At 61.0% G+C, this 86,119-nt stretch carries 80 protein-coding genes, 1 pseudogene and 1 other annotated feature; of the genes and pseudogenes, 42 read left to right on the top strand and 39 right to left on the bottom strand.

The features are described from left to right. The coding region (locus ACT67G_RS03110) for a hypothetical protein (RefSeq protein WP_443662959.1) at positions 1–206 on the top strand (206 nt) is incomplete at its 5' end. An 85-nt stretch (positions 207–291) separates the two neighbouring features. Here the strand turns inward: ACT67G_RS03110 and ACT67G_RS03105 are convergent. The 12 genes from ACT67G_RS03105 to ACT67G_RS03050 form a co-directional block, all read right to left on the bottom strand. Further along, complete coding sequence (locus ACT67G_RS03105; RefSeq protein WP_087235317.1) at positions 292–495, bottom strand: helix-turn-helix domain-containing protein; 204 nt, start codon at positions 493–495, stop codon at positions 292–294. A 351-nt stretch (positions 496–846) separates the two neighbouring features. Beyond that, positions 847–1,323 carry a TspO/MBR family protein gene (locus tag ACT67G_RS03100; protein WP_326214881.1) on the bottom strand — a complete coding sequence of 159 codons (477 nt, stop codon included), beginning with the start codon at positions 1,321–1,323 and terminating at the stop codon, positions 847–849. A gap of 83 nt (positions 1,324–1,406) precedes the next feature. Beyond that, positions 1,407–2,015 carry a 4Fe-4S binding protein gene (locus ACT67G_RS03095; RefSeq protein ID WP_443662958.1) on the bottom strand — a complete coding sequence of 203 codons (609 nt, stop codon included), beginning with the start codon at positions 2,013–2,015 and terminating at the stop codon, positions 1,407–1,409. After that, on the bottom strand, positions 2,012–2,215 hold the full coding sequence (locus ACT67G_RS03090) for a 4Fe-4S dicluster domain-containing protein (RefSeq protein ID WP_325245356.1): 204 nt from the start codon (positions 2,213–2,215) through the stop codon (positions 2,012–2,014). Before ACT67G_RS03090 ends, ACT67G_RS03095 begins: the two co-directional genes overlap by 4 nt. Positions 2,216–2,355: 140 nt before the next feature. Further along, positions 2,356–3,024, bottom strand: a complete 669-nt coding sequence (locus ACT67G_RS03085) for a Crp/Fnr family transcriptional regulator (protein WP_443662957.1) — start codon at positions 3,022–3,024, stop codon at positions 2,356–2,358. Positions 3,025–3,107: 83 nt separating this feature from the next. Beyond that, positions 3,108–3,881 carry an ABC transporter ATP-binding protein gene (locus tag ACT67G_RS03080; protein WP_325245352.1) on the bottom strand — a complete coding sequence of 258 codons (774 nt, stop codon included), beginning with the start codon at positions 3,879–3,881 and terminating at the stop codon, positions 3,108–3,110. Continuing rightward, positions 3,874–4,815, bottom strand: coding sequence for an ABC transporter permease (locus tag ACT67G_RS03075; RefSeq protein WP_325245350.1), 942 nt, complete (start codon positions 4,813–4,815; stop codon positions 3,874–3,876). The genes ACT67G_RS03080 and ACT67G_RS03075 overlap by 8 nt, the downstream gene beginning before the upstream one ends. Before the next feature lie 87 nt (positions 4,816–4,902). Then, the gene (locus ACT67G_RS03070; RefSeq protein WP_443662956.1) at positions 4,903–5,757 is read right to left on the bottom strand and encodes a fumarylacetoacetate hydrolase family protein; all 855 of its coding nucleotides are present in this window, start codon (positions 5,755–5,757) and stop codon (positions 4,903–4,905) included. A 94-nt stretch (positions 5,758–5,851) separates the two neighbouring features. Next, the gene (locus ACT67G_RS03065; protein WP_443662955.1) at positions 5,852–6,856 is read right to left on the bottom strand and encodes an ABC transporter substrate-binding protein; all 1,005 of its coding nucleotides are present in this window, start codon (positions 6,854–6,856) and stop codon (positions 5,852–5,854) included. A 146-nt stretch (positions 6,857–7,002) separates the two neighbouring features. Beyond that, positions 7,003–7,247 (bottom strand) — a binding site (T-box leader). A gap of 335 nt (positions 7,248–7,582) precedes the next feature. Next, a complete protein-coding gene (locus tag ACT67G_RS03060; protein ID WP_325245344.1) occupies positions 7,583–8,377 on the bottom strand; it encodes an ABC transporter ATP-binding protein in 795 nt (264 codons plus the stop codon). After that, positions 8,370–9,314, bottom strand: a complete 945-nt coding sequence (locus tag ACT67G_RS03055; protein ID WP_443662961.1) for an ABC transporter permease — start codon at positions 9,312–9,314, stop codon at positions 8,370–8,372. The genes ACT67G_RS03060 and ACT67G_RS03055 overlap by 8 nt, the downstream gene beginning before the upstream one ends. A 145-nt stretch (positions 9,315–9,459) precedes the next feature. Continuing rightward, positions 9,460–10,452 (bottom strand): ABC transporter substrate-binding protein, encoded by a 993-nt coding sequence (locus tag ACT67G_RS03050; RefSeq protein WP_326214887.1) that lies wholly within the window; start codon positions 10,450–10,452, stop codon positions 9,460–9,462. A gap of 454 nt (positions 10,453–10,906) precedes the next feature. On the opposite strand from ACT67G_RS03050, the gene ACT67G_RS03045 reads away from it, so the two are divergent. Next, a complete protein-coding gene (locus ACT67G_RS03045; protein ID WP_443662954.1) occupies positions 10,907–11,977 on the top strand; it encodes a M24 family metallopeptidase in 1,071 nt (356 codons plus the stop codon). A gap of 251 nt (positions 11,978–12,228) precedes the next feature. After that, a complete protein-coding gene (locus tag ACT67G_RS03040; protein ID WP_443662953.1) occupies positions 12,229–13,842 on the top strand; it encodes a putative manganese-dependent inorganic diphosphatase in 1,614 nt (537 codons plus the stop codon). Positions 13,843–14,002: 160 nt separating this feature from the next. Here the strand turns inward: ACT67G_RS03040 and ACT67G_RS03035 are convergent, their stop codons facing one another. Genes ACT67G_RS03035 through ACT67G_RS03025 form a run of 3 tightly spaced genes read right to left on the bottom strand, consistent with a single transcriptional unit; the run spans position 14,003 to position 15,827 of the window. Beyond that, positions 14,003–14,596 (bottom strand): ABC-2 transporter permease, encoded by a 594-nt coding sequence (locus ACT67G_RS03035; RefSeq protein WP_443662952.1) that lies wholly within the window; start codon positions 14,594–14,596, stop codon positions 14,003–14,005. Next, on the bottom strand, positions 14,593–15,447 hold the full coding sequence (locus tag ACT67G_RS03030) for an ABC transporter ATP-binding protein (RefSeq protein WP_326214891.1): 855 nt from the start codon (positions 15,445–15,447) through the stop codon (positions 14,593–14,595). The genes ACT67G_RS03035 and ACT67G_RS03030 overlap by 4 nt, the downstream gene beginning before the upstream one ends. Further along, on the bottom strand, positions 15,444–15,827 hold the full coding sequence (locus ACT67G_RS03025; protein ID WP_325247424.1) for a GntR family transcriptional regulator: 384 nt from the start codon (positions 15,825–15,827) through the stop codon (positions 15,444–15,446). The genes ACT67G_RS03030 and ACT67G_RS03025 overlap by 4 nt, the downstream gene beginning before the upstream one ends. 180 nt (positions 15,828–16,007) lie before the next feature. Between ACT67G_RS03025 and ACT67G_RS03020 the strand changes: the two genes are divergently transcribed. Genes ACT67G_RS03020 through ACT67G_RS03005 form a run of 4 tightly spaced genes read left to right on the top strand, consistent with a single transcriptional unit; the run spans position 16,008 to position 20,208 of the window. Then, positions 16,008–16,964 (top strand): hypothetical protein, encoded by a 957-nt coding sequence (locus tag ACT67G_RS03020; RefSeq protein WP_443662951.1) that lies wholly within the window; start codon positions 16,008–16,010, stop codon positions 16,962–16,964. A 26-nt stretch (positions 16,965–16,990) separates the two neighbouring features. After that, positions 16,991–18,376 (top strand): vWA domain-containing protein, encoded by a 1,386-nt coding sequence (locus ACT67G_RS03015; protein WP_443662950.1) that lies wholly within the window; start codon positions 16,991–16,993, stop codon positions 18,374–18,376. 13 nt (positions 18,377–18,389) lie between these two features. Further along, the gene (locus ACT67G_RS03010; RefSeq protein WP_443662949.1) at positions 18,390–19,922 is read left to right on the top strand and encodes an ATP-binding protein; all 1,533 of its coding nucleotides are present in this window, start codon (positions 18,390–18,392) and stop codon (positions 19,920–19,922) included. Then, entirely contained in the window at positions 19,915–20,208 is a 294-nt protein-coding gene (locus ACT67G_RS03005) for a NifU family protein (protein WP_325247076.1), read from the top strand. The genes ACT67G_RS03010 and ACT67G_RS03005 overlap by 8 nt, the downstream gene beginning before the upstream one ends. A 48-nt stretch (positions 20,209–20,256) precedes the next feature. Here the strand turns inward: ACT67G_RS03005 and ACT67G_RS03000 are convergent, their stop codons facing one another. From ACT67G_RS03000 to spoIIID, 4 genes are all read right to left on the bottom strand, one after another. Beyond that, positions 20,257–21,699 (bottom strand): S-layer homology domain-containing protein, encoded by a 1,443-nt coding sequence (locus ACT67G_RS03000; protein WP_443662948.1) that lies wholly within the window; start codon positions 21,697–21,699, stop codon positions 20,257–20,259. Between the two features lie 36 nt (positions 21,700–21,735). Further along, complete coding sequence (locus ACT67G_RS02995) at positions 21,736–22,725, bottom strand: LCP family protein (protein WP_325247078.1); 990 nt, start codon at positions 22,723–22,725, stop codon at positions 21,736–21,738. Positions 22,726–22,891: 166 nt separating this feature from the next. Beyond that, positions 22,892–23,143 (bottom strand): hypothetical protein, encoded by a 252-nt coding sequence (locus ACT67G_RS02990; RefSeq protein WP_325247079.1) that lies wholly within the window; start codon positions 23,141–23,143, stop codon positions 22,892–22,894. Between the two features lie 42 nt (positions 23,144–23,185). Beyond that, positions 23,186–23,434, bottom strand: a complete 249-nt coding sequence (gene spoIIID / locus ACT67G_RS02985) for a sporulation transcriptional regulator SpoIIID (RefSeq protein ID WP_325247115.1) — start codon at positions 23,432–23,434, stop codon at positions 23,186–23,188. A gap of 243 nt (positions 23,435–23,677) precedes the next feature. Between spoIIID and ACT67G_RS02980 the strand changes: the two genes are divergently transcribed. Next, positions 23,678–25,018, top strand: a complete 1,341-nt coding sequence (locus ACT67G_RS02980) for an MATE family efflux transporter (protein WP_443662947.1) — start codon at positions 23,678–23,680, stop codon at positions 25,016–25,018. 64 nt (positions 25,019–25,082) lie between these two features. On the opposite strand, the gene ACT67G_RS02975 is transcribed toward ACT67G_RS02980, so the two are convergent. Beyond that, on the bottom strand, positions 25,083–26,246 hold the full coding sequence (locus ACT67G_RS02975) for a pyridoxal phosphate-dependent aminotransferase (RefSeq protein ID WP_325247081.1): 1,164 nt from the start codon (positions 26,244–26,246) through the stop codon (positions 25,083–25,085). Between the two features lie 175 nt (positions 26,247–26,421). Between ACT67G_RS02975 and ACT67G_RS02970 the strand changes: the two genes are divergently transcribed. From ACT67G_RS02970 to ACT67G_RS02945, 6 genes are all read left to right on the top strand, one after another. Further along, positions 26,422–27,183 carry an HpcH/HpaI aldolase family protein gene (locus ACT67G_RS02970; protein ID WP_325247082.1) on the top strand — a complete coding sequence of 254 codons (762 nt, stop codon included), beginning with the start codon at positions 26,422–26,424 and terminating at the stop codon, positions 27,181–27,183. A 78-nt stretch (positions 27,184–27,261) separates the two neighbouring features. Further along, on the top strand, positions 27,262–27,783 hold the full coding sequence (locus tag ACT67G_RS02965; protein WP_325247083.1) for a nitroreductase family protein: 522 nt from the start codon (positions 27,262–27,264) through the stop codon (positions 27,781–27,783). A 161-nt stretch (positions 27,784–27,944) separates the two neighbouring features. Then, positions 27,945–28,613, top strand: a complete 669-nt coding sequence (locus ACT67G_RS02960; RefSeq protein WP_443662946.1) for a class II aldolase/adducin family protein — start codon at positions 27,945–27,947, stop codon at positions 28,611–28,613. Continuing rightward, positions 28,610–29,680, top strand: a complete 1,071-nt coding sequence (gene mtnA, locus ACT67G_RS02955; RefSeq protein WP_443662945.1) for an S-methyl-5-thioribose-1-phosphate isomerase — start codon at positions 28,610–28,612, stop codon at positions 29,678–29,680. Before ACT67G_RS02960 ends, mtnA begins: the two co-directional genes overlap by 4 nt. A 35-nt stretch (positions 29,681–29,715) precedes the next feature. After that, a complete protein-coding gene (gene deoD, locus ACT67G_RS02950; RefSeq protein ID WP_325247087.1) occupies positions 29,716–30,450 on the top strand; it encodes a purine-nucleoside phosphorylase in 735 nt (244 codons plus the stop codon). 3 nt (positions 30,451–30,453) lie between these two features. Beyond that, positions 30,454–30,720, top strand: coding sequence for a hypothetical protein (locus ACT67G_RS02945; protein ID WP_325247088.1), 267 nt, complete (start codon positions 30,454–30,456; stop codon positions 30,718–30,720). Between the two features lie 61 nt (positions 30,721–30,781). Here ACT67G_RS02945 and ACT67G_RS02940 read toward each other — a convergent pair whose 3' ends face one another. From ACT67G_RS02940 to ACT67G_RS02930, 3 genes are all read right to left on the bottom strand, one after another. Continuing rightward, positions 30,782–31,837: a DUF4179 domain-containing protein gene (locus ACT67G_RS02940; RefSeq protein ID WP_443662944.1), complete on the bottom strand. Its 1,056-nt coding sequence runs from the start codon at positions 31,835–31,837 to the stop codon at positions 30,782–30,784. Beyond that, positions 31,821–32,309 carry an RNA polymerase sigma factor gene (locus ACT67G_RS02935; RefSeq protein WP_443662943.1) on the bottom strand — a complete coding sequence of 163 codons (489 nt, stop codon included), beginning with the start codon at positions 32,307–32,309 and terminating at the stop codon, positions 31,821–31,823. Before ACT67G_RS02935 ends, ACT67G_RS02940 begins: the two co-directional genes overlap by 17 nt. Positions 32,310–32,447: 138 nt before the next feature. Further along, positions 32,448–32,792, bottom strand: a complete 345-nt coding sequence (locus tag ACT67G_RS02930; RefSeq protein WP_325247091.1) for a cupin domain-containing protein — start codon at positions 32,790–32,792, stop codon at positions 32,448–32,450. Positions 32,793–32,932: 140 nt separating this feature from the next. Between ACT67G_RS02930 and ACT67G_RS02925 the strand changes: the two genes are divergently transcribed. The 12 genes from ACT67G_RS02925 (at position 32,933) to ACT67G_RS02870 (ending at position 44,735) form a co-directional block, all read left to right on the top strand. After that, a complete protein-coding gene (locus ACT67G_RS02925; protein WP_443662942.1) occupies positions 32,933–34,012 on the top strand; it encodes a PhnD/SsuA/transferrin family substrate-binding protein in 1,080 nt (359 codons plus the stop codon). 132 nt (positions 34,013–34,144) lie between these two features. Then, a complete protein-coding gene (locus ACT67G_RS02920) occupies positions 34,145–35,617 on the top strand; it encodes a MerR family transcriptional regulator (protein WP_443662941.1) in 1,473 nt (490 codons plus the stop codon). A 207-nt stretch (positions 35,618–35,824) separates the two neighbouring features. Further along, positions 35,825–37,405, top strand: a complete 1,581-nt coding sequence (gene hisG, locus ACT67G_RS02915) for an ATP phosphoribosyltransferase (RefSeq protein ID WP_443662940.1) — start codon at positions 35,825–35,827, stop codon at positions 37,403–37,405. Next, entirely contained in the window at positions 37,402–38,682 is a 1,281-nt protein-coding gene (gene hisD / locus ACT67G_RS02910; protein WP_443662939.1) for a histidinol dehydrogenase, read from the top strand. The genes hisG and hisD overlap by 4 nt, the downstream gene beginning before the upstream one ends. Before the next feature lie 24 nt (positions 38,683–38,706). Next, a complete protein-coding gene (hisC, locus tag ACT67G_RS02905; protein ID WP_443662938.1) occupies positions 38,707–39,771 on the top strand; it encodes a histidinol-phosphate transaminase in 1,065 nt (354 codons plus the stop codon). Positions 39,772–39,784: 13 nt separating this feature from the next. Continuing rightward, positions 39,785–40,372: an imidazoleglycerol-phosphate dehydratase HisB gene (hisB, locus tag ACT67G_RS02900; protein WP_443662937.1), complete on the top strand. Its 588-nt coding sequence runs from the start codon at positions 39,785–39,787 to the stop codon at positions 40,370–40,372. A 12-nt stretch (positions 40,373–40,384) separates the two neighbouring features. After that, positions 40,385–40,996: an imidazole glycerol phosphate synthase subunit HisH gene (hisH, locus tag ACT67G_RS02895; protein WP_325247098.1), complete on the top strand. Its 612-nt coding sequence runs from the start codon at positions 40,385–40,387 to the stop codon at positions 40,994–40,996. 13 nt (positions 40,997–41,009) lie between these two features. Continuing rightward, positions 41,010–41,729 carry a 1-(5-phosphoribosyl)-5-[(5-phosphoribosylamino)methylideneamino]imidazole-4-carboxamide isomerase gene (hisA, locus tag ACT67G_RS02890; protein WP_443662936.1) on the top strand — a complete coding sequence of 240 codons (720 nt, stop codon included), beginning with the start codon at positions 41,010–41,012 and terminating at the stop codon, positions 41,727–41,729. Further along, positions 41,723–42,478, top strand: a complete 756-nt coding sequence (hisF, locus tag ACT67G_RS02885; protein WP_325247100.1) for an imidazole glycerol phosphate synthase subunit HisF — start codon at positions 41,723–41,725, stop codon at positions 42,476–42,478. The genes hisA and hisF overlap by 7 nt, the downstream gene beginning before the upstream one ends. A 12-nt stretch (positions 42,479–42,490) precedes the next feature. Further along, the gene (gene hisIE, locus ACT67G_RS02880; protein WP_325247101.1) at positions 42,491–43,126 is read left to right on the top strand and encodes a bifunctional phosphoribosyl-AMP cyclohydrolase/phosphoribosyl-ATP diphosphatase HisIE; all 636 of its coding nucleotides are present in this window, start codon (positions 42,491–42,493) and stop codon (positions 43,124–43,126) included. Then, positions 43,123–43,944 carry a histidinol-phosphatase HisJ family protein gene (locus ACT67G_RS02875; RefSeq protein WP_443662935.1) on the top strand — a complete coding sequence of 274 codons (822 nt, stop codon included), beginning with the start codon at positions 43,123–43,125 and terminating at the stop codon, positions 43,942–43,944. Before hisIE ends, ACT67G_RS02875 begins: the two co-directional genes overlap by 4 nt. A gap of 143 nt (positions 43,945–44,087) precedes the next feature. Further along, the gene (locus tag ACT67G_RS02870; RefSeq protein ID WP_443662934.1) at positions 44,088–44,735 is read left to right on the top strand and encodes an HAD family hydrolase; all 648 of its coding nucleotides are present in this window, start codon (positions 44,088–44,090) and stop codon (positions 44,733–44,735) included. A gap of 65 nt (positions 44,736–44,800) precedes the next feature. Here the strand turns inward: ACT67G_RS02870 and ACT67G_RS02865 are convergent, their stop codons facing one another. After that, positions 44,801–45,247 carry a hypothetical protein gene (locus tag ACT67G_RS02865; RefSeq protein WP_325247104.1) on the bottom strand — a complete coding sequence of 149 codons (447 nt, stop codon included), beginning with the start codon at positions 45,245–45,247 and terminating at the stop codon, positions 44,801–44,803. 39 nt (positions 45,248–45,286) lie between these two features. Between ACT67G_RS02865 and ACT67G_RS02860 the strand changes: the two genes are divergently transcribed. The 5 genes from ACT67G_RS02860 to uvrC all read left to right on the top strand — a co-directional run bounded on the left by ACT67G_RS02860 (position 45,287) and on the right by uvrC (position 48,983). After that, entirely contained in the window at positions 45,287–45,430 is a 144-nt protein-coding gene (locus ACT67G_RS02860) for a hypothetical protein (protein ID WP_325247105.1), read from the top strand. Positions 45,431–45,461: 31 nt separating this feature from the next. Further along, positions 45,462–45,848, top strand: coding sequence for a Fur family transcriptional regulator (locus ACT67G_RS02855; protein WP_443662933.1), 387 nt, complete (start codon positions 45,462–45,464; stop codon positions 45,846–45,848). A gap of 52 nt (positions 45,849–45,900) precedes the next feature. Next, positions 45,901–46,434, top strand: coding sequence for a rubrerythrin (gene rbr, locus ACT67G_RS02850; protein ID WP_325247107.1), 534 nt, complete (start codon positions 45,901–45,903; stop codon positions 46,432–46,434). A gap of 347 nt (positions 46,435–46,781) precedes the next feature. After that, positions 46,782–47,045 (top strand): HPr family phosphocarrier protein, encoded by a 264-nt coding sequence (locus ACT67G_RS02845; RefSeq protein WP_325247108.1) that lies wholly within the window; start codon positions 46,782–46,784, stop codon positions 47,043–47,045. A gap of 96 nt (positions 47,046–47,141) precedes the next feature. Continuing rightward, the gene (gene uvrC, locus ACT67G_RS02840; protein WP_443662932.1) at positions 47,142–48,983 is read left to right on the top strand and encodes an excinuclease ABC subunit UvrC; all 1,842 of its coding nucleotides are present in this window, start codon (positions 47,142–47,144) and stop codon (positions 48,981–48,983) included. A gap of 44 nt (positions 48,984–49,027) precedes the next feature. On the opposite strand, the gene ACT67G_RS02835 is transcribed toward uvrC, so the two are convergent. Beyond that, positions 49,028–50,953, bottom strand: a complete 1,926-nt coding sequence (locus ACT67G_RS02835) for an LTA synthase family protein (RefSeq protein WP_443662931.1) — start codon at positions 50,951–50,953, stop codon at positions 49,028–49,030. A gap of 217 nt (positions 50,954–51,170) precedes the next feature. On the opposite strand from ACT67G_RS02835, the gene ACT67G_RS02830 reads away from it, so the two are divergent. Further along, a complete protein-coding gene (locus tag ACT67G_RS02830) occupies positions 51,171–52,034 on the top strand; it encodes a helix-turn-helix domain-containing protein (protein ID WP_443662930.1) in 864 nt (287 codons plus the stop codon). A gap of 39 nt (positions 52,035–52,073) precedes the next feature. Here ACT67G_RS02830 and ACT67G_RS02825 read toward each other — a convergent pair whose 3' ends face one another. The 9 genes from ACT67G_RS02825 to ACT67G_RS02785 all read right to left on the bottom strand — a co-directional run bounded on the left by ACT67G_RS02825 (position 52,074) and on the right by ACT67G_RS02785 (position 63,032). Continuing rightward, positions 52,074–52,658 carry a helix-turn-helix transcriptional regulator gene (locus tag ACT67G_RS02825; RefSeq protein WP_326214919.1) on the bottom strand — a complete coding sequence of 195 codons (585 nt, stop codon included), beginning with the start codon at positions 52,656–52,658 and terminating at the stop codon, positions 52,074–52,076. A gap of 151 nt (positions 52,659–52,809) precedes the next feature. Next, entirely contained in the window at positions 52,810–53,739 is a 930-nt protein-coding gene (locus ACT67G_RS02820; RefSeq protein ID WP_326214921.1) for a TIGR03943 family putative permease subunit, read from the bottom strand. 39 nt (positions 53,740–53,778) lie between these two features. Beyond that, on the bottom strand, positions 53,779–54,867 hold the full coding sequence (locus ACT67G_RS02815; RefSeq protein ID WP_443662929.1) for a CobW family GTP-binding protein: 1,089 nt from the start codon (positions 54,865–54,867) through the stop codon (positions 53,779–53,781). Between the two features lie 86 nt (positions 54,868–54,953). After that, complete coding sequence (locus ACT67G_RS02810; RefSeq protein WP_443662928.1) at positions 54,954–56,327, bottom strand: alanine/glycine:cation symporter family protein; 1,374 nt, start codon at positions 56,325–56,327, stop codon at positions 54,954–54,956. 104 nt (positions 56,328–56,431) lie between these two features. Next, a complete protein-coding gene (locus ACT67G_RS02805) occupies positions 56,432–58,630 on the bottom strand; it encodes a stage V sporulation T C-terminal domain-containing protein (RefSeq protein WP_443662927.1) in 2,199 nt (732 codons plus the stop codon). Beyond that, entirely contained in the window at positions 58,627–59,652 is a 1,026-nt protein-coding gene (locus ACT67G_RS02800; RefSeq protein WP_443662926.1) for a virulence RhuM family protein, read from the bottom strand. Before ACT67G_RS02800 ends, ACT67G_RS02805 begins: the two co-directional genes overlap by 4 nt. A gap of 444 nt (positions 59,653–60,096) precedes the next feature. Beyond that, positions 60,097–61,407 carry a relaxase/mobilization nuclease domain-containing protein gene (locus ACT67G_RS02795; RefSeq protein ID WP_443662925.1) on the bottom strand — a complete coding sequence of 437 codons (1,311 nt, stop codon included), beginning with the start codon at positions 61,405–61,407 and terminating at the stop codon, positions 60,097–60,099. Further along, positions 61,407–61,724: a plasmid mobilization protein gene (locus tag ACT67G_RS02790; protein WP_443662924.1), complete on the bottom strand. Its 318-nt coding sequence runs from the start codon at positions 61,722–61,724 to the stop codon at positions 61,407–61,409. Before ACT67G_RS02790 ends, ACT67G_RS02795 begins: the two co-directional genes overlap by 1 nt. A gap of 15 nt (positions 61,725–61,739) precedes the next feature. Continuing rightward, on the bottom strand, positions 61,740–63,032 hold the full coding sequence (locus ACT67G_RS02785; protein ID WP_443662923.1) for an AAA family ATPase: 1,293 nt from the start codon (positions 63,030–63,032) through the stop codon (positions 61,740–61,742). Positions 63,033–63,512: 480 nt separating this feature from the next. Between ACT67G_RS02785 and ACT67G_RS02780 the strand changes: the two genes are divergently transcribed. Next, on the top strand, positions 63,513–64,607 hold the full coding sequence (locus ACT67G_RS02780; RefSeq protein ID WP_443662922.1) for a DUF6076 domain-containing protein: 1,095 nt from the start codon (positions 63,513–63,515) through the stop codon (positions 64,605–64,607). Positions 64,608–64,663: 56 nt separating this feature from the next. Here the strand turns inward: ACT67G_RS02780 and ACT67G_RS02775 are convergent, their stop codons facing one another. After that, a complete protein-coding gene (locus ACT67G_RS02775) occupies positions 64,664–64,966 on the bottom strand; it encodes a DUF6809 family protein (RefSeq protein WP_443662921.1) in 303 nt (100 codons plus the stop codon). Positions 64,967–65,185: 219 nt separating this feature from the next. Here ACT67G_RS02775 and ACT67G_RS02770 point away from each other — a divergent pair, with 219 nt between their 5' ends. Next, positions 65,186–69,769, top strand: a complete 4,584-nt coding sequence (locus ACT67G_RS02770; RefSeq protein WP_443662920.1) for a leucine-rich repeat protein — start codon at positions 65,186–65,188, stop codon at positions 69,767–69,769. A 388-nt stretch (positions 69,770–70,157) separates the two neighbouring features. Here the strand turns inward: ACT67G_RS02770 and ACT67G_RS02765 are convergent. Beyond that, positions 70,158–70,256: pseudogene (locus tag ACT67G_RS02765) on the bottom strand (AbrB/MazE/SpoVT family DNA-binding domain-containing protein); the annotation flags it as partial. A gap of 370 nt (positions 70,257–70,626) precedes the next feature. Between ACT67G_RS02765 and glgB the strand changes: the two are divergent. From glgB to ACT67G_RS02740, 5 genes are all read left to right on the top strand, one after another. Next, the gene (glgB, locus tag ACT67G_RS02760; protein ID WP_326214924.1) at positions 70,627–72,549 is read left to right on the top strand and encodes a 1,4-alpha-glucan branching protein GlgB; all 1,923 of its coding nucleotides are present in this window, start codon (positions 70,627–70,629) and stop codon (positions 72,547–72,549) included. Continuing rightward, positions 72,546–73,754 carry a glucose-1-phosphate adenylyltransferase gene (locus ACT67G_RS02755; protein WP_443662919.1) on the top strand — a complete coding sequence of 403 codons (1,209 nt, stop codon included), beginning with the start codon at positions 72,546–72,548 and terminating at the stop codon, positions 73,752–73,754. Before glgB ends, ACT67G_RS02755 begins: the two co-directional genes overlap by 4 nt. Beyond that, positions 73,751–74,863 (top strand): glucose-1-phosphate adenylyltransferase subunit GlgD, encoded by a 1,113-nt coding sequence (glgD, locus tag ACT67G_RS02750; protein WP_443662918.1) that lies wholly within the window; start codon positions 73,751–73,753, stop codon positions 74,861–74,863. The genes ACT67G_RS02755 and glgD overlap by 4 nt, the downstream gene beginning before the upstream one ends. A 165-nt stretch (positions 74,864–75,028) precedes the next feature. Beyond that, on the top strand, positions 75,029–77,020 hold the full coding sequence (gene glgA, locus ACT67G_RS02745) for a glycogen synthase GlgA (protein WP_443662917.1): 1,992 nt from the start codon (positions 75,029–75,031) through the stop codon (positions 77,018–77,020). A gap of 60 nt (positions 77,021–77,080) precedes the next feature. Then, positions 77,081–79,504, top strand: coding sequence for a glycogen/starch/alpha-glucan phosphorylase (locus ACT67G_RS02740; RefSeq protein ID WP_443662916.1), 2,424 nt, complete (start codon positions 77,081–77,083; stop codon positions 79,502–79,504). An 88-nt stretch (positions 79,505–79,592) separates the two neighbouring features. On the opposite strand, the gene ACT67G_RS02735 is transcribed toward ACT67G_RS02740, so the two are convergent. Beyond that, a complete protein-coding gene (locus ACT67G_RS02735; protein ID WP_443662915.1) occupies positions 79,593–80,072 on the bottom strand; it encodes a TspO/MBR family protein in 480 nt (159 codons plus the stop codon). A 114-nt stretch (positions 80,073–80,186) separates the two neighbouring features. Beyond that, entirely contained in the window at positions 80,187–80,393 is a 207-nt protein-coding gene (locus tag ACT67G_RS02730; protein ID WP_443662960.1) for a helix-turn-helix domain-containing protein, read from the bottom strand. 353 nt (positions 80,394–80,746) lie between these two features. Here ACT67G_RS02730 and ACT67G_RS02725 point away from each other — a divergent pair, with 353 nt between their 5' ends. Next, a complete protein-coding gene (locus ACT67G_RS02725; protein WP_443662914.1) occupies positions 80,747–81,904 on the top strand; it encodes a DEAD/DEAH box helicase in 1,158 nt (385 codons plus the stop codon). A gap of 37 nt (positions 81,905–81,941) precedes the next feature. On the opposite strand, the gene ACT67G_RS02720 is transcribed toward ACT67G_RS02725, so the two are convergent. Then, on the bottom strand, positions 81,942–82,460 hold the full coding sequence (locus ACT67G_RS02720; protein WP_443662913.1) for a hypothetical protein: 519 nt from the start codon (positions 82,458–82,460) through the stop codon (positions 81,942–81,944). Positions 82,461–82,689: 229 nt separating this feature from the next. Between ACT67G_RS02720 and ACT67G_RS02715 the strand changes: the two genes are divergently transcribed. Then, positions 82,690–84,399 carry a peptide ABC transporter substrate-binding protein gene (locus tag ACT67G_RS02715; RefSeq protein ID WP_443662912.1) on the top strand — a complete coding sequence of 570 codons (1,710 nt, stop codon included), beginning with the start codon at positions 82,690–82,692 and terminating at the stop codon, positions 84,397–84,399. A 198-nt stretch (positions 84,400–84,597) separates the two neighbouring features. Beyond that, the coding region (gene uvrB / locus ACT67G_RS02710; protein WP_443662911.1) for an excinuclease ABC subunit UvrB at positions 84,598–86,119 on the top strand (1,522 nt) is incomplete at its 3' end.

The following is an 86,119-nucleotide window of genomic DNA, read 5'->3' as shown; positions in this document are numbered from 1 at the left end:
TCAATGCGGAATACCGCCATGTTGGATACCTCCTTCCTTCGGTTTTGAAAAGTGTGCGTTTCGGTGGATTTTTGCCCCTGTATCACCGTCCCGCCTCCCATAAGGGAAAGAATATGGGCGGTTTCGCTTTTGCCGCCCACAGGCAAAAAAACAGGGGATTTCCCACCCGTATTCATACAGTTTCATGCACCCTCGGCAGGGCATAAAAAAACGCCACAGGTTTGTGTAGCCTATGGCGTTCCCCGGCAGATGGCCGGTCTGTATTCAGTTGTTCCCTTGAATTTTGAAAACTTACTCCTCGTTCTCCTCCATCCCCAGCCAATCCTCAAAAGATTTTCTGGAAATGCGGATCATGTTTCCAATCCGGATCGTCTGAAACTCGCCGGAGTTTGCGAGCTTATAGGCAGAGGATTTTCCAATGCCGAGAATAGCGGCTATGTCCTCCACGGTGTAGGTTCTGTTTTTCGGCGTCTGCTTTCCGCCCGATGCACTCATAATCTGACTCCTGTTTCTTGTCGGCATTTTGCCCATACCTGCCCGGTTTCCCTGATGAGAAAGGCCCTGTCAGACACCATTCCTGCTAAGAATTTGCTAATTTGACTTTCTGAACGCCCCGTCACGAGGCGGCATCACAGGGATTTTTATGCAGATTGACCAGTAACCAGGCAATACAATTTCGGATAAAACAACAAGGCAAATTATGAAACGGACGATGTACCAAGCGGCACGCCATACTCCTAAGCGGTAGGCCGGAGGTTCGAATCCTCTCAGGGACGCCATATTGCAAAAGCCAGGAAGCCTTCAGCAAGGCTTCCTGACTTTTTCGCGCGGATGCTGGCTTCCGGGTTATCGGTTCAGCAGCCACACGCCGAAGTTCAGATAGGCGGCGAAGGTAACCCACAGAAAGTAGGGTACCTGGAGCCATGCGGCCAGAGAATCTGTCCTGCGGAAAGACAGGATCATCCAGAGAATCAGCCCCCACAGCACCATCAGCCAGACAAAGGCTAGGCCAAAGCGCTGCAGGTTGAAGAACAGAAGGCTCCAGCAGAAGTTGAAGGCCAGCTGTACCAAAAAGAGCAGCAGGCTTCGGGAGCGGGCAGCGGATGGGGGGGAGAGATAGATCCGGGCTGCGCCGATCCCCATGAGTGCGAACAAAATGCCCCAGACAATGGGAAAGACGATGGCGGGAGGCGAGAGAGGCGGCTGCACGATGGCCTCCCCGTAGTGCTTTGCGCCGTCTCGGGTCAGCCAGCCGGAGAGTGCTCCCACTGCCTCCGTAAAAAGGATCCAGAATACATAGGGTTTCCACGGGAATTTTTTCACAGAGCATCACCTGAAAGTAGCGTATGTAGCCCTGGAGCATTCTATTCACACGTGAAAGTCGGCAGTAGCCTGCCGTCTGCACATCACGCTTTTTCAGAGCAGACGCCGGAGCAGCCGCCGCCGCTCTCCCGGGCCCGGCACACCAGCTGGGTCATGGTGCCCATGGGGCAGTAGACGCACCAGGTGCGGGGGCGGAAGAATACCATGGTCACAAGGCCCAGCACCGTAGAGGTGAGCATCACACTGTAAAAACCGAAGGCGAACTGCGCTACCCAGGGGGCCAGGATGGTTCCATGGTAGGCCCAGTACCAGGGGAGGCGGAAGGTCCACAGCAGGGTCACCGCCTGGCCCAGCTCCCGCTGCCCCGCAAAGACCAGGTAGGTGGTGAAGAGCATATTGATGAACATGGCCAGGAAGAAAATCAGGAAGCCGTACCGGAACACCTTGGAACTGATCCAGCGGGGCACCGGCAGACGCCGGCTGAGCCGGCTGCCCAGCAGCTCCAGCAGCTGGCCCCGGCCGCAGTAGCGGTTGCAGTAGCCCTTTTCCTTGCCGAAAATGGCCATGAGAAGCGGAATAAAGAAACACAAAAGGCCCAGCCAGGAAAAGAGAATGTTGAAAAATCCCAGGATCAGATAGGCGGCGGTGGCGATCCAGAGATAGTCGTACCAGTGGCGCTGTTTGGTCTTCATGCGGGTTCCTCCCTTGGAATGACGGTGATGATGGCGGCGGGACAGGCGGCAGCACAGCGGCCGCAGCCCACGCAGCGGGCAGCGTCCACAGCGGCATACAGCCCTTTGTGAACGGCGATGGCCCCCAGGGGGCAGGCCTTGACGCAGCATCCGCAGCCCACACAGCGGCGCTGCTCCACTTGGGCCAGTTTACGTGCCATTGCGATTCCTCCCTGCTTGCGGCAGATGCATTACCATACGCATTCCGCCCATAAAAAAGTACCGGGCGAGCCGCTCCGGCATCCCGGTCAACGAATGACCACAGGATACCAGAACCGGCCCGCCCGGTTCCGTGATAAAATCACCGTAAGCTGTCTTTGGCCAGCTTCTCCAGCACTTCCGGTGCCGTCAGCTCCACGCCGCCCCGGCTCAGGCGCACCAGCCCCTCCGTCTGGAAGTACTTGAGCATCCGAGTCACCACCTCCCGGGCGGTGCCCAGGTGCCGGGCCATCTGATCGTGGGTGAGGGGGAGGGAGGCACTGCCCTCCAGACGGCTCTCATCCAGCAAAAACGCCGCCAGGCGGCTGTCCATCTTCTTGCTGAGGATCTGATCCATCAGCCACATGACGTCGGAAAAGCGGGTGGCCATCAGCTCATTGGTGTAGTTGGCCACCGCCGCCGAAGTGCGCATCAGCTGTTCGTAAACAGGGGCGGGGATATGGAAGGCCTCCGTGTCCCGCTCCGCCGATACCTGTACGTCAAACTGGATGCCCCGCATGATGCAGGAGGCGGAAAAGAGGCACAGATCCCGGGGAAACAGCCGGTAGAGGGTCAGCTCCTTGCCCTCCTCCGTCAAAAGGTAAACCCGCAGCTGCCCCTGCGTGGGAAGGATCAGCCCCGCGCAGTCGCCGCCGCCCCCATAGACCATAGTGCCCTTTGGAAAATGCCGCACCGTGGCCTGGGAGTTCAGGGCCTGCTGTTGTTGGGGGGTAAGCTCCTTCCAAAAGGGGAGGTATGTGCCGATATCCATAGGGTGTCCGCCTTTCCGCAAATGATGATTCCATGATAATGCCCCGGCGGAGGGCTGTCAACCCGTTCCGCCGGGGCCGGAGTTCAGTTGCCGCACTCCATGGAGATGCGGTTGAAGATGGAGAGGATGTCGTCGATGGAGGTATTTTTCTTTTCCTCCCCCGCCCGGTCCAGCACCACATGGCCCCGGTCCATCATGAGGATCCGGTCGCCGTACTCCACAGCGTAGCGGAGGTTGTGGGTGACCATGATGGCGGTGAGCTGCTTTTGCCGCACCACCTTGTCGGTGAGGGCCATAATGATCTCGGCGGTCTTGGGATCCAGGGCGGCGGTGTGTTCGTCCAGGATCAGGAACTTCAGCGGCGTCATGGTGGCCATCAGTAGGGCGATGGCCTGGCGCTGGCCGCCGGAGAGGGCCCCCATGCGCACCTGGAGCTTATCCTCCAGCCCAAGGCCCAGGGAGGCCAGCTGTTCCCGGTAGGCCTCCACCCGGCGTTTGTCCACTGCCCGGGTGAGGCCGAAGGGCTTGCCCTTGTTGTCTGCCAGGGAGAGGTTCTCCAGCACCGTCAGGTTGGGGCAGGTGCCGGCTGCAGGGTCCTGGTATACCCGGCCCATGGAGGCGTAGCGCTGGTAGTCCTTGAGGCCCGCGATGCTTTTGCCGCCGATGAGGACGTCGCCGCCCTCAATGGGGATGGAGCCGCAGATGATGTTCAAAAGGGAGGTCTTGCCGGAGCCGTTGCTGCCTACTACCGCCACAAATTGCCCCTCCTCCACGGTGAGGGAGAAGTGGTCGAAGAGACACTGCTCCGTCAGGGAGCCCTGGTTATAGATCTTCGTAATATCCCGTACTTCAAGCATGGATGATCTCCTCTCCTTTCCGGCCGGAGGCCACCAGCACCAGCAAAAACAGCGCCGCCGTAATGAACTTCATCATGCTGGAGGGTACCAGCAGCATGGCCAGCTGGATGCACAGCTTGTAGAGAATGCTGCCCACGATGACAGCAGTGGTGCCCCGGGGGGTGGCGAAGAAGCGCAGGCCCTTCACGTCCCGGAGATGCCGGGCGGCGCCGGAGTTTTCATACCAGCGGAAGGCGGACACGCCGATGATGACGGCCGCCAGGCCGTACACCAGCTGTCCGGTGCCCATGGTAGCGGAGTAACTGCGAGTCTCGTGGCAGACGATGCACCCGCCCAGGGCCACCAGGGCGTTGGAGAGCATCAGACCCAGGATCTTCATATTGCCCCGGTCCCGGGCCAGGGTGGTCACCAGGGTGGCATTGTCGCCCACCGCCCGCAGCAGCAGCCCGGACTTGGTCTTGAAATAGGCGTCCAGCACCAGCTTCACCACGATCACCAGCACCAGCGAGACCACCAGCTTGCGGCCGGTGAGGGTCATATCTCCCAGCAGTCCCGTGGCCAGGGAGGAGGTGAAGATGGTGTCCGTGGCCCGGTCCACCGTCAGGTTGGACCCCGCCAGCAGCAGGTTCACCGAGTACAAAGCTGTCATAGTGATGATACCTGCCAGGAGGTTGCGCACCCGCAGCCGCACGTGGACAAAGCCGGTGATGAGCCCCGCCAGGGCACCCACCACCAGAGCGATGGGCAGCGTTGCCCAGGCGTTTACCCCCTGGGTCAGCAGCACGGCGGTTACGGCGGCTCCCAGGGGGAACGTGCCGTCCACACCCAGATCCGGAAAGTCCAGAATGGAATAGGTGATGTATACACCGAAGGACACCAGGGCGTAGATCAATCCCTGGAGCACGGTGCCGGAGAGCAACTCCACAAAATCCATAAAAATCCCTCATTTCGCCGCGGCGGGCGGCAAACATTGAAAATAAAACCGGTGTCCCCCGAAAGAGGCCGTTTTGGGGCGGCTTCCTCAGCGGACGGTGTTGCGCAGGGTACCGATCCCCTGGACGGTGCACTCCACCACGTCGCCGGGCTTGAGAAATTTCGGCGGGTCGAAGCCCATGCCCACTCCGGCGGGGGTGCCGGTGGAGAGGATGGTGCCCGGCAGCAGTGTCATGCCCCGGGAGAGCTCCTCCAGGGCCTGGCCGATGGAGGTGATGAACAGTGCCGTGTTGGAGTGCTGGCGCGTCTCGCCGTTGACGGCGGCGGAGATGTCCAGCGCCGGGGGATAGGCGATCTCGTCGGCCGTGACGATGCAGGGGCCTATGGGAGTGAAGCCGTCCAGGCTCTTGCCGAAGTACCACTGCTTGTGGCCGGTCTGCACATCCCGGGCGGAGACGTCGTTGAGAATGGTGTAGCCGAAGATGTAGTCCCCGGCGTCCTCCCCCCGGATATTCCGGGCGGTCTTTCCCAGGATCACCGCCAGCTCAGACTCATAGTCCAGCCGCTCCACCAGGTCAGTGTGGCTTTCGATGAAGCCCTCCGGCGCCACCGCCTCTGTTACCCGCTTGGAGAAGTACACCGCCACGGGCTTTTCCTTCTCAAAGGCTCCGGCGTCGTACTGGGCGGCCTCCCGGGCGTGGTCCAGGTAGTTCATTCCCAGGCAGATGACATCCTGCCGGGGACGGGGAATGGGGGCAAGCAGTTCCACTTCCTCCATGGGGATGGTCTCCGCTGCGGCGGCCGCGGAGCGCAGCTCCTCCAGGGAGGCGGTCTCAATGAGGGTGTTCATATCGGGATAGGGCAGGGGAGCCACGGCGGTGCCGTCCGCCGTCTGGACGCCCACATGCTCCGCGCCGCGGAGGCGGTAGGTGATGAGCTTCATAAAAAGTCTCCTTGATCAATGAAGATGGAAAAACGCGCCTGCGTGCCGCACAGACTGTGCGGCACGCGAAAGGCGGGATTGCGTTGCGGGAAGGTTATTCGGCGCACTCCTGAGCCTGGGAGGCGATGTCGTCGGGAACGGTGAGGCCCATGGCGGCGATGGCGTCGGAGTTGATGTAGAGGCCGTAGTTCTCGATGGTCTCATAGGGCATGTCAGCGCAGGTCGCTTCACCGGTGAGGACCTTGGCGGCCATCAGACCCGTCTGAATGCCCAGCTGCACGTAGTCGATGCCGGCGCCGGCCACGCAGCCCAGCTTCACCTGCTCCACCTCGGAGCCGTAGATGGGGATGCCGGCCTCGTTGGTCTTCTCCAGAATGGCGGAGAGGACGCCCACCACGTTGTTGTCCGTCAGGTTGGACAGGCAGTCCACACCGCGGGAGATGAGGGTGTCCGCCGCCTGGGTGACTTCCTCCTGAGCGGCCACGCCCACGGCGTCGATGGTGAAGCCATAGTCCCCGGCCAGCTCCTCATAGGTGCGGATGGCGGAGACGGAGTTGGGCTCGCTGGTGGTGTAGATGATGCCGATGGTGTCGGCGTCGGGCTGCAGGGCCCGGATCAGCTTCAGCTGGCCCTCCACCGGCAGGGCGTCGGAGGTGCCGGTGACGTTGCCGGAGTCCAGGTTGGCCTCCACGGGGTCGGTGATGGCGGTGAAGATCACGGGAATGTCCTTATCCTCGGCGGCGTTGTAGCAGGCCACGGCGGAGGGAGTGGCGATGCCCACCATCAGGTCCACGTCGGCGGCGGAGAAGGTCTGGCCGATCTGGGTGGTCATCTGGTTGTCAAAGTGGGCGTTCTCGTAGAGAACTTCCAGGTTCTCGCCCTCCACGATACCCGCCTGGGCCAGGCCCTCCAGGAAGCCCTCCCGGCAGTTGTCCAGGGAGCCGTGCTCGCCGTACTGGGAGATGCCGATCTTATAGGTGGCGGACTCGCCGCCGCTTTCGGCGGAGGTTTCGCTGCTGCTGGAGCTACCGCAGGCGGTGAGGCCCAGGACCAGGGTGAGGGTGAGGATGGCGGCGATGAGATTCTTCAAAGTTTTCATGGTGTTCTCTCCAATCATATCAGATATTTTATCAAAGGGGAAGCTGTCGCGCAGTCTGGAAACATCAGCTGAGGCGCCGCCATCGCTTCGTATATAATTTCATAGAGAACGCTCCTTTCCGGACAATAAAAAAAGTCCCGTCCCAAGATTGGGACAAGACTGAAATCCTGCGGTACCACCCAAGTTGACGCATAGCGCCCGCTCGTTCCACGGACGATCATCCGTGCCGCCTGGATAACGGGTGCGGATCCCGTCAGCAGCTACTGAGCCGATGGCTGTTCGCTCTGCCCTCGCAAGTCCATTCCCCGAACCGTTCTCTGCCGCGATCCCACCATCCGCAGCTCTCTGAAAGGTGACCGAAACGGGTACTCCTCTTGCTCATCGGTTTTGCTTGATTGTTTGCATTATATGCGGCGGCGGGGGAAATGTCAACCCCTATCCGGAAAATTTGCGTTTTTTATTTAAACAGATAAAGAACAAAAGAAAAATTCTGGGGCCATTGTGGAAAATGGCCCCAGAATGGGTACGAATTGCCTTTTTAGGAGAGCAGCATCTTGTCGTCGGCTTCGCCGGAGCCGCTGATCCCAGCCGGCTTCGCCGACCGGAAGCCCTGGATGGAACCAACCGGGGCGAAGTGAATCCGCCCCGGTTCAAGGGTTTGCCTCCGGCAAACCGCTTGCACGCGCCAAAAGGCGCGCCTGCGCGAGGCGCAGTCAGGTCAGCGGCTTAGGAGAGCAGCATCTTGTCGTCGGCTTCATCGGAGCCGCTGACCTTGCTGAACAGGGCCAGCAGGTCGGGCACCGTCAGCTTCTTCTTGTCCTCGCCGGACACGTCGATGACGATGTGGCCGTCGTACATCATGATAAGGCGGTTACCATGGACGATGGCGTCTTTCATGTTGTGGGTCACCATCATGGTGGTCAGATGGTTTTCCTCCACGATCTGGTCGGAGAGGGAGAGCACCTTGGCGGCAGTCTTGGGATCCAGAGCGGCGGTGTGCTCGTCCAGCAGCAGCAGCTTGGGCTTTTTCAAGGAGGCCATCAGCAGCGTCAGCGCCTGGCGCTGACCGCCGGAGAGCAGACCAACCTTGCTGGTGAGGCGATCCTCCAGGCCCAGGTCCAGCCGACGGAGCATCTCCCGGTACTGGGCCCGCTCCGCCTTGGTGATGCCCCAGCCCAGGCCCCGGCGCTCTCCGCGGCGGGCGGCCAGAGCCAGGTTTTCCTCGATCTGCATGGTGGGGGCGGTGCCCATCATGGGATCCTGGAACACACGGCCGATGAAGGCGGCCCGCTTGTGCTCCGGCAGGCGGGTGACGTCGGTTCCGTCGATGAGGATGGAGCCGCTGTCCACCATCCAGGTGCCTGCCACGGCGTTGAGCATGGTGGACTTGCCGGCGCCGTTGCCGCCGATGACGGTGACGAAGTCCCCGTCGTTGAGGGTGAGGTTCAGCCCCGTCAGGGCCCTTTTCTCATTGACGGTGCCGGGATTGAAGGTCTTGCAGATGTTTTTCAGTTCAAGCATCCTGGCTGCCTCCCTTCTGATCGTCTGCCGCCGCAGCGGAGATGGCCTTGGCCCGGGGGCGGAAGACCTTGCCCTTCCAGTTGGGGATGGTCAGGAAGATGGCCACGATCAAGGCGGTGATGAGCTTCATGTCGTTGGTGTTGAGACCCAGCCAGATGACCACCTGGCACACCAGGTAGTAGAGGATGGAGCCGATAGCCACGGCGAAGAGCTTCAGGGCGAAGTTCCGGAAGAGCTTGCCGAAGATCACCTCGCCGATGATGACGGCGGCCAGGCCGATGACGATGGCGCCCCGGCCCATGTTCACGTCCGCAAAGCCCTGGTACTGGGCCAGCAGCGCGGAAGAGAGGGCCACCAGGCCGTTGGAGATCATCAGGCCCAGCACCGTGGTGAAGCTGGTGTTGATGCCCTGGGCCCGGGACATGTTGGGGTTGGAGCCGGTGGCCCGCAGAGAGGCGCCCAGCTCCGTGCCGAAGAACCAGTAGAGAAGCGCGATGATGAGGGCCACAAACACGGCGGAGATGAAGATGGGGTTCTCCAGGCTCACCACGGAGACGTTCTGCTGGTTCACCAGCAGGTCGTACTCCCGGGAACTGACGGGCTGGTTGGACTGCCCCATGATCCTGAGGTTCACCGAGTAAAGGGCCAGCTGGGTGAGAATGCCTGCCAGAATGGCGGGAATGCCGCATACGGTGTGGAAAAAGCCGGTGACAAAGCCGGCGGCCATGCCCGCCAGGAACGACCCCAGCAGGGCCAGCGGCATGGAGACGCCGGCCATGGTCAGCATGATGAACGTGGCGCCGCCGGTGGCCATGGTGCCGTCCACCGTCAGATCCGCTACATCCAGAATGCGGAACGTCAGGTAGACGCCGATGGCCATAATGCCCCAGATGAGGCCCTGGGCCGCAACGCCCGGCAGGGCGTTGACCAGGTGCATGATATTCAAGTGAAATTCCTCCCTGTTGCCCTGACACGCCGTCGGGGCCGTTGTGTAAATGGATAACCAAAAGGCATCATAGCAAAAAGCGGCGGAAAAGAAAAGGTTTTCCGCCGCCTTTTGTCGCTTTTTTTAAAAATCAGCCTCAGCCGATGGCCTCATAGCCCTCGGGAGCCGTCAGGCCCAGGGCATCGCACATGTCGGGGTTGTACTTCTTGGTGAACTGGGGCGCGTACTCGATCTCCATCTCGGCGGGATCGGCACCGTTGACCAGGATCTCATAGGCCATCTTGCCGGTGGCATAGCCGATGTCATAGTAGCTGATGGTCAGAGTGGCCACGCCGCAGCCGGAGCAGATGCCTTCCTCGCCCGCGATGATGGGGGTGGCGGAGGACTGGGCGATGTTGCCGATCAGCTCGGCGTTGGTGGCGGCAGTGTTGTCAGTGGGGATGTAGAGAACGTCGCTCTGGGCGCAGGCGTTGGTGGCCACGGCAGAGAGGTCGTTGGAGTCAGAGAAGGAGTAGGGGGTGCAGGTGTAGCCCATCTCCTCCAGGTAGCCCTGGACGGTCTCTACCTGATAGAGGCTGTTGGGCTCGGCGGAGCAGTAGAGAAGGCCCACGTTCTTGGCGTCGGGGAACCACTCCTGCAGCATGGCGGCCTGCTGATCCAGAGGAGCCAGGTCGGAAGTGCCGGAGACATTCATGCCGGTGGTGCCGGTGAAGCCGTCAATGCCCAGGGCCACGCCGTACTCGGTGATGGAGGTGCCCAGGATGGGGATGGTGGTGGTGGCGGCGGCAGCGGACTGCAGGGCGGTGGTGCCGTTGGCCATGATGAGATCCACACCGGAGGAGACGAAGCTGCCCACAATGGTGGAGCAGTTGGCCGCCTCACCGGAGGCGTTCTGGACCTCCACGGAGGCCTGGTCGCCGAAGAGCTCGGCTACGGCGTCCTGGAAGCCCTGGGTGGCGGCGTCCAGCGCCTCATGCTGCATCTGCTGGATCACGCCGATGGTGTAGGTCTGGCCCTCAGAGTCGGAGCCTTCGGTGTCGGTGGTTTCGGTTTCGGTGGTGCCTCCGCAGGCGGCCAGGCTCAGAACCATGGCGGCGGAGAGCAAACATGCAAAGAGCTTCTTTTTCATCACAATTCTCCTTTTCTCATGGAAGTTGCGGGGGAAATCAAAAAAGCGGCCCTGTCCGAAAACAGAGCCGCTCTTCTTACAAAGGAAAGCGGGAAATCATCTGTTAGCCGGACGGGATTGCGTTTGTGCACGGTAATAGCGGCCCGCAAAGCGGACCTTGGTAAAGCGGTAAGAACCCAGGGTGCGGCTGCGGAAGATCATCATGGCGTGTGCTCCTTTCCGCCGGTTCCTCCGGCTGTAGATTTCTTTTACAACATACAGCTTTAAAGAGATAAAGTCAACTGTCATTTTCACCAAAATGGCGGCATAGAAACCGGGGGAATGTGGAAAAATGCGGAAGCTGCGGGTTAAAGTCCCAGCCTGACCGTGCCGTTGACAGGGGGTTGGGGCGGTGTTATAGTGGGAAAAAATTGCGGATAAGACGGCACGGCGTGTGCCGTCTGAGGAGGTTGCAATGGATCATTTTGAGAAGATCTCCGCCCGGCTGGAGGAGTTGGGCCTGGATGGCATGCTGGTCACCGGGGAGGCCAACCGCTTCTACGCCTCCGGCTTCCACAGCGCCGGCACCGACGGCGTGGCGCTGGTGACCCGGAAAGGCGCCTATTATATGACGGATTCCCGCTACACGGAGGCGGCGGGCCGCTGCGTCCGGGCGGAGCTGCTGGAGACCGGTGCCGGACGGGGCTACGGTGTGCTGACGGAGGAGATCGTACAAAAGGAGGGCATTCGCCGCCTGGGCTTTGAGGATGCCTATATGACCGTCCGGGAGCGGGAGGCCTACGGAAAGGCCCTCTCCTGTGAGCTGGTGCCTGCCACGGACCTTTTGTGGCAGCTGCGGACGGTGAAGGATCCGGAGGAGCTGGAGGCCATGATCGCCGCCCAGCGGATCGCCGAACAGGCCTTTGCGCAGATCCTGGGGGAGATCCGCCCGGGCGTCACGGAAAAGGAGATCGCCGCCCGGCTGCAGTACCTGATGCTCCACCTGGGGGCGGAGAACATGTCCTTTGACCCGGTGGTGGTGTCCGGCCCCAACGGGAGCCTCCCCCACGGGGTGCCCTCGGAGCGGGCGGTGCAGGCCGGCGAGTTTGTCACCATGGACTTCGGCTGTATCTACCACGGGTACTGCTCCGACATGACCCGCACCGTGGCGGTGGGCCATGTGACGGAGGAGATGCGCCGGGTGTACGACACGGTGCTCTCCGCCCAGAAGGCGGGCATTGCCGCCGCCCGGGGCGGAGCCACAGGACGGGCGGTGGACGGCGCCGCCCGGGACATCATTGAGCAGGCGGGCTACGGGGCCTATTTCGGCCACAGCTTCGGTCACGGCGTGGGCGTGGAGATCCACGAGGCCCCCAACGCCACGCCGGGCAATGACAAGCCCCTGCCGGTGGGAGCGGTGATCTCCGCGGAGCCGGGCATCTACCTGCCGGGACGGCTGGGGGTGCGCATCGAGGATGTGGTGGTGCTGACGGAGGGGGGCTGCACCGACATTACCCTGGCCCCCAAGGAACTGATGATTTTGTAAGACCGGGAAGCCGGGGCGCAGGCGGATGCCTGTGCCCCGGCTCCTTTGTCCCCTATCGGCAGCAATCGATTGCCGCAATCGTTTACCGGATAATTAACGGAAATTGTGCGGCAAAATTACCAAATTACGGAGCTTTTGCGCAACAAATTCGCAAGGCTGGCGATTGACAAAGCCGCCCCAGGGCAGCATAATATCATACGGAAAAAACAAGATCGAAAGGGATGAGGGTCATCCCGGGAGAGGAAGAGGATATGGATACCATTTACATCACCGGACACCGGAACCCGGACACGGATTCCGTGATTTCCGCCATGGCATACGCGGCGCTGAAAAATGCTCTGGGAGACCGGCGCTACAAGGCCGCCCGTCTGGGGCAGATCAGCGATGAGACTCAGATTGTGCTGGACCGCTTCGGCTTCCAGCCGCCGCGGCTTTTGACCGACGTGCGTACCCAGGTGCGGGATCTGGACTACGACACGCCCCCCACGCTCTCTCCCGCCGCCACCATCAGCCGGGGCTGGCAGACCATGCAGAAGGAGCGGATCTCCGCCCTGCCGGTCACCAATGAGGACGGCACCCTGTACGGCATGCTCTCTGCCGGAGACGTGGCGAACTACGATATGTCTTCTGTCCGCAATCCCCAGGTGGGGGAGGTGCCGGTCTACAACCTGCTGTCGGTGCTGGAGGGCAAGATCCTCAACGAGGACGGCCAGATCCGGGACATGCTCTCCGGCGAGGTCATCATCGCCCTGCCGGCCAGCCGGGAGAATCTGGTGTCCTTTGACGAAAACAGCATCGTCATCTGCGGCGATCAGCCGGATATGATCCGCCGGGCCCTGGAGAAGAAGGTCAGCTGCGTCATCGTCTGCCAGGCGGAGGTGTCGCCGGAGCTGGTGGCCACAGACGGGGAGACGTGCATCATCTCCACGCCCTTTGACGCCTACCGGGCGGTGCGGCTCATCTGCCACGCCCTGCCCATCTCCAGCATCTGCAAGAGCAAGGACCTGGTGTGCTTCCATCTGGACGACTACATCGACGACGTCAAGGACGCTGTGCTGGAAAGCCGCTTCCGGGCCTACCCCATCCTGGATGAGGAGGAGCGGGTGGTGGGCACGCTGTCCCGCTTCCATCTGCTGCGTCCCCGCCGCAAGCGGGTGGTGCTGATGGACCACAACGAGCGGGCCCAGTCCGTCCACGGACTGGAGCAGGCGGAGATCCTGGAGATCGTGGACCACCACCGCCTGGCGGACATCGAGACCAGCAACCCCATCTATGTGCGCAACGAACCTGTGGGCTCCACCACCACCATCGTGGCGGGCATGTATCAGGAAAAGGGCCTCATGCCCACCGCAAAGATGGCGGGACTTATGGCCTCGGCCATCGTGTCGGATACCGTCATGTTCAAATCCCCCACCTGCACCCGGCGGGATATCGATGTGGCCACCCGGATGGCCAAGATCGCCAATGTCTCCCTGGAGGATCTGGGCAAGGCCATCTTCTCCGCCACCAGCGGGGACGACAAGAGCGTGGAGGCCATGCTGGGTACGGACTACAAGGAGTTCCACATCGCCGGCCACACCCTGGCGGTGAGCCAGATCACCTGCATGGATTCCGACCGGCTCCTCAAGCGCAAGGAGGAGTTCCTGGCGGCCATGGAGAAAAACCGCAAGGCCCGGGGATTGGAGATGGTGGTGCTGATGATCACCGACGTGCTGCTGGAGGGCACGCAGCTGATCTTCACCGGCAACGAAGAGCCCATCCGCCAGGCCTTCAATCTGAAAAACGCCGAAAACTCTGCCTTTTTGCCCAAGGTGATGTCCCGAAAAAAGCAGGTCATTCCCACCCTCTCCGCCATGTGGGGCTGAGAGGGATCAAACCAAAAGAACCCCCGGAGACGCATGCACGTCTCCGGGGGTTTATTGTGCGCTTATCGTCCCATCAGGGCCTGGGAGAGCAGATCCAGCAGGGCTGCCAGATCCTGGGCGGTGGGCTCCGGGACGGGGTGGTCTTCTTTCATGGGGCACCTCACCAGCTGCGGCGGGCATAGCACCGGATGGACACGGGAATGGACACGGCGGTGAGCACCAGGGCTGCCGGGACGATGAGCCACACGGGAGCCGGAAGGGCCCCGGAATAGTTCTCTGTGATGCCGCCCAAGGCACCGGCAGAGCCGCACACCAGGAAGATCAGAAAAAACATGAGGAGCCGGCCCCGCTCCACCCCGAAGCGGAAGATCAGCGGCAGAGTGATGGCCATGATGGCGATGCAGGCAAAAAAGGACACCAGCAGAGAAGAGGGATAAACATGGCTGTCCAGGAACAGGGAGAAGATCTCCTGGAGCACCAGAGAGATGCCGCAGGCTGCCGCCCCGGCGATCCAGCCCAGCACGTAGCGGCTGAGCACCAGCTGCCGGGTGGAGTAGGGCATCATGGCCGCCAGCTGATCCCATTTGCTGCGCTCGTCATAGGCAATGCAGGAATAGGGGAGCATAGCGGCATAGGCCACGGCAAAGACGGTGTTGTACCCGCCGGGAATGGCGGAGAACACCAGAATGATGACCAAAAAGGCCTTCAGCTGTTTCCACAGCAGGTAGAAATCCTTCATCAGCAGTGCGCTCATGCTTCCTTTGCTCCTTTCACCATAAAGAGGATGACATCCTCCACCGTGGGCCGCTCCAGCGTCAGCGTGGCGGGCACCCGATCCCGTTTCACCAGACATTTGACAGCGCCGTAAGCGCCGTTCTCCCGGCCCACCACGGCCTCCGGATCCAGGCTCTCCGCCTGGTCGGCGGTGCCGGTAAAGAGGGCATACTCCTCCAGCAGGGCGTCCTTTTCCGCGCAGAAGAGCAGCTGCCCCTGGTGCAAAAAGGCGATGTAGTCGCACAGCTTCTCCAGATCCGAGAGAATGTGGGAGGAGATGAGGATGGAGTGGTCCTCAGAGCGGGTAAAGTCGTTGAAGAGCTCCAGCACTTCGTCCCGGACGATGGGATCCAGGCCGGCGGTGGCCTCGTCCAGCACCAGGAGCTTGGGGTCGTGGGAGAGGGCCACGGCGATGGCCAGCTTCATGCGCATGCCCCGGGAGTAGTCCTTGAATTGCTTTTTCTCCGGCAGGTCGAACCGGCGGAGAAAGTCCTGGTAGGTTTGATCATTCCAGCGGCGGTAGGTCTTTGCCATCACCCGGCCTACCTGCCGGGCGCTGAGAACCTCGGGAAAATAGGCTTCGTCCATCACCACGCCGATGTCCTCCTTCACTGCCCGGAAGGCCGGGGCGGACACGTCCGTTCCCAGAACGGAGGCGGCGCCGCTGTCAGGCCGCAGGGCCCCCATGAGAAGGCGGATGGTGGTGGATTTTCCGGCACCGTTTTCACCCACCAGGCCGCAGATGGTGCCCTGGGGCACCGCCAGGCTCAGGTCCCGGATGGCAAAGGAGCCGAAGCGCTTGTTGATGTGGGACAGTTCAATGGCATTCATAGATCCGTATCCTCCTCGGTGAGTATGCGCAGCATCTCCGAGAGCTCTTCCCGGGAGACGCCGCAGCTTCTGGCCAGGGCGGCGGCGGCGCGGAGGTGGTCCTCCAGTTCCCGCTGCTGCTGCTCCCGCACCAGGTCCAGATTTTTCTCCGCCACAAAGCAGCCCTTTCCGGCTACCGTGTAGAGAAAACCGTCCGCCTCCAGCTCGTCATAGGCCCGCTTGGTGGTGATGACGGAAATCTTCAGATCCTTGGCCAGAGCCCGGATGGAGGGCAGGGCCTCCCCCGGGGAGAGCTTCCCGGCGATGATCTGGGCTTTGATCTGGGAGCTGATCTGCTCGTAGATAGGTTGGTTGGTGGTGTTTCGGATAATGAGTTCCATGGAAATCCCCCGTTCGTACTGTACATGTACAGTATATACAGTATGCACAGTTTGTCAAGGGGGTTCCGTGAATTTCCCAAAAAATTCTTTTGTGGGGATTGCACCTAGGAAAACCCGCCGAGATGTGATAAACTACCAGCCGTAAGAAAGGGGGGCGGGCAGGTGGAGACCGTCAGCGGTTTGAGCAACTGGAAATTGGTGATCCGGCGGGAGCCGTCGGGTATCACGATCTTGCAGGCGGTGACCTGCGATCCCCGGGCGGTGCTGCCGGAGGAACTCTTCGGCCTGCCGGTGACGGCCCTGGGGCCCCACGCCCTCTCCCCCAATGCCGCTCCTGTGCAGGGGGAGGAGGTCCTGGTGACCTGCGGCGCCCCGGCGGAGGAGGGGTGGACCAACGCCGGAATGCAGGAGCTGACGCTGCCTTCCGCCCTGGAGCGGGTGGGGGACTACGCCCTCTTCAACTGCGCCGCACTGAAAAAGCTCTCCCTCCACGACGGGGTGCGGTTCTGGGGCGGCGGCACGCTGATGAACTGCCGCTGCCTGGATACCTTCCATCTCACCCGGGTGGGGGAGCAGGGAGAGACCCTGGCCTACTTTGCCGACGAGCTGAGCCGGGAGCTGGACGTCACCATCCGGGAGGCGGACGGCGGGCAGGTGCGGCTGATCTTTCCGGAGTATGTGGAGGTCTACGAGGAGAACTGCCCCGCCCACCACTTTGACTACAATATTTATGGGGCGGGTTACCCCTATCACCACTGTTTCCGCAACAAGAAGCTCTCCTTAAAGGAGTACGACGCCCTCTGGAAGGAATTTCTGGGGGTGGAGCACGACGACGGCTGCGCCGTGCGGCTGGCCTGGTGGCGGCTGCGGTATCCGGCGGAGCTGACGGAGCGGGCGCAGGAGGCGTACCGCACATACCTGGCTGCCCATGTCCGGGAGGCGGCGCAGTGGCTGTTGGAGCAGCGGGACCTGACGGGGCTGCACGCCCTGTTGGAGCAGACACAGCCGGACCGGGAGACCCTCTCCGCCGCCTGCGCCCTGGCCCGGGAGATGCAGGTGCCAGAGGCGGTGGCCATGCTGCTGGAGGAGCAGCACCGGCGCTTTCCGCCGGCGGCGGTGCGCAGCTTTGACCTGTGAGATACCAGGATGACAAAGGAGGAACCATGGAGGAGACGCGGCAGCAGGCCCCGGCGGGGAAGGATCTGACGGCAATCGGCCTGGAGATCCTGCAAAGCGCCCGCAACGAGCTGTATTTGAACCTGCCCTATCTGGATGTGGCGCTGTGCTCCCTGGCCTTTGCCCCGGGAGGCGGGATGACGGTGTCCCTTGCCACCGACGGGGAGACCCTCTATTATGACGGCAGCTTCCTGGCGGAGCGGTACCTGCGCACTCCCACGGCGGTGAACCGGGCGTATTTGCACGTGATTTTGCACTGCATGCTGCGCCATATCTATAAAAAGCACGGCAAGATGCCGGAGCTGTGGGACCTTGCGTGCGACGCGGCGGTGGAGAGTATTCTGGATGAGCTGGACTACCCCTGCCTGCGGGAGGGTATCGTCCCCGCCAAGCAGAAGTTCTACGGAGAGTGCCGCCGGGAGATGAAGGTCCTTACCGCCGAGGGCATCTACCGGTATCTCTTGCGGCAGGACCTGCCGGAGTACGAGCTGGCCCGGCTGCAGCGGGCGTTTTTGGTGGATGACCACGGCCTCTGGGATCCGGAGCGCCAGGAGGACCAGAAGCAGCGCCAGCGCCAGGACGAAAAGTGGAAGGACCGCTCCGACCGGACCCGCACGGGCATGGAGACGGTACTGGCAGGCACCGCCACCGGCGGCGAGGCGGTGCTGGAGCAGGTGCGGGTGGCGGTCCGGGACGACGTGGACTACCGGGCATTTTTGCGGCGCTTCGCGGTACCCCGGGAGGTCATGGAGGTGGACGGCGACGCCTTCGACTATATCTTCTACACCTACGGCCTCTCCCTCTACGGCAATATGCCCCTGGTGGAACCGCCGGAGACGAAAGAGGAAAAGCGCATCGAGGACTTTGTCATCGCCGTGGACACCTCCATGTCCACCTCCGGTGAGCTGGTGCGGGCGTTTCTCACGTGCACCTACGCCATTTTGCGCTCCACAGAGACCTTCACCCGGAAGGTGAACATCCGCATCATCCAGTGCGATGACCAGATCCGCTCCGATACGGAGATCCATGATCTGGAGCAGCTGAAGACTTATATGGACAACTTCCAGCTCACCGGCGGCAGCGCCACGGATTTCCGCCCGGTCTTCGAGCATGTGGAGCGGCTGCGCAAGGAGGGGGCCTTTACCAGTCTGCGGGGGCTGGTGTATTTTACCGACGGCATGGGCATCTACCCAAAAAAGCGTCCCGCCTGGGACACGGCCTTCGTGCTGCTGGAGGAGCCGCCCCTTTCCGTGAAGATGCCCCCCTGGGCCATCCGCCTGGTGCTGACGGTGCCGGAGCTGGAGAAGGCCCGCCGGGAGGCGGCGGAGGAATTCCCCGATGAGATAGACTGGGAGGAGCTGCCCCAGTTATAAGGAGTATACGGATATGAACATCAAACAGGCAAAGCAGGAGATCACCAATACCCTCAAGGCGTACCTGACCCGGGATGAGCTGGGCAACTACCTCATCCCCTCCATCCGCCAGCGGCCCGTGCTGCTGATGGGCCCTCCGGGTATCGGCAAGACCCAGATCATGGAGCAGATCGCCGCGGAGACCGGCGTGGGCCTGGTGGCCTACACCATCACCCATCATACCCGGCAAAGCGCCGTGGGCCTTCCTTTCATTGAGAAGCGCACCTACGGCGGGCAGGAGTTCTCCGTCACGGAGTACACCATGAGCGAGATCCTCTCTTCCGTGTACCAGATGATGGAGCGCACGGGCATCCGGGAGGGCATTTTATTCCTGGACGAGATCAACTGCGTCTCCGAGACCCTGGCTCCCATGATGCTGCAGTTTCTCCAGTGCAAGACCTTCGGAAATCAGAAGCTGCCGGAGGGCTGGCTCATCGTGGCGGCGGGCAACCCCCCGGAGTATAACAAGTCCGTCCGGGATTTCGATGTGGTGACGCTGGACCGGGTCAAGCGCATCGACGTGGAGGAGGACTTCGCCGTCTGGAAGGAGTACGCCCGCGCCCGGGGACTTCACGGGGCCATCATCTCCTATCTCGATATCCGCAAGGAGAATTTCTACCGCATCGAGACCACGGTGGACGGCTTGCAGTTTGCCACCGCCCGGGGCTGGGAGGACCTGAGCGAAATGATCTATGCCTACGAGAAGCTGGGACTGCGGGTGGACCGGCAGGTCATCGGCCAGTATATCCAGCTGCCCGCCGTGGCAAGGGATTTTGCCGGGTATCTGGAGCTCTACTACAAGTATCAGAAGACCTATCATGTGGACGATATCCTGCGGGGGGACTGGCCGGGCATCACCGTGCTGGAGCTGCGGGCGGCACCCTTTGATGAAAAATTCTCGGTGATGGGCCTCATGCTCTCCCGCCTGACGGAGGCCGCCCGGAACACCCGCCGCCAGGACACCCTGACGGAGGCGCTCCATACGGCCCTGACGGAGTTCCGCGAAAAGCTGCCGGATGCAGAGGCGGAGCCCCTGCTGGGCCAGCTGGTCTGGCAGCGGCGGGAGAAGCTCAAGCGGGCGGCGGAGGCCGGGCAGCTGCAAAAGGAGGCCCGGGATCTTGCCCAGCGGGAGATCAACGCCCTGGAGGACTACCAGCGGCGGCTGCGGGAGGAAGGTGTCTCCGGGGATGACGCCATGGACCGGGTGCGGGCATGGTTCCGGGAGGAAGTGGACCGCCGGGCGGAGCTGGGGAAGACCTGCGGCGACCAGATGGACAACGCCTTCCGCTTCCTGGAGGAGACCTTCGGCCAGGGCCAGGAGCTGGTGATCTTTGTCACGGAGATCACCGCCGGCCAGGATACCAGCTGGTTTGTGGAGAACTTCGGCTGCGACGCCTACTTCCGCCACAACCGGGAGCTGCTTTTTGATGACACCCGCCGCCGCATCCGGGAGGAGATCGCCGCGGCCCGGGCGGATGAGACAAAGGAGGATGGGGATCATGCATGAGGATCTGAAGAAAATCGAGGCCGTTTTGGAGGAGAAGGTTCGCCCTGCACTGCACGCCCACGGAGGTGAGATCCAGATCGACCATCTGGCCGACGGCGTGCTGTATGTGAAGCTGCTGGGCCAGTGCGCCGGGTGCCCCTCGGCGGACCTCACCAATGAGACGCTGGTGGAGGCGGAGGTGGTGAAGGCCCTGCCGGAACTGGTGAACAAAGTGGTGGTGGTGCAGACCGTCAGCGACGAGCTGTGGGAGCAGGCCAAGCGCCTTTTGCGGGATCATCACCTGTAAACAATCGAAGACGCCCCCGGAGCAAAAGCTCCGGGGGCGTCTTTTCCTTTACCAGCTATGCAGTTTCCAGGATTGGTCGGGGGTCATGGCAAAATACTTGTAATTGATGAAGGCATCGCTGTCCCCCCAGGTGGTGTCGATATGAACCTGGGTGCCGTCCAGGGTTGCTACCGTCCAGATATGCTCGTCGTTGGCCTGGGTGGTGCAGTCGATGCCCTCCAGCTTCAAAAGCAGGTTGTAGGCACCGGTGTAGCCGTCGCACACGGCGGTGGAGTCGATAAAGAGGCGATAGGCGATGTGGCTCAGGGAGCTTTCATCGGCGTTGTAATCATAGGTGCAGTTCTCGCAGATCCAGGTGTAGTAGACCCGGGCCTTTTCCAGCTCCGTCATATCGGCAGTGATGGCCCCCTGCCCCCAGAGCAGGTCGTGGATGCTGATGGCGGCGGCCATGGTTTCCGTGCGGTAAAAATCAATGTCGCTGCCGGCACTGGCGGCAGAGAAGGTCAGGGTGATGTCTCCGGCGGGGGTATACGTGCAGGATACGGCATTGTAGCACTGCTCGCAATAGGTCTTGACCACAGACAAGGCGGCCTCCATGACGGACCGGGCACTGGAGGCGGAGAGCCCCCCGGGATACCGGAGGGTCAGGACGTTTTCCCCGGAGGAGAGCATGTAGCGGATGCTCTGATCCAGCTGGGAGCGGGTGGTGGGCGCGGCGATGTAAGTGCCCGGTTCCACCAGGCTGGCCAGGGTGCGGCCTTCGGCGCTCCATGCGGGAACGATGTCCCAATCCGGCGTCACCCGCAGGGACGGATCCACCATGCGGGTGAGCATGGCAGCCGCCGCGCCCCGGGTGATGAGGGCGTCCGGCAGGTAGGAGCCGGTCTCATCGGAGCCCATGGAGACGCCGGCGCGGTAGAGGGTCAGGATGTCCCGGAAATACGGGGTGTACTCCGTGACGTCGGTGATGTAGCGGCGGGTGGCGTAGCCCTCCGTCACCATAGCATCGTTGATGAGGGGCAGGGCTTCAACGGGGAGGGTGCCTGCCAGCACATGGGCCACCTGGGCCCGGGTGGCGGGAGTCCCGGCGGCACAGGCGCTGTCCAGCTCTGTGCCCAGCACGCCCTCCCCTTGCAGATAGAGCAGGTAGGGCTGGGAGGGATAGGTGCTGCCGGCGGTGTAGGCGGAGGCGCCAGCCTCCGGGTCGCCGGTGCGGTAGAGGCTGCGGATACGCCCGGCAAAGATCACAATCTGCCCCACGGACATGGTGTCCTGCAGCCCGAAGGTGCCGTCGCCCTTGCCCACGGAAAGCCCGTACTCGTAAAGCGCCGCCACATTGTCATAAAAGACCGATTCCTCCGTCACATCGGAAAACTGGCCGGAGTAGGTGCGGCTGCGGACAAAGTTCTCCGAAGTGTCCTGAGCGGCCAGAACCGGCGTGGTCAAAAGCAGACAGACGGTCAGCAGCAGGGAAGCAATCCGTTTGCGCATGGGGCAAAACCTCCTTTGTCAAATGGGGGCGGCGCCTCAGGAGGGCATGGACGGGATATTCAGATCCTCGGGCAGCCGATCCTCCTCGTAGGGATTGAGATACTGGTTCACAAGATCCAGGGTGGCTTCCTGATCCAGATAGATGTAGGGGGAGTGCCACTCGTTGGGCAGGGTGGAGAAGGAGATGTTCTCCGTGCCCATGGAGAGTACCTTGTCGGCAAGCCAAGCAAGATTCCCAATGGTCAGATCTGTGTCTACATACTGGAAAAACACCTGGATCAGGCTGTCGATGTTGGAGAGGGTCAAAGCCTTGGAGGCTACCGTTTTCAAAAATGCCTGCTGGGTCTGCATCCGGCCGATGTCCTCGCTGCCGTAGCCTGTCCCATCGTTGTTGTGGCGGAAACGGACGACCTCCAGGGCCTCCTGGCCGTTCAGGTGCTGCATGCCGGCGGAGAAGTGGATGGACAGATCCTGATAGGGGTCGTCATAATTCATGTCGATAGGGACGTTGAAGTCCACGCCGCCGATGGCGTCCACCAGGGCCACGAAGCCCTTGAGATTCACGCAGACGGTGTAATCCACCGGGATGCCCAGCTGGTCGGAGACGGTGTCCGCCAGTTTCTCCATCCCGCCGCTTCCGTAGGCTGCGTTGATCTTATGGTTCTTTCCGTTCCAGACCGCCTTGGTATCCCGGGGGATACTGACGCCGTGAATGGATCCGTTGGCCACGTCCACCGCCAGCAAAATGTTGGTGTCGCTGTTGCCGTTTCCATCGTCCACGCCGGAGACCAGGATCGTATAGAAGTTTTCCTTGCGGCGGGTGTGGGCGGCGGCCGCCTCCGCGGCGGCCCGCTCCTGATCGCTCAGTTCCGTATCTGTGTCGGAGACGGGGATGACCTCGTCCTGTTTTTGCTCGGGGGGACGAAAAAAACAGTGAAAACCGGCGTAGAGAGCGGCGGCTGTAAATACAATGAGAAGAAAAGTCCGCCCCCAGCTGCGCCGACGGCGGCGGGTTCGCTTTGCCATGGGAAACAACGCTCCTTGCATACGCGGCACTGCCGCGGTAGTGAAGTCTGTCGATTTACATAACGCTTTTCCCATTATACGGTACCCGCCTGTAAAACACAAGAGGAAAATCCACACCGCCGCGCCGGGTATGCAGATCGCTGCACCCTGACGCGGCGGTGGCGGCTCAGCCTGCCTCCGGAGGCGTTCCCTCCTGAGAGGCCATCTGCTGGAGCAGAGTCTTGATCTCCGAGAGAACCTGATTTTGATAAGACAGCGCGCACTGGATGTAGTGGAGCGCGGGATCCACCGGGCGGCAGGTCTCCGCGCCCTCCACCGGATGAGGCCAGCGCCGCACCGGAGGTTCCGGCGCGGTGGGCGTCATAGGCGGACGTGCCGGCCCGGTGTGGCCGCCCCGGCCGCGAGAACAATTAGCCATATCAATCCCTCCAACCTGTTGCTTATGGTATCCGCCGCGAGCTTACTGGCCGCGGTACTTTTTGCGGGTGGCGATGCCGCCCCGGATATGCCGCTGGGCCTTGTTGACCTCCAGCACCTCCTTGACCTGCTGGTACAGCGGCCCGTTGAAACGCGGCAGTCGCTCGGAGATATCTTTATGTACGGTGGATTTGCTGATGCCGAATTTCTGCGCGGCGGCGCGAACCGTAGTCCGGTTTTCGATGATGTACTCCGCCAGGCGCTGAGCCCGCTCTTCCATGTTCCCCTTCAAAACACCTTCACTCCCCACCTCTTGTTGGTCCATCCTATGCGCCCGAGAAGGCAGATATGCGCTGAACCCCAGGTTGACGCTCCGGAAGAAAACCCGCGGTATGCGGGGAAGAGGGGATGGACGGGGCGGCCGCCGTATGGTAATATAAATATATTAGGCATCTGCGCCGTATTCCAAAAGGCGAGACCCGGGGCGGGGCAATGCCGGCAAGGTCACAAGGACCGTGAGAGGAGCGCGTATCCCGTGGGAGAAGAGCATGATTTCAGTAAAGGCAGCATGGCCCGCAATATTCTGGCAATGGCGATCCCCATGACCATAGCCCAGCTGGTGAACGTGCTCTACAATGTCACGGACCGCTTTTTCATTGGCCGGATCGGAGGCGGCGCCTCCTCCCTGGCCCTGACCGGGGTGGGCATCGTCTTTCCCATCATCAATATCATCACCGCCTTTACCAACCTCTACGGCATGGGCGGCGCGCCCCTGTGCTCCATCGCCCGGGGACGGAAGGAGGATGCCCAGGCGGAGCGGATCATGGGCGCCTCCTGCTTCATGCTGGCGGTGACGGCCCTGGTGCTGACAGCCATCGGCGTGGCGTTTATGGATCCCATCCTCTGGCTCTTCGGCGCCAGCCAGGATACCTTCCCCTATGCCAAGGACTACTTTGCCATTTACATCTGGGGCACCTTCTTCGCCATGATGAGCCTGGGGATGAACGGCTTCATCAACTGCCAGGGCTTCGGCCGCACGGGTATGATCACCATTGCCGCCGGGGCGGCGGTGAACGTGGTGCTGGATCCCCTTTTCATCTTTGGACTGAATATGGGTGTGCGGGGAGCGGCCGTGGCCACGGTGATCTCCCAGATCCTGGCCACCTGGTGGGTCATGCGGTTTTTGACGGGGAAAAAAGCACTGTTGAAGCTGCGGCGGGAATGCGTCAGATGGCAGCCGGATATTCTCAAGGACACGGTGCAGCTGGGCCTTTCCCATTTTATGATGTCCTTTACCAACGGCGTAACCCAGTTTGCCTACAACCGGGCCCTCAGCGGCCTGGGGGGCGATGTGTACATCGGCGCCATGACCGTCATCAACTCCGTCCGGGAGGTGATGACCATGCCCGCCAACGGCATCACCGGCGGCGCCCAGCCGGTGTTGGGCTATAACTACGGCGCAAAGGAAAATGCGCGGGTGAAAAAGGGCATCCTGTTCACCACAGGCATCTGCGTGGCCTATACCCTGGTGGCCTGGGGCGTGGTGTTTTTGTTCCCCCATGAGCTCATTCGGATCTTCAACGACAATCCCCAGCTGGTGGAAGTGGGTGCCCGGATGATGCACATTTACTTCTTCGGCTTTTGTTTCATGGCCCTGCAGTTTTCCGGCCAGTCCACCTTCACGGCGCTGGGCCGGGCCCGCTACGCTATTTTCTTCTCCATCTTCCGCAAACTGGTGGTGGTGGTGCCCCTCATCTTCATCCTGCCCAACTTTATGGGGGTGGAAGGTGTCTTCTGGTCTGAGCCCATCTCCAACCTGGTGGGCGGCAGCGCCTGCTTTATCACCATGATGCTGACCCTCTGGCGCAAGCTGTGAAGGGGCGGCGGACCGGCGCAAAAAAGTCCCGGGATACGGTTCGTTCCGTATCCCAGGACTTCCTTTACTTTTTCAGCTTCTGGATCCGCTCCAGGCGGTTGAGAGCCTCGTTGAGGGTGTCGTCGTTTTTGGCAAAGTGCAGCCGGATCAGGTGGTTCACCGGCTCCCGGAAGAAGCTGGAGCCGGGGACGGCCCCCACGCCCACTTCCCGGGCCAGGTTTTTGCAGAACTGCAGGTCGCTGCTGTAGCCGTACTCGCTGATGTCCAGCAGCACGTAGTAGGCACCTTCCGGGTCGTTGTGGACGATGTGCAGATCGTCCAGGCCCTTCAAAAACAGCTCCTTCTTGTGGGTGTACTTGGCAAGGAGCTCGTCATAGTAGTCCTGGCCGAATTCCAGGGCGGGGATCACCGCCTCCTGCAAGGGAGCGGCGCAGCCCACCGTCAGGAAATCGTGGACTTTCTTGGCCCGCTCAATGATATCCTCCTGGGCGATGATGTACCCCAGGCGCCAGCCGGTGATGGAGTAGGTCTTGGACAGGGAGGAGCAGGAGATGGTGCGGTTCCACATGCCGGGGAGGGTAGCAAAGTAGGTGTGGGTATGGGGTGCGTAGACGATGTGCTCATAGACCTCGTCGGTGATGACGTAGACATCGTACTTGGTGGCCATCTCCGCGATGGTCAAAAGTTCCTCCCGGGTGAACACCCGGCCGCAGGGGTTGGAGGGGTTGCACAGCACCAGGGCCTTGGGGTGCTGACGGAAGGCGGCCTCCAGCTCGTCCACGTCGAAGGTGAAAGCCGGGGGATGGAGAGGCACATAGATGGGCTCCGCCCCGGAGAGGATGGTGTCCGCACCGTAGTTTTCATAGAAGGGGGAGAAGACCACCACCTTGTCACCAGGGTTGGTGACGGTCATCATGGCGCACATCATGGCCTCGGTGGATCCGCAGGTGGCCACGATCTCCTTGTCGGGGTCAATGGTCCGGCCCATGAAGCGGGACTGCTTTTTGGCCAGGGCCTCCCGGAAGTTCTGGGCGCCCCAGGTAACGGAGTACTGATGGGGGCCCTCATAGGCCACCTGGGCCAGGCGGTCCAAGATCGCCCGGGGAGGATCAAAGTCCGGGAACCCCTGGGAGAGGTTCACGGCGTTGTATTTCATGGATACCCGGGTCATCCGGCGAATGATGGAATCGGTGAAGTCGGCGGTGCGCTGGGAAAGAGGTTGGGGCATGGAGACCACTCCTTATGACTGATGTAGATGTTCCCATTGTACCTGAGCAAAGCGGAAATTTCCAGCGGCGCCGGCAAGTTTTTCCGCCCGGACGCAAATATCCGTTGGAGCTGCCGGAGAAGTGTGCTATAATGAAACGAAAGAAATCACATAGCGGCAGGAGGTATTACAGCAGATGAAAGTTCCATTTTCCAGCCTGTTGGAAGAAAAGAAGCCGTTTTTGGGGACGTTTGTGCAGTCCGGTGCCCCGGAATTCCTGGAGGCGTCGGCCTACGCCGGATTCCGGTATGCGGCGGTGGATCTGGAGCACACCTATTACGGCGTGGAGCGGACGGCGGAGATGATCCGGGCCGGTGAGGCGGCGGACCTGTGCATGCTGGCCCGGGTGCCGTGCCTGGACGCCACCTGGATCAAGAAGTGCCTGGATTTCGGAGCCTCCGGCATCATCGTCCCCAATGTGGATACGGCGGAGCAGGCCCGGCAGGCGGTGCGGCTGTGCCGCTTTGCGCCGGAGGGCCTGCGGGGCGCCTGCCCCGGCGTCCGGGCCAACTGCTATGGAAAGGGCGGGGCGGAGTATTACACCCAGGCCAACCGGCAGGTGGCGGTGATCCCCCTGGTGGAGACCCCGGAGGGTGTGCGGAACTTCCCGGAGATCGTGTCCACGCCGGACATTGCGGCGGTGTTCCTGGGACCTGTGGATCTCTCGGTGGCCATGGGCCTGGGGGGAGACACCACGGCTCCCCAGGTGCGCTCGGCCCTGCTGGACATGATTGGACAGGCCAACCGTGCCGGCGTGCCGGTGGGAGCCCTGGCGGTGAATCCCGCCTTTGCCCGGGAATTGCTGGACGCGGGCCTGAACTTCCTGGCCTACGGCATCGACACCATCCTGATGTATCAGACCTGCCGGCAGGTGATGGAGCAGGTTCTGGGGGAGTAAGCCGCCATAGCGTGGAATCCCAGCCCTTGGAGAGGGGCTTTCATAACAACTATATTTTTTCTGTAAAGGTGATGTATCATGAATGAGACTCTGAAAGTCCTGCGGGAGCGCAGGAGCATCCGTAAGTACAAGAAGGAGCAGGTGGCACCGGAGGCCCTGGATGCCATCCTGGACGCCGGTACCTGGGCCGCCTCCGCCAAGGGTGGGCAGTCTGCTGTCATGGTGGTGGTGCAGGATCCGGAGACCATCGCCTATATGTCCGCTCTCAACGCGGAGATCTGGGGCAAGCCTGGCGTGGATCCCTTCTTCGGCGCCCCCACCGTGGTGGTGGTGCTGGCAGACGGCGAGACGGCCAACTGGCTCCAGGACGGCTCTTTGGTAATGGGCAACCTGATGACCGCCGCCTGGTCTCTGGGCGTGGGCTCCTGCTGGGTGAACCGGGCCATCGAAACCTTTGACCGGCCCGAGGGCAAGGCCCTTTTAAAGAAATGGGGCCTGCCGGAGACCTACCGGGGCGTGGGCAACTGCGTCCTGGGGTATATCGACGGCGATGTGCCCGCCCCCAAGCCCCGGAAAGAGGGCTACATCGTCCGCCCGTAAAGAGGGAGAAGAAACGGCAGGGTGTCCCCCTGCCGCTTCTTTTTTGCCGAAAAGATGCTGCAAGCTTTCATCCGGGGCTGGGGCGGGGAACCTCTTGCGCCCCAGGGAGAATTGCGCTAAACTGAAAAGGAATCGAACAACAGGGCGAAGGAGGCAGCGGTATGACCTATGAGGCGGAGCGGGCGCTGATGTGCGCCGTGGGAAAACTCCTCTACGACCGGGGGTATGTGGCCGCCAATGACGGCAATCTCTCCATGAAAACGGCGCCGGACCGGCTGCTGGTGACGCCCTCCGGGGTCTCCAAGGGACGCCTGACACCGGATATGCTGCTGGTGACGGATCTGGAGGGCAACGTGCTGGAGGGAAACCGCCATCCCTCCTCGGAGACCAAAATGCACCTGGCCGTGTACCGGGGCCGTCTGGACGTGGGGGCGGTGGTCCACGCCCATCCACCGGTATCCACGGCTTTTGCCGTGTGCCGCCGGGGGATGGAGACGCCGTATCTTTCCGAGCTGGTGACGGGGCTGGGGGCCGTGCCCTGTACGCCGTCCTTTGCCATGCTCTCCACCGACCAGGTGCCCCGGAGCGTGGAGCCGTATCTGGCGGACCACTGCGCGGTGCTGCTGGCCAACCACGGCGCCCTCACCTGGGGCGAAGATCTGTGGGAGGCTTTTGACCGGATGGAGACTGTGGAGCACACCGCCAAGATTCTGCTCAATGCCCGGCTGCTGGGGGACCCGGTAGCCCTGACGCAAGAGGAGACCGCGGAGCTTCGGAGCATGCAGGGCATGTACCGGCAGCTGCGGCAGGTGAGAGAGGAGATACCATGAAGGACATACAAAACGTGATCGCAGCGGCCAACATCCGCTATGACAAGGACAGCGAGACCCTCTTCATTATCGACCAGACCCTGCTTCCCGGTGAGGAGCGGGAGATCCCCCTGGGGACGGCGGAGGAGATGTACGAGGCTATCAAGGCCCTCCGGGTCCGGGGCGCCCCGGCCATCGGCATCTGCGCGGCCTACTGTGTGTATGTGCTCGCCCGGTCCATCCCGGAGGGGGAGGACTTTCAGGCCCGGCTGGAAGATTATGCCGACTACCTGGTGAGCGCCCGGCCCACGGCGGTGAATCTCAGCTGGGCGGCCCGGGCCATGGTGGCAACTGCCCGGGCCCACCGGGGAGAGCCCCGGGAGGCGGTACTGGCGGCTCTGTACGAAAAGGCCGTGGCCATCCACCGGGACGATATCGAAAAGTGTACCGCCATCTCGGAGTACGGCTTAACCCTGGTGAAAGACGGGGACGGCATCCTGACCCACTGTAATGCCGGGCCCCTTGCCACTTCCCGGTACGGAACGGCCCTGGGCCCCATCCTGCTGGGGACGGAGCGGGGCATGAGCTTCCATGTGTTCTCCGACGAGACCCGGCCCCTTTTGCAGGGAGCCCGCCTCACCAGCTACGAGCTCCAGCGGGCGGGGGTGGACGTGACCCTCATCTGCGACAACATGGCCTCCATCGTCATGAAGAACGGGTGGGTTCAGGCCTGCTTCGTGGGCTGTGACCGGGTGGCTGCCAACGGGGATACCGCCAACAAGATCGGCACTTCCGGCGTGGCTATCCTGGCAAAACACTACGGCATCCCCTTTTATGTGCTGGGGCCCACCTCCACCATTGATATGGCCTGCCCCGACGGGGCCCATATTCCCATTGAGGAGCGGGATCCGGAGGAGATCAAGACCATGTGGTATGAAAAACCCATGGCACTTCCGGAGGTGAAGTGCTACAACCCGGCCTTCGACGTGACGGACCACAACCTCATCACCGCTATCGTCACGGAAAAGGGCATCTGCCGCCCGCCGTTTACCCAGAGCTTGGCGGCACTCTTCGACAACAAAGCGTAATATCCGACGAAAATCATACAAGGAGGAATTGCAATATGGCCATCAAAGAATCCCCCTCCGCCTCCATCGCGGCGGATGAATCCCAGATCGCCAAGGCAGTGCTGATGCCCGGCGACCCTCTGCGGGCCAAGTACGTGGCGGAGCACTATCTGGAAAATCCCGTGTGCTTCAACACGGTGCGCAACATGCTGGGCTACACCGGTACCTACAAGGGCAAGAAGATCTCCGTCATGGGCCACGGTATGGGTGTGCCCTCCGTGGGCATCTACAGCTATGAGCTCTATCAGTTCTTCGGCGTGGACACCATCATCCGCATCGGCTCCGCCGGCGGCATCGGAGACAACGTGAAGGTCCGGGACGTGGTCATCGCCCTGGGCGCTTCCACCAACTCCCACTTTGCCGACCAGTACCGCTTCCCGGGGCAGCTGTGCGCCACCGCGGACTACGGCCTTCTCAAAGATGCTGTGGCGGCGGCGGAGCAGCTGGGCGTCCGGGCGGACGTGGGTCAGGTGTTTACTGCCGACCAGTTCTACAACGACAACCCCGAGGCCGGGGAGATGTACCGCAAGTTCGGTATTCTGGCCCTGGAAATGGAGGCGGCGGGCCTCTACTGGACCGCCCAGCGGCTGGGCAAGCGGGCCCTGGCCATCCTGACCATCTCCGACCACATCTTCACCGGGGAGGCCCTGAACGCCCAAGAACGCCAGGACTCCTTCCATGAGATGATGGAGATCGCCCTGGAGACTGCCTGGAAGTCCCTGGAGGAATGAGCCATGGCGCTGTTCGGAAAGAGGGAAAAGGCCTTTGAGGTCTGGGGCGACAAGGGCCGCTGGAACGCCGCCAAACAGGCACTGAAAGAGGCAGGCATCAAGATCATGGAGTCCGGCTTTTACGATACGGAGCCGCCTCTTTGCGGCTGCGGCGCCAAGCTGGACCACCGGGATTTCGGCCCCAACGGCCGTATCGACCGGCACACCTACTACATCTCCGTCCGGCCGGAGGATCTGGAGCGGGCCCGGGAAGTCCTGGAGGGTATCTGAAAAAAGAAAGAGGGAAAGGCCAAAGGGCCTTTCCCTCTTTTTAATTGCATTGGGAAACGTTTCAGTCTGCCTGAACGGGGAACACCACGCCGCCCACGGAAATGGAGGCCAGATCCTCCAGGGGCAGGATCTCACTGAAAACTGTGCTCTTGGAGCAGACGGTGACACCGTCCTGGGGGGAGATGCTGCCGCCCATGTTGGACAGGTCCACAACGGTGCCGTCGGTGCGGTTGAGGAAGACCGCCACGTTCTCCATGTAGCGTGCCATCTGCTCTGCGTCCTCGTCACTCTGGCGTCCGCTTTCGTGATTACTCCAGACCACTTCTTTATCCACGGTGTAGTCCACCTTCACCGCCACCGGGGAGAGGGTGATGGCGTCGATGGTAAAGGTGAGCCCATCCTGGGTGAAGGTCTCGCCGCCGCCCAGGGTGACGGAGGCATCCTCGTAGCGCACGTCGAAGCGGAGCTTCCAGGTTCCCTCCGCAAAGGGGACGGCCTCGCCGCTCTCTGCATCCCAGCGCCAGAGGTCATCGAACTGTGCCGTGGCGGTGCAGTCGTTGATGGGTACGTCGGCGCTGATGGTCTGGATCAGCTGGACGGTGTTGTCGGTGGGATCCTCGTCCACGAACCAGCTGCCGCCGTGGGTGCCGCCCAGAATGTTCAGGTCCGCGCCGCCACCCCGGACCAGCAGCATATCGTCCTGGGTGCCCTCCGGCAGCAGGGCCGTGCCGTCGTCCCGGGTGATGGTGAAAATGATGGCGGCATTGTACCGGTCGCCCATGACGGCGTCGGCAGTGATGGTGATGCCGCCTGCGGTATCGGAGGCTCCCACAGGGTAGCCGATCTTGTCAATGATCTCCGTCTGGGCGGCGCTGGTTCCAAAGATGGGGGCGAAGGCCTCCGCTGCGGATTTGAGGATGCCGGTGGCCCCGGCGGTGACTCCCAGCACCACGGCCAGGCACGCGGCGATGAGCGCCGTGCGCAGGATGGGACGGCGGCGGACGGGGGCGCTTTGCGCAGCCGCAGCCTCTGCGGCCCGGGCGGCGATGGCCGCTTTCTGCTCCGGGGTGAAGTGCAGGGCGTCCAGATTTTCTTTATATTCAAACAGATTGTTCATATTCCATTCCTCCCAGCAAGGTTTTCAGCCTGGCCCGGCCCCGGGCCAGGCGGGTGTGGACGGTGGCGGTGGGGATGCCCAGGATGCGGCCAATCTCGGCGGCCTGGTATCCCTCATAGTAATAGAGGTAAATGACGGCCCGGTAATGGGCGGGCAGGGTGTTTACCAACTGCAGGAGGGACCCTTCCTCCGCCGCCGGAGCTGCCACGTCTCCCACGGCTTCCAGGGTACAGGTACGCTGGCGCCAGGGGCTTTTCAAAAGATCTTTGCAGGCGTTGGCCGCCATGCGCAGGATATACGCCCGCTCATGATCCGGGCTCTCAAAGTCCCGGGGCTCCGTCAGCAGCTTCACAAACACTGTCTGGCAGATATCCTGGGCGTCGTGGGTATTTTTCAAGTAGGTGTAACTCAAGCGGAGAATGGCGTCGGCATAGGTCCGGGCCAGGTAGTCCGCCCGCTCCTTGAGATCCATGTTGTATCACTCCTTCCAAGCGCGCTTCACCAGGGATACGACTGGGAGGCCGAAAAACTTTCACCGGAGAGGAAATTTTTAAAAAGAGCAGAAAAAAGGAGCGGGGGGATCCCCGCTCCTTTCCTGGTGTGCCGGGTTTTACTCGCCTACGATCAGGGCGATGAGCTCCACGGGCTCGTCGGTCTTGTTCTCCAGACCGTGGCCCTGGCCGTACCCGGTGGCGCCGATGTCGCCGGGGTGGAGGATGACCTCCTTGCCGTCGTCGTTGAAGACGGCCTCGCCCTTGATGATGTAGTAGAACTCCGTCTCATGCTCGTGGGTGTGATAGCCGATGGAGCAGCCGGGATTCACCGTTACGTGGGCGAACAGGCGGCCATGGTCATAGAGGCCCGCCTTGTCGGTGAGCTCCTTGATGTGGATGAGACCCTTGCCGTTTTGCACGCAGACGTCCTTCGCGGGGCAGTTTCCAGATAGCGTATACATGTGCGTCCTCTCCTTGCCGTATCTCTGCCGGGAGGGACCGCCCTTGCGCGCGGCCCGCCGGAGTGATAGAATAAAACCATTGTAGCACGGCGGCGGGCTCAAGTCCAGCCGTCCAGAACGACCCCTGGAAAGGAGTTCCCATGAAGCGGAGACATCTTGCGGCGCTGATGGCGCTGGCAATGGTATTGAGCGGGTGCAGCGCCCGGCCGGAGGAGCCTCCGGCGCCGGAGCCCATAAAGATCGAGACTTTGCGGGTGGAGATCAGTAAGAATGACCAGGATCCCCAGGCCCTCCTGCAGGAGATTCGGGAACTGCCGGAGCTTCTCAAGGCCGGGTTTGACGCCGTAGCGGAGGACACCGGCGTGGAAGTGGGCGACGTGACGGTGACGGTGGGCACCTCTCCCGCCGCCACTGCCCAGGCTGTGGGAGAGGGCAGCGTGGACGTGGCGTTTTTGCCGGCGGCGGAGTTTGGCCGCTCCGGTGACGGCGCGGCGGCGGTACTGGCGGAGGCGGAGAACCATGGCCTCTCCAACGCCGGAAGCGTTCCGGCGGACTGGAACGGCAGCGAGCATGCCACGGCCCTGGTGCCTGGGGTGCGGCAGGCGGGGACATTCGCCTTGGTGTGCGCTGCACCCACGGCCTACGGTGCACAGCTTTCTGCCCGGGCGGAGAGCGGGCAGGCCCTGACCTGGGAGGAGCTGAGCCGGGCCCGCTGGGGCGTGCTCTCCCGGGATTCCCTGGGCGGCTGGGGGTGCCTTGCGGTGTGGCTGGCGGAAAACTATGACGGCGGTACCGTGGAGCAGCTGCCGGATGTGACGGAGTACGAGAGTTTTGAGGCGCTGCTGCGGGCGGCGGCCGCGGGAGAGATCGACGCCTTCCCCCTGCAGGCGGACGCCCGGCTGGATGTGGCGGATGCCTGGACGCTGGGAGAAGATGAGAAGAGCAGCGGCGGCATGTCCGGCTTTGGCCGGGAGAAATCCGTCTGGGAAGAGGTGCGCTGCATCGGCGTGACCCCCACGCTGTACACCACCGTGGCGGCGGTGTCCGCTGGAGACAGTGCCCTGACGGGGGACGCCTTCCAGAATGCCCTGGACACGGTTCTGGTGAATCTGGGGGAGCAGGAGCCCGGCAGCATGGCCGCCTTCGGCAGCGCCTGGTTCGCCCGGATCGGCGGCGGCGATCTGGAGCCCCTGCGGGAGCTGCTGGAACTGGCGGAATAGAGAACTGCGCCCGGTACGGCCTGCGCCGCGCCGGGCGCTGCTGCATCACCGCTTTTTCCGGCCTGCCGGGAAAAAAGCCTTGACCTTCAAGTTACTTGACAGTTTATGATACCCCCAAAAGGAGGCGGTTTCGTGACCAGTAAGGAAATGGAGGCCCGGTCCGGGGTACCCCGGGCTAATATCCGCTACTACGAGGCGGAGGGGCTGCTGCACCCGGCCCGGGCGAAAAACGGCTACCGGGAGTACAGCGAGGCAGACCTGGCGGTTTTGGAGAAGATCAAGCTGCTGCGGCGGCTGGGGGTCAGTGTGGAGGAACTGCGATCCCTGGGCAGCGGCGGGGAGACGCTCACCGCTGTGCTGGACCGGCGCCTGGCGGAGCTGGGCGGGGAGCAGGCGTCGCTGGAGCGGGTGCGGCAGGTGTGCGGCGCAGTGCGGGCGGCGGGGGTCAGCTTTGGGGAGCTGGACGCCGGGCGGTACCTGCGGGACCTGGATGCCCCGGCGCTGCCGGAGAGCGGGGAGGGCTGGTGGCGAAATGCGCCGTCGCCTTCCTTGCCGGAGGGGGACGCCCTGCCCACGGTGTGCAGCATCCCCCGGCGGCTTACGGCCCGGTTGCTGGATCAGTTTTTGCTGTCCCTGGTGATGGCCATGGTGTTGTGCCTTGCGGGATACAATCCGGCCCGGGCCAATGTGTCCCTCATGCAGCTGGTGAACCTTGCGGTGCTGGCGGTGCTGGAGCCGCTGTTCCTGCGGCTGTTTGCGGCGACTCCCGGCAAGGCGCTGATGGGACTGCGGCTGACGGAGCCAGACGGCGGGCGACTCTCTTTTTCCCGGGGCTTCAACCGCTACATCGGCATGCTCTGGTACGGCATGGGGTTTTGCATCATCCCCATCTGGTCCCTGGTACAGCTGTATCGCTCAGCCAAGCGCTGTAGCAATGATGAGCCCCAGCCCTGGGATGAGGGGATCGCCTACCGGGAAAGGCCCTTTTTGCTGCGGAATCTGGTGGCGACTATGGTTACCCTGGTGCTGTTTTTGGGAGTGGGAGAGGCAGTCAACAGTGCTTCCCAGCTGCCTCCCAACCGGGGGGAGCTGACGGTGGCGGAGTTTGCGGAGAACTATAACCGTCAGGCATCGTATCTGGGAGTGCGGTCCGCTGGCTGGCTGGACCCGGAGGGGCTCTGGCATGAGGCACAGGATCTGCCCAACGTCGTCAGCGTCTCCATCGGCGACTCCGTTCCCGGGGCGGAGCAGTTCCACTACACGGTGGAGAACGGCCGTCTGACCGCCGTGACACTCTCCGGAGGGGTGGAAAATTCCCATTCATGGTATGCCCTGCCCACAGAGCGGATGGCCCTGGCCTTGACGGCTTTTGCCTGGGCCCAGGAGGACGCGCCTTTCTGGACCGGGCCTCGGCGGGCCCAGTTGGCGGCCCTGGATGAGGCGGATTGGCAGGAAGGATTTACGCTGCGCCAGGGGGAGCTGGATATCACCCTTGCCACGGAGGTGGAGAACTTTACCGGGTTCTCCACCGGATATGCCCTTCCCTCCGTGGAGACCGGGGACAACCGCTTTGCCTTCACCTTTACCATGGCTCTGGAGGAGTAGGCGCCAACCGCCGCGGGACACGGCAAACATTGCAAATCAGGGATACAGGGTGTAAAATCACCCTGTATCCCTGATTGACTTTCCCATGCATTTGTGCAAATGGCAGAATTTCGTTTGCTACCGAATTACCACTTTACTTTGCTAATAAAATAAAGTAAAATATTGCCCGTGAAAATACGCGGGCCATATCCCGCCAGGAGGTACCCTATGGAATTGGATCTCAATATGCTCCGGCCCCAGGAGCGCTTGTCGCTGCAGCTGAAGATGCTCTACCAGGGGGAGGGGTTTCAGAAATACCACATGGGCCGCTTTGAAGAGTACGGCCTCTATCAGGAAAACCGCCGCTTCCTCTCCAGTGAGCAGGTCATCACCTTTACGGACCTGGACGGGCGGCTGCTGGCCCTCAAGCCCGATGTGACCCTTTCCATTGCCAAGAACGCCCGGGTGCCGGAGGGGGGCTGCGCCCGGTATTACTACGCGGAAAACGTCTACCGGCCCAGCCAGGAGAGCCACACCTTCCGGGAGATCAGCCAGATGGGCGTGGAGTGCATCGGCCATGTGGACGACGCCGCCACCGCCAAGACCGTGTCCCTGGCCCTGGGAAGTCTGGCTTTGACGGGGCGGGACTTTGTGGTGGAGCTGAGCCACATGGGCTTTGTGACGGGCCTTTTTGACGCCGTGGGGGCGCCGGAGGCCATCCGGGGCAAGCTCCTTACCTGCATCCGGGACAAAAACGCCCACGAGCTCCAGAAGACCGCTGGAAAGGCGGGCCTCTCCCGGCAGGGGACGGAGGCCCTGTGCCGTCTCAGCGGCCTCTCCGGGCAGTGGGAGTCGGTGCTCTCCCAGGCGGAGCCGCTGGCCCTCAACGCCGCCATGGGGGCGGCCCTCACCGAGCTGCGGACCCTGTGCACCGCCCTCTCTCAGGAGGCGGGAGCGGAGAAGCTGCGGCTGGACCTCTCCCTGGTCAACGATATGGAGTATTACAACGGCCTGGTGCTCCAGGGGTATCTTGCGGGCCTTCCCCGGGCGGTGCTCAAGGGCGGCCGGTACGATCCCCTGGCGGAGCAGTTCCGCCCCGGCGCCCGGGCCATCGGCTTTGCCCTGTACTTGGATGAGCTGGACCGGCTGGCAGAGCCCCAGGGGGAGACGACGGAGGGCCCTGTGATGCTCAACGTGGCCCTGCCCAAGGGGCGCCTGGGCGACAAGGTCTACAACCTCCTCTCCGGTGTGGGCTACGGCTGCCCGGAAAACTACGCCGACACCCGCAAACTGGTGGTGGAAAACCCCGCCGCCGGCATCCGCTACTTCCTGGTCAAGCCCAGCGACGTAGCCATCTACGTGGAGCACGGCGCTGCCGACATCGGCATCGTGGGCAAGGACATCCTGGCGGAGTCCGGGGCCGACGTCTACGAGCTGATGGATACGGGTCTTGGCAAGTGCCGCATGTGCGTGGCCGGCCCCAAGGACTTCACGGAGGACCAGAGCCGGGCATTGCGGGTGGCCACCAAGTTTGTCAACATCGCCAAGGCCTACTACGCGGCCCAGGGCCGGGACATCGACATCATCAAATTAAACGGCTCTATTGAGCTGGCTCCTATTCTGGGACTTTCCGATGTCATTGTAGATATTGTGGAGACGGGTACCACCCTGCGGGAAAACGACCTGCAGGTGATCACAGAGTTCATGCCCATTTCGGCGCGGTTCATCGCCAACCGGGCCAGCTATCAGTTTAAGCGCAAGGAAATCGACACCCTGGTGGAAAAGCTCACGGAGGTGACCAAGGGATGATTCCCATTGAACAGTTCAACGCCCTGCGGCCGGAGGATATCCTCCGGCGGAAGGCAGGGGCGGAGGAGAATGTGGACGCAGCGGTAGACGCCATTCTCTCGGATGTCCGCGCCCGGGGTGACGCAGCGCTGCTGGAGTACGCGAAGAAGTTCGATGGCGCGGAGCTTGGGAGCGTGGAGCTTTCCCGGGAGGAGTGGGACGCGGCGGTGGCCCGGGTGGATGCCGCATTTTTGGAGACGCTGCGCCAGGCGGCGGAGAACATCCGCGCTTTCCACACCCGGCAGGTCCACAAGGACTTTGTCATCACGGAACACGCCGGCATCGTCATGGGCCAGCGCTATACCCCCATCGCCCGGGTGGGCATCTGCGTGCCCCGGAGTCCGGTTGCATTCCCCTCCTCGGTGCTGATGAACGCCATTCCCGCCCGCATCGCCGGGGTGGAGGAGATCTTCATGGTGACCTCCCCGGACAAGACGGGGGCCATCAGCCCGGAGGCCCTGGCGGCAGCCAAGGTGGCCGGAGTGGACCGGATCTTCAAGGTGGGCGGCGCCCAGGGCGTGGCGGCCCTGGCCTACGGCACGGAGACCATTCCCGCAGTGGACAAGATCGTGGGCCCCGGCGGCGTGTTCGTGGCTGCCGCCAAGCGCAAGGTCTTCGGCCTGGTGGGCATCGACATGGTGGCGGGCCCCAGTGAGATCCTGGTGCTGGCGGACGGCGGCTGCGACGCCAGGTGCGTGGCGGCGGACATGCTCTCTCAGGCGGAGCACGACACCCACGCCGCCGCCGTGCTGGTGACGGACAGCGAGCCCCTGGCCCGGGCGGTGGCGGCGGAGCTGGAGCGCCAGCTGGCCACCTTGCCCCGTCGGGAGATCGCCCAAAAGAGCCTTGAAGACAACGGCCGCATCATCGTCACCGAGAGTTTGGAGGCGGCGGTGGAGGCCGCCAACCAGCTGGCCCCGGAGCATCTGGAGCTGTGCGTGGCGGAGCCCTTTGCCCTGCTGCCCCGGGTGCGCAACGCCGGCAGCATCTTCCTGGGCCGCAGCGCCCCGGAGGCCCTGGGAGACTACTTCGCAGGTCCCAACCATACCCTGCCCACCGGCGGAACCGCCCGGTTTTCCAGTCCCCTCAGCGTGGACGACTTTGTCAAGAAGTCCAGCTTTTTGTACTATACCCGGGAGGCGCTGGGCAAGGCGGCTCCCCGCATCGCGGACTTTGCCCGCCGGGAGGGGCTGGAGGCCCACGCCCGGTCGGTGCTCAGCCGCAGCGAAGACGATTGAATTACGGAAGAAAGAGGTACGCATATGAGCCGGTTTATTTCCAAAGAGGCGGATGCCCTGGCCCCCTATACCCCCGGTGAGCAGCCCCAGGACCAGCAGTACATCAAGCTCAACACCAATGAGAGTCCCTTTCCGCCCTCTCCCAAGGTCATGAAGGCCCTGACCCGGGCAGAGGTGCTCAAGCTCAACCTTTACTCCGATCCCACCTGCGCTGCGTTGAACGCGGCCATTGCCAAGCACTTTGAGCTCCAGCCGGAGAATGTCCTCTCCGGAAACGGCTCCGACGAGGTGCTGGCCTTTGCCTTCCGGGCCTTCTGCGGGGAGGGCAAGGGCGTGGCCTTTGCGGACATCACCTATGGGTTTTACAAGTCCCAGGTGGCGCTCTTCGGCCTGGAGGCTACCCGCATCCCCCTGCGGGAGGACTTCACCCTGAATGTGGACGACTACATGGATTTCCCCGGCACCATCGTCATCGCCAACCCCAACGCCCCCACGGGCATCGCCGTGCCCCGGACCGACATCCAGCGGCTGCTGGAGGCGAATCCCGACCGGGTGGTCATTGTGGATGAGGCCTATGTGGACTTCGGCGCCGAGAGCTGCGTGCCCATGATCTTCCGGTACGACAATCTCCTGGTGGTGCAGACCATGTCCAAGAGCCGGTCCCTGGCCGGCGGCCGGGTGGGCTACGCCCTGGGCAGCCCCGCCCTCATCGAGGCTCTCAACCGGGTAAAGTACAGCTTCCACCCCTATAATGTCAACCGCCTCTCCATGCTGGCGGGAGCCGCTGCCGTGGAGGACGACGCATACTTCCAAAAGTGCACCGCCGCTGTGGCCGGCAACCGGGAGTGGACCCGCAAGGAGCTGGAAGCCCTGGGCTTCACCGTGCTGCCCTCCAGCGCCAACTTCCTCTTTGCCAAGAGTGATTCCATTCCCGGCGGAGAGCTCTACCGCCGGCTCAAGGAGAACGGAATCCTGGTGCGCTGGTTCGACGCCGACCGCATCCGGGACTACGTGCGCATCACCATCGGCTCTTTGGAGCAGATGGTGGCCCTGGTGGACCAGCTGGACCAGATGATGCAGGAACTGTAAAGGAGGGATACCCATGCGCACAGCTGAGATTGTCCGGGATACCAATGAGACCCGGATCCGCTTGAAGCTGAACCTGGACGGCACCGGAGCGGCGGACATCCAGACCGGCGTGGGCTTTCTGGACCACATGCTGACCCTCTTCGCCCGCCACGGGGACTTTGACCTCACCGTCCGCTGCGACGGGGACACGGAGGTGGACGGACACCACAGTGTGGAGGACATCGGCATCTCACTGGGCCGGGCCTTTACGCAGGCCCTGGGGGACAAGCGGGGCATCTGCCGCTACGGCCAGTTCCTGCTGCCTATGGACGAGACGTTGGTGCTCATCGCCGTGGATCTCTCCGGCCGGGACTATCTGGGCTGGACGGTGGAGCTGCCCGCCGCCAAGGTAGGGGACTTCGACACGGAGCTTGCCAAGGAGTTTTTCCTCTCCTTTGTGCGAAACTGTCCCTGTGCCCTCCACATCCGGCAGCTGGCCGGAGAGAACACCCACCACATCCTGGAGGCGGTGTTCAAGGGCACCGGACGGGCGCTGAAAGAGGCCGTTGCGCCGGATGCCAAGCATTTGAACGAGATTCCCAGCACCAAGGGAACGCTGTAAGGAGGGGAGAATATGATCGCCATTGTGGATTACGGGGTGGGGAACCTCTTTTCCCTCACCGCCAGCCTCAAGGCGCTGGGGTTTGAAGCCCGGGTCACCGCCCGGCCGGAAGAGCTGCGGCAGGCGGAGCGGATCATCCTTCCCGGCGTGGGCGCTTTTGGAGATGCCCGGGCCAAGCTGGAGGACACGGGCTTGGTGCCGGTGCTGCTGGAGGAGGCGGAGAAGAAGCCGTTCCTGGGCATCTGCCTGGGGATGCAGCTCCTCTTCGACCGGAGCTTCGAGTACGGGGAGCACCCGGGCCTTGGCCTGGTGCCCGGCGAGGTGGCGGATCTGCGGGCGGATCTCACAGACAAAAGTCTGAAGGTTCCCCACATGGGATGGAACAGCCTGGCCATCACCCGGGACGACCCCATTTTCCGGTACTTCCGCAATGGGGAGTACGTTTACTATGTCCACAGCTTTTACGCCAAAAACTGCGCTGCAAGTACCCTGGGGACCTCCCAGTACGGGAATGTGTCCGTCACCGGGGTGGTGCGCCGGGGAAATGTCTACGGCACCCAGTTCCACCCGGAGAAATCCGGGGACGCGGGACTGCGGCTGCTGCGGGCCTTTGGCGAGCTGTAAGGAGGGACGAGGCTTGCAGATCTTTCCTGCCATTGACCTGCGGGGTGGACAGGTGGTCCGCCTCTACCAGGGAGATTATGACCAGATGACCGTCTACGGGGCCGACCCCTGTGCTGTGGCCCGGGACTTTATGGCCGCCGGCGCCCGGTATCTCCACGTGGTGGATCTGGACGGCGCTTTGGACGGCACCCTGGCCAATTTTGACACCATCGCCGCCATCGCCCGCCAGGGCGGCCTCTATATCGAGGTGGGCGGCGGCATCCGGGATGAGGAGCGCATCCGCCGCTATCTGGACCTGGGGGTGGGCCGGTGCATCCTGGGCACCATCGCCGTCAAGGACTTCGCGTTCACGGAGCGCATGGCACAGAAATACGGCGACCGCATCGCCGTGGGCGTGGATGCCCGGGACGGCTACGTGGCCGTCAGCGGCTGGAAGGAGCTCTCAGCAGAGCGGGGGGTGGACTTCTGCCGCCGCCTCCGGGACGCGGGAGTGAAGACCGTCATTTACACGGACATCTCCCGGGACGGAGCGGAACAGGGCACCAACCTGGACCTCTACCGGGAGCTTGCCAAGATCGACGGGCTGGATATCACCGCCTCCGGCGGCGTCAGCAGCTTGACCGAGCTTCGGGAGCTCCAGCAGATCGGCACCAAGGCCGCCATTTTGGGCAAGGCCCTCTACACCGGGCGGCTGGATTTGAAAACCGTCATTGAGGAGGTGGGCGCATGTTAGCCAAGCGGATCATTCCCTGTCTGGATGTCAAGGACGGCCGGGTGGTCAAGGGGACGAATTTCCTCCAGCTGCGGGATATGGCAGACCCGGTGGAGATGGCCCGGTTCTACAATGAATCCGGCGCCGACGAGCTGGTCTTTTACGACATCACCGCCTCTGCCGAGGGCCGCAACCTTTTTACGGATGTCCTGCGGGCAGTGGCCAGCGAGATCTTCATTCCCCTCACCGTGGGAGGAGGTATCCGCACCCTGGCGGATTTTGACCGGGTCCTCAAGTGCGGGGCGGACAAGGTGTCCGTCAACTCCGGGGCCATTGCGGATCCCTCCCTCATCGGCGCGGCGGCCAAAAAGTACGGCGACCAGTGCGTGGTCCTCTCCATGGACGTCAAGCGGGTGGACGGGCAGTTCCGCCTCTTCGCCAAGGGTGGCCGGGAGGATACCGGCATTGACGCCCTGGAATGGGCAGTCCGGGGCGTGGGAGACGGCGCCGGGGAGATCGTCCTCAACTCCATCGACACCGACGGCGTGAAGCAGGGCTTCGACCTGGAGATGCTGGACGCCCTGGCGGAGCGGGTACACGTGCCCATCATTGCCAGCGGCGGCGCCGGGAAGATGGAGGACTTCGCGGAGCTCTTCACCCATCCCGGCATCGACGCGGGGCTGGCAGCCTCCATTTTCCACACCAAGCAGGTGGATATCAAAGAACTCAAGCGCTTTCTCCGCGCCCGGGGCGTGGAGATGCGGATATAAGGAGAATGCGCAATGGAACTGAAATTTGACGAAAAGGGGCTGATCCCCGCCATCGTCCAGGATCACTACACCAAGGAGGTACTGACCCTGGCCTACATGAATGCCGAGAGCCTGGCCATCACCATCGACGAGGGCCGCACCTGCTTCTGGAGCCGCAGCCGCCAGGAGCTCTGGCGCAAGGGGGAGACTTCCGGCAATGTGCAGCATGTGGTGTCCATCACCGCCGACTGTGACGCCGACGCGTTGGTGGTGGAGGTGGTCAAGGACGGCCCCGCCTGCCACACCGGCGCGGAGAGCTGCTTCTTCCAGCCGGTCTACCTCTCCGAGGAACTCAAGGCCTTCAGCTACGAGGGCCTCTACCACCTCATCGAGGGCCGCAAGACCTGCCCCAAGGAGGGCAGCTACACCTCCTACCTCTTTGAAAAGGGCCTGGACAAGATCCTCAAGAAGGTGGGCGAGGAGTGCACGGAGGTCATCATCGGCGGCCGCAAGGAGGACAAGGAGGAGACCGTCTTTGAGATCGCGGATCTCACCTACCACGTGATGGTGCTGATGGTGCAGATGGGCATTTCCGTGGAGGATATCACCCGGGAGCTGGAAAAGCGCCACGTGGTGGATCACAAGGTCAAGCAGGAGCGGATGCAATGAAAGCGGCGCAGTGCTCTGTCCACACCCACTCCGCCCTGTGCGACGGCAAGGGCACCCTGGCGGAGATGGCTGCTGCGGCCTACGCGGCGGGGGTGCGGTACTTCGGCGCCTCCGGCCACAGCCACACCCCGGTGCCCTATGACGTGGGCCATGTGCTGCCGGCGGATATGGCGGATTACCGCCGCCAGGTCCTGGAGTTGCGGGAGGCATACCGGGGCCGCATGGAGGTGCTGCTGGGCCTGGAGTGGGACAGCCAGTCCGACATCACGCCGGAGGGCTTTGACTACTGGATCGGCAGCGTCCACTATCAGCGCTCGGCGGAGGGGATCTACTACGCCGCCGACTGGAGCGCGGAGCAGTTTGCCGCCTGCCGGGACGAGATGTTCGGCGGGGACGCCCTGGCGGTGACGGCAGGGTACTTCCGTGACGTGTGCCGGGTGGCGGCCCAAAAGCCCCCCATCCTGGGGCACATTGACCTTATCACCAAGCTCAACGCCGGAAACCGCTTTTTTGACGAGGCGGCCCCCCGCTACCGGGCTGCGGCGCTGGAGGCCCTCCATGCGGTGGACCCGGTGGCCACCATTCTGGAGATTAACACCGGCGGCGTTTCCCGGGGCTACCGGGAGAGCCCGTATCCGGCCTTGTTCCTCCTGAAGGAATGGCGCCAGATGGGGGGGCGCGTGATCCTCACCTCCGACAGCCACAGCCCCGATACCGTGGTCTTCGGCTATGATGATGCGGCGGCTTTGGCCCGGGCGGCAGGATTTGACCGCTCAGTGGTGCTGACCCTCTCGGGCCCGGTGGAGTGCCCCCTTTGAGCGATGGGAATTCCTTTGGCTTTTTTCGACAAGCAAAGGCGCGGCTATGGCCGCGCCTTTTTGCGTTCTTGCCCTTGTGACGGTATCGGCCTCCTGCTACAATAGACAATTATAGATGATATCAATGGATGTGAGGTGCCGATATGTACCGCAACGTGATTTTTGACCTGGACGGAACCCTGCTCAATACCATCGGGGATCTGGCGGCGGCAGGCAACTGGGTCTGCCGCACCAACGGCTGGCCGGAGCACTCGGTGGAGGCCTACAAAACCATGGTGGGCCACGGGATCCCGGATCTGGTGCGCAAGTTCTCCCCGAAGGGGTGCCGCAGCCCTTTGATGATGGTGAACACCCTCTCCCAGTTCTCCCAGTATTACGCCAAGCACGACCTGGACACCACCGCACCCTATCCCGGCATCCCGGAGCTTTTGGAGCGGCTGGGAAAGGCGGGAGTGCGGATGGCGGTGTACTCCAACAAGGCCGACGAGTTCAGCCGGGCCATCGTGGAGCACTTCTTTCCGGGCGTGTTCTTCCTGGTGCGGGGCAAGCTGCCGGACGTACCGGTGAAGCCGGATCCCACCGGCGTGCACCAGGTGCTCTCCGCCATGGAGGCGGACCCGGATGAGACGCTCTTTGTGGGGGACAGCAGCGTGGACATCCAGACCGGGCACAACGCGGGGGTTCACACCTGCGGCGTCACCTGGGGCTTCCGCTCCCGGGAGTCCCTGGTGGAGGCCGGGGCGGAGCATCTGGCGGATACCGCCCAGGCTCTGGGTGACCTCATTTTGTAAGATGAAAAGAGACCGGCAAAGAGGCCGCGGCTTTCGCCGCGGCCTCTTTGCTGCTTTTCCGGGTGTTAGAAAGTGGTGCCGGGTGTGGACGCATTTTCATGGTCCGTCAGGTCACCGTCCGTATCGTGGACCCGGGCGTTTTCAAGCATCTGGCTGTAACTGGAGCCGATGGAGGAGCCTTTTTTCTTGGTGGAGGTGTTGGACGTGCGATCCTCTCCGGTCAGCGCGTCCTCGGTACCGTCTACCAGATCTTCGGCGCCGTCTTTCAGGTCATCTCCCAGATCCGCCGCTCCGTTTTTCAGATCGTCGCCCAGATCCTGGGCCTCGTTCTTCAATTCGGAGCCGGTATCCTGCTGGGAAGAACCATCCATCATGCTGTCGTTCTGGTTTTGATCGGTCACGGCGTTGTCCGTGCCGTCGATTACCGCCTCGTTGCGGGTATCCTCACCGCAGGCGGTCAGGGCAAACGCCAGCAAAGCGGAGGCCAGTACCAGCGCAAAGCGTTTCTTCACGGTTGGGATCCTCCTTTGCGTGGACAGGTTGCGACACCCATGCCCTTGGCTGACAAGGGCGGTGCCGCACCTCATCAACCGACGCTTATTGTTGCCGCTGCGGCGAAAAGTATCAGCGGAAATTTCTGCCCGAAAAATTTTTTCAAAAAACACTTGCAATTTGAAAAAAAGCTGCTATATTAATAATAGCAATTATTACTGATATGGAGGGCCTATGGAGCGTCGATACTCCCGCCAGAGGGAGACCATTTACCAGGCGGTTCTGGCCAGCCGGGCCCATCCCACGGCGGAGATGATCCATGAGCAGCTGCGCGGGGAGCTTCCTCAGCTGAGCCTGGGAACCGTCTACCGGAATCTGCGGCTGTTGGTGGAGGAGGGAAGGCTCCAGGAGCTGGGCGGCTCCACCGCCCGGTTCGACGGGGTCACCGCCCCCCACACCCACCTGCGCTGCAAACGCTGCGGGCAGGTACTGGATCTGGAGAGTCTGCCCTATGATCCGGCACTGGATCGCATGGCGGCGGCCGGCGGTGCGGTGATTGAAAGCCATTCGCTTGTTTTTACGGGGCTTTGTCCGGAGTGCGCCGGGAAGGCACCGGAATGAACCTGAGAGCATCAGGGAATACTGATTTTTGAATTTGAAAGGGGAAATCACAATGGAACTCAAGGGAACCAAGACGGAAGCCAACCTGTGGAAAGCATTTGCGGGGGAGTCCATGGCCCGCAACAAGTACACCTATTTTGCCAGCGCCGCCAAGAAGGAGGGCTACGAGCAGATCGCGGCCATCTTCCAGGAGACCGCCGACAATGAGAAGGAACATGCCAAGCTGTGGTTCAAGGCCCTGGGTGGTATCGGCAACACCGAGGCCAACCTGGTGGCTGCCGCTGCCGGTGAGAACGAGGAGTGGACCCAGATGTACGCCGAGATGGCCCGGGACGCTGAGGCTGAGGGCTTTTTGGCCCTGGCCGCCCAGTTCGAGGGCGTGGCCAAGATCGAGAAGACCCATGAGGAGCGCTATCTCAAGCTGCTGGACAACCTGAAGAAGGGCGAGGTCTTCAAGAAGGGCGAGAAGGTCATGTGGTTCTGCCGCAACTGCGGCCATGTGGAGATCGCCGAAAGCGCCCCTGCCGTTTGCCCCGTGTGCAAGCATCCCCAGGCCTATTTCCAGGTGAAGGCCGAAAACTATTGATCTTACGGAAAAAACACACGCGTTCCCGCCGGGAACGCGTGTGTTTTTTTCGGGAACTTGTGGGCATCACGGTGCATAAACTAACGGCGAGAGGCGGAAACTGAAGGGTACATCCTATAAATGGTACTGCCGGAAAGGGGAAAAGGGACAAAGCGAGCCTTCATAAGTGACACATTTTTGTGCAATCATGCCAATCCGCAGGACGCCGCCCGGAAAATTTTGAAAAATGTTTGTGAAAAACGCCGTTGACTGTATAGAAAAAAGCGGTTATGATGATAACAGAATCATGACTTGCTGTCTATGCGAAGCTGTAAAATCGACTTGGTATGGAAAAGGAGAGCTGTATCATGTATACACAGGAGATTACTGTTAACAACGAAGTGGGCCTGCACGCAAGACCCGCCACTTTCTTTATCCAGAAGGCGAATGAGTTCAAGAGCGGCATCTGGGTGGAAAAGGAAGACCGCCGCGTCAACGCCAAGAGCCTGCTGGGCGTTTTGTCTCTGGGCATTGTGAAGGGGACCACCATCACCCTCATCGCCGACGGCGCGGATGAGAAGGAGGCTATCAGCGCCCTGGTGGAGCTGGTGAAGGACAACTTCGGCGAGTGATCGCTCCGAATACCGACCCCGTGCGGCTCTGCTCCGGCAGGGCCGCTTTTCATTCCACAGGCGGCGCGCTGCGCCTGCCGGAAGAGGAGGCACGCCATGACGCGGGAGGAACTGCGGGAAAAGGCCAATGACCTGCCCCTGACGCCGGGGGTCTATCTCATGATGGACAAGACCGGCAAGGTCATCTACGTGGGCAAGGCCAAAAAGCTGAAAAACAGGGTGAGCCAGTATTTTCAGGACAGTGCCGCCCACACGGTAAAGACCCGCCAGATGGTCTCCCAGGTGGACCGGTTCGACACCATTTTCGTCTCCAGTGAGTTTGAGGCCCTGGTGCTGGAAAACTCCCTCATCAAGCGCCACAGCCCCAAATACAACATCCTGTTAAAGGACGACAAGGGCTATCCCTTCGTGCGCCTGTCCCGGGAGACGTATCCCCGGTTTTCCCTGGTGAACAAGATGGCGGCGGACAGCGCCCGGTACTTCGGCCCCTTCGGCGGCCGCCAGGAGACCCGGCAGGCCCTGGACGCCGTGTGCGCGGCGCTGCGTCTGCCCACCTGCCGCAGGCAGTTCCCCCGGGACATCGGCGCGGAGCGGCCCTGCCTCAACTTCCACATGGGCCGGTGCGACGGCTTCTGCCGCCCGGAGATGACGGCGGAGGAGTATAACCGCCGCATCGAGCAGGCGGTGCTGCTGCTGGAGGGCAAGTCCAAGCAGCTGCTGCGGGAAATGACGGCGGAGATGGAGACGGAGGCGGAGGCGCTGAAGTTCGAGCAGGCTGCCCTGCTGCGGGACCGGATCAACGCCATCAGCGCCCTAGGGAAAAAGCAGACGGTCATCGCGGGCCTCTGTGCCGACACGGATATCTGGGGACTTTACCGGGGCAGCGGCAAGTGCTGCTACGCGGTGCTCCATGTGGAGAAGGGGCAGCTGACAGGCCGGGAGACGGAGCTGTTTACCGCCCCGGTGGAGGAGCCGGAGGAGGAGATGCTCTCCGCCCTGACGGCCCAGTACTACCTGCCCCGGTCCATCCTGCCCCATGAGATCCTGCTGCCGCTGGACACGGAGGACTGCGAGGAACTGTCGGAGGTGCTCACCCGCCGGGCAGGCCACAAGGTCTGGGTCCACGTGCCCCAGCGGGGGGAGAAGGCGGAGCTTTTGGCCATGGCCCGGCGCAACGCCGCCCAGGAGGCGGAGCGGGCCACCACTGACGCCGAGCGGGTGGCCCACACCCTGGAGCTTTTGCAGAAGATGCTGGATCTTCCGTCTCCCCCGGGCCGGATGGAGTCTTTCGATATCTCCAACACCGGCAAGAGCGACATCGTGGCCTCCATGGTGGTCTACAGCGGCACCCGGCCGTTGAAATCCGCCTACCGCCGCTTCCAGATCAAGGGCCTGGATGGCCACCCCGACGACTACGCCTCCATGGCGGAGGTGCTGACCCGGCGGCTCCAGCGGGCCGCCGACGGAGACGAGAAGTTTTTGCCCCTGCCGGACATCTTTCTCATCGACGGCGGTGAGACCCACGCCAAGACCGCTCAGCAGGTGGCGGACCGCTTCGGGGTGGATGTTCCCATTTTCGGCATGGTGAAGGACGACCGCCACCGCACCCGGGCCCTGGTGACGCCGGAGGGCAGGGAGATCGGCATTTCCGGCAACCAGGCGGTATTCTCCCTCATCGGCCAGATCCAGGAGGAGACTCACCGATTTGCCATCACCTATCACCACCAGCGCCACGGCAAGAGCACCCTGCGCTCGGCCCTGGACGAGATCCCCGGCGTAGGCCCCAAGCGGCGGGAAGAGCTCAAACGGGCCTTCGGCACCATCAAGGCCATCCGGGAAGCGGATGTGGAGGCACTGTCTGCGGTGATCCCCCGCTCTGCCGCGGAGGCGGTGTACCGGAAGTTCCATACAGAGAAAGAGAATCCCACCCAGGAGTAAAACAAAAGTCCCGGCATATCTGTGATATGCCGGGGCTTTTTTGTTTATCCGATGTCCTTGTAGCGGAGCTTATAGTAGCTCCACTGACGCCACTTGAGGACGTCTTCGCTGATCTTGGTGCCGTCGGCCCCCTCCGCCGGGGCCCAGTCCAAGAGATCCCGTTCCTTGATATAGGTGCCGTCCGGGACCATATAGGTCTTTTTCTGCACCACGGGAACTTCCCGGCGGAGCTGGTTGAGGAAGTCGAACCAGGGGCTCTCGCCGGCCCGCCCGGTGAGTTCCAGCACGGTGGAGCCCAGGAAGGCGGCGGAGAGACGGCCGTTTTCCGGAAGATCCAGGGACGCCACGGCATCCTCCCAGTCCAAGGCCTGAGCGGCAGCGTCATTGGCCCAGATGACATAGGGAGTCTCGTAGGAGCACAGGGGATCTTCCCGGTCCTCCTCCGCCACCGCCACATCCATTCCCAACTCCGCGTAGGCCAGCTGATTGTCCCCCAGATAGGGCAGGTGGTCTCCGAAGAATACCAGCACCACGGGCTCGCCGCTCTGGGAGAAATAGTCCACCAGATCCCCCAGCATGGCGTCGGCGTCCCGGGCACCCTCGATATAGACCTTCAGCAGCGTCTCCACTTCCTCCGAGACGGAGACATTCAGGGGCACATCGGGATAGGAGTAGTCCTCTCCATACTTGTCCAGCGTGTAGGACATGTGGTTCTGGATGGTGGTGGTGTAGTGGAAGAGGGGTTCCCCATCCTCCACCGCCGATTCAAATTCCGCCTCAATGAGGCCCGCCATGTAGTCGTCGGTGACCCAGCGGCCCTTGTACGCCACATCCTCCATCTCATCCACGAAGCGGGTGGTCTCCGCGCCGAACCAGCGGTAGACATTCTCCCGGTTGTAGAACCAGTCGTCTCCGGGGTGGAAGAATGAGGTCTGATAGCCGTCGGCGTCAAAGACCCGGAACAGGCTGTCCAGATTCCGGTTCACCACCCGGAAGGAGGAGGTGGTGGTGGCGGAGAGGGCGTTGGTCTGCATACCGGTGAGGACGTCGAACTCCGTGTTGGCAGTGCCGCCTGCGAAGCCAGGCACCACCACGTGTCCGGTAATGGCATGGGGGTCGGCGCGCAGGGCGTGGAGGTTGGGCAGGGGATCGTCCTCCGCTGTGTAGGCAAAGGCGTCATTGTCGGTGATGTCGGAGAAGGCCTCGTTCATTACCATGATGACGTTGACCTCCTGGCCCAGGCCGGTGACCTCTCCGGTCTCCCAGGAGGCCGCCTCCCCCTTGTCAAAGCCCTCAGGCTTGTCGATGGGGTAGGTGGTGAACTGATGGCAGAAGCAGTAGGGGAAGCCCAACTCGTTGAAGACAGAGGGAATATAGTAGGCGTTGGACACCCGGAAAGAATTGTAGAGGCCGTCGGAGGCGTATACTGTCAAAATAAGGCCAACCAGGACCGCCATGCTGGCAGCGGCCCCCAGGATCCGACCCAGCCAACCCCGCAGCCGGGCAACGGGGAAGGGCTTGCCGCCGATGACTAGGCCCAGTGCCGCCAGCACCAGGGATCCCAGCACCACCAGGGCAATGGCTCCCCAGGGGTAGTTGATGTCGTAGGTGCCCATGGCGCTGCCCACTTCTTTCAGCAGGGCAAAGTCCCGGGGGAACACCGGCTCATCCCGCACCTCTATTTTGATGCGGTTGGCAATGGAGAGGGCACATACGGCGAAGTTTACCACCGCCGCGCCGTAAAAGACATTGCGCAGCAGGAAGGACACGGCCAGCAGCAAAAGGCCGATGGGCAGGGCGTTGAGGATGATCAGCAGAGGCTGGCCCCGGAATACCGCCAGGACGCTGCGCAGGGCGTTGGGCTGGCACCACAGGGCCAGCAGGGTAATGCCGCCCGCCAGCAGCACCGCCGCCAGCAAGGAGCCCCACCAGGGCAGCCGGACTTTGGGAAAACGGTCTCGAATCTTCAAATCCACAGATCCTTTCGTAAATTGAACATGAATAGTATCATTATAGTGATTCTGCCCGGAAAAGCAAGGCGGCGGAAGAAAAAAGCAATACGGAGGGTATTTTTTAGTAAAAAAATACCCTCCGTATCGAAAAAACGGGGATCCTACGGCCCGTAGGGTGCGCTGCAGAGGCATCTGTGGTAGAATGAAGCGAATCAACGGAGCAAAGGAGACTGGCATGGACGCGAAGAAAACCGGGGAACTGATCGCCCGGCGCCGCAAGGAACAGGGGCTCAGCCAGGGGGAACTGGCGGAGCGGATCCATGTGACGGACAAGGCCGTCAGCAAATGGGAGACCGGCCGGGGCATGCCGGGCATCGATTCCCTGGAACCTCTGGCAGAGGTGCTGGGCCTCTCCGTCAGCGAGCTGCTCAGCGGACAGCGCCTGACGGCGGAGGAATTGCCGAAAACGGCGGGAGGACAGATCGTGGAGAGTATGCGCAGAGGATGGAAGATGGCGCTCAAAGGGTGCGGCGCGGCAGTGCTGGTCCTGGCCCTGGCGGCGGGAGCCTATCTGGCGGTGCACTGGTTCACCAGCGTACCGGAGACGGACCTGGCCGCTCTTGCCGAAAAGGCGGAGCAGTATCTGGGGACGTGGAACTCCGGCGGGGCTGTGCAGATCGTGGAGACGGAGCGGCGGGGGGACTACCTGGCGGCCCTGTGCACCGACGGGCAGGGAAACTGGTGTATGTGCGTCTACGACCGGGACAGCGTGTTTTCGGACCGCTGGCACGCCGGTGGAGGAAAACCCTCCCTGACTGCCGGGGAGTTGGGCAGCTGGAACTTCGGCAATCCCCGGGAGGCGGTCATCATCCTCTGCGGTGGGGAACTGCCGGAGGAGGCAGCCTATTATACCTTCCAAAACAGCGGCATCACCTACACCTGTCCCGTTGAAGATGGACAGGTGCTGGACGTGTTCCTCCTGCCGGACACTGCCGACATTGCGTCCCACCATCTGAAGCTGCTGGATGAAACCGGGGAGCCCCTGGACTGGCCGGTGGAGGGCACCATTGGGACGGGAGGCGTCACATCCGTACGCTGAACAAAACACCCCCTCCGTATCGGCGGAGGGGGTGTTTCGTTACACCAGCTGGTAGAAAAGACCCCGGGTGGTGGAGTACCATACCAGCTTCCCGTGGGGGCGGCCGGGGATCCGCACGTGGAGGTCCCACTCCGGGTACTGGCGCAGCACCAGAAGGGTTTCTCCCGTCACCAGGGCCACAAAGGAGATGTAGTTATCCTTGCTGGCAGGGTGGCTGCTCTCCACGTACCAGTCCCCGTCGCTCTCCGTCACCCGCAGAGCCTCCTCCGGTGCCGCCTTTTGGGGCGTCAGGGGCTCCAGGGGCCGGCCGCAGCAGGAGACGGCGGCGCCGCCGGTGCAAAAGGACAGATTCCCGCAGACAGGGCAGACGAAAAATCGCGTTTGTTTCATGCTTCCTCCTGTGAGCTGGTTTTCCGCCAGGTCGCCGGAGAGCAGGGCGGGGATATTGACCTGCAGGGCCCCGGAGAGGGCTTCCAGCAAGCTCACGTCCGGGCAGCCCGCTCCCCGCTCCCACTTGCTGACGGTTTTGGGACTGAGGGACAGTGCATCTGCCAGCTGCCGCTGGGTCAGGTGCCGCTCCTGCCGCAGGCGGCGGATCAGCGTCCCGATTTTTTGATAGTCCATGTTGCTCACCTCTCTCCAAAAGATAGCGGATTTTTGCCTCCGGCACAACCGCCGCTGCGTAGACTTTCGGCGCGGACGGCGGAAAAATGCCTCTCTGTACCGGTACAGAGAGGCATTTTTTGACCCGATTCTACAATTTGTATTGCCTTTCTCAGAAGGTCACGACTTCCTGAGCGGGTTTTTCGCAGGGGGCGATGGACAGCACGTTCATCACCGGCCCCTTGCCCTTGTAGGCCTTGTGCTCCTCCACCCCCATGCGGGCGGTGACTTCGATCCAGTCCCGGTTGTTGTACTGGTCCAGACCGTCGCCCCGGGCGATGAGGCCATAGAAGGTGATATCGTTTTCGCAGCACACCATGGCGAAGCGGCCGGGGCAGTGGATGCCCGGGTACTTCTTGGAGTGGCACATGATGAGCTTCATGTGCACCAGCTTGCCGTCATAGCGCTCCGGATGGTCCATGACGTCCACATACCACACGCCGTAGTCATCGTCGGGTACGTCGATGACCTCCTGGGTGAGGTCGAAGGGGCACTCGTCCCCGGTGAGGTAGTCCTCGGAGTTGCCGTCATTGTCCTCCAGGTAGATGTCCGCCCGGCGGTTCACCATCCGCAGGTTCCGGCTGCGCAGGGAGGCCTTGAGCTCCTCCGTGCAGCGGTTGAACACCAGCATGTCGGCGTTGGTGATCTTCTCCATCATGATCTGGCCCATGTTCTTGGCGTACATCTCAAAGGTGGAGGCTTCCACAAAGGTCATGATCTGGTAGAGTACCCAGTTGGCGGGCAGCACCTCCCGGTACAGCCGCTCCATCTGCCACATGCCGTTGTACTCAATGAGCACCTGCTTGGGGCGGTACTCCTTCTCCCAAGCCTTCAGCTGGGAGCACTTGAGATCCTCCTCGTTTTCCACCGTCACCACTGTGACGTTGTCCAGGGCCCGGGGGTTGTACTCCTCCTCGCCCTCCTCGCAGCAGATCAGCAGCGTCCGGTCCTGGCGGGCGAAGCCGTCCTCCAGGATGCCATTGATGAAATTGGTCTTGCCGGCGTCCAGAAAGCCGGCCACCAGATAAACAGGAATATCCATGTAATGCTTAACACCTTTCCACCGGCGTCCGTTTGGTCCTTACAGGCCGAACAGCTCCGCCAGCTTGTCCTCTTTGAGCTCCGCGCCGATGACGCACAGCCGGCCCGTGTAGTCGGGATGACCCGTCCGGACGTCGTGTTCCTCCGGCACGTAGTCGAACTCGATCCACGCGCCGTCGGCACCGCCCACGATGCCCTTGGCCCGGAGGATTTTGCCGTACTCGCCGGAGTCCAGGGCCGTCAGGATGCGGTCAATGTCGGCACGCTGGAAGGTCTTGGGGGTCTCCTTGCCCCAGGAGGTGAAGACCTCGTCGGCGTGGTGGTGATGGTGGTGGCAGGAGCAATGAGGATCGTCGCATTCGTGGTCGTGATCGTGATGATGCTCGTGCTCATGCTCATGCTCGTGGTCATGCTCATGTTCATGATGATGTTCATGTTCATGCTCATGGTCGTGATGGTGCTCGTGTTCGTGCTCGGCCTCTTCCGCCTCGTGCTCGGCGCGCATCTTGGCCAGAAGCTCGTCTGCCAGGGAGACCTTCTCCATGGCGGAGAGGATCACCTTGCCGTCCAGGTCATCCCAGGGGGTGGTGAGGATGGCGGCGTCGGGGTTCTTCTCCCGCAGCATGGCCACGGCGGCCTCCAGCTTCTCCTGGGAGACCTTCTGGGTACGGGAGAGGACGATGGCCCCGGCGGATTCGATCTGGTTGTTGTAGAACTCGCCGAAGTTCTTCATGTACACCTTCACCTTGGTGGCGTCGGCCACGGTGGTAAAGCTGTTGAGGGTCATCTCGGGCTCATCGGCGATGGTGTTCTGCACCGCCACGATGACATCGGAGAGCTTGCCCACGCCGGAGGGCTCGATAAGGATGCGGTCGGGATGGAACTGGGACTGTACCTCCCGCAGGGCCTTGCCGAAGTCACCCACCAGGGAGCAGCAGATGCATCCGGAGCTCATCTCGGAGATCTGGACGCCGGACTCCTTCAAAAAGCCGCCGTCAATGCTGATCTCGCCGAACTCATTTTCAATGAGCACCAGCTTCTCCCCCTGGAAGGCCTGAGAGAGGAGCTTTTTGATGAGGGTCGTCTTTCCGGCTCCCAAAAATCCGGAGATAATGTCAATTTTGGTCACGATATCAAGTCCTTTGCTGTAAATTTACGGAACAAACCTAACTATACCATTAAAATTAGAAATTGCAACCATACGGGCAAAAATTTTTAGCGCCCTCGGGATTTCCGGGCGGTTTCATAGGAGAGAAGCTCCCGGGCCACGGTGCCGGAGCACAGAAGAAGGCAGATGAGGTTGGGCAGCACCATCAGGGCGTTGAAGAGATCGGATACTGCGAACACCAGCTCCAGCTCCGCCCCGGCCCCCAGCAGACACAAGAGCACAAAGAGAATCCGGTACAGACTCACCAGACGGGTGCCCAGCAAAAACTCGAAGGCCTTTTCTCCCAGATACTCCCAGCCCAGAATGGTGGAAAAGGCGAACAGGGCCACGCACACCGCTACCACCGCGGCCCCCGCCGGGCCCAGCACCGTCTCAAAGGCGGCTATGGTCAGGGCCGCGCCGCTGTGGACCGTGCCTTCCAGGACACCGGAACAGCAGATGGCAAGGCCGGTCACCGTACAGACCACCATGGTATCCAGCACCGTGGCGGTCATGTTGAGGTAGCCCTGACGCACCGGAGAGTCCGTGGCGGCGCAGGCGGCGGAGATGGCGGCGGAGCCCATGCCTGCCTCGTTGGAAAAGACGCCCCGGGAGACCCCGTAGCGCAGGGCGTCGACTGCCGATGCGGCGGCAGTGCCTGCAGCGCCTCCGGCAGCAGCGCCGGGGGTGAAGGCCCGGGAGAGGATCTCCTCCAGAACGCCGGGCAGGGCGTCGCGGTTGCCCAGAATCACAGCGGCGGCGGCCCCCAGATACAAAAGGGCCATGGCGGGCACCACCAGGGAGGCCGCCCGGGCGATGGAGCGGATGCCGCCGGAGAGAATGGCCAGAGCCAGAGCGGACACCACCACGCCGGTGAGAAGGGCCGGGGCGCCGAAGGCGCGCTCCAGAGCGGCGGCAATGGAGTTGGACTGGGTCATGTCCCCGATGCCGAAGGAGGCCAGCAGGGTGGAGAGAGCGAAGATCCCTCCCAGCAGTGCCCCCAGCCACCGGGGACGGATGGCCTGGCGCATGACATACATGGGCCCGCCGCACATCTCCCCCCGGCTGTTGCGCTGGCGGTACTTCACTGCCAGCAGGCACTCGGCGCACTTACTGGAGAGGCCCAGAGCCGCGGAGAGCTCCATCCACACCAGGGCGCCGGGGCCGCCGGAGGCCAGGGCTGTGGCCACGCCCACGATGTTGCCGGTGCCGATGGTGGCGGCCAGTGTGGTCATCAGGGCGGAGAAGGGGGAGACGTCCCCGGTTCCCCGGGCGGAGCGGGCCTCCCGGCTGAACACTATACTCAGGGCGTGGGGCAGGTTCCGCCAGGGGAGAAAGCGGGTGCGGATGAGCAGAAAGAGACCCGTGCCGGTGAGGAGGACCAGGGTGCCCGGCCCCCACAGCAGGCGGCTGGCCGCCTGAATCCATTGGAGTAACGACATCGTACCGCTCCTTATCAATCAGCTTTAGGAAAAGCGTATGCGCCATCTCCGGTAAAACATGCGCCGAAGGCGGCTGGCCTTCGGCGCGATAAATGGAGGGCGGATCAGCTCTCCATATGGCGGCCCAGGAATGCGGCGATGGTCTGGGCCAGCTTGTATTCGGTGTCCCCGGTAGCGTCCTTGGGGTCTGCGGAGATGAAGAGTACCAGCCCCAGCAGATCGCCCTCCGCCAGAATGGGGGCTGCCACGCAGCAGCGGAGCTTATCATTTCCTTCCGTCACCGGCACGGCGTCGCTGCCGCTGTGCTGGTAGATCCGGCGGCTGTCCATGATCTGCTCCAGCTCCTGGGAGATGCGCTTGCCCAGCAGCTCCCGCTTGGACCCGCCTGCCACGGCGATGATGGTGTCCCGGTCCGTCACGGCACACGTGCAGCCGGTGGAGCGGCTCATGGTTTCGCACAGATCCGCGGCAAATTCCTCCACACCGCCCAGCAGGGAGTATTTTTTGAAGATCACCTCACCGTCCCGGCTGGTGTAGATCTCCAGAGGGTCGCCGTCATTGATAACATTGGCATGGAACACCTTGTCCGGCCGCTGCTTAGCGGTCTGGACGATGGTGACGGGTGAGATATGTTCCATGCCCCGCTTAAAATTTGCGGTGCCCTCCCCGGTGGTCGCCATGGCAGCTACCGCTTCCGGCTGTTCCACAGGCAGCGTGCCGGAGCGGAGGATGGCATCGATATCCGCCTGAAGCTGGATCTCCAGATGGTCCTCGTAGACCTTGATCTGTCGAATCATGAGCTCCAGATCGTTTCGCTCCAGGGGTTCCTTGCTGAGAATATCCTCGAAAACATCCATGGCGGTGCGGGCAGCCCGATTCACCTGGATGATGGTATTGCGTTTGTTCGAGAGCATCGAGATTTGATGGTTGATGCCCTCAATCTTTTTCTGAAGGTCGGCCTCCAACTCATCGTAGGTCTGCTCCAGGATCTCCTCCTGCTCGGGGTGCTTCATCAAGTCCCGGATGCGCTGACGCTTGGTGACCTTCAGTTCCTCCTGAAGATCAGTGAGCACCTCCGCCAGATGATCAGCGCTCTGTTCTGCCTCGTGTACGTCCTCCTGCTCCCGGGCAAGATCCTCATTGAGCTGTGCCAGCATATTGGAAGAGTGGTCCATCACTTGCCGGACATAGGATTTCAGCAGCTCGTCCAGTTTGTCGGTGCGGATGTGATGGGAGGTACAGCCGGCCCGGCCCCGGCGGTGGTAGGTGCCGCAGGTATAGGCGCTTTTCAGGTTGCTGCGGCTCATGGCGAACATGGGACTGCCGCAGTCGCCGCACACCAGAAAACCGGAATACACATTGTCGTATTTCTTGATTCCCCGGTAGTGGGACGTGGTGCGCTTTTCTCGCAGGGCTCTGGTGGTAGCGAAGGTACGGTAATCGATGATGGCTTGGTGGTGGTTCTCAATGACGATCTGCTCGTCCTCATCCCGGAGCATGTCCTTGCCGTTGATCTTCTTGCGAGTGTATTTGCCTTGGCGCAGAGTCCCGATGTAGAAATCGTTGTCCAGGATGCCCTGCACCGTCACAATGGCCCAGATTGGTTTGACCGTCCGCTTGTACTCCTCTCCAGCAGCCTCCTTTCGGTCCCGCTCCGCCATGCGGGGGGTGGGGATGCCTTGGTCCGTGAGGTAGTTGGCAATCTTCTTGTACCCCCAGCCCTCCTCGTTGTAGAGGCGAAAGATGGAGCGGACAATATCTGCCTCAGTGGGGACAATCTCGAACTCCTGCCGTTTGTTGACGATGTACCCGTAGGGAGCTGCACAAATCCATTTCCCATCGGCCTGCCGCCGCTTGATGACATTGCGCACTTTTTTGCTGGTGTCGGTAACAGGCATCTCGTTGATGAGAAACTGAAACTGGATCTTCAGCCAATCGTCGTCGTTGGGAAAGTCGATGCCGTCTCCGATGGAGATGATCCGCACTCCGGCGTCCCGTAGGTCCTCTAGCTCCACCAGTCCCCGGCTGTTGCGCCGGGAGAAACGCGAGAAGTCCTTGACGATGAGAATGTCGTACTGATGGGACACCAGCCCCTTCCGCATGGCCTGATAACCTTCCCGCTGCTCGAAGGTGTAGCCGGAGCGGTCTCGGTCCTCGTAGAAGGTGAGGGTGCTGCCGGGAAATTTTTGCTTCACAAAGTCCTCGATGATGGCCTTCTGGTTTTCGATGGACACATTGTCCCGGTCCAGTTCATCGTCTACGGAGATACGGGTGTACCCCGCAATATCAAAGGTCTCGATCACGGCTTGTCACCCCCTTTCAAGTACTGTTCCATAGCCCGGTCAAACTCGGAGATGTAGTCGGCATCCTGCTTCTTCCGGAATTCGGCGTAGATGCCGCTGACCTTCTTCACCGCCGCCTCCCGGGAGATGCAGCCCTTTCCCTCCAGCACATTCCGCCGGTTGTTGGTGAGAAAGCGGTCTGTCTCATGAAGCCAGTCTTCCATGGACATGGGCACCTGGTCCTCCGCCATCAACTCGGCATAGTCGATGAACATGGTCACCAGACGGTTCAGGCGGGAGAGTTCTTTTTCGTTGAGATAGTTTTTGGCTACCAGGGTGTCGCTTTTCAAGATCTTTCCGTCCGGCGCCCCCTTCCAGGTGGTGAGGCCCATGGTGGGACTGTCCAGGGTAGCCCGCTCCGCAATCAGTTCCGCTGCTGTCTTGCCGGTGACGGCAAAGTGGAGCTTGTTCTGTACGAATGCGTAGAAGGCTTTTGTCGTTTCACTGTTCTTGTCGTAGTCATAGCTGCACTGCTCAAATACATCGGCAATCTTCTGATAAGCCCGGCGCTCACTGGCCCGGATCTCTCGGATGCGCTCCAGCAGTTCGTCGAAGTAGTCCCGGCCGAAAGGCTTGCCGTTTTTCAGCATATCATCGTTGAGGACAAAGCCCTTGGTGATGTACTCTTTCAGCGTTTTCGTGGCCCACTGGCGGAACCGGGTGGCTTTTTTGGAGTTTACGCGGTAACCCACGGCAATGATGACGTCCAGGTTATAATGCTCCAGGGTGCGGCGAACCTGCCGGGAGCCCTCCTGGCGAACTACCGAGATTTTCTCGGTAGTTGCCTCCGGCGTCAGTTCCTTCTCCTCGTAGATATTTTTTAGGTGCAGAGAGATATTGTCGGTTGTACAGTCAAATAATTCTGCCATCCCGCTTTGGGTGAGCCAGAAGGTCTCGTCCCGGAACACAACACTGACAAACTCCTTCTCCCCATCGTTGCTGTAAAGCAGAATCTCTCCCTGCTGCATCGGTCGTTGATCCATGATGTCCCTCTTTCAACAATATGGATAAATTTCTTGCCCACAATTACAGATAACATTGTATATTGAATTTTGAGAAATAGCAAGCAAAAAAGCAAACACGGGGGGAGGCAATTTCATACTGCTTCCCCCATCTTTTACACGGTCATGGTTTGGTGCTCCGGCTTCTGTCTCAAGACTTCCTTTTCCGCCAGCCGCCGCCGGTTATACAGCAGAAGGTCCCGGGTCTGCTGATACAAGTCTGCTTCTCCGGAGAGAAAGACTGCCACCAGATAGTCCTGCGCGGTATATTCCCGACAGAGGGGTTTTATATATTCCCGGATGGCAGGGTTGTTTTTCTCCTGGTTGGTCAGCCAGAACTCAACAAGATGAGGTTGCTCTCTGATTCGCATACGCAATGGGCGATCATCTCCTTTCCACTATTTTCCTCAAAAACAAAAACTCTATTCACATACTCTGCCGTAAAACCAGATCTTCTTCGTGATCGTCCTCTCTGTGGCCCATGGCGATCTTCAGCTCCCGCTCGCGGAGCAGTACCTTGTGGTCCATGTGCTGGCGCATGGTGGTGGCATCCCTCACGGGATCAGGATCTTGACCGCACTCCAGAGAGCGGCCAAGCCGGACCAGATCACCTGCAAGACCACCATGGCTACCATGGTGCCCAGCAGGATCAGAGCCAGCCATACCACGACCGACATCGCTGTTCTCAAATTGGGCGGAGAGATAGAGATCTCTTTCTTCTTCCCAGCCTGTTTCAGTAGCCGCTGTACTTCCGCCATATCTCGCGTCAGTGCCTCCATCTGTTCCCGGGTGGGGTACAGCTCCCTCCGGCTGGAAACCTCCCGCAGAAGGGCTGTGTGGGCCGCTGTGTGCTGCTCCAGCTCGTCCAGCCGATGGAGCAGCTCCTGCCACTCCTCTTTGCTGGGACAGGTTTGGGTTGGTATCGGCTGCGGAGCGTTCCTCCGCTTCAATTCCTCCATGGGCAAGCGCTGCCCGGATTCGGAACTCATATTCCATGACCTCCTTGGTGTACTTTTCATCGTGGAGCCTGTCGTCCCGGCACTTCATTCCCGTGGGCGTGGTGTAGGTGATGTTCTTTCGGCTGTCCGTCCAGCGCACCTGATATCCCTCGCTCTCCATCAGAGAGATGAATTCCTCTCTGGTGAAAGCGTACCGCATGCACTGATCGATGGTATTTATCAGCCGGAACTTCCAGCTCTCGCCCTTGGCAGCGGAGCGGTATTCTCTGGCGCTCATACTTCTTGCTTTCCTCTGTTGCTGCTTCGGCAAAACGGAAAGGTTGTATTTCAGGCAGAGTCCATCGGAGAGTGTGCGCAGACCGCTCAAGGTGTTCGGCCCCTGGCGGAGCATCTTCCCAGACTTATAACAGACCGCGTTCACAATGAAATGGGAGTGGATGTGTTCAGCGTCTGTGTGAGTGGCGATGAGCACCTCACTGTCCGGCCACGCCTGCTCCGCAAATTCCCGTGCCACCTGGTGTGCCAAGGCTCCGGTGATGTCCTCGTTCGGGGAGAAGGACTGGACATAGTGATAGAACCAGACAGGGCTGTCCTTCCGGTGCATCTGCCGGGTGGCAATAAACTCCTGGGCGGCCAGCTGCGGCGTGCAGTTCTGTCCGCTGACCAGCTGCCAGCCGTCCTCCTGCTCCGTTTTCTGCTTTTGGGACACATAACCCGCCACGCCGCGAAGCGCTCCTGCGGATTGCTTCTGGTATTTGATGAATGTGACGGTAGCCATCAGCGCACCTCCCGGTCAGTCAGTTCCTGCAATTTCAGATAGACCTGGCTGAGCGATTGCCACGCATCCCCCAGATGGACTTCTTTGATCCTGCCCATATTGCACAGTACCACCAGCTGATTGATGCTGCGTCCGATGCCCTTGAGTTCATGGGTGATCTCTTTCAGTCCATCGATCACCACCACCCTGTGCCGCAGTGCCGCCGCGCGCACATAAGCCCCCACTGGCATCTGGGCCGTTTCCGCTTTTGCTGCGATGCTGTCATACTGCTCCCGCGTGAGCCGGAGCGTGATCCGCACTTCCTTTTTCTGTTTCATGCGGCACCTCCGTTCTCAAAGTGGGTCCGGGCTTCCGCCCGGAATCCGCCGGTTTCCGGCGGCGCCAAGTCCGACAAAGTCGGACGAAGGCTCTGCTTGCCCTCTCGTCGGAAGCGACTGCGCATCCGTCGCTTCCGACTGAGGTCGAAAGCTCCCTCGCTCCGTGCTTCCTCCTCTCCCCGGCGAAACCGCTCCGCTGGGTTTTGCCGAGGACCTCGTTATGGAGGAATCCATATCTCCAGTCCTTACCGTGTTCTCCTCAGTGGGTCGATTATCGGAGACAGGGTCGATGGTGACGCTCTTTGCGGCAGCGGGATCATCGACACCATCGGCCCTCCGCAGGCAGATGAGCCGCTCTCCGTTGCTCTTGCGGAAGGACACGGTAATGCCGCCGCGCCTTAGGGCATCAACGCTTTTTCGGATCTGGTGGGAGAAGCTGTTGGGCGTCAGGCCCTCCAGACCGGCAGGGTCGATCTTTTCCAGCAGCGCCTTGGCAGGGGCGAAGATCTCCTGTTGCTCTCGCAGCAGCGTGGAGAGAAGTGCCAGAATGCGTCCGTGCGATTCTCTCAGCTGTTCACACTCGTCCGCCAGCAGATTCCAGATGTGAGTCTCTCCGCTGAACTCCAGAGACAGTTCCCGGTAGGCAATGTCTCTGCCGGTGCAGTAGAGGGTGGCAGTGTTCTCCCGCCGCTTGTTCTTGTGGAGCACGAAGTTGGAGTCCGTGGCGCCGCTGAGACCTGTGGTGCCGGAGATCATGTTCATGGGATCGTCGTCACCCAGCTTGCGCAGGTGATGGACCAGCAGCACGGCAATGCGGTGCCGGTCCGCCAGTGCTTTGAGTACACCGATGTCCCGATAGTCGTTGGCGTAGGGATTGGCATCGTTGCTCATGGTCCGGATGCGCTGCAGCGTATCGATGACAACGAGCCCTGTGGCCGGGTGCTCTTTGAGGAACTGCTCGATCTGTTCCACCAGTCCGCTGTGGAGCTGTTCTGCCATCACAGCAAAGTGTAGTGTGGGCGGCGCGTCCTCGGTGAGATCGAAGAGCCGGCTCTGGATGCGCTGGAAGCTGTCCTCCAGACAGAGGTAGAGGACTTCGCAGGAGTGCGTGGGAAAGTTCCAGAGGGGCTCACCTTGGGCTACCCGGAGACACAGCCACAGCGCCAGCCAGGACTTTCCAATCTTCGGCGCACCGGCCAGCAGGTGCAGTCCCTGGGGCAGCAGATCATCCACGAGGAAAGTGATCGGTTCATAGGAAATGGTTTGCAGGGCATCGGCGTCTATGGTATCGAGTTTTTTTATTGGCATGAGAACCTCCTGATGGTTTTGAAATTCAGAGGAAGAAAATCTTGCGTTTCGGCAGGCTCTCTGTTAGACTGAACACAGATGGGATCTGCGTTTTCCGAAACGCGGCGCGCCGCCAGACTGTTGCAGCAGTTTGGCGGTTTTCCTTTTGCTGCGGTGGATGATCGCTCTTCACCTCCTTGTGATTTGAGTGCCCCGTACCGGTGTGTTTCCTGCTCCTTCGGTACGCTTGTTCGCTGTCACATAGCCAGCGAAGTCCCGGCGATACTGACCTTGGAGCTTTTGCTCTCCGGCGGTGGGGATGCAGTTGTCAAGGTACAGAGATTGCGTACTCAATCAGAGTATGATATACTGATCGGGTACAAGACCAGTATAACAGATACGCAAATCGTTACAAGGCTTGGGAACACAGTTTTGCGCCTATGAGAACAAGTTGGGTAAAGGATTCAAACTCTATCGGGTACAGAGGAGGCGCGGCAGACCATGTATTACATGAATCAGGATGCGGTGGATTACTTTCGGGTGGATTTCACGCCGACCGAGAGCATCGTAGGTGGGAAGCACTACCCCCTGGGGACCTTTGCCGCAGAGATGATGGAGTGCGGTTGGGATGGGATCGCGGAGATCCGTCAGCCGATGGAGCGGTTCCAGAAGGAGTTCCAGATATTCCTGGCAGCCAGAGATGTGTCCAGCGCGTCCACGGCGTTCCATGCCATGCGGGAGCTGTGGCAGGTGTTGGGGAAGCTGCCAGTCTACAACAAGCTGATGGTGGAGGGCCACCGGCTGCCCGGCCTGATCCCCTATCTGCGCGGGCACCAGGATCTGCTGGACGAGATGCTGACACCGGGGACACCCCGCAACGAGGGGTACACCCGGTGGATGGGGAAGTTGGAACGGCTGGAGGACGAGCTGCAGTCCTTTGTCAGAAACACGCAGTGGATGTTGGACGAATTCTTTCAGGAACTTCCGACCAGAAAGCGGCAGGACTATATCCGAGCCTACGCCCGATACCGTGATGTGATCGAAGATGCCATACAGGAAAAGGAGGACATGGAGGACGAGGGAGAGGAGTGGGAGGATCAGACTGTGGATCTAGACTCGATCTCCTTTACGTTTCCTGTGAACATTTCGCTGGTTCCCGTTCTGGACCCGAAGTCTCGCCGGCCGACGCTGGCGGAGCAGATGACCTTTGAGAGCCTCCCGGGCTTTTTGTACATGGACCTGTACAAAGGGATGGCTGCCGGAAATCTGCCCCGGCGCTGCGCTCACTGCCGCCGGTGGTTCCTGGCGATGGGTGGATATGATACCCGCTACTGCAACCGGGTGGTGCCTGGCACCAACGGAAAGACCTGCCGGAAGGTGGGTGCCCATGAGCGGGAGAAGCAGAAGCAGAAGACGGAGACGGCTGTCCGGGAGTACAAGCGGACCTATAACCGGCTGAAGGCGCGGAAGCGGCGGGGACAGATCACCGTGGATGAATGGAACCGGCAGGTGGCACAGGCCCAGGAGCTGAAGGACGCTTTCACGGCCCGGCAGATGGCCAAGGAAGAGTATGTGAAGAAACTCAATGAGCTGTGAGAACACAGGAAGCCTGCCCCACTTGGGACAGGCTTCTTGTATCGTACCAGTGATTTTTACGAAACGGAACAGGCACCTGTCTCAGCTTCTTCGGCTGATGGCAGATGCCTGTTTTCTTGGTAATGATTCAATTCGTTGACTAGTTCCCATGCCAATTCGAATCCGCAGAGGAAACCATCTAGGGATCTTTCTTCGATGATATGGTTCTGGGTATCGATGATCCGCAGCACCAGTTTTCTCTCTGGTTTTTCCAGCCGCTCGATCAGCTGGCGGTGGCAGGTCTCGACTTCCTGCTCGTATTCCGCTATGGGCAGAGGAATGTAGAATCGGTCATAGAGCGATTTCAGAGCTTCGTTCATGTGTCTCGCCTCCTTGCAGCAAGACACCATACCACCAGAGGAAGAAAAAAACCACTGCCAAAACTTTAAAATTCACCCATGAAGACAACAACGTGATATTGAACCAAAGGGTGGCATTGAAAGAAATGATACTTGGTTATTTCCTGCATTCTTGACAGGTCCTGAAATTTGTGCTTCCATATAAAAAACGGCTGGAAGCCATTGGAAGGGAGAACCTATATGAAGCGAACGGGAAAACGGATGGCGGCGGTGCTCATCAGTCTGTGTCTACTGCTGGGACTGCTGCCCACCACCGTTCTGGCGGCAGATCCTAGCTATCCTTTCAGGGATGTTGCCCAGGATGCGTGGTACAGTGAGGCGGTTGACTTCGTCTATGAACGGGGACTGATGTCCGGGACCAGCGGTACCACTTTTGAACCGGATGTTATCACCAGCCGTGGAATGATTGTTGCCATACTCTGGCGGCAGGAGGGAAGTCCCAATGTGCCGGATATGGTCGCATATTTGGATGTGGCTGACACCGCTTATTATGCGGAGGCGGTGCAGTGGGCTTACCGTACTGGCGTGGCGGGCGGTTACGGTGATGGCCGGTTTGGCCCCGATATGCCGATTACCAGACAGCAGTTGGCTGCCATGCTCTACCGCTATGCAAACAGCCCGGAGATTGACGGGGATGAAATCTGGAGAGAGTTTCCGGATGCGAGCCAGGTGAGCGACTATGCTGTCGACGCCATGGCCTGGGCCGTTGCGGAGGGGTTGATCTCCGGTACGACGGATGGTCGCTTGAACCCTCAGGGAAATGCGACACGTGCACATGTTGCTGTCATCTTGATGCGGCTGGTCCTTAATCTAGAGAGTGTGACGGATCAACCTGATGAAAAACCCCAGCGTCCCTCCGGTGGTTCTTCTTCCGGTGGGTCTTCCTCTGGCGGTGGGTCCTCTTCCGGGGGATCCTCTGGGGGGGACACGGATCCGGAGCAGCCTGCAGAGCAGTCGGACGGCGCGTATGCCATTACCGGCCTGGAGATCAGCGGAAGCGCTGCAATGGTGACGGTCACTGCTGCGGAAGCGTCCACGCTGCGTCTCCGGATAATCGACGAGGATGACGAAAGTACGGTCATCAAGGAACTGAAAGCATCTGTCGCTAAGGACAGCTTGTCTCAGCAGAGCACTATCGCCATCGGAGATGGCACCGCCTTGCCGGAGTACTATCTGGTAAAATGCGATCTGTTGGGCAGCAATGGAGAGAAACTGTGCAATACATATACCTCTCTCCGCTATACCAGCAAGTATGAGGCTTTTGAGGACAAAACACCGGATTCCCAGGAGTTTGCGGACGATATCGTCATTACTGTCAGCGGTGACGGGAATCAGGACGGCGGCTTTGCGGTCCTGGCCGAGGACGCGAAGGAAATTCCGGTTACCGGAACGAAAAATGTCCTGACCATTGAAGGGAATGTCTATACTTTTGACAATGCAGATCAGGGGCAGTTCCAGTCGATACAGACCGGCGATCTCCTTTATCTGCCGGGCGCACCGGTAGACCAGTCTCTTATCATCGTCGCATCCGTCACATGGTCCGGCGACAGCGCGGTGGTGACGGCCCAGGAGGACTGTACCCTCTCCGACTTCTATCAATATCTGAACATCGACACCACTGTTTATGCAAGACCCTCCCAACAGGAAGGGGAACAGCTCCAGGCTGTCAGCGTCCAATACGCTGACCCGGATGGAGACGACGGGGATATCAACATCGACATAGACCCAGAAGACGTAGAGTTGTCAACTAAGCCAATTAACTGGGAACCACTGAGTATGGGCGGCAAGGGGACGTTGTCGGCGCGGATCAGGAGCGTCTATGATATTGAGGCCTTTGGCGAGGACTATTATGAGTTTGAAGCAAGTTTCACAACGAAATTTGAGCCCTATGTCACCCTGACCCACGGATGCAGCGACAAGGATGTGGCTGAGGCCATCGGCGCCGAAGAACTGGCAGTGCCGGTATATAACGGACCGCTGGCCGTACCAGTTCCGGGCCTGAGCATAAACGCGGATGTCAAATTTCTTTCCGAGTTCAACTTGGACGCCTCTGCCACATGCAAGGCGACCATTGAGAGCACCAACGGCTTCCTCTTTACGACTACCGACGGCTATCAGCCCATCCGCACCCGTAAGAGCGACACTGACCTGGATATCAAGGGAAGCGGAAGTATTTCTTTCGCTTTCTCACTGGGCGCAAATGTAAAATTCCTGGATGAGACCCTGAAGGCGGAGGCCGGGGCGCAGGTTGGCGTTGAGGTGACGGGTGAGGTAAAGCCAGGGGATATTGTGACGAATGCACCTTCCCGCCACGCCTGTCTCCTCTGTCTGGAGGCGAAGGCCAAATTGTTTGCGGATGCGAGCATGGGCCTTAGCTATAAGATCACGGATAACGTCAAGGGAGACCTGGCGAAGGTCAAACTGCCACTGCTCAACTACCCCTTGGATGACCTCTACTGTTCCCTGGCAAACGACCCGGACAGCATCTTCCATGGACAAGTAAGCAGCGGCACAGGGAAGTGTCCCAACTATATGTATTGGACAACCTTTGAGACGAAAAACCATGATGGAGATGTGGTAGACGGCGTTGAGGTGACGGTCAGCAGGAATGGCGGCACCCATACTTCCACAGTCACTAGTCCCGGCGGCATCTACTGCTACCCGGGAAAGTACACCGCCAGCGCCACCATCGAAAAGAATCCGGCAAAAGCGGAATTTACGGTTAACGACGCCCCTTGCACCGTTACGCTGCAGGGGAAAAACGGTACTGTCACAGGCGCTGTTACGGACAGCCGTACCGGAAGCCCCATCTCCGGCGCGGTGATTGCCATCCTGGAAGACGATCAGGTGATCACATCTTCGTCCTCTAAGGCGGATGGTTCCTATCTTGCCTCCATTCCTGCGGGAAGCTATACGATACGGGCGTCTGCCACCGGCTACAAGGCGGTAAACCGGTCGATTACCATTGACGGAGATCAGAAACAGGAAACGGTTGATTTTTCTCTGGAACCGGAACAGGAAGGTACCGGCACGCTATTCGGCGTTGTCACAGATGCCAAGACCGGGGAACCCATCTCCGGCGTTGTGATCGAGGCGAGCGGGAACGAAGAAATGGCCCCCTCTGTTACGACTGGGGGGGACGGATCTTACACCATGGTGCTGGTTGCGGGAAGTTATGACGTGTCCTTCCGGAGGGAGGGGTATGCGCCCCAGCAGATTACAGTGACGGTCGAAGAGGATGCTGCAGTAGAGAAAAACATGGTGCTGGAGCCAATCTTTGGCAGCTTGAAAGTCACTGTGACCGCCGGAGACACAGGAAGCCCCATGGAGGGAGCCTCCGTTGAAATGGAGCAGAAGAATGGGCAGAATACATTCTCCGGCTCCACAGGTGCTGATGGTGTGTACAGCTTCGCCTCCCTGCCGGCCGGAGACTATACGCTGCGGGTAACCGCAGAGGACTATGCTCCGTATCTGGAAGAACTTTCCATTCCGGGCAGCAGCCAGCTGAATCGAAGCGTCACCATGCAGAAGGGTGGTACTTGCGGACCTACCCTGTACTGGAAGCTGTCAAATAAAGTCCTTACAATTTACGGGGACGGGGAAATGTACGACTATAATGGTTTTGCACCCTGGGATTCTCTTTATGGTAACGGGCAGCTAAATCAAATTATTGTTGAAGAAGGTACTACCTCACTGGGCAATTATGCTTTCCGATATGCTAGGGCGACATCCGTTTCTTTGCCATCTACGTTAACGCGGATTGGAAACTATGCCTTTGAAGGTTGCTCTCATCTGACTGGGATTGGCATACCCGCTTCTGTAACATCTATTGGCGTCAGTGCGTTCAAGGATTGCAGTGACTTGGAAACATTTGATTGGCCGGATGTGATAACATCTATTTCCGACAACGCCTTCAATGGATGCGAGGCTTTGAAGACATTTGAAATTCCGGGTACTGTGACGACTATCGGAAATGGCGCGTTTGCCGATTGCACGAATTTACTCAGTGTCGACATTCCGGCTTCGGTTGACTCCATAGGTAACAGCGCGTTTGAAAACTGCTGGCGAATGGAAGATGTCTCATTCCAAAATGGTCTCCAGAGCATTGGTTCCAGAGCTTTCTATGGCTGTCAAAGCCTCACTTCAGCAATCATTCCCGATTCAGTCACCGAAATTGGCAGCGATGCTTTCAACAGTTGCTATGATATGACGCAAATACATTTATCCAACAGCTTAAAAAGGATTGAGGATGGAGCATTTACAAACTGCCGTAAGGTGCAGGATATTGTCGTGCCAAATGGCGTTACAGAGATTGGGGATAGTGCATTCTCCAGCGTAACAGATCTAAGGACAGTATCCCTTCCAGAAGGCTTGCAGCAAATTGGGGAGTATGCGTTCTATGCTACAGATCTGAACACTATCCAGATACCAGACTCGGTGATTGCAATTGGCGATCATGCATTCGATTCCTGTGAGCTTCTGTCGGGTAGCCTTACGCTTCCTGCAAATGTGACATCTGTTGGGCAGATGGCGTTTTATGATACCAATCTTAATAGCGTTTATATTAACGGTTCCGCAAGTTTTATTGGGAGAATGGCATTTTTCTCTTGGAAACGTGAAGTTGCAAACGAGATTCACTATGCAGGTACCATGGAGCAATTCAATGCTGCCGCACGCAATGACACTTACTCGGACGAGTATCGAGGCTTGGCAGGAAAAACCATCCACTGCACGGACGGCGATATTGTCATTCCGAGCGCCTGATCGAAATAACCGCACAAACAACAGCGCATCCCTGGGACCCAGGGATGCGCTGTTGTCAACGCCCTACAACGAAGAATGCTTTGAGATCCGAAGGAAACAAAGCGAACGAAAACGGGCCGGCCGCATGGTGAACGAACTGCAAAAACTGGGATACTTTGTAGTTGTACCAGATTGAGGTTCGAGGTTCCATACTTCGACCAGCGACAGGTTTTGACCTGCCGCTTTTTGTGCTGCGATGGTTTTTCATGAGGCGTTGAAAACCTGTTTGTCAAGGTACACGTCCCCGCCACCTATTTTCGTAGCAAGATGTACGATCCCATCCGACCCGTTTTGACAGATCCAGCAGGCCAAAGCAGAATGTCTGCCACGGTGCCAATGTCATCAATGACGGGTCGCCCTCCCGGATGCGCATAGTGCGCCGGATCTCCTTGGGGATCACCACCCGCCCCAGATCGTCGATCCGCCGCACGATTCCTGTTGCCTTCATATCGAAAACTCCTTTTGTCCTTGAAATTACGGTACCTTGCCTGGCAAAAGCTAGTATCCGCAGGATTTGTTTGCCTATGCAGCGCCGCAGCTGGATTCATCTGGAAACAGGACGGGGTAAGAAAATGTTTGAATCCTGTAAAATTCCGTCAATATTTGAAAATACATACAAAAAAACTTTATTTGAAAGAGAAAAAACTGTGTAAGAAAGCCAAAAACCACGCTTTTTTTTCGACAGGACGATTCTTGACGGTATTTTCCAGAGGAAGTATAATAAATCCAGTCATATTCAAAATGAAATACAGGATCAAAAAGCGGACCATCAATGCCGCCCGTGTGTTGGACAGGCGGGCAGGAGAGGAGTTGCAGCTATGGCAAATAAGGAGCTGGTGTCCAGATTTCATGCGGGGACGCTGACCGACGGCTGGCACTGGTTTGGTGCCCATCCGGAGGTGAAACGGGATAAAAAGGGGTGGACATTCCGGGTCTGGGCCCCCCATGCCAAGGCGGTCTCCGTTGTGGGAGACTTCAACCAGTGGGATGAGCAGGCAAACAAGCTGCGGCGCAGCGGAGAGATCTGGGAGGGTTTCGTGCCGGGTCTGGAGGCCTACACGGCTTACAAATTCGCGGTGACGGGCCCTGACGGGGAGGTCCGTCTCAAGGCCGACCCCTATGGCTTCCATACGGAGACCCGGCCCGCCACGGCCAGCAAGCTCTATGATATCACGGGCTTTCGCTGGACGGACGAGAAGTTCCGGGAGAAGATGCGCAGCCACCAGGTCTACGATGCGCCGCTGAATATTTATGAGGTGCATCTGGGTTCCTGGAAAAAGCGGGACAACGGGGACTTCATCGACTACAAGGATCTGGCAAAGGATCTGGCGGCCTATGTCCGGGATATGGGCTACACCGCCATCGAACTGCTGCCGGTGACGGAGCATCCCCTGGACGACTCCTGGGGCTATCAGTGCACCGGGTATTTCGCCCCCACCTCCCGGTTTGGTACCCCCAAGGATTTCATGTGGTTCGTCAACCACATGCACAAAAACGGCATTGCCGTGCTGCTGGACTGGGTGCCCGCCCACTTCTGCAAGGACGCCCAGGGCCTCTACGAGTTCGACGGAGAGTGCTGCTACGAGTACAGCGACCACAACAAGTGGGAGCATGCCAGCTGGGGCACCCGGGTCTTTGACTACGGCCGCCCCGAGGTCAAGAGCTTCCTGTTCTCCTCCGCCCGCTTCTGGCTGGAGGAATACCATATCGACGGACTGCGGGTGGACGCGGTGGCGTCCATGCTGTATCTGGACTACGACCGCCAGGGCGGCCCCTGGACGCCCAACAAGTACGGCGGACACGAGAATCTGGAGGCCATCGATTTCCTCCGGGAACTCAATACCATGGCCTTTTCCGTCAATCCCGGCGTCATGATGATCGCCGAGGAATCCACCGCATGGCCCCTGGTGACCCGTCCGCCGGATGTGGGAGGGCTGGGGTTCAACCTCAAGTGGAACATGGGCTGGATGAACGACATGTGCCACTACCTGAAGCTGGATCCCTGGTTCCGCCAGGATCACCACAAGGACATCACCTTCTCCATGATGTACGCTTTCTCGGAGAATTTCGTCCTGCCCATCTCCCACGATGAGGTGGTGCACATGAAGGGCTCCATTGTGGGTAAGATGCCCGGCGATTACGAAAACCAGCTCCGGTGCCTCAAGGGCTTTTACGCCTATCTTCTGGCCCACCCGGGCAAGAAGCTCCTCTTTATGGGCGCGGAGCTGGGCCAGTGGCACGAGTGGGACTCCAACGGCCAGCTGGACTGGTATCTGCTCCAGCAGCCCCTCAATCAGAAGATCCACCGCTTCTTCAAGGAGATCAACGCCTTCTACAAGAAGGAGGCGGCCCTCTGGGAGATCGACTTTGGCTGGGAGGGCTTTGAGTGGCTGGTGCCGGATGACAACCACAACAATGTGGTGGTCTTCCTGCGCAAGGACAAGAAGGGCCGGGATCTCATGTGCGCGGTGAATTTCTCTCCCAATACATACGAGAATTACCGGATGGGCGTGCCGCCCCACAGACGGTACGTGCCGGTGTTCAATACGGATGACCCTGCCTACGGCGGCGCCGGATTCGGTGACAAGGAGCCGGTGGCGGTGGAGCGGATTGCCTCCCATGGGAAGGAGCAGTCCGCGGCTATCCGGATTCCCGCGTTCGGAGCGGTGTTCCTGCGGGGCGAGGGGAAGCTCCCCAAGCCCAGAAAGAAAAGTAAGGCAAAGGAGTTGGAGAATCCATGAAGAAAGAATGTATCGCCATGCTGCTGGCGGGCGGCCAGGGCAGCCGGCTGTATGTCCTGACCGGAGAGATGGCCAAACCGGCCGTTCCCTTCGGCGGCAAGTATCGCATCATCGACTTCCCCCTGTCCAACTGCACCAATTCCGGCATCGACACCGTGGGCGTGCTGACCCAGTACCGCCCCCTGGAGCTCAACAGCTACATCGGCAGCGGCCAGCCCTGGGATCTGGACGGATCCACCGGCGGCGTCCACATCCTGCCGCCTTACATGGGCAGCAAGGGCGGCACCTGGTACAAGGGCACCGCCAACGCCATCTACCAGAACATGGGCTTCATTGACCTGTATGATCCCGACTATGTGGTGGTTCTCTCCGGTGACCACATCTACAAGATGAACTACGCCAAGATGGTGGCCCGCCACAAGGCCGCCGGTGCCGCCTGCACCATCTCCGTTATGGAGGTGCCCTGGGACGAGGCATCCCGGTTCGGCATTATGAGCGTGGATGAAAACGACATTATCACCGAGTTTGCGGAAAAACCCAAGGAGCCCAAGAGCAACCTGGCCTCCATGGGCATCTACGTCTTCTCCTGGAAGGTGCTGCGCAAGTACCTCACGGAGGACGAGGCCGATCCCAACTCTGAAAACGACTTCGGCAAGAACGTCATCCCTGCCATGCTGGCGAACCACGAGGTGATGGCGGCCTACCGCTTTTCCGGTTACTGGAAGGACGTGGGCACCCTGGAGTCCCTCTGGGATGCCAATATGGATATGCTCTCCCCGGATTCCGGGCTGGACCTTCTGGATGAGTCCTGGCCCATTTACGCCCGCTCGGTCAATGTGCCTGCCGCCTATTTGGGCCCCACCGCCCAGATCTGCCACAGCGCCTTCAACCGCGGCAGCATCATCGACGGTGTTGTGGAAAACTCCGTCCTCTCTCCCAATGTGGTGGTGGAGGAGGGGGCCCGGGTCAGCTATTCGGTGCTGCTGCCCGGCGTAAAAGTGGCAAAGGACGCCGTGGTGGAGTACGCCATCGTGGGCGAGAACTGCACCATCGCCGCCGACTGTCATGTGGGCGGTACACCGGAGACTACGGCGCCAGCGCCCTGGGGATTGACGGTACTGGCCCCGAATTGTGCCCTGGCAGAGGGCCGGCGGGTGGCCCCCGGCATCATGCTGGACCGCAACGGTGAGGAGGTGTCCAAATGAAAGGTCTGCACGGAATTATTTTCTCCTATGAGAAGAGAAACAATCTGCGGGAGCTGAGCGAGGTGCGCTGCGCGTCCTCCATCCCCTTCGGCGGACGGTACCGGGCGGTGGACTTCGCCCTTTCCAGCCTGGTCAATGCCGGTGTCACCGATGTGGGCATCGTGCTTCACGGCAACTATCAGAGCCTGCTGGATCATCTGGGTACCGGCAAGGACTGGGATCTGTCCCGCAAACGGGGCGGACTGAAGATCCTGCCCCCCTTCGCCTATAAGCGGGAGTGGGGCGAGGAGGCCTTCCGGGGCAAAATGGAGGCTCTGGCGGGGGTCCGGTCCTATCTGGACACCATCCGGCAGGACTATGTGGTGCTGATGGAGGGCGACCTGGTGGCAAACCTTCCCCTGGCGGAGATCTATGAAAACCACATCGCCACCGGTGCCGACATCACCGTGGTGTGCGGAAACGACAGCTTTGCCACGGAGAACGGCACCTATTTCAACATCAATCAGGACGGCCGCATTACCGAAGTGTTCTTCAACCTCCACCGTCCCCAGGGCTACCGGGGCCTGGAGGTGTACATCCTCTCCGCCAGCCTCCTCAAGGAGCTGGTGGACGGGTGCACCAGCCATGACCAGTACAGCTGGCGGCGGGATGTGCTCCAGGCCCGCAAGGATACGCTGAACCTGCACAGCTATATCTGGAGCGGCTTTGCCGCCCAGATCCGCTCCGTCCAGGAGTACTATGACCGCAGCATGCAGCTGCTGGATCCCGCCATCCGGGAGGATCTGTTCTGCCGTACCCGGCCGGTACTGGCCAAGGGCGCGGACAAATCCTCCTCCTACATCGGACCTAACGGCCATTGCGTCAACTCCCTGGTGGCTGACGGCTGCAAGATCGAGGGCAGCGTGGAAAACTCCATCCTTTTCCCCGGCGTCACGGTGGAGGCCGGTGCCAAGGTGTGCAACTGTGTGCTCTTCAAGGACGCGGCGGTGCGCTCCGGTGCCCAGCTGGCGTATATCATCGCCGACAAGCGGGTGGAGATCCTGCCGGACCGCACGCTGATGGGTCACAGCTCGTATCCCATCGTGTTGGCCAAGGACTCCCAGGTGTGAGCATTGTGTAAAACGAATACCGGCACCGTGGCCCCACCGCGGCCGCGGCGCCGGTATCGTTGAACCGGCCGATTTTCGGCTGGGAAGGATCTGGGGCTTTTCCACAAAGTGTGGAGAAAGCCCCCCGGCCCGTGTGTGTGCGGGCGCATCGAAAGGAGACAAACTATGAAGATTCTGTATGCGACCAGTGAGGCGGTCCCCTTCTGCAAAACCGGTGGACTGGCGGATGTGGCAGGCTCTCTGCCCCCGGCTCTGGCGGAGGAGGGCGCGGAGATCGCGGTGATCCTCCCCCTTTATCAGCGGGTGAAGGCTGCGTTCGGACAGGATTTGCAGTTCCTGTGCTATGACTACGTGGATCTGGCTTGGCGCCACTGCTACTGCGGACTGTTCTCCCTGGAGCGGGACGGCGTCACCTGGTATTTCCTGGATAACGAGCAGTACTTCAACCGCCCGGATCTCTACGGCTATCTGGATGACGGCGAGCGGTTCGCCTTCTTCTCCCGGGCCGTGGTGCGGATGCTGGGCCATCTGAAGTTCTGGCCGGAGGTCATTCACTGCAATGACTGGCAGACGGCGCTGGTGCCCATCTACCTCAAGGATGACGGCGTGCGGGAGGATCGCTTCCGCTCCATCCGTACAGTGCTCTCCATCCATAATATCGAGTATCAGGGCCGCTTCAATCCCAGCATCCTGGGCGACCTCTTCGGCCTGGATGTGGGCTGGGTGAAGGACGGAACCATCATGATGGACGGCGACGTGAACCTCCTCAAAGGCGCCATTTTGATGGCGGACGCCGTCAACGCCGTCTCTCCCACTTACGCCAACGAGCTGAAGATGGCTTATTTCGCCCACCGGCTGGACGGCATCATGCGCCAGTGCGGCTACAAGCTCTCCGGCGTCCTCAACGGCATTGACATGAAGCGCTACGACCCCGCCACGGATCCCCAGCTGGCCGCCCGGTACACTGCCGAGGATATGTCCGGCAAGGATACCGACAAGGCCGAGCTCCAGAAGATCATGGGCCTGCGGCAGGAGCCCCACACCCCCATCATCGGTATCGTCTCCCGCCTGGTGTCCCACAAGGGCCTGGATCTCATCTGCGAGGTGCTCCACGACATGATGGAGATGCCCATTCAGCTGGTGGTGCTGGGCAAGGGCGACAAGAAGTACGAGGAGTTCTTCCACTGGGCCTCCCAGCAGTATCCCGGCCGCATGGCGGTGCGTCTGGACTATAACGAAGCCCTGTCCATGGCCATCTATGCCGGTGCCGACCTGTTCCTGATGCCCTCCAAGAGCGAGCCTTGCGGCCTCTCCCAGATGATCGCCATGCGTTACGGCACCATCCCCATTGTCCGGGAGACCGGAGGACTGAAGGATACCGTCCAGCCCTACGAGGCCTGGCGGGACGCCGGCAACGGCTTTACCTTCGCCAACTACTCCAGTGGCGACATGCTCCATGTGATCCGGGAGGCCGTGTACCTCTATAAGGACTATCCCGACGCCTTCGGACGCCTGCGCCGCCGGGCCATGGCCAGCGATTTCAGCTGGGCCCGCAGCGCCAAGGAGTATCTGCGCATCTACGCAGGCGTCACCGGCCAGGCCTGGCCGGCACCCAAGGAGGAGAGCGCCCCTTTTGAGGAGAGCGCCGGTGCGGCCGATCCCGCGCCTCAGGAGACCGCACCTCCCGCCCCGGCGGAACAGCCTGCTCCCCCGGCGGTTCAGGAAGCGCCCGCAGAGCCGGCGGCTGCCAAGGAAGCTCCGGCACCTGTAAGTGAGCCCGCTCCCGCTGCTCCGGCTGCGGAGAAGAAACCCGCCGCCAAGAAGACCGCCCGCAAGGCCGCGGAGAAGAAGCCCGCCGCTAAGAAGACGGCGAAGAAGCCTGCTGCCAAGAAGGCGGAACCGGCCAAGAAGGAGACCGTCAAGGTGGAAGCCCCCAAGGAGGAGAAGCCCGCTGCTGTCAAGGCGGAGGAGCCCGAGAAGGAAGCGCCCAAGAAGGCGCTGACCGTGGCCGGGAAGACCGCGCTGACCAAGGTGGATACCATCAAGAAGGAGATCGCCCCCGCGGCGGCGGTGGCCCCCGTGAAGCCGGCTGCCAAAGCCCCCGCCAAATCTGCCAAGGAACCGGAAAAGACGGAGAAGACCCCGTCCGGAAAATAAGAATCCAACCCCAAGAAAGGAAAGACCGCCGTATAAGAAGCGGCGGAGTAAGGAAGGCACATGACATCAATCACGACGAAAGCACTGGAAAAACAACTGATTGCCAAGCTGATGGCCAACTTCGGCAAAGCGCCGGAGGAGGCCACCGACGGCGAGATGATGCGGGCCTGCGCCCTGGTTCTGCGGGACGCCATGGCCGTCCGGGAGGTGGAGACCCGGCAGGAAACCCGCCGGGAGAAGAGAAAGCAGGTCCACTACCTGTCCCTGGAATTCCTCATGGGCCGCAGCCTCATGAAAAACGCCTACAATCTGGGGATCCTCCCGCAGCTGCGGGAGGCCCTGGAGGACATGGGCTTCAAGGCCGCGGACATCTTTGAGGTGGAGCCCGACGCGGCGCTGGGCAACGGCGGCCTGGGCCGCCTGGCCGCCTGCTACCTGGATTCCATGACCACCCTGGAGATTCCCGCCACCGGCTACTCCATCTGCTATGAGCTGGGCATCTTCAAGCAGAAGATCGTGGAGGGCCAGCAGGTGGAGCTGCCGGACAACTGGAAGGACCTGGGCTCTGCCTGGCTGCTGCCCAAGCCGGCGGAGGCTCAGATGGTGAACTTCGGCGGCACGCTGCGGGAGTTCTGGGACAACGGCCACCTGCATATCGTCAACGAGGGCGCCACCACGGTCATGGCGGTTCCCTGTGATATGGAGATCGCCGGCTACGACACCGAGCACGTCAACGTCCTGCGGCTGTGGGACGCCCGGTCCACCAAGCCGGTGGATATGGCACTCTTCTCCCGGGGCGAGTACCTGAAAGCGGCGGAGGAGGAGGCCATGGCGGAGACCATCGCCAAGATCCTCTACCCCGAGGACAACCACCTGGAGGGCAAGTCCCTGCGGCTCAAGCAGCAGTATTTCTTCGTCTCCGCCACGGTGCAGTCCATTGCGGCCAAGCACCTGGAAACCTACGGCACGCTGAAGAACTTCCACGAGAAGAACGTCATCCAGATCAACGACACCCATCCGGCCCTGGTGATCCCGGAGCTGATGCGCATCCTCATGGACGACGCGGGCCTTTCCTGGGACGAAGCCTGGTTCATCACCACCCGTTCCGTGGCCTATACCAACCACACCGTCCTGGCGGAGGCCCTGGAGCGCTGGCCGCAGGAGCTGGTGGCCCACCTGCTGCCCCGTGTGTGGCAGATCCTCATGGAGATCTCCCGCCGCTGGCAGGAGAAGGTGGAGAAGTTCTACCACGATCCCGCCAAGACCCAGGATATGGCCATCATCTGGGACGGCCAGGTGCGCATGGCCAACCTGTGCATCGCCGGCGGCATGGCGGTCAACGGCGTCTCCGCTCTGCACTCCGACATCCTGCGCAAGGATGTGTTCAAGAACGCCTACGGCATGGAGCCGCTGAAATTCAAAAACGTCACCAACGGCATTGACCACCGCCGCTGGCTCAGTGAGATCAACCCCGGCCTGGACGGCCTGATCCGGGAGCTCACCGGCGACGGCTATCTCACCGACGCCATGCAGCTCAAGAAGCTGGACGATTACGCCGACGACAAGTCCGTGCTGGAGCGCCTGGCCCAGATCAAGCAGGCCAATAAGGAGTCTTTCGCTGTCTACGCCAAAAAGACCCGGGGCGTGGTGCTGGATCCGAGCTCCATCTTTGATGTACAGGTCAAGCGCCTCCATGAGTATAAGCGCCAGCTTCTGAACGTGCTGCACATCATCGCCCTGTATCAGAAGCTCCAGGATGACCCCAATGCCATCACCCATCCCCATACCTTCCTCTTCGGCGCCAAGGCCGCTCCCGGCTATGCCACCGCCAAGAGGATCATCCGCCTCATCAACTCCCTGGCGGATCAGATCGACCACGATCCCATCTGCAAAGATAAACTGCAGGTGGTGTTCCTGGAGAATTACCGGGTGTCCCTGGCGGAGAAGCTGATGCCTGCCAGCGAGGTCTCCCAGCAGATCTCCACCGCCGGCAAGGAGGCCAGCGGCACCGGCAACATGAAGTTCATGATGAACGGCGCCCTCACCGTAGGCACCCTGGATGGTGCCAATGTGGAGATGCGGGACGTCCTGGGTGACGAGAACATCTTCATCTTCGGCCTTCATGCCGACGAGGTGGAGGCCATGAAGCGGGAGGGCTATGTGCCCCAGCGGATCTACAACCGCAACGAGACGCTGCGCCGCTGCCTGGACGCCATGCGGGCCGGGTTCCGGGACGGCGTCCGCTATGACGACCTCTACCAGCAGCTGCTCTTCGGCGGCAACGGCAGCCCTGCGGATGCCTATATGCTGCTGGCGGACTTTGACGCCTACTGCCAGGCGGAGAAGCGGATGGTGGAGACCTACGGCAAACCGGAGGTGTGGAACCGCATGAGCCTGCACAACATCGCCCGCAGCGGCATTTTCGCGGCGGACCGGGCTGTGGCGGAGTATGCGGACAACATCTGGCACGTGCCCCACAAATAAGGCCCCCCAAGGGTTCATAATCCCAAGAAACAGCAAGCGGCCTGCCTCGTTTAAGAGGCAGGCCGCTTTGTTCTCCCCGGGAAAGGAATCAGTGCTTGTTGAGGCGCCATACGCCGGCGTTGAGGTACCCGGCAAAGGAGACCCACAGAAGATACGGGATCTGCAGCAGGGCGGCGGGGAAATCCACCTCGCGGAAGGAGCGGATCATCCGCAGAATCAGTCCCCACAGTGCCCATAGCCATAGTAAGGCCAGGCCGAAGACCTGGAAACTGAAGAAGAGGATGCTCCAGAAGAAATTGAAGGCCAGCTGGATTCCGAAGAGCCGCAGGCTCCGGGAGCGGGCGGCGGAAGGGGGACTGGCCCAGATGCGGGCGGCGCCGATGCCCATCAGGGCGAAGAGGCCTCCCCAGACTATGGGGAACACCGTGCCGGGAGGGGAGAGAGGCGGCTGGACGATGGTCTTCTGATAGGTGCGGATCCCCTTGCGCGTCAGCCAGCCGGACAGGCCGCCCACTGCTTCCGCCAGGAGAATCCAGCGGGCATACTGTTTGCGTGTGTGCTTTTTCATGCGATATCACCTCACAGATTACACCATGTGGAGTTGCGTGAAAAATATACGCCTCTGCTCCAGCCCTGTCAAAGCGCAAAAAAACGAGGACAGCTTTCGCTGCCCTCGTTTTCCTTACCGGTCCTTGCTGAGCCCCAGAATGTAGTCGGTGCTGACCCTGTAATACCTGCTCAAGGTAATCAGGTGATGAATGGGCAACTCATTGGCCCCGCGCTCATACCGCGCGTACATGGTTTGGGAAGTTCCCAGAATTTCTGCGATCTGGGTTTGTGTTTTGTCCGCGTCTTCCCGCAAGTCTCGCAGGATGCGTACATAATCCATCCCGTTCACTTCGATCCCTCCCGCACAAATGAATCGTCCTTTTGGGAACCGGATTCTTTTTTTGTATGTATCAATTTAACATAAAATTATGAATGGAAAGTTACAGAATACACAATTTTACTATAAATAGTCGACAAATTTACTGAAACATACAGAAAAACTGGATAATACACCACATATCAGCCGGGACACATAAAAAACGGCGGAGTGGGAGAGAAGGGGCAAAAGCGGCCCGGATCCGCTTTACAACGGGGCGAAATGTGGGTATAATACCAGTAATATGGGAAAATACGCAAGTTGGCGCGGAAGTCCCCGGGGGACGAGACCGCGCTGGGAAAGTGAAGGAGCAGAGCATGGAAGTTACGAAGGGCGTCCGGTTTGATTCCCTGGGGCTGTCCCCGGAGATCATGCGGGCCATTGAAAAGCGCGGTATTCAGGAATCCACCCCCGTTCAGGCAGGATGTATCCCTCCCATGATGGACTGGCAGGACGTGATTGCCAAGGCCCCCACCGGAACCGGCAAGACCTTTGCCTACGGCATCCCCATCGTGGAGCATATCGACCCGGAGGACGAGACCGTCCAGGCGGTGATCCTGGCCCCCACCCGGGAGCTGGCCATCCAGATTACCGATGAGATCCGGGACCTGGCGGCCTTCAAGCCCGGTGTGCGCACCGTGTGCCTGTACGGCGGCCAGCCCATCGGCCGTCAGATCGAGACGTTGAAAAAGCGGCCCCAGATCGTGGTGGCGACCCCCGGCCGGCTCAGCGACCACATGAAGCGGCGCACCGTCCGGGTGGATACGGCCAGGACCGTGGTGCTGGACGAGGCGGACCGGATGCTGGACATGGGCTTCATCCACGACGTGACCCGGCTGCTGGACCGGATGGACAAGCGGAAGAACCTGGGCCTCTTCTCCGCCACCATCTCCCGGGAGGTCATGGACATCGCCTGGGTCTATCAGCGGGACGCGGCGGAGATCACCGTCCGGGAGGACGAGCAGAACAAGCCCGACATCAAGCAGTTCCGCATGGAGGTGGCCCACAACGAGAAGGCCGACGCCATTGCCCGGATCCTGGAGGAGACGGGCTTTGACCGGTGCATGGTCTTCTGCAACACCAAGGGCTCTACGGAGCGCATCGCCAAGTTTTTGCAGATGCGGGGGGTGGATGCTGAGTGCATCCACGGTGATATCCCCCAGCGCAAGCGGGAGCAGGTGATGGACAAGTTCCGCCGGGGCGAGCTGCGGGTGTTCGTCTCCACCGACGTGGCGGCCCGGGGCATCGATGTGGACGATGTGGACATCGTTTTCAACTGCGATGTCCCCGATGAGAATCAGGACTACGTCCACCGCATCGGCCGCACCGGCCGGGCCAAGCGCCAGGGCGTGGCGGTGACGCTGGTGTCGGATTATCCAGCCAAGATGCGCATCGACGACATCGCCCAGAAGACCCGCAATGAGATTGTGCCGGTGAAGTTCGACGAAAACGGCAAGCTGGCGGTTGTGGAATGAGAAAACACGCGCCTGACCATGGGTCAGGCGCGCTTTTTTACGATGCCAGCAGCGCCGTCAGCTGCTGCCACACCTCCTCCGCCTCCGGAGAGAGGAAGCGGTAGGAATTGCTGTCCGTCAGCAGGTATCCGGTACTGGTGATGGTGAACTGGTCTTCCCCGGCGGTGAAGAGGCAGCTGCCCTCCGGCTGGGTGGTGTCGATGGTGCCGGTGACCCGCTCCACTTTCACCTGGCCCAGCAGATCCAGCAGATCCTCCCGCTGCTGGGAGGAGAGGGTGAACGTCTCACCGCCGTTCAGGCAGGCGGTGACGCTCTGGGCGGTGCGCAGAGCGGCGGGCGTGACGGAGGAGGCCTTGTGGCTGGAGAGCCCCAGCAGCAAAAGAACTGCACCCACCAGAAGGATGACCACCACCAGACTCTTGGGGCGGTTGTTTTTCAGGTACTTTTTGGACAGCCTGGCGTCGAAGGCCTTGACCTCCGGACTTTCCATAGCTGCACGCAGATCCTCCGGGATCCCGGAGGTTTCCTGGTTCTGGACGGATTGTTTGGATTCCATGGGATTGCATCTCCTTACCGGGTGTTTTTCTTGAGTATAGCATGCCGGAGGCCCTTTTGTGAACAAATCTTTAATTCTTGTAATTTTTTGTTACTTTTTTGCCGCCGCGGCTTTACAAGCTTCCCAAAACTCTTTATAATTGACATCGCCTGTGGGCAAACCTGTCGGAGACTGCCTTTTTGAGGCTGTTTCCGTTTCTCATTTCAGAACCTGAAAAAGGAGCGATCCCATGACGAAGAAAAAACGCTGGGCCGCGCTGTGGACGGCTGCGGCGCTGATGCTGGCGCTGCTGAGCGGCTGCGGCAGCCAGCAGGGGGAGCTGATTTCCCTGTCCGTGTGCGCCGGAGGCGAGTTTGTGTGCCTGGATCCCATTTACGCCGAGACCAGCGCAGATCAGACCCTGCTGATGAACCTCTATGAGAACCTCATGAAGACGGTGCCTGACGGCTCCGGCGGCACCACCGTCACCAACGGCATGGCCAAGAGTGTCAACGAAGACGAGAATGCGGACGGCACCGTCACCTACACCTTCAAGCTGCGCAGCGCCCAGTGGACGGACGGCCGGGATGTGACGGCGGAGGATTTCGTCTATGCCTGGCAGCGCCTGGCGGATCCCGCCAGCGCCTCGCCCTACGCCTCCATTTTGTCCATGGTCTCCGGATTTGACACGGTCCGGGAGACGGGAGACGTCACGCAGCTGCAGGTGACGGCCAAGAACGACTCCACTCTGGAAGTGGTGGTGGACGGCCAGTGCGACTGGTTTTTGACTCAGGTGTGTACATCTCCCGCCACGCTGCCACTGCGTCAGGATGTGATCCAGACCTGGAAGGAGGGCCAGGCGGCCAAGGCCGCGGGAGCCGCAGAGGCCGGGGCTGAGGAGACAGACACTCAGCCGGAGTACTGGTGGTCGGATGTGACGGCCCTGGTGACCAACGGCCCCTTCCGTACGGATGCTCCGGCGGCAGACGGCGCCCTGACAGTGGTGGCCTTTGACGATTACTACGGCTCCGGTTCCGGTGTGGGAGAGCTGACCTTCCACTTCGCCGGGACGGCGGAGGAGGCCTGGCAGCTCTATGAAGAGGACACTGTGGATTTCGTCTGGGAGCTTCCCCAGGAGCAGATCGTGGAGCTGGCCCAGTCGGAGACGGTGACGCATGATCTGGCCCATGAGCTGGAGACCTACACGCTGCTGCTCAACTGCGACCAGCAGGTGTTTGCGGATATCCTGGTACGCCAGGCGCTGACACTGTCCATTGACCGCTCTGCCCTGGCGGAGGCCGCGGGCCCCACCGCCCAGGCGGCGGAGGGACTGGTGCCTGCAGGCGTCCCGGGGGACGGGACGGAGGACTTCCGCACGGTGGCGGGCTCCCAGCTGGACAATGATCCCGGGTACTATGACCAGCGGTGCAGCGAGGCCCAGGAGCTTTTGCAGCAGGCGGGCTACAACAGCGGCGCGGACCTGGGAGAGCTGGAGTACCTCTATGTGGATGAGGGGAACGCCGGGGCGGTGGCCCAGGCCCTGACCGGGATGTGGCAGGATGCCCTGGGGGTTCAGCTGAGCTCCCGTGCTGTTACCCAGGAGGAGCTGGAGGCCGCCCTGGATCAGGGGACCTACACCCTGGCTGCCACGGATCTCAAGGCTGTGGGCAACGACGCGGAGTGCTTCCTGATGACCTGGACGTCGGACAGTCCGGACAACGTCACGGGATATGCCAACAGCGCCTATGATACCCTCATGACCATCATCGCCGGCGCGGCGGACGGAGAGGCCCGGCTGGGCTGCCTCCATGACGCGGAGGCCCTCCTGCTGGAGGACAGCCCCCTGGCGCCCCTCTATACCAACGTCACTGCCTGGAAGCTGCGGGAGGACTACACCGGTGCCTGCCGGGACGCCCGTGGATTCTTCCTCTTCTCCGCGGTGATGGTACGCACCGCCTGATCCACCATACCAGACTGACCGGAAGCGGCGCCGCAAGGCGCCGCTTCCTTTGTGCTTGCCGGGGGGGGGGAAGAGGGGACAAGTTTTCCTGATTCCAGCTATACATTTAACGGGATATCTGGTATAATATACTGTCTACTGGTTGTGATCACACAACATTTCCCGTTTGCGGCGGAGCCCGCCGCGGAGAGGAGCACTATGCCGGATTTTCAGGTGGTTTCGGAGTATCAGCCCTCCGGCGACCAGCCCCAGGCCATCGCCAAGCTGGCGGAGGGCATTGAAAACGGATTGAAAGAGCAGGTTTTGCTGGGGGTCACCGGCTCCGGCAAGACCTTTACCATGGCCAAGGTTATCGAGGCGGTGCAGCGGCCTACGCTGGTGCTGGCCCACAACAAGACCCTGGCGGCCCAGCTGTGCGCGGAGTTTAAGGAGTTTTTCCCCAACAACGCCGTGGAGTATTTCGTCTCCTACTACGACTACTACCAGCCGGAGGCCTATATCCCTCATACGGACACCTATATTGCCAAGGACGCCGCCACCAACGAGGAGATCGACCGGCTGCGCCTCTCCGCCACCTGTGCCCTGCTGGAGCGGCGGGACGTCATCGTGGTTTCCTCCGTCTCCTGTATCTACGGCTTGGGCGAGCCCGACGACTTTGCCAAGCTGGTGGTATCGCTGCGGGTGGGAGCGCAGTGGGACCGGGACGAGTTGCTGCGCCGCCTGGTGGAGATCCGCTACCAGCGCAACGACATCGCCTTTGAGCGCAACATGTTCCGGGTGCGGGGAGACACGGTGGAGATCTACCCCGCCTACTACAAGGACAAGGCCATCCGGGTGGAGTTCTTCGGCGACGAGATCGACCGCATCAGCGAGTTCAACCCCCTCACCGGCAGCGTCAACCGGGTGATGAACCACATCGCCATCTACCCCGCCAGCCACTATGTCACCACCAAGGACAAGATGGATAAGGCCATCGGGGAGATCCGCCGGGAGCTGGAGGAGCAGGTGAAGGTCTTCACCGACAACAACCAGCTGGTGGAGGCTCAGCGCATCCGCCAGCGGACGGAGTACGACATGGAGATGATGGCGGAGCTGGGCTACTGCTCCGGCATCGAGAACTACTCCCGCATCATCTCCGACCGGCCTGCCGGATCCGCCCCCATGACGCTGCTGGACTTCTTCCCGGATGACTTTTTGCTCTTTGTGGACGAGTCCCATGTGACGCTGCCCCAGGTGCGGGCCATGTACAACGGCGACCACGCCCGGAAGGACTCCCTGGTGAAGTACGGCTTCCGGCTGCCCTGCGCCTACGATAACCGCCCGTTGAAATTCGAGGAGTTTGAGGAGCGCATCGGCCAGGCGGTGTTCGTCTCCGCCACCCCCGGCCCCTATGAACGGGAGCGGGCGGACCAGGTGGTGGAGCAGGTGATCCGGCCTACGGGACTGCTGGACCCAAAGGTGGAGGTCCGGCCCGTCACCGGCCAGATTGACGATCTGATGGAGGAGATCCGCACCCGCTCCGCCAAAAACGAGCGGGTTCTGGTGACTACCCTCACCAAGAAGATGGCGGAGGATCTTACCGAGTATTTCAAAAACGCCGGGATCCGGGTGCGGTACATGCACTCCGATGTGGAGACCATCGAGCGGATGGAGATCATCCGGGATCTGCGGCTGGGAGAGTTCGACGTGCTGGTGGGCATCAACCTCCTGCGGGAGGGAC

This window comes from Dysosmobacter sp., from assembly GCF_052306735.1.
GTDB lineage: Bacteria > Bacillota > Clostridia > Oscillospirales > Oscillospiraceae > Oscillibacter.
This window is presented reverse-complemented; position numbering and strand designations above follow the sequence as displayed.

Bases quoted from the DNA above. Each gene is read 5' to 3' on its own strand.
- ACT67G_RS02740 (WP_443662916.1), top strand. From the start codon at position 77,081: ATGACATCAATCACGACGAAAGCACTGGAAAAACAACTGATTGCCAAG.
- ACT67G_RS02715 (WP_443662912.1), top strand. From the start codon at position 82,690: ATGACGAAGAAAAAACGCTGGGCCGCGCTGTGGACGGCTGCGGCGCTG.
- hisC (WP_443662938.1), top strand. From the start codon at position 38,707: ATGAGCCGGTTTATTTCCAAAGAGGCGGATGCCCTGGCCCCCTATACC.
- hisB (WP_443662937.1), top strand. From the start codon at position 39,785: ATGCGCACAGCTGAGATTGTCCGGGATACCAATGAGACCCGGATCCGC.
- ACT67G_RS02855 (WP_443662933.1), top strand. From the start codon at position 45,462: ATGGAGCGTCGATACTCCCGCCAGAGGGAGACCATTTACCAGGCGGTT.
- glgD (WP_443662918.1), top strand. From the start codon at position 73,751: ATGAAAGGTCTGCACGGAATTATTTTCTCCTATGAGAAGAGAAACAAT.
- ACT67G_RS02735 (WP_443662915.1), bottom strand. From the start codon at position 80,072: ATGAAAAAGCACACACGCAAACAGTATGCCCGCTGGATTCTCCTGGCG.
- ACT67G_RS03000 (WP_443662948.1), bottom strand. From the start codon at position 21,699: ATGCGCAAACGGATTGCTTCCCTGCTGCTGACCGTCTGTCTGCTTTTG.
- glgA (WP_443662917.1), top strand. From the start codon at position 75,029: ATGAAGATTCTGTATGCGACCAGTGAGGCGGTCCCCTTCTGCAAAACC.
- ACT67G_RS03015 (WP_443662950.1), top strand. From the start codon at position 16,991: ATGGAGGAGACGCGGCAGCAGGCCCCGGCGGGGAAGGATCTGACGGCA.
- ACT67G_RS03030 (WP_326214891.1), bottom strand. From the start codon at position 15,447: ATGAATGCCATTGAACTGTCCCACATCAACAAGCGCTTCGGCTCCTTT.
- ACT67G_RS03080 (WP_325245352.1), bottom strand. From the start codon at position 3,881: ATGCTTGAAGTACGGGATATTACGAAGATCTATAACCAGGGCTCCCTG.
- ACT67G_RS03105 (WP_087235317.1), bottom strand. From the start codon at position 495: ATGAGTGCATCGGGCGGAAAGCAGACGCCGAAAAACAGAACCTACACC.
- ACT67G_RS03065 (WP_443662955.1), bottom strand. From the start codon at position 6,856: ATGAAAACTTTGAAGAATCTCATCGCCGCCATCCTCACCCTCACCCTG.
- ACT67G_RS02870 (WP_443662934.1), top strand. From the start codon at position 44,088: ATGTACCGCAACGTGATTTTTGACCTGGACGGAACCCTGCTCAATACC.
- ACT67G_RS02785 (WP_443662923.1), bottom strand. From the start codon at position 63,032: ATGCCAATAAAAAAACTCGATACCATAGACGCCGATGCCCTGCAAACC.
- ACT67G_RS02730 (WP_443662960.1), bottom strand. From the start codon at position 80,393: ATGGATTATGTACGCATCCTGCGAGACTTGCGGGAAGACGCGGACAAA.
- ACT67G_RS02845 (WP_325247108.1), top strand. From the start codon at position 46,782: ATGTATACACAGGAGATTACTGTTAACAACGAAGTGGGCCTGCACGCA.
- ACT67G_RS02925 (WP_443662942.1), top strand. From the start codon at position 32,933: ATGAAGCGGAGACATCTTGCGGCGCTGATGGCGCTGGCAATGGTATTG.
- ACT67G_RS03050 (WP_326214887.1), bottom strand. From the start codon at position 10,452: ATGAAAAAGAAGCTCTTTGCATGTTTGCTCTCCGCCGCCATGGTTCTG.
- ACT67G_RS02725 (WP_443662914.1), top strand. From the start codon at position 80,747: ATGGAAGTTACGAAGGGCGTCCGGTTTGATTCCCTGGGGCTGTCCCCG.
- ACT67G_RS02860 (WP_325247105.1), top strand. From the start codon at position 45,287: ATGCCCTTGGCTGACAAGGGCGGTGCCGCACCTCATCAACCGACGCTT.
- hisD (WP_443662939.1), top strand. From the start codon at position 37,402: ATGATTCCCATTGAACAGTTCAACGCCCTGCGGCCGGAGGATATCCTC.
- deoD (WP_325247087.1), top strand. From the start codon at position 29,716: ATGGCCATCAAAGAATCCCCCTCCGCCTCCATCGCGGCGGATGAATCC.
- ACT67G_RS02995 (WP_325247078.1), bottom strand. From the start codon at position 22,725: ATGGCAAAGCGAACCCGCCGCCGTCGGCGCAGCTGGGGGCGGACTTTT.
- ACT67G_RS02975 (WP_325247081.1), bottom strand. From the start codon at position 26,246: ATGCCCCAACCTCTTTCCCAGCGCACCGCCGACTTCACCGATTCCATC.
- ACT67G_RS02945 (WP_325247088.1), top strand. From the start codon at position 30,454: ATGGCGCTGTTCGGAAAGAGGGAAAAGGCCTTTGAGGTCTGGGGCGAC.
- ACT67G_RS03045 (WP_443662954.1), top strand. From the start codon at position 10,907: ATGGATCATTTTGAGAAGATCTCCGCCCGGCTGGAGGAGTTGGGCCTG.
- hisIE (WP_325247101.1), top strand. From the start codon at position 42,491: ATGGAACTGAAATTTGACGAAAAGGGGCTGATCCCCGCCATCGTCCAG.
- hisG (WP_443662940.1), top strand. From the start codon at position 35,825: ATGGAATTGGATCTCAATATGCTCCGGCCCCAGGAGCGCTTGTCGCTG.
- ACT67G_RS02940 (WP_443662944.1), bottom strand. From the start codon at position 31,837: ATGAACAATCTGTTTGAATATAAAGAAAATCTGGACGCCCTGCACTTC.
- ACT67G_RS02790 (WP_443662924.1), bottom strand. From the start codon at position 61,724: ATGAAACAGAAAAAGGAAGTGCGGATCACGCTCCGGCTCACGCGGGAG.
- ACT67G_RS02720 (WP_443662913.1), bottom strand. From the start codon at position 82,460: ATGGAATCCAAACAATCCGTCCAGAACCAGGAAACCTCCGGGATCCCG.
- ACT67G_RS02825 (WP_326214919.1), bottom strand. From the start codon at position 52,658: ATGGACTATCAAAAAATCGGGACGCTGATCCGCCGCCTGCGGCAGGAG.
- ACT67G_RS03010 (WP_443662949.1), top strand. From the start codon at position 18,390: ATGAACATCAAACAGGCAAAGCAGGAGATCACCAATACCCTCAAGGCG.
- hisF (WP_325247100.1), top strand. From the start codon at position 41,723: ATGTTAGCCAAGCGGATCATTCCCTGTCTGGATGTCAAGGACGGCCGG.
- ACT67G_RS02970 (WP_325247082.1), top strand. From the start codon at position 26,422: ATGAAAGTTCCATTTTCCAGCCTGTTGGAAGAAAAGAAGCCGTTTTTG.
- ACT67G_RS02935 (WP_443662943.1), bottom strand. From the start codon at position 32,309: ATGGATCTCAAGGAGCGGGCGGACTACCTGGCCCGGACCTATGCCGAC.
- mtnA (WP_443662945.1), top strand. From the start codon at position 28,610: ATGAAGGACATACAAAACGTGATCGCAGCGGCCAACATCCGCTATGAC.
- ACT67G_RS02795 (WP_443662925.1), bottom strand. From the start codon at position 61,407: ATGGCTACCGTCACATTCATCAAATACCAGAAGCAATCCGCAGGAGCG.
- ACT67G_RS03040 (WP_443662953.1), top strand. From the start codon at position 12,229: ATGGATACCATTTACATCACCGGACACCGGAACCCGGACACGGATTCC.
- ACT67G_RS02875 (WP_443662935.1), top strand. From the start codon at position 43,123: ATGAAAGCGGCGCAGTGCTCTGTCCACACCCACTCCGCCCTGTGCGAC.
- ACT67G_RS02965 (WP_325247083.1), top strand. From the start codon at position 27,262: ATGAATGAGACTCTGAAAGTCCTGCGGGAGCGCAGGAGCATCCGTAAG.
- glgB (WP_326214924.1), top strand. From the start codon at position 70,627: ATGGCAAATAAGGAGCTGGTGTCCAGATTTCATGCGGGGACGCTGACC.
- ACT67G_RS02775 (WP_443662921.1), bottom strand. From the start codon at position 64,966: ATGAACGAAGCTCTGAAATCGCTCTATGACCGATTCTACATTCCTCTG.
- hisH (WP_325247098.1), top strand. From the start codon at position 40,385: ATGATCGCCATTGTGGATTACGGGGTGGGGAACCTCTTTTCCCTCACC.
- ACT67G_RS03005 (WP_325247076.1), top strand. From the start codon at position 19,915: ATGCATGAGGATCTGAAGAAAATCGAGGCCGTTTTGGAGGAGAAGGTT.
- ACT67G_RS02830 (WP_443662930.1), top strand. From the start codon at position 51,171: ATGGACGCGAAGAAAACCGGGGAACTGATCGCCCGGCGCCGCAAGGAA.
- ACT67G_RS02990 (WP_325247079.1), bottom strand. From the start codon at position 23,143: ATGGCTAATTGTTCTCGCGGCCGGGGCGGCCACACCGGGCCGGCACGT.
- ACT67G_RS02800 (WP_443662926.1), bottom strand. From the start codon at position 59,652: ATGGATCAACGACCGATGCAGCAGGGAGAGATTCTGCTTTACAGCAAC.
- ACT67G_RS03075 (WP_325245350.1), bottom strand. From the start codon at position 4,815: ATGGATTTTGTGGAGTTGCTCTCCGGCACCGTGCTCCAGGGATTGATC.
- ACT67G_RS02755 (WP_443662919.1), top strand. From the start codon at position 72,546: ATGAAGAAAGAATGTATCGCCATGCTGCTGGCGGGCGGCCAGGGCAGC.
- ACT67G_RS03090 (WP_325245356.1), bottom strand. From the start codon at position 2,215: ATGGCACGTAAACTGGCCCAAGTGGAGCAGCGCCGCTGTGTGGGCTGC.
- ACT67G_RS03025 (WP_325247424.1), bottom strand. From the start codon at position 15,827: ATGGAACTCATTATCCGAAACACCACCAACCAACCTATCTACGAGCAG.
- ACT67G_RS03095 (WP_443662958.1), bottom strand. From the start codon at position 2,015: ATGAAGACCAAACAGCGCCACTGGTACGACTATCTCTGGATCGCCACC.
- uvrC (WP_443662932.1), top strand. From the start codon at position 47,142: ATGACGCGGGAGGAACTGCGGGAAAAGGCCAATGACCTGCCCCTGACG.
- ACT67G_RS03060 (WP_325245344.1), bottom strand. From the start codon at position 8,377: ATGCTTGAACTGAAAAACATCTGCAAGACCTTCAATCCCGGCACCGTC.
- rbr (WP_325247107.1), top strand. From the start codon at position 45,901: ATGGAACTCAAGGGAACCAAGACGGAAGCCAACCTGTGGAAAGCATTT.
- ACT67G_RS02780 (WP_443662922.1), top strand. From the start codon at position 63,513: ATGTATTACATGAATCAGGATGCGGTGGATTACTTTCGGGTGGATTTC.
- ACT67G_RS02770 (WP_443662920.1), top strand. From the start codon at position 65,186: ATGAAGCGAACGGGAAAACGGATGGCGGCGGTGCTCATCAGTCTGTGT.
- ACT67G_RS03070 (WP_443662956.1), bottom strand. From the start codon at position 5,757: ATGAAGCTCATCACCTACCGCCTCCGCGGCGCGGAGCATGTGGGCGTC.
- ACT67G_RS02820 (WP_326214921.1), bottom strand. From the start codon at position 53,739: ATGGATATTCCTGTTTATCTGGTGGCCGGCTTTCTGGACGCCGGCAAG.
- ACT67G_RS02960 (WP_443662946.1), top strand. From the start codon at position 27,945: ATGACCTATGAGGCGGAGCGGGCGCTGATGTGCGCCGTGGGAAAACTC.
- ACT67G_RS03085 (WP_443662957.1), bottom strand. From the start codon at position 3,024: ATGGATATCGGCACATACCTCCCCTTTTGGAAGGAGCTTACCCCCCAA.
- ACT67G_RS02930 (WP_325247091.1), bottom strand. From the start codon at position 32,792: ATGTATACGCTATCTGGAAACTGCCCCGCGAAGGACGTCTGCGTGCAA.
- ACT67G_RS03035 (WP_443662952.1), bottom strand. From the start codon at position 14,596: ATGAGCGCACTGCTGATGAAGGATTTCTACCTGCTGTGGAAACAGCTG.
- ACT67G_RS03055 (WP_443662961.1), bottom strand. From the start codon at position 9,314: ATGCACCTGGTCAACGCCCTGCCGGGCGTTGCGGCCCAGGGCCTCATC.
- ACT67G_RS02810 (WP_443662928.1), bottom strand. From the start codon at position 56,327: ATGTCGTTACTCCAATGGATTCAGGCGGCCAGCCGCCTGCTGTGGGGG.